Source organism: Thermogemmatispora sp., assembly GCF_042408735.1.
GTDB lineage: Bacteria > Chloroflexota > Ktedonobacteria > Ktedonobacterales > Ktedonobacteraceae > Thermogemmatispora.
In genome coordinates this window covers 1-109,897 of the sequence record NZ_JBHOQV010000153.1, presented here as the reverse complement: position 1 = coordinate 109,897, position 109,897 = coordinate 1, and the positions used below count along the sequence as shown (strand labels likewise).

Annotated in this window: 81 protein-coding genes and 1 pseudogene; 37 read left to right on the top strand and 45 right to left on the bottom strand. The window is 62.2% G+C overall.

Annotated elements, in window-relative coordinates:
- Positions 1 to 485: 485 nt before the first annotated feature.
- Together ACFMO7_RS17410 and ACFMO7_RS17405 are read right to left on the bottom strand one after the other, a co-directional pair.
- Entirely contained in the window at positions 486 to 2,495 is a 2,010-nt protein-coding gene (locus tag ACFMO7_RS17410) for a HAMP domain-containing protein (protein WP_376796756.1), read from the bottom strand.
- 2 nt (positions 2,496 to 2,497) lie between these two features.
- Complete coding sequence (locus tag ACFMO7_RS17405; RefSeq protein ID WP_376796755.1) at positions 2,498 to 3,409, bottom strand: phosphate ABC transporter substrate-binding protein; 912 nt, start codon at positions 3,407 to 3,409, stop codon at positions 2,498 to 2,500.
- A 510-nt stretch (positions 3,410 to 3,919) separates the two neighbouring features.
- Between ACFMO7_RS17405 and ACFMO7_RS17400 the strand changes: the two genes are divergently transcribed.
- A complete protein-coding gene (locus tag ACFMO7_RS17400; RefSeq protein ID WP_376796754.1) occupies positions 3,920 to 4,801 on the top strand; it encodes a response regulator in 882 nt (293 codons plus the stop codon).
- Here ACFMO7_RS17400 and ACFMO7_RS17395 read toward each other — a convergent pair.
- Together ACFMO7_RS17395 and ACFMO7_RS17390 are read right to left on the bottom strand one after the other, a co-directional pair.
- A complete protein-coding gene (locus tag ACFMO7_RS17395; RefSeq protein ID WP_376796753.1) occupies positions 4,713 to 5,423 on the bottom strand; it encodes a hypothetical protein in 711 nt (236 codons plus the stop codon). The two genes, ACFMO7_RS17400 and ACFMO7_RS17395, sit on opposite strands and share 89 nt — an antisense overlap.
- Positions 5,377 to 5,931, bottom strand: coding sequence for a glycosyltransferase (locus ACFMO7_RS17390; RefSeq protein WP_376796752.1), 555 nt, complete (start codon positions 5,929 to 5,931; stop codon positions 5,377 to 5,379). Before ACFMO7_RS17390 ends, ACFMO7_RS17395 begins: the two co-directional genes overlap by 47 nt.
- A 577-nt stretch (positions 5,932 to 6,508) precedes the next feature.
- Between ACFMO7_RS17390 and ACFMO7_RS17385 the strand changes: the two genes are divergently transcribed.
- Positions 6,509 to 8,524, top strand: a complete 2,016-nt coding sequence (locus tag ACFMO7_RS17385) for a copper resistance protein CopC (protein ID WP_376796751.1) — start codon at positions 6,509 to 6,511, stop codon at positions 8,522 to 8,524.
- Between the two features lie 124 nt (positions 8,525 to 8,648).
- Here ACFMO7_RS17385 and ACFMO7_RS17380 read toward each other — a convergent pair whose 3' ends face one another.
- Positions 8,649 to 9,200 (bottom strand): gamma carbonic anhydrase family protein, encoded by a 552-nt coding sequence (locus ACFMO7_RS17380; RefSeq protein WP_376796750.1) that lies wholly within the window; start codon positions 9,198 to 9,200, stop codon positions 8,649 to 8,651.
- 268 nt (positions 9,201 to 9,468) lie between these two features.
- On the opposite strand from ACFMO7_RS17380, the gene ACFMO7_RS17375 reads away from it, so the two are divergent.
- Positions 9,469 to 10,833 (top strand): serine/threonine protein kinase, encoded by a 1,365-nt coding sequence (locus ACFMO7_RS17375; RefSeq protein ID WP_376796749.1) that lies wholly within the window; start codon positions 9,469 to 9,471, stop codon positions 10,831 to 10,833.
- Here ACFMO7_RS17375 and ACFMO7_RS17370 read toward each other — a convergent pair.
- From ACFMO7_RS17370 to ACFMO7_RS17360, 3 genes and pseudogenes are all read right to left on the bottom strand, one after another.
- Positions 10,794 to 12,119, bottom strand: a complete 1,326-nt coding sequence (locus ACFMO7_RS17370; RefSeq protein WP_376796748.1) for a thymidine phosphorylase — start codon at positions 12,117 to 12,119, stop codon at positions 10,794 to 10,796. The genes ACFMO7_RS17375 and ACFMO7_RS17370 overlap by 40 nt on opposite strands.
- Before the next feature lie 39 nt (positions 12,120 to 12,158).
- Positions 12,159 to 12,605: a hypothetical protein gene (locus ACFMO7_RS17365; RefSeq protein WP_376796758.1), complete on the bottom strand. Its 447-nt coding sequence runs from the start codon at positions 12,603 to 12,605 to the stop codon at positions 12,159 to 12,161.
- Positions 12,606 to 12,761: 156 nt separating this feature from the next.
- A pseudogene (locus ACFMO7_RS17360) lies at positions 12,762 to 12,827 on the bottom strand (zinc-ribbon domain-containing protein); the annotation flags it as partial.
- A 358-nt stretch (positions 12,828 to 13,185) separates the two neighbouring features.
- On the opposite strand from ACFMO7_RS17360, the gene ACFMO7_RS17355 reads away from it, so the two are divergent.
- Both ACFMO7_RS17355 and ACFMO7_RS17350 read left to right on the top strand, forming a co-directional pair.
- Positions 13,186 to 14,019 (top strand): ABC transporter ATP-binding protein, encoded by an 834-nt coding sequence (locus ACFMO7_RS17355; RefSeq protein ID WP_376796747.1) that lies wholly within the window; start codon positions 13,186 to 13,188, stop codon positions 14,017 to 14,019.
- A 102-nt stretch (positions 14,020 to 14,121) separates the two neighbouring features.
- Positions 14,122 to 15,393 (top strand): ABC transporter permease, encoded by a 1,272-nt coding sequence (locus ACFMO7_RS17350; protein WP_376796746.1) that lies wholly within the window; start codon positions 14,122 to 14,124, stop codon positions 15,391 to 15,393.
- A 220-nt stretch (positions 15,394 to 15,613) separates the two neighbouring features.
- On the opposite strand, the gene ACFMO7_RS17345 is transcribed toward ACFMO7_RS17350, so the two are convergent.
- A complete protein-coding gene (locus ACFMO7_RS17345; protein ID WP_376796745.1) occupies positions 15,614 to 16,267 on the bottom strand; it encodes a hypothetical protein in 654 nt (217 codons plus the stop codon).
- 398 nt (positions 16,268 to 16,665) lie between these two features.
- The gene (locus ACFMO7_RS17340) at positions 16,666 to 18,918 is read right to left on the bottom strand and encodes a MerR family transcriptional regulator (RefSeq protein WP_376796744.1); all 2,253 of its coding nucleotides are present in this window, start codon (positions 18,916 to 18,918) and stop codon (positions 16,666 to 16,668) included.
- A gap of 637 nt (positions 18,919 to 19,555) precedes the next feature.
- On the opposite strand from ACFMO7_RS17340, the gene ACFMO7_RS17335 reads away from it, so the two are divergent.
- The 4 genes from ACFMO7_RS17335 to ACFMO7_RS17320 all read left to right on the top strand — a co-directional run bounded on the left by ACFMO7_RS17335 (position 19,556) and on the right by ACFMO7_RS17320 (position 23,462).
- Entirely contained in the window at positions 19,556 to 20,239 is a 684-nt protein-coding gene (locus ACFMO7_RS17335; protein ID WP_376796743.1) for a hypothetical protein, read from the top strand.
- Between the two features lie 376 nt (positions 20,240 to 20,615).
- Positions 20,616 to 21,830 (top strand): M20 family metallopeptidase, encoded by a 1,215-nt coding sequence (locus tag ACFMO7_RS17330; protein ID WP_376796742.1) that lies wholly within the window; start codon positions 20,616 to 20,618, stop codon positions 21,828 to 21,830.
- 92 nt (positions 21,831 to 21,922) lie between these two features.
- Positions 21,923 to 22,864, top strand: a complete 942-nt coding sequence (locus ACFMO7_RS17325) for a pseudouridine-5'-phosphate glycosidase (protein WP_376796741.1) — start codon at positions 21,923 to 21,925, stop codon at positions 22,862 to 22,864.
- Positions 22,865 to 23,084: 220 nt separating this feature from the next.
- On the top strand, positions 23,085 to 23,462 hold the full coding sequence (locus ACFMO7_RS17320) for a hypothetical protein (protein WP_376796740.1): 378 nt from the start codon (positions 23,085 to 23,087) through the stop codon (positions 23,460 to 23,462).
- A 228-nt stretch (positions 23,463 to 23,690) separates the two neighbouring features.
- Here ACFMO7_RS17320 and purH read toward each other — a convergent pair whose 3' ends face one another.
- Complete coding sequence (gene purH, locus ACFMO7_RS17315) at positions 23,691 to 25,262, bottom strand: bifunctional phosphoribosylaminoimidazolecarboxamide formyltransferase/IMP cyclohydrolase (protein ID WP_376796739.1); 1,572 nt, start codon at positions 25,260 to 25,262, stop codon at positions 23,691 to 23,693.
- A gap of 773 nt (positions 25,263 to 26,035) precedes the next feature.
- On the opposite strand from purH, the gene ACFMO7_RS17310 reads away from it, so the two are divergent.
- Positions 26,036 to 27,517, top strand: a complete 1,482-nt coding sequence (locus tag ACFMO7_RS17310; protein WP_376796738.1) for a hypothetical protein — start codon at positions 26,036 to 26,038, stop codon at positions 27,515 to 27,517.
- Between the two features lie 295 nt (positions 27,518 to 27,812).
- Here the strand turns inward: ACFMO7_RS17310 and rpmA are convergent, their stop codons facing one another.
- Together rpmA and rplU are read right to left on the bottom strand one after the other, a co-directional pair.
- On the bottom strand, positions 27,813 to 28,130 hold the full coding sequence (rpmA, locus tag ACFMO7_RS17305) for a 50S ribosomal protein L27 (RefSeq protein ID WP_376796737.1): 318 nt from the start codon (positions 28,128 to 28,130) through the stop codon (positions 27,813 to 27,815).
- A gap of 26 nt (positions 28,131 to 28,156) precedes the next feature.
- The gene (rplU, locus tag ACFMO7_RS17300) at positions 28,157 to 28,678 is read right to left on the bottom strand and encodes a 50S ribosomal protein L21 (RefSeq protein ID WP_376796736.1); all 522 of its coding nucleotides are present in this window, start codon (positions 28,676 to 28,678) and stop codon (positions 28,157 to 28,159) included.
- Between the two features lie 839 nt (positions 28,679 to 29,517).
- On the opposite strand from rplU, the gene ACFMO7_RS17295 reads away from it, so the two are divergent.
- From ACFMO7_RS17295 to recF, 4 genes are all read left to right on the top strand, one after another.
- Positions 29,518 to 30,780: a MerR family transcriptional regulator gene (locus tag ACFMO7_RS17295; RefSeq protein WP_376796735.1), complete on the top strand. Its 1,263-nt coding sequence runs from the start codon at positions 29,518 to 29,520 to the stop codon at positions 30,778 to 30,780.
- 231 nt (positions 30,781 to 31,011) lie between these two features.
- On the top strand, positions 31,012 to 32,145 hold the full coding sequence (locus ACFMO7_RS17290; RefSeq protein ID WP_376796734.1) for a CaiB/BaiF CoA transferase family protein: 1,134 nt from the start codon (positions 31,012 to 31,014) through the stop codon (positions 32,143 to 32,145).
- Between the two features lie 375 nt (positions 32,146 to 32,520).
- The gene (dnaN, locus tag ACFMO7_RS17285) at positions 32,521 to 33,669 is read left to right on the top strand and encodes a DNA polymerase III subunit beta (protein ID WP_376796733.1); all 1,149 of its coding nucleotides are present in this window, start codon (positions 32,521 to 32,523) and stop codon (positions 33,667 to 33,669) included.
- 289 nt (positions 33,670 to 33,958) lie between these two features.
- Entirely contained in the window at positions 33,959 to 35,137 is a 1,179-nt protein-coding gene (recF, locus tag ACFMO7_RS17280; protein WP_376796732.1) for a DNA replication/repair protein RecF, read from the top strand.
- A gap of 189 nt (positions 35,138 to 35,326) precedes the next feature.
- Here the strand turns inward: recF and ruvB are convergent, their stop codons facing one another.
- Complete coding sequence (ruvB, locus tag ACFMO7_RS17275; protein ID WP_376796731.1) at positions 35,327 to 36,448, bottom strand: Holliday junction branch migration DNA helicase RuvB; 1,122 nt, start codon at positions 36,446 to 36,448, stop codon at positions 35,327 to 35,329.
- A 465-nt stretch (positions 36,449 to 36,913) separates the two neighbouring features.
- Between ruvB and ACFMO7_RS17270 the strand changes: the two genes are divergently transcribed.
- On the top strand, positions 36,914 to 37,972 hold the full coding sequence (locus ACFMO7_RS17270; RefSeq protein ID WP_376796730.1) for a WD40 repeat domain-containing protein: 1,059 nt from the start codon (positions 36,914 to 36,916) through the stop codon (positions 37,970 to 37,972).
- Here the strand turns inward: ACFMO7_RS17270 and ACFMO7_RS17265 are convergent.
- On the bottom strand, positions 37,962 to 38,573 hold the full coding sequence (locus tag ACFMO7_RS17265; protein ID WP_376796729.1) for a class I SAM-dependent methyltransferase: 612 nt from the start codon (positions 38,571 to 38,573) through the stop codon (positions 37,962 to 37,964). The genes ACFMO7_RS17270 and ACFMO7_RS17265 overlap by 11 nt on opposite strands.
- A gap of 213 nt (positions 38,574 to 38,786) precedes the next feature.
- On the opposite strand from ACFMO7_RS17265, the gene ACFMO7_RS17260 reads away from it, so the two are divergent.
- Positions 38,787 to 40,859: a protein kinase gene (locus ACFMO7_RS17260; protein WP_376796728.1), complete on the top strand. Its 2,073-nt coding sequence runs from the start codon at positions 38,787 to 38,789 to the stop codon at positions 40,857 to 40,859.
- A 155-nt stretch (positions 40,860 to 41,014) separates the two neighbouring features.
- Here ACFMO7_RS17260 and ACFMO7_RS17255 read toward each other — a convergent pair whose 3' ends face one another.
- Both ACFMO7_RS17255 and ACFMO7_RS17250 read right to left on the bottom strand, forming a co-directional pair.
- Entirely contained in the window at positions 41,015 to 41,905 is an 891-nt protein-coding gene (locus tag ACFMO7_RS17255) for a DNA methyltransferase (RefSeq protein WP_376796727.1), read from the bottom strand.
- A 538-nt stretch (positions 41,906 to 42,443) separates the two neighbouring features.
- Positions 42,444 to 43,250 carry a class I SAM-dependent methyltransferase gene (locus tag ACFMO7_RS17250; protein ID WP_376796726.1) on the bottom strand — a complete coding sequence of 269 codons (807 nt, stop codon included), beginning with the start codon at positions 43,248 to 43,250 and terminating at the stop codon, positions 42,444 to 42,446.
- Positions 43,251 to 43,771: 521 nt separating this feature from the next.
- Between ACFMO7_RS17250 and ACFMO7_RS17245 the strand changes: the two genes are divergently transcribed.
- Positions 43,772 to 44,725 (top strand): alpha/beta fold hydrolase, encoded by a 954-nt coding sequence (locus ACFMO7_RS17245; RefSeq protein ID WP_376796725.1) that lies wholly within the window; start codon positions 43,772 to 43,774, stop codon positions 44,723 to 44,725.
- A gap of 216 nt (positions 44,726 to 44,941) precedes the next feature.
- Here the strand turns inward: ACFMO7_RS17245 and ACFMO7_RS17240 are convergent, their stop codons facing one another.
- The 6 genes from ACFMO7_RS17240 to ACFMO7_RS17215 all read right to left on the bottom strand — a co-directional run bounded on the left by ACFMO7_RS17240 (position 44,942) and on the right by ACFMO7_RS17215 (position 55,377).
- Complete coding sequence (locus ACFMO7_RS17240) at positions 44,942 to 46,882, bottom strand: hypothetical protein (RefSeq protein WP_376796724.1); 1,941 nt, start codon at positions 46,880 to 46,882, stop codon at positions 44,942 to 44,944.
- A gap of 355 nt (positions 46,883 to 47,237) precedes the next feature.
- Positions 47,238 to 49,538, bottom strand: coding sequence for a PAS domain S-box protein (locus tag ACFMO7_RS17235; RefSeq protein WP_376796723.1), 2,301 nt, complete (start codon positions 49,536 to 49,538; stop codon positions 47,238 to 47,240).
- Between the two features lie 374 nt (positions 49,539 to 49,912).
- Positions 49,913 to 50,776, bottom strand: coding sequence for an ABC transporter permease (locus tag ACFMO7_RS17230; RefSeq protein WP_376796722.1), 864 nt, complete (start codon positions 50,774 to 50,776; stop codon positions 49,913 to 49,915).
- The gene (locus ACFMO7_RS17225; protein WP_376796721.1) at positions 50,773 to 51,837 is read right to left on the bottom strand and encodes an ABC transporter ATP-binding protein; all 1,065 of its coding nucleotides are present in this window, start codon (positions 51,835 to 51,837) and stop codon (positions 50,773 to 50,775) included. The genes ACFMO7_RS17230 and ACFMO7_RS17225 overlap by 4 nt, the downstream gene beginning before the upstream one ends.
- Positions 51,838 to 52,137: 300 nt before the next feature.
- Positions 52,138 to 52,659 carry an EXLDI protein gene (locus ACFMO7_RS17220; protein WP_376796720.1) on the bottom strand — a complete coding sequence of 174 codons (522 nt, stop codon included), beginning with the start codon at positions 52,657 to 52,659 and terminating at the stop codon, positions 52,138 to 52,140.
- A 363-nt stretch (positions 52,660 to 53,022) separates the two neighbouring features.
- Positions 53,023 to 55,377 (bottom strand): protein kinase, encoded by a 2,355-nt coding sequence (locus ACFMO7_RS17215; protein WP_376796719.1) that lies wholly within the window; start codon positions 55,375 to 55,377, stop codon positions 53,023 to 53,025.
- 868 nt (positions 55,378 to 56,245) lie between these two features.
- On the opposite strand from ACFMO7_RS17215, the gene galU reads away from it, so the two are divergent.
- On the top strand, positions 56,246 to 57,133 hold the full coding sequence (gene galU, locus ACFMO7_RS17210; RefSeq protein WP_376796718.1) for a UTP--glucose-1-phosphate uridylyltransferase GalU: 888 nt from the start codon (positions 56,246 to 56,248) through the stop codon (positions 57,131 to 57,133).
- Between the two features lie 186 nt (positions 57,134 to 57,319).
- Here galU and ACFMO7_RS17205 read toward each other — a convergent pair whose 3' ends face one another.
- Complete coding sequence (locus ACFMO7_RS17205) at positions 57,320 to 57,631, bottom strand: general stress protein (RefSeq protein WP_162179597.1); 312 nt, start codon at positions 57,629 to 57,631, stop codon at positions 57,320 to 57,322.
- A 453-nt stretch (positions 57,632 to 58,084) separates the two neighbouring features.
- Here ACFMO7_RS17205 and ACFMO7_RS17200 point away from each other — a divergent pair, with 453 nt between their 5' ends.
- A complete protein-coding gene (locus ACFMO7_RS17200; protein ID WP_376796717.1) occupies positions 58,085 to 58,339 on the top strand; it encodes a hypothetical protein in 255 nt (84 codons plus the stop codon).
- Positions 58,340 to 58,353: 14 nt separating this feature from the next.
- On the opposite strand, the gene ACFMO7_RS17195 is transcribed toward ACFMO7_RS17200, so the two are convergent.
- From ACFMO7_RS17195 to mazG, 5 genes are all read right to left on the bottom strand, one after another.
- On the bottom strand, positions 58,354 to 59,583 hold the full coding sequence (locus ACFMO7_RS17195; RefSeq protein ID WP_376796716.1) for a glycosyltransferase: 1,230 nt from the start codon (positions 59,581 to 59,583) through the stop codon (positions 58,354 to 58,356).
- A gap of 171 nt (positions 59,584 to 59,754) precedes the next feature.
- On the bottom strand, positions 59,755 to 60,414 hold the full coding sequence (locus ACFMO7_RS17190) for a 50S ribosomal protein L25 (RefSeq protein WP_376796715.1): 660 nt from the start codon (positions 60,412 to 60,414) through the stop codon (positions 59,755 to 59,757).
- Between the two features lie 15 nt (positions 60,415 to 60,429).
- Positions 60,430 to 62,190: a DNA polymerase/3'-5' exonuclease PolX gene (gene polX, locus ACFMO7_RS17185; RefSeq protein ID WP_376796714.1), complete on the bottom strand. Its 1,761-nt coding sequence runs from the start codon at positions 62,188 to 62,190 to the stop codon at positions 60,430 to 60,432.
- A gap of 23 nt (positions 62,191 to 62,213) precedes the next feature.
- Positions 62,214 to 62,696 (bottom strand): hypothetical protein, encoded by a 483-nt coding sequence (locus ACFMO7_RS17180; protein ID WP_376796713.1) that lies wholly within the window; start codon positions 62,694 to 62,696, stop codon positions 62,214 to 62,216.
- Positions 62,697 to 62,718: 22 nt separating this feature from the next.
- A complete protein-coding gene (mazG, locus tag ACFMO7_RS17175; RefSeq protein ID WP_376796712.1) occupies positions 62,719 to 64,260 on the bottom strand; it encodes a nucleoside triphosphate pyrophosphohydrolase in 1,542 nt (513 codons plus the stop codon).
- A 270-nt stretch (positions 64,261 to 64,530) separates the two neighbouring features.
- On the opposite strand from mazG, the gene ACFMO7_RS17170 reads away from it, so the two are divergent.
- The 7 genes from ACFMO7_RS17170 (at position 64,531) to dtd (ending at position 71,996) form a co-directional block, all read left to right on the top strand.
- A complete protein-coding gene (locus ACFMO7_RS17170) occupies positions 64,531 to 65,088 on the top strand; it encodes a hypothetical protein (RefSeq protein ID WP_376796711.1) in 558 nt (185 codons plus the stop codon).
- Between the two features lie 736 nt (positions 65,089 to 65,824).
- On the top strand, positions 65,825 to 66,940 hold the full coding sequence (gene lgt, locus ACFMO7_RS17165) for a prolipoprotein diacylglyceryl transferase (protein ID WP_376796710.1): 1,116 nt from the start codon (positions 65,825 to 65,827) through the stop codon (positions 66,938 to 66,940).
- Positions 66,941 to 67,330: 390 nt separating this feature from the next.
- Positions 67,331 to 67,984 (top strand): MBL fold metallo-hydrolase, encoded by a 654-nt coding sequence (locus tag ACFMO7_RS17160; protein ID WP_376796709.1) that lies wholly within the window; start codon positions 67,331 to 67,333, stop codon positions 67,982 to 67,984.
- A 66-nt stretch (positions 67,985 to 68,050) separates the two neighbouring features.
- A complete protein-coding gene (locus ACFMO7_RS17155; protein ID WP_376796708.1) occupies positions 68,051 to 69,463 on the top strand; it encodes a UDP-glucose dehydrogenase family protein in 1,413 nt (470 codons plus the stop codon).
- Positions 69,463 to 70,116, top strand: coding sequence for a holo-ACP synthase (gene acpS, locus ACFMO7_RS17150; RefSeq protein WP_376796707.1), 654 nt, complete (start codon positions 69,463 to 69,465; stop codon positions 70,114 to 70,116). Before ACFMO7_RS17155 ends, acpS begins: the two co-directional genes overlap by 1 nt.
- Before the next feature lie 207 nt (positions 70,117 to 70,323).
- A complete protein-coding gene (locus ACFMO7_RS17145) occupies positions 70,324 to 71,415 on the top strand; it encodes a family 16 glycoside hydrolase (protein ID WP_376796706.1) in 1,092 nt (363 codons plus the stop codon).
- Positions 71,416 to 71,540: 125 nt separating this feature from the next.
- Positions 71,541 to 71,996, top strand: coding sequence for a D-aminoacyl-tRNA deacylase (gene dtd / locus ACFMO7_RS17140; protein ID WP_376796705.1), 456 nt, complete (start codon positions 71,541 to 71,543; stop codon positions 71,994 to 71,996).
- A 146-nt stretch (positions 71,997 to 72,142) separates the two neighbouring features.
- Here the strand turns inward: dtd and ACFMO7_RS17135 are convergent, their stop codons facing one another.
- From ACFMO7_RS17135 to ACFMO7_RS17110, 6 genes are all read right to left on the bottom strand, one after another.
- Entirely contained in the window at positions 72,143 to 75,580 is a 3,438-nt protein-coding gene (locus ACFMO7_RS17135; protein ID WP_376796704.1) for a carboxypeptidase regulatory-like domain-containing protein, read from the bottom strand.
- A gap of 861 nt (positions 75,581 to 76,441) precedes the next feature.
- Positions 76,442 to 79,039 (bottom strand): phenylalanine--tRNA ligase subunit beta, encoded by a 2,598-nt coding sequence (gene pheT / locus ACFMO7_RS17130; protein WP_376796703.1) that lies wholly within the window; start codon positions 79,037 to 79,039, stop codon positions 76,442 to 76,444.
- 171 nt (positions 79,040 to 79,210) lie between these two features.
- Positions 79,211 to 80,257 carry a phenylalanine--tRNA ligase subunit alpha gene (gene pheS, locus ACFMO7_RS17125; protein WP_376796702.1) on the bottom strand — a complete coding sequence of 349 codons (1,047 nt, stop codon included), beginning with the start codon at positions 80,255 to 80,257 and terminating at the stop codon, positions 79,211 to 79,213.
- A gap of 1,104 nt (positions 80,258 to 81,361) precedes the next feature.
- Positions 81,362 to 82,189 carry an SDR family NAD(P)-dependent oxidoreductase gene (locus ACFMO7_RS17120; protein ID WP_376796701.1) on the bottom strand — a complete coding sequence of 276 codons (828 nt, stop codon included), beginning with the start codon at positions 82,187 to 82,189 and terminating at the stop codon, positions 81,362 to 81,364.
- Between the two features lie 263 nt (positions 82,190 to 82,452).
- Complete coding sequence (locus ACFMO7_RS17115) at positions 82,453 to 82,908, bottom strand: MaoC/PaaZ C-terminal domain-containing protein (protein WP_376796700.1); 456 nt, start codon at positions 82,906 to 82,908, stop codon at positions 82,453 to 82,455.
- Positions 82,909 to 82,942: 34 nt separating this feature from the next.
- Complete coding sequence (locus ACFMO7_RS17110) at positions 82,943 to 83,392, bottom strand: MaoC family dehydratase N-terminal domain-containing protein (protein ID WP_376796699.1); 450 nt, start codon at positions 83,390 to 83,392, stop codon at positions 82,943 to 82,945.
- Positions 83,393 to 83,723: 331 nt separating this feature from the next.
- On the opposite strand from ACFMO7_RS17110, the gene ACFMO7_RS17105 reads away from it, so the two are divergent.
- The 3 genes from ACFMO7_RS17105 to ACFMO7_RS17095 all read left to right on the top strand — a co-directional run bounded on the left by ACFMO7_RS17105 (position 83,724) and on the right by ACFMO7_RS17095 (position 87,769).
- Entirely contained in the window at positions 83,724 to 84,191 is a 468-nt protein-coding gene (locus ACFMO7_RS17105; RefSeq protein WP_376796698.1) for a hotdog fold thioesterase, read from the top strand.
- A gap of 263 nt (positions 84,192 to 84,454) precedes the next feature.
- Positions 84,455 to 86,179, top strand: coding sequence for an AMP-binding protein (locus tag ACFMO7_RS17100; RefSeq protein ID WP_376796697.1), 1,725 nt, complete (start codon positions 84,455 to 84,457; stop codon positions 86,177 to 86,179).
- Positions 86,180 to 86,428: 249 nt separating this feature from the next.
- The gene (locus ACFMO7_RS17095) at positions 86,429 to 87,769 is read left to right on the top strand and encodes a glycoside hydrolase family 3 N-terminal domain-containing protein (RefSeq protein WP_376796696.1); all 1,341 of its coding nucleotides are present in this window, start codon (positions 86,429 to 86,431) and stop codon (positions 87,767 to 87,769) included.
- Between the two features lie 82 nt (positions 87,770 to 87,851).
- Here ACFMO7_RS17095 and ACFMO7_RS17090 read toward each other — a convergent pair whose 3' ends face one another.
- Positions 87,852 to 88,610: a cysteine hydrolase family protein gene (locus tag ACFMO7_RS17090; protein ID WP_376796695.1), complete on the bottom strand. Its 759-nt coding sequence runs from the start codon at positions 88,608 to 88,610 to the stop codon at positions 87,852 to 87,854.
- A gap of 366 nt (positions 88,611 to 88,976) precedes the next feature.
- Between ACFMO7_RS17090 and ACFMO7_RS17085 the strand changes: the two genes are divergently transcribed.
- Positions 88,977 to 90,698: an ABC transporter substrate-binding protein gene (locus ACFMO7_RS17085; protein WP_376796694.1), complete on the top strand. Its 1,722-nt coding sequence runs from the start codon at positions 88,977 to 88,979 to the stop codon at positions 90,696 to 90,698.
- 180 nt (positions 90,699 to 90,878) lie between these two features.
- Here the strand turns inward: ACFMO7_RS17085 and ACFMO7_RS17080 are convergent, their stop codons facing one another.
- The 5 genes from ACFMO7_RS17080 to ACFMO7_RS17060 form a co-directional block, all read right to left on the bottom strand.
- A complete protein-coding gene (locus ACFMO7_RS17080; protein WP_376796693.1) occupies positions 90,879 to 91,571 on the bottom strand; it encodes a tryptophan-rich sensory protein in 693 nt (230 codons plus the stop codon).
- A 544-nt stretch (positions 91,572 to 92,115) separates the two neighbouring features.
- Positions 92,116 to 92,796, bottom strand: coding sequence for an alpha/beta hydrolase (locus ACFMO7_RS17075; RefSeq protein WP_376796692.1), 681 nt, complete (start codon positions 92,794 to 92,796; stop codon positions 92,116 to 92,118).
- Positions 92,797 to 92,852: 56 nt separating this feature from the next.
- A complete protein-coding gene (locus ACFMO7_RS17070) occupies positions 92,853 to 94,112 on the bottom strand; it encodes a hypothetical protein (RefSeq protein ID WP_376796691.1) in 1,260 nt (419 codons plus the stop codon).
- The gene (locus tag ACFMO7_RS17065) at positions 94,109 to 95,935 is read right to left on the bottom strand and encodes an MFS transporter (protein ID WP_376796690.1); all 1,827 of its coding nucleotides are present in this window, start codon (positions 95,933 to 95,935) and stop codon (positions 94,109 to 94,111) included. The genes ACFMO7_RS17070 and ACFMO7_RS17065 overlap by 4 nt, the downstream gene beginning before the upstream one ends.
- A 46-nt stretch (positions 95,936 to 95,981) precedes the next feature.
- Complete coding sequence (locus ACFMO7_RS17060) at positions 95,982 to 96,758, bottom strand: LppX_LprAFG lipoprotein (RefSeq protein WP_376796689.1); 777 nt, start codon at positions 96,756 to 96,758, stop codon at positions 95,982 to 95,984.
- A 243-nt stretch (positions 96,759 to 97,001) separates the two neighbouring features.
- Between ACFMO7_RS17060 and ACFMO7_RS17055 the strand changes: the two genes are divergently transcribed.
- From ACFMO7_RS17055 to ACFMO7_RS17025, 7 genes are all read left to right on the top strand, one after another.
- Entirely contained in the window at positions 97,002 to 97,922 is a 921-nt protein-coding gene (locus ACFMO7_RS17055) for an MBL fold metallo-hydrolase (RefSeq protein WP_376796688.1), read from the top strand.
- Between the two features lie 237 nt (positions 97,923 to 98,159).
- A complete protein-coding gene (locus tag ACFMO7_RS17050; protein WP_376796687.1) occupies positions 98,160 to 98,891 on the top strand; it encodes a site-2 protease family protein in 732 nt (243 codons plus the stop codon).
- A 16-nt stretch (positions 98,892 to 98,907) separates the two neighbouring features.
- A complete protein-coding gene (locus ACFMO7_RS17045; protein WP_376796686.1) occupies positions 98,908 to 99,489 on the top strand; it encodes a hypothetical protein in 582 nt (193 codons plus the stop codon).
- 246 nt (positions 99,490 to 99,735) lie between these two features.
- A complete protein-coding gene (locus tag ACFMO7_RS17040) occupies positions 99,736 to 100,749 on the top strand; it encodes a segregation and condensation protein A (protein ID WP_376796685.1) in 1,014 nt (337 codons plus the stop codon).
- 292 nt (positions 100,750 to 101,041) lie between these two features.
- A complete protein-coding gene (locus tag ACFMO7_RS17035; protein ID WP_376796684.1) occupies positions 101,042 to 101,749 on the top strand; it encodes a nucleotide exchange factor GrpE in 708 nt (235 codons plus the stop codon).
- A gap of 407 nt (positions 101,750 to 102,156) precedes the next feature.
- The gene (locus ACFMO7_RS17030) at positions 102,157 to 103,155 is read left to right on the top strand and encodes a DnaJ C-terminal domain-containing protein (protein ID WP_376796683.1); all 999 of its coding nucleotides are present in this window, start codon (positions 102,157 to 102,159) and stop codon (positions 103,153 to 103,155) included.
- 471 nt (positions 103,156 to 103,626) lie between these two features.
- Complete coding sequence (locus ACFMO7_RS17025) at positions 103,627 to 104,040, top strand: MerR family transcriptional regulator (RefSeq protein WP_376796682.1); 414 nt, start codon at positions 103,627 to 103,629, stop codon at positions 104,038 to 104,040.
- A 233-nt stretch (positions 104,041 to 104,273) separates the two neighbouring features.
- Here the strand turns inward: ACFMO7_RS17025 and ACFMO7_RS17020 are convergent, their stop codons facing one another.
- The 4 genes from ACFMO7_RS17020 to lon form a co-directional block, all read right to left on the bottom strand.
- A complete protein-coding gene (locus tag ACFMO7_RS17020) occupies positions 104,274 to 104,906 on the bottom strand; it encodes a DUF4870 domain-containing protein (protein ID WP_376796681.1) in 633 nt (210 codons plus the stop codon).
- 386 nt (positions 104,907 to 105,292) lie between these two features.
- Entirely contained in the window at positions 105,293 to 105,868 is a 576-nt protein-coding gene (locus ACFMO7_RS17015) for a DUF4870 domain-containing protein (RefSeq protein WP_376796680.1), read from the bottom strand.
- Positions 105,869 to 106,164: 296 nt separating this feature from the next.
- On the bottom strand, positions 106,165 to 106,731 hold the full coding sequence (locus ACFMO7_RS17010) for a DUF4870 domain-containing protein (RefSeq protein ID WP_376796679.1): 567 nt from the start codon (positions 106,729 to 106,731) through the stop codon (positions 106,165 to 106,167).
- 534 nt (positions 106,732 to 107,265) lie between these two features.
- On the bottom strand, positions 107,266 to 109,872 hold the full coding sequence (gene lon, locus ACFMO7_RS17005) for an endopeptidase La (protein ID WP_376796757.1): 2,607 nt from the start codon (positions 109,870 to 109,872) through the stop codon (positions 107,266 to 107,268).
- Positions 109,873 to 109,897: the final 25 nt, after the last annotated feature.

Sequence of the window (109,897 nt, the reverse complement as noted above, 5' to 3'; positions counted from 1 at the left end):
AGCCATATAATTACTGATGACGGTATGAACGTATGTATGTATCTCATTGATATGTGCCTATCATATGCGATCACGTTTTCTTTTTCAAGGGTTTGCGACAGAAATAGCCATGAAGGGGAGTCTTCGCTCTGACAGCGAAGGGCAAAGTGTCGCACAGAGTGAACATGAGCTGCCTCTCAAACGCATCGCATGTTCGCAACAATGCAGCGCGCTATGTTAGTCTGAAAGGGCGGGAGAGCGTCGGGGAAAGCAGCAGACAAACAGGCAAGCAGACAAGAAGATCGATGGCTGCGGATAAATCCAGCGTATAGAGCGCCAGCGAGAAGGTGAGCCAGGAGCCGCACACTGGCTGTAGAGAAGAGCAGGTCGACGAGGCTGCTGACTCCCACTCCCGACGGCTAGCGTCTCCGCTGGCCAGATCCGGATCCGAGGCCACTTTCTCCAGAGGCCGGAGCGGCACATCGTCGGATCAGGCCAGCGCGAGCTTAGAGACGCAGGGAACGAGAAAGCAGGTCGGTGGGCGAACTGTGAGCGCTGGCTATGCCTGCCGGGGCCTGTAGTCGGGCCGGTGCCTCGCTGCTCAGGCTCCCCGCCTCCACTGTTTCGAACTGGAAGCCAACCAGGCTGCTGCGCAGCTCCTGGGCCACCGCCGCTAGCTGTTGGGTCAACGAGTTCACCTCGCTGGCAAAGGCCAGCGCCAGACGGGCCGCCTCCGCACTTTCTCCCCCTCCACTTCCTCCTCCGCCTGGACCCCCAACGGCTGCCGCACCGACGGCATTGAGCCTCACTCGCAAGCGGTTAAGCTCTTGCCCCAAGGCAAATAGCTCTCGATCGAGATCTTTCAATGCAGAGGCGAGCTGTTGCTGTAGGCTGCTCAGGCCCTGCTCGAGCTGCTGAAGCAAGGGGCTGGGAATGTGCAGCTCGCGGCGGATACCCTGGGCATTGGCCGTCCAGCGGGCCGGACGGGCAGCCTCTTCCTCGATCTGGCGCAGCAGCGCGCTCAGGCGCTGTAATTGCTCAACGGTCGTCGTATCGAGCAAGCCCTGCAGACGCTCGCGGCCGCGTCGCAGGCGGCCTTTTAGCTCTCCCAGCTCGCGCTCCAACTGTTCCCCCAGGCTCTTGCCAGAAGCGATCGGGGAAGCCAGCGAGCCAGAGGGACTACGGCCCCGTTCCCCCAGCGAGGCGAAGCCAGTGGCCAGGCTGGAAGTCTGACTCTCGGGACGCCCTGGCGCTGGTTGGAGATGGAGACTCTGGATGAGTGCATCGGCATGCTCCTGCTGCCGGCGCGTGATGATCTCCAGTTGTTGGATCGCCACCTGCACCCGCAGGACAAAGCGCCGAAAGCGCCCTACGGTGAAATTGAAGGCATTGGCGAGCAGACCAATGGGGTCATCGCTGACCGGCGCATTGATGCGCAGGTCGCCCGCACTGACGACGCGCATGTCGCTGAAGAGGTGCTCGGCGGCGTTGGTCAGGGCATCGCGCTGGCGTCGTGTCTCTTCCAGCAAGTTGAGCAGGGTCTCTAGCATGGCATTGAAGGCCGCCGAGACCTCGGCGATCTCGTCGCGCCCAATGACGGTCACGCGCGCCTCCAGTTGGCCGTTTTCAATAGCCCGCGTGACCTGCTGCAGATGGCGCAGGCGGCGTACCAGTGTTCCCGAGATGAACCAGCCTACGAGGACAATGGCCAGCGAGGCAAAGATGGCCCCGATGACGCTGGTAATGAGCTGGTTACGCTCTTCGACTCCTGCCGCCTGCTGAACGGCGGCGGCGAGGCGCTGATTGAGCTGAATAAGAGCACGCAGGGCGCTGAGAGCGTCAGCATTGGTCGGCTCAACCTGGAAGCGTAACAGGTTCTGAGCGTCGCTGAGATTGCCCTGGGCGATCTCCCCAAGCACCTGGTCCTGGGAGGCTCGATAGAGGCGCCAGGTGCGCAAGGCACTGGCCAGCAGGGTCTGTTGCTGCCCTTGCTGGCCACTCTGACCAGCCTCGGCCAGCAGCTCCATTTCATCGGGATGATTGACCAGCAGGTCCTGAGCGACGTAGGTGGACAGGATGGCGTCGTAGCGCGCCGCCAGGCCGCTGATGGCCTGACGCTCCTGGGCGATCGTTTCCTGGGAAGGGGCCGGGGCGCTGGCAGAGGCGAGCAGATTATGGACTTCGGTGTTCATGAGCTGCAGATAGTCGGCCCCCGTGGTGAGCGAGGTATTGATGCTCAGCAGTTTCTGGTAAAAGCTCGACTGCCGGCTCAAGGATTGGGAGCGCAGGACGCCGATCAGACCGGCGGCCAGGGCGGCGATCAGAGCGGCGAGAAGGAAGCCAACGGTGAGACGCTTGCCGATGGAGAGGTTGAGGAGCAGGTTGCCACTGCGCCGCGAGCGGGGACGAATGCGTAGATTGGGTCTGTGGTCGGCGGCGGTACCTGCCGGCAGCAAGGGAGAGGTTGCCAGCGAGGGTAGCTGCGCCTGGCCTTTTCTGTGGGCTGGCTGCTGCATCCTTACTCCTCCTTTCTGGGACCGAGGAAGCGGGCGCGCTCCGGCCCGGTTGTAGCCGCCAGAGCAAGAGCGCTGGTCTTCTTCCCCTGGCCGGTGGCTCCGTTGAGGTTCATAGCCGCAATGGGAATATAGCCCATCGCCTGTGCCTTCTGCTGCACCGGCGGGCTGAGCATGAAGTCGAGAAAGGCGCTCAGCAAGGGACTATCATCGCCCAGCGTATACATGTGTTCATAGCTCCAGAAGCTGTAGCGACCGGCCACAATATCGGCGAGCGTGGGCTTGGCGCCTTCGATGGCCAGAACCCGCACTGCCGGGGTCAGGACGGAGAGGGCCAGGTAACCGATGGCTCCCGGGGTGTGGGCCACGGTCTCTCGTACGGTCACAGAAGAGTCCGTCTGCAGCAGCTTGCCCTTCTCGTCGCGTCCTCCCAAGATGTATTTGCGAAAGGTGTCGCGAGTTCCAGAGGTCTGGGGACGCACAACCGGTACAATGGGCAGATCTGGGCCGCCAACCTGGCTCCAGTTGCTGATGCGACCCGTTGAGAAAATATCGATGATCTGCTGGCGCGTCAGCGAGGTGACGGTGACGTCAGGATTGACCACCATCGCAAAGGGGATGACGCAGACAATGTGGTCGGTCAGATTGGGATCGGGATAGATGGCTGGGTCGGCGTAGATGTCGGAGTCCCCAATGTCTGCCTGGCGACTGGTGACCGCCGCCAGGCCAGCCCGACTTCCTCCCCCGTCCACCTGAATGCGAACCTGGGGATGCTGGCTCTCAAAGAGAGTGGCGGCCGCATTGACCAGGGGCTGCAAGGCGGTCGAGCCGGCAATACGTAGTCGCCCGCTTAAAGCCTCCTGCGAGCCTGCTACTTCCCCACATCCCGTCAGAAGAATGAGTACGATCAGACCCAAACCAATTAGCGCTGCTCTTATCGCTCTCCTTCTTCCTCTTCTTTTTGTGCCGATCATTTTCTATCAATCAGTGCTCATACATAATAGAAAAAATAGATCACAAGGATGACCAGGCACCTCGCTCTGCCGGCTCTGCAGCCTGCGCGCTCTGCCAGCTCCCGCCCGGATCCGTAGGCTCGCACGCAGGCCGAGAGCCTCGGGTGCCTCCTTCACATCTTATGCACAACCCAGTTTAAGCCGTCATTAATCGCCGGTGAATTGAAGTTAATCACAATGTTAAATCTTGCCCAGGCAGTCGAGGGGAAGGTCCCCCTCTGGCCAGGCTGGTGGAGGCGCCTCTCTTCGGCGACGAAGGGCTGGGAAAAGTCGTCGAGATGGGTCCCTCTTGCTCGCTCTGGCTTCCCTGCTTGGCTGCCTGGTATAATCTAACCAGGAAGAAACACCTTGATGGAATAGGAAGCTTTTCTACACAGAAGCATCGCAGAGTGTCTGGCGAAAGGTAAGCAAGCTATGCCCCAGCAACATAAAAAGCAGCGTGCCCACGACTATAGCCCCAATCGCCGAGCGAGCAGCGCGACCTCCACCTTGAGGATTGCTTCAGGGGCGGGAGCGACCGGCCTGCTGCCGTCGACAGCTCCAGCTCCTGTCACCACGGCAGAGCCAACGAAGGCAGCTTCTTCGAGCAGAGCCGCAGAACAATCGGTCTCGAGCAGGCCGGCAGAGCGCGGCGTGATCCGGGTCGTAGTGGCCGACGATCATACCCTGATGCGCGAGGGGCTGCGCCATCTGCTTGAACTGGAGCCGGATCTCAAGGTTGTGGGGGAGGCCGCCGACGGGCCAGAAGCCCTGCGCGTCGTTCGTCAACTCTCTCCCGATGTGGTTCTGCTCGACATCAGCATGCCGCAACTCGATGGCCTCGCCCTGACGCGCCAGCTTGCCGAGGAACTCCCCCAGGTGGCCATCATCATCCTGACCATGCATCGCCAGCACCCTCAGGTACTGCGCGCTATCAAGAATGGTGCCCGCGGCTACCTTCTCAAGAGCGCCTCTTCTCAGGAGCTAATCCGCGCTATTCGCACGGTTCACGCCGGAGGAGCCTTGATCGAGCCAGAATTGACCGGCAGCGTGCTTGCCGAGCTGCGCCGCCTCTCTCAGCAGCCTGGCGCCTCTGGCTCGCCCACCCTCAACGACCTGACAGAGAAGGAGATCGAGATCATTCGTTACGTTGCCCGGGGCATGAGCAACCGCGAAATTGCTGCTCAGCTTTCCTACTCCGAGAAGACGGTCAAAAACTACCTCTCGGTCATCTTCCAGAAGCTCGGCATCCGTGACCGCACGCAGGCAGCCATCTTTGGCCTGCGTCAGGGCTTGCTGGCCGACGAGGGTCTGTAAGCGCTAAGGTCGGCAGCGCTCTCTCTGCACCTGTTGGCCCCAAGGCAGGCTGAGGTTGGCCAGGCCCAGCCGAGGCCGGGCGCGAGCTTCCGTAGACTCTGCCGCGCCAGTCGACCCCCTGCCCTGTCAGTTGGCGCCAACAAGCCTCGGCCAGGATGCCCATGAACAACAGGCCGGCCAGGGGATGGGTCAGGGTCTGACGGCACGGCAAGCCAGGGGCTTGGTTGAGGGAGCAGCGACAGACGAGGAGGGGAAGCAGCGTCAGGAGGCTCGTGAGGAGCGCCTCGCCCGCGCTGATCCCGTGTTGGCGCCACCAGCCGCGTGCCAGCCAGAGGAGCAGCGGCAACAGAAAAGGCAACACCGCGACAAGCGGCAGCCCCATGAGAGCAGCCAGCATGAAGGGCAGTCCTCCGCTGCCAACAAAGATGGTCTTGCGCCAGCCGCGCCAGAGGGCCGGCAGACCACAATAGAGCTGGACACGCACCAGGCCCCGCCCGTCATAGAGACGGAGGCGATAGCCGTGGCGCTTGACCACCACGGCCAGATCACGATCATCGATGGCTGAGCCGCGCAGCTCAGGATGGGCATAGCCGCCGATGGCTTCGTAGACGGAGCGGCGCAACAGGATATACTGACCGTTCGTCGTGGCCAGGGGAGAGCACGGCCGATTGACAAGGGGTGGCGGAAACTGGAGGCTCATGCCCATCAGGGCGAGTGGCAACGTGAGCCGATTCCAGCCATCGGCCAGCTCCTGCTCGGGCAACCACAGAGAGCAGATCTATCTCGCTCGCCAGGGCCTCACCCAGGGTCAGCCGCAGCGTTGACGGCGACCAGTAGCTGTCGGCGTCGGTGAAGACCAGCCAGCTACCGCGGGCCTGCGAGGCCCCAGCATGCAGGGCATGCGGCTTGCCCGCCCACCTCAAGGGAAGCTCGGCGCTGAGGGAGAGGAGTCGCAGGCGATCAGCCGACTCCGGCTGCGCCGCTAGCTGCTCCAGAATGGCCCGCGTCCGATCGCTGGAACCATCGTCGACGACAATCACCTCGTAGTCCGCCGGATAGTCTTGCAGGAGCAACGAGCGCACACAGCGCCCGATGTTGGCCTCCTCGTTGCGGGCCGGAACGAACAACAATCGAGACTACGGGTAACCCTGCGACGCCTGCTGGCGGCTGGCGCTCCCGCAGGGGTGCGCTCCGGCGATAGGGGTGAGCGATCCAATCGAGAAAGAGATAGAAGGCAGCCGTCGCCAGGGCGTAGCCGCGGAGCACAAGGCCCCAGGCTCGATGAGGTGGCCGCCTCGGCGTGAATGCCTTCAGCCTGAGCAGCTTCTGGCTCATAGTCTGATTATATCAGCTGCGGCCAGGCGCTTGAAATATTGCGACCGTGCCCCCGCTGAGGTACAATCACCAAGAGTGAAACATTCTCGCCTGCCACAGGCCGATCTGACACAAGAGCGGTGCGCCTCCCCGCGCCAGCGGATAGCGCGACTCCCCCCGGCAGAGGGCGGCAGACCCGCGCGCCCGGCATCGCGCTCTTAGCTTGGACAGAAGAAGCAGAAAGAGAAAAAACATACTTCTTGTCCGGCAGTGGAAAGGCGAGTTTGGCCTGAGCAGAGAGCAGAGAAAAGGGCATGGGCGTGAGCAGGGTTTGCCCCCCAGCGCAAACACAGCAGCCCGCTCGCCTGTGAGTCGGTAGTATAGAGGAATAGCATGCGGTATGGACGATATGGACGATACCCTGGGCTGGCGCTAAGCGCGCTCTTGATCGCGGGTATCATCTTGTTTCAGACCTGGTCTCCCCTGATGCCGGCTCCGGCAGCACAGGCGCACGCTTTTGTGATTGGCTCCGAGCCGATCGACGGCTCGACGGTCACCACCCCGCCGAGGGTGGTGCGTATCTTCTTTAATGGCCCCATCAGCCCCGCCAGCCGGGCCCTGGTTTTCGACCCCAACGAGCGCCTGGTGAACGCCGCCGCCAGTTACATCCCATCTGGCCATCCTCGGGAACTGGATACGCCTTTGCAGCCAAATTTAAGCGAAGGAAGCTATCTGGTTCGCTGGATAGCCCTGGCAGCCAACGATGGACGCACGACACAGGGAGCTATCGGCTTCAACATCGGCCACTCCAGCACCGGCCTGCCCGGCCAGACCATTCTTGGACCGAGCACGAGCAACTATCTGCCAACCCTGGACCTGCTCGGGATCCTCTCGGTGGCCTGGGAGTGGTTAGTCCTGCTGGCCCTGACTTTCTGGATCGGCCTGCTGGTCATGGAGCAGGTGGTGATGGAGCGCCGGGCGCGCTCGCTGGATCTGCTCATGCGGGCCCAGGCTCGGGCCCGTCCGCTGCAATGGCTCTGCCTGACCACGCTGCTGGTCGGTGAGGTGATCACTTTGATTCTGCGCTCGGTCAGCCTCAGTCAGGCGGCGGAGAGCGGTGGTATCGACTGGCAGGCTCTGCGGGCCGTGCTCCTGACGACCTCCTACGGCCCGCTCTGGCTGGCCCGTCTGGTCCTGATCGCTCTGGCTCTCCTCTGGTTGGCCGTGACGGCCCGCCGCCGCACACCCAAAGAAGCCACCGCCGGCGTGGCCCGCGTACTCCGGCGCGGCGGCTCACGCTTCGGACGGCTGCGACGCCAGGTGACCCAGGAGTATCGCGTGACAAAGGAACTGGTGACCACCGAGGAGGTGGCCCCTGGCGGCAGTACGCTCCCCCTTTCGCCCTGGGATACATCGCTCTGGCTGACTCTGGCCGCCCTCTACCTGCTTTCCTGGACGCTGACCAGCGATGAGGTGCAACAGGCCTCTCTCCACCTCAGCGCTATTGTGCTCTCCTGGCTCTCCCTCCTGTCTCAGGCCGTCTGGCTCGGCGGCCTGGCCTATCTGGGCTACGTCTTGCTGCCCTTGCTTGCTGGAATGGAGGCGGATCATCAGGCTGAGGTTCTGGTCACCCTGACTCGTCGCCTGACGCCCCTGCTGCTGATGGCAATGGCCGTGCTGCTGGTCAGTCAGCTTTTCCTGGCGGAAAGCGTCTTCTCCGATCTCCAGGCGCTGCTGACGACGGCCTATGGCCGCACGCTGCTGGTGCGCCTGGGCTTGACCGTCCTGCTCCTGGCCTTAAGCCTCTTCACGCTCTTCCGCATCACCCCGCGACTGGCGCGTCAGACGCTGCTTTTGCCAGTGGTTGATGCGGAGATGCCTGCTCGCCGTACGCGCCGTGAGGCGCTCCTACAGACCGAGCGCCAGCTTGGGCGGCTGTTGAAAGGACAGTCCTGGGTCGGGATGGCTATCCTGCTCTGTGCCGCCTTGATGAGCTTTTTCGCTCCACCGATCGCTTTTCCTCAGATCAACTACGCCCAGGCGGTCCAGAACCAGACAGGCCAGGCAGCTTCGACGACCCCACCGAGCGCCATCCAGCAGGTCGGAGACCTGACGGTCTCCCTCTTCATAACGCCAGGCCGCGTCAATAGTCCCCACACGGTGCTGATCCTGCTGACCGATAGTCGCGGTCAGCCAGTGACCAACGCCCGCATCAGCCTGGCTATCAATATGGTGCTCATGGACATGGGCACGGTCCAGCAGACGCTTAGCCGAGGGGAGCCAGCCTATGTGGCAACGTTCCCCGCGCGCTCCACTTTCGATATGGCAGGCTTATGGAAGCTTGAGCTGACCATCGAGCGCCCCGCTCAGCCCCCCCTGCGGACAACCTTCGAGTTTACCCTGAGCTGAAAGCGCGCCAGGGTTCTGCGTCCCCTGGCAGACTGGTTCTGGGCAGGGGGACCCGGCAGGCAGATCAGATCATCCGCCAGGTTCCCCCACCCAGGGCCGAGCGACCGGCCAACTAGCCAGCCCTCTAACGATCGGGAAAGCTCTCGGGCTGAAGGCCGGCCTCGCGCAGCGCCTCCCGATGATGGGCCGCCCGTTCGACGTAGCGCTGAGCGCTGCCGCGGATGTCTTCGATCTCTTCTGGAGTCAGATTGCGAACGACGCGCGCCGGTAAGCCAAAGGCCAGCACCCCGCCCGGGAGCGTTTTCCCCTCGCTCACCAGGGCACAGGCCCCAATGATGGTCTCCGCTCCAATACGCGCCCGGTTGAGAACAACCGCCTTCATGCCCAGCAGGACACGGTCGCCCAGGGTGGCACCGTGGATGATACAGCCATGACCAATGGTGCATTCCTCACCAATGGTCAGAGGGGCATCAGCATCGAGATGGAGCACACAGTTGTCTTGAATGTTGGTCCGCCTCCCAATCACAATGGGGCCAGTGTCCCCACGCACGACGCTGTTGTACCAGATACTCGCCCCCTCGCCAATGGTAACGTCACCTATGATATAGGCACCAGGAGCAATAAAGACGTTGTCGGCAATGCGCGGCCAAATTCCTCTGAACGGCAGGACAGGCATAGCTTTCCTCTCTCACAGACAAGTCTCCGACGACGGGCTGCCAGGGCGCCGACCAGCACCCACCCGCCTCTCTCACCATAGTACTCCCGACCAGACCGGTGGGCAAGGTTCTCACCTTCAGCCGGTCTTCTATGATCTATGCATTTAACTATATTAGATTAAAAAGAAGTTTTTCCTTCTTGACGTGGTAGCTATCATCGTTTAGTATAGAAGCGTTATATTGACACACTGTCTGTCAGGCGGTAGCAGTGCAGGAAGGGAAGAAACGATGTCAGGACCATCGACCGGTTGGAAGAGTGAGAGACCATCGCTACACGGCACGGGGCGCACTCTGCGTCATGGTGAATACCGTATTGAGGGGGCGCTGAGCTACGGAGGGGCGGGGAGACTCTTTCTGGCCTCGCATGTGGCCCTGGACACGCCGCTGGCCCTCAAGCAGGTGCGTGGTGACCGGCCTCTGCCCGAGAGCGTGGTAGAGGAGCTGGATCTTGCCCTAAGTCACCGGCAGGAGAGACGGGCAACGCCCCGGAAGGAGGAAGATTTTCCCCTCAGCGGTGGCTCATACACCGACCGTTTTGTACGGGAAGCGCTTCTGTTGGTCCGTCTGCGTCACTCGGCCATACCGGCGCTCTACGATTACTTCTTTGAAGACGGCTACTGGTATCTGGTTTTGGAATACTGTGCAGGGCCGACACTGGCCAGTTACCTGCGCCAGCAAGGGCCGCTGCCGCCGCTGGAGGCTCTCAGCTATGCCATGCAGATCTGCGATCTCTTCGATTATCTGCACTCTCAGACGCCGCCGGTGATTTACCGCGGCCTGCGTCCTGCCAGCGTGATCCTGACCTCGGGCGGGCGGCTGGTTTTCTTCGACTTCGGCTGCGCCTGCTATCTCCGCAACGGTCAGCTCTACGCCGACTTCGAGCCGGGCGTGCCCGGCTACGCCGCTCCCGAGCAGTATCAGCGCGGCGGCCAGTGCGATGAGCGCTCAGACCTCTTCAGCCTGGGCGTTCTACTCCATGAAATGGTCACCGGCCACAATCCGCTGGGCAAAAATGGGCGGCTGGAGCCGGTGGCGCGGCTCAACCCCGGTCTTTCCCCGGCCCTCAGCGCCCTGATCACTATCGCCACGCGCGCGGACCCGCTCTATCGCTTCCAGTCGGCGCGGGCCTTCTTTCATGCGCTCGAACGCCTTGTTTCTCTGGAAGAGCGCCGGGCCTATCAACGGCTCATGCGCCTGCACCTGAGTCGAGGCTCCGCCTCTACGGGGGTAGCTCCGGCCTCGACGGCGCCCGTCGCTATCACGCTCAAGGCCCTGGTGCCCGGCGGCAGTCAGCCAGCTCCCTCGGCCTGCTCGCCCGAAGAATTTGCAGCTGAGCCAACGATGGCCATTCCCGTGGAGCAGCTTCAGGCGGCAACCTCGCCCTCCGAACAGACGGCTCAGATGCCAGCCCTGACACCCCAAAGCCAGGAGCGCCCTCTGCGCCCTTCGCAGCAGTTCAAGCGCCGTCATTGGCGGCTTGTTTTTTTCCTTGCCCTGCTCACGCTCCTACTCCTGGGCATCTTCGGCCTGAGCCTCTATCTCCTCAGCCAGCTTCAGGATTCGCCTTTCTGGCTGGGCCTGACCAGCTCGTAGATCAGTGGGCCGCTGCTGACCGGGGCCTCGCTCCAGCGATAGCAGGCCAGTAGCTCCTGACGAATGGCGACCGACTCCTCCTCACTGCGCGCGTGAATCTCGACCAGAGGGTCACCCGCCTGGAGATAGTCGCCAACCTTGGCCCGTAGCAGCAGGCCAGTACGGTGATCGATAGGGTCGCCTTTCTTGAAGCGGCCCGCCCCCAGACGCATGGCCGTCAGGCCAATGCGCTCAGCCTGGATGGCAGCAATATAGCCGCTCTGCGGAGCTGTCACCAGGCTGATGACCGGCGCCCGCGGCAGACGCTCCGGCTCCTCAACCTGGCGCGGGTCGCCTCCCTGGGCCTGGCAGACCTCCACGAGCTTCGCCAGAGCACGCCCGCTCTCGATAGCCGCCTGCACCTGCCGCTCCGCCTCTTCGCGCGTGGCTGCCGCGCCGGTCATTACGAGCAGCTCTGCTGCCTCATGGCGGCAGAGCTGGCGGACATCTGCCGGCCCTTCGCCGCGCAGAACATCGATGGCCTCGGCCATCTCCAGGGCGTTGCCGACGGCTCGCCCTAATGGCTGCTCCATCGCTGTGACAGCGGCCTCGGTGTAGAGGCCGGCACGCTGACCAATCTCTACCATGATGCGCGCCAGCTCGTGGGCCTGCTCCCGCGTCTTCATGAAAGCCCCCGCTCCTACCTTGACGTCTAAGAGCAGATGCGAGGCTCCGACCGCCAGCTTCTTGCTCATAATGCTGGCCGCGATTAAGGGAATGCTATCGACCGTCGCCGTGACATCGCGCAGGGCATACATCTTGCCGTCGGCAGGGGCCAGCTCCGCCGACTGTCCGGCGAGCACCAGGCCATGCCTCTCCAGGATGCTCAAAAACTCCTCACGTGTCAGAGCCGTGCGCAGCCCGTTCACGGACTCCAGCTTGTCGACAGTGCCCCCGGTATGGCCCAGGCCCCGCCCGGTCATCTTGGCCACTGCCACGCCACAGGCGGCCACAAGCGGCGCCACAGCCAGGGTGACCTTGTCTCCTACGCCGCCAGTGCTATGCTTGTCCACCACCGGTCTCAGTCGCTCGCGCACACCCAGTTGCTCCCCCGAGCGCGCCATTGCCAGGGTCAGGTCGCTCGTCTCGCGCTCATCCATACCCCGCCAACAGACCGCCATCAACCAGGCAGCCATCTGGTAGTCGGGCAGGCGCTCAGCGGTATACTGCTCGACCAGCCAGTTGATCTCTTCGGTGGTAAGGGCTTCCCCGTTCCGCTTCTTTCGAATGAGTTCAACAGCTTGCATACTGTCTCGCGATCCCTTCGCAGAGTTATCGTCGCCTTGCTAAGGGCGCAGCTGCTCAGCGGGCAGTTCCTCTGTGAGCACGATGCGCACCGAGTTGATCTCGAAGCCACGATGGGTTTCGATCAGATAGCGTCGGATAAGCTGATCTCCCAGACGTACCTGCCGATCAAAGGTGAGCCGTCCATTATTGAAGGCAAAGCGCAGATCGCTCTCTTCATGAAAGCCGCGGATCACCACCGTCCCATAACGCTCGTCGTCGTGCTCGATGAGGGCTTGATAGAGGGTGGCAACCTGCTGCCAGGCGGGACAAGGGGGATAGATAATCTCAACGACTTTTTTGTTGCCGGCCTCGCGTTCCTCGCTTCCCACCTTGTAGGCCAGGGCCGCCGCCGCCAGCTCCCGTAGCTGCGCCAGCGTCTTGGGTGGGAAGCCCTCTGGAGGTTTGGGAAGCGCCTCTGGCTCGACTAACCCTGCCGCTGGGGTCACTGAGAGAGGTGCCGCTTCGATGGGACCTGCTCCCGGTGGGGACGCCTGCTGGCCCCCCCTTGCCGGCCTGGCCACAGCAGGCAATGGCGCGCTGATAGGCTCCATACGGGCTGGCGCTTGTGGCGGCAGCGGTGGCCGTTGCGCCGTGCCAATGGCCCTTCCACAGCGCAGGCAGTATCTTGCGCTGTCCGCATTTACCTGACCACAATAGGGGCAACGCATAGCTCTCTCCCTTTCTCTGCTCCTTCAGAGTGGTCGGCTCTCAGTAGCTCAGCTCAGTAGGCAATCGGCCAGTTTAGTATACCACGGCCGGGGTCGCCCTCTCCTCTCCGCGCGCTGTCCCTCTGCGCGACCTTTCCCCTACCATGACTTTCGTCATAGGCATAAACGCATCCAGAGACCACCTCTAAAATAGGCAGTTCGATCCTTCCTTCGCAGCCCTGTCGTTCTCTATACTACCCTCACAGACTAACTCGGGCTACGGCCAGGCGCTACCCACCCTCAAGAACAAGAAGAGAAATATTGATCGACCTGCGGAAAAAGGGATACCAAGACATCTGTCGAGAGGAGGTGTCAGGGAGTGACAGACAAGAGAGAAACGCACAGCGAAGGCGAGGCTTACGCCACATCGGTAGCGGCTGAGGAGAGGACGGCCAACAACCTTGTCGAGGCACGCAATCTCGTCAAGCGTTTTGGGAAGCTGGAGGCCGTTAAGGGTGTCTCCTTTAGCATCCAGGCGGGTGAGATCTTTGGCTTGCTCGGGCCTAATGGGGCCGGTAAGAGCACCATCATTAATATCCTCTGCGGATACTTGAGGCCAGACGAGGGCGAGGCTCTCATCGGCGGCTACTCCGTCAGCCGCGAGGCGCAGGCCGTTAAGCGTCTGCTAGGAGTAGTTCCCCAGGAGATCGCTCTCTATCGCGACCTGAACGCTCTGGAGAACCTCGATTTCTTTGCCTCGCTCTACGGCGTGCCGGCCCCCGAGCGCCGCGCACGGGCCGAGGAAGTGCTGCACTTTGTCGGCCTTCACGAGCGCCGCAAGGAGCCGTTGAAGAACTTTTCCGGCGGCATGCTGCGCCGGCTCAACTTCGCGGTGGCACTGATGCACCGCCCGCGCGTCCTGCTCCTGGATGAGCCAACGGTCGGCGTCGATCCGCAGTCGCGCGAGCACATCTTTGAGAACATCGAGAAGTTGGCCGCCGACGGTACTACGGTGCTCTATACGACCCACTACATGGAAGAGGCCGAGCGGCTCTGTCGGCGCATAGCCATCATGGATGAGGGACGCATCATCGCCCTGGGAACCCTGGAGCAGCTCCTGGCCATGCGCGATCAGTCGCGCATCGTCTATCGCCCCCACGGTCTACAGGAGCTGTTCATCCAGTTGACCGGCAAGACCCTGCGAGATCTCTAGCTCTGGTCCTGGCCGGGTCTGCCAGTTCTGCTCAGGGGGCTGCCGATCGATGTAAGGCCCTCCCCGAGAGGCGCGGCCAGATAGTAGGAGGATGGAACGGCTATGCACGCTATGCTCTCAATCATGAAAAAAGATCTGCTACAGACCTTTAGAGACCGATCGGCGCTGATCATGATGCTGCTGGTGCCTTTGGTATTGGTCGCCACAGTTGGCTTCGCCCTCAGCGGCGTCTACGGCAATAGCCAGTCTACCATTACGATCCAGGTAGCGGTCAGCGATCAGGATCACGGTCTGGTCGGTCAGACGGTTGTGAAGGCCCTGGATCTACACAGCTCGCAACTAACGATTCAATTGACACACTATAGCGACACCGCCGGCGTACAGCAGGCCGTGGCCGCCGGTCAGGGGTCTGTGACCGGCGTTGTCATTCCGGCAGGCACAACCGCCAGACTGCAAGAGGCAGCCGCGCGGGGTGAGCCGACCCAGAATCTGGTTCAGATCTACACAGTTCCAAGCAATAACAATGCGAACAGCGCTATCGTGCAGAACCTGGTCACGAGCACAGTTGGGCAGCTCGCCACAGCAACTTTTGCCGGTAGCGCCGCCGTTCAGGCGGTCGAGCGCGTCTGTCAGCAGCCGGGCAATCGCTGCGCGCCGGGCAGCGTTGACCCACAGATGATCGCTAGCCAGGTAGGAGCGGCCAGCCTGAAGGTGGTGCCCCCGGCCCAGGTGGCCAGTCTGCATGCGGGCAATGTTCCCGCCCAGGTCAACGTTTTCGATGTGGCCCTGCCTGGCTACGCCATCCTCTTCGCCCTCTTTGGCCTGCAGTCGGTGGCGGGCAGCATTCTAGAAGAGCGCGAGAGCGGTACTTTACGCCGCCTGCTCATCGCTCCTGTGCGACGCTATGCCCTGCTCGGGGGGAAGCTGCTGACGCAGTTCGTGGTGACCATGCTGCAACTGCTGGTTCTCTTCGCGGTCGGCAGCCTCATCTTTAAGCTGCATGTCAGCAACTGGCCGGGCGTGATCGTTCTGCTGGTGGCAGCCAGCTTCGCCATGACGGGCTTCGGCATCCTGCTCGTCTCGCTGGTTCGCACACGCCGACAGCTCCCCCTGGTGCTGATCATCGTTACCTTAACGACCTCGGCCATCGGTGGGGCCTGGTGGCCGCTGTGGCTGGAGCCACAATGGCTCCAGGTTGTGGCCCACGTTGGCATCGTGGCCTGGGCGATGGAGGCCCTCAACGGTCTGATGATCAGCGGGCGCACGCTGGCTGAGGTGCTGCCCAACGTCGCGGCTCTGATCATCTACGGCCTCCTCTGCTTTGTTCTCGGCCTGGCCCTCTTCCGCTTCCAGCCAAAGACGGTCGGCGCCTGAACACCCGGGTCACCGAAGAGAGCAGGCAGAACCAGTCAGAGCCTCCCTCTCAGGCGGGCGGCGGGCGCGGCAAGGTTGCCTCCCTGTCTCACGGGCACCACAGCCGCGCCCGTCCTCTTTTGGGGTCAGCCTCTCCGCCCCAGCGGTCCCTCCACCCACCAGCCGGCCAGGGCGGAAGTGCCAGGCTGGCGGGTGGAGAGGCGGTCAGCCGGAACAGCCCTCAGGAAGGTAGGCCGGCCCGCGCCTCCTGCTTCAGGAGTAGCTGGAAGAAGCGCTCAAGGCGCTGTAAAAACAGCTGTAAAGTTTCATTATTGTCACAGATTTCTATAGCTTGATTCAAGGGGAAATCTTTTTGAATGAGAGAGAGCTGCTCGACAAAGCCGTCATCGCGGTAATAGCTGCGCAGAATCTGCTCAGAGACGAGCTGGCAGCCAGTGCGACAGTAGCGCTGGCGAACGCGCTGAATAGCTGTCTCGACATCGATGCGAAAGTAGAGGAGCCGGGCATTGCGCAGAAAGCTGGGGTTGAACAGGCGAAGGGCACGCCGGTAATCGTCGCGGGCAAACTCAAGCATAGCCAGCCCATTATCGGGATAACGCGCAAGATATCGCTCAACGCGAGCTTCTGCCTCAACGAGTACCTCGTCCATCACGCTGAAATCCAGCACATCGAAGCCACAGTGGCGACCATTGACGATGAGCGGACGAAAACGACGCTGCTCACGATCGGCCTGGCACTTCTCGGCCAGCAGGTCATAGTCGTCGACATGCGTGGCAGACAGACCAGCCCGAGCGGCTCGCTGGAGAAAATATTGGGCCGCCGTCGTCTTGCCGCTCCCCGGCCTCCCAAGGAGCAATACTTTGAGCGCCATCATACCAACTCCTTTCCAACCTCACGGGTTCCCGCGCCCCTTCAGCTGCCGTCTTGTATAACGAAGTGGAGGATCTAGCACGGGTTTTCTTGTGTTACAGCCTTTGCCTTTAAATAACATTTTCACATGAATATAACGTTTCGGGAAGACAACTTTTCGCCGCCATTCTGCCCAGGAAACGCTTGCGGTACCGTTGGCAGAAAGGAGAACCCAAAAATTCGTGGCGGAGGCGAGGAGGAAAGCGGACACTGTGCCCCAACCCAATCAATAGGGGGAACCTGGGCCTGGGCGACTGAGCGAGGCGAATAGGAGAAGAAGAGGAAAGGGAAGAAAAAGGGCGGGCGAGTCGGGATCAAAGAGGCCGACTCACCCGATCGTACCCACCAGCGCAGATCAGGCCGTCAGGATCCGCTGGCGGTCTCAAGCCGGATAAAGCGTCGCACATGGGGACCACGATCCTCGGCCTGGGGGTCCCAACTGATCACGCAATCGCCGCCTTCCTCCTGACCCAGACTGAGGGCCTGGTCGAGATCGCCGACAATGAGACTGCGCACCTCGGCCAGGGTTGAGGTTGGGGCTGCCGCATAGCGCTGGAGCAACTCGACCAGCTTGGCCCGCGGGTAGAGCGTCACCCCGAGGCGCACGCTTACATCCGGCAGCTCCACACTGGTTTCGGGCGGCTCCAACTGCCAGACCGACTGCTGCAAGAGTTCGACCCGATAAGGGCGCCGCAGGGCCTGGTGCAGAGTTTGAGCGATCTGGCGCGCCCGTTCTAAGGAAATATTCTTGAGGAGCAGATAGAAGCGTCCGCCATAGATATAGTAAAGGCGGCAGTCGACAAGCTGGCGCTGAATACGCTGACCGATCGCCTGAGTCAGATTGCGCAGAGCCAACTCCCCATAACGGCGGATAATCTGGCCCTGGTTATCGATATCGAGGGCAATAATCGACAGGGTCTCCAGCTCTCTCACCTCGCGCAGCGGGAAGAGGTAGAGCAGCCCTGCGGGTCCGCTGGCCGCCGAGGAGAGAGCCGGCAACGGCCTGCCTTCACCTTCCCCGGTCAAGCCTGCCTCCCACCGGTCCTGACCGGTTCCCGCTCCCACCTCCAGCCCGCCAGCCTCATGGTCGGCCCGGGCACTCTGCCGCTGCAGGTGTGCCAGCAGAGTCTCCAGGTCGCGGATAAACTCGTTCTCGGAGAGGAAATTGATGAAGGAGTCGTTCACCACCTCGGGAGCTTTGACCAACTGCTCCAGGCCCTGCATGGCCTCAAGTCGGGCGCGATAGAGCAGCAGCAGATCCTCCACAATGAGGCCCATGAGACGCAACAAGCGCAGATCGTCCTCGGAAAAAGCCTCCTGGGCAAGGGCGAAGACGTAGAGGACCCCCAGAGCTGGACCGGACAGGCAGCCGATGGGGATGGCCACCGCCGAGCCGCCGTCGCCAAATTGCTCAGGCCATTGCGAGAGGCCCGCGCTGTCGCGGATCGCCAGGCGAGGGCGATAAAGGAGATAGGGGGAGCGCAGCGCGCGGAAATAGATATAGCTCTCATTGGGAAAGATGCGCGACTGGCCAGCGCGATGGGGCGAATTGCGGCTGCAGGCCATAACCATCAGGACCTGCTGCCCCGGCGGGGCCAAGGGGTCTTCAGGCACCAGCAGACAGGAGCAATGCCAGCGATCGCCACCCGTAGGCGTCTGTCCCCCCAGACTGATAATCAGGTCCATCAGGCCATTGAGCAGCGGATCTGAGGGATCTATGCCCCTGGGAAAGGCGCGCGCAGGATAGAGCCAGTTACGCGGCTCAGGTGCGAAATAGGCCATCCACTGGCCAGCACAGCTATAGAGCGGGGCGAGCAGGCGGCGAACAGTATGGACAACTGGGCGCTGCAGGTTCAGCGGGTGCATCTGGCGCGGAACAACCAGCAAGGTAGGGTCGGCGGGCCGAGTTTCTCCCTCGGCAAGCAGGGGCTGCACGCGGAAATCGCTGGGGTACTCGAAGGCCGGACAAGGCTCAAGAAAGAGATGAAGCGTGCGACCGTGGCTGAGCCAGCCGACCAGGGACTCGCCAATCCGCGTCAGCTCCTCGGGCAGGCGCGGCGGCTTGAGAAGGCCATCCTCGGGGGCGTGACGCGGCAGCAGAATGGCAGCGTGGCCGTGAGAGAGGTCCTCACAGAGGAGCAAGAGGGCGTGATGAAGCGCCTGACTGGCAAAATAGCGCCAGAGGACGGCGGCGTCAGTCTGGGCCACGCGCCGATCCAGAGGCAAAGGGGCGCCCGCCGGATGGCCACCAGTCCCTACGCTGCCCTCGCCATTCAAACTGGCAGGCCCCAGCGAATGCCAAAGCTCGGCAATGTTGAGCGGAATAGCCCCAGGCGGATAGCCCGCGTTGAGCAGGTCACGAATAACAGCTAACTTCTCTAGCTCCGTAGGAGGATAGCGCCGCTGACCCGTATTCGGACGAGAGCGCAAAGGGCGCAGCAGGCCACGCTCTTCCCAGTCGCGAAGCTGGTTCTCCGTAAAATCGAAGAGCTGGGCCGCCTCACCAATGGTCACCGTCAACTTTTCGCTGACGAGCTGGAGATACCCGCGAATCCTCTCCCAGGTCTCCGGCTGCTGCAGATGCCTGCGAATGCTCTGGAGCACACGATCATCCATCCTGTCCTCCTCTCCTGCTTCACCAGGGGAAGCGTCGTTCTCCAATAGTGACAGGCAGACTGGCCGGCCATCGAAGCGCCCATACCAGGCTGCCCACACGCGCACGAACTGCTAACAACAGGCTCGGCAAGCAAGCTACCTACCACCCACTCCTCCGGCCACCGACAATGCATGGCGCAAGTGCAGGAAACGTTGTAACAATGACAAACATTTTACCGTCCCTATGCTCCCATGTTTCTATTATAACGAAACCTTAGCTCTATGTCAACTTTTATGACTTCTCTGGAAGACTCCTCTTGACAGAGCGAAGTTTCCTGCTGTATACTACTGATGCATACTAAGATTATCTGGATGCTTTCCCAGATTTCTTTATATTTAGCTCCTTCTCCTGGTTCAGGGGCCGATTGCTCGCTCGCGTGGCAGGGATCAGGACAAGAGGGGAAGGCGCTGGGCACTGGGCACTGCTGTCTGGGCCGCTGCGCCCCGTTCGCCCGGCTCGCTCTCGCGGCGTGTCATCGCCCGACTCGGCCCGGTTCGGTTCGGCTCAGCTCGGCCTGGCTCGCTCCGCCCAGAGGCCCGTTTCGCGATTCTGATGCGTAGGCTGACCTCTGCTGGTCAGAGGCGAAAGGAAGCGCTTATGACTCTGCTTTCTACTTCTTCCTGCCTCAGCTCGCGCGATGCTCCTGGCGGCGATATGCCTTGGGAGCAGCTCTACTGCCTCCTACGCCCTAGAGTAGCGCACTGGGTCCACTCCTCCTCTCTCTCTTCCTGGTCCAGACAACGCGAGGAGATCGTGACCGATATCGTCCAGGAGACCATGATGCGCCTGATCCACTACGCGCGACGAGCCGAGCGAGGAGAGGTGGCACCTATCGATTCGTTAGAGCACCTGAGCCTGATGGTAGCCTACAATTGCTTTCGCGACCTCTGGCGTCGCGATCATTGCCTCATCTATATTATACAGCACGATTGCGCCTCTCAGCGCGCCAGTCTGCTCTCCCCAGATCCTGATCAGTTCGAGGCCGCTCTCGATCGCGTCTTCGAGGAATGGCTCTTCTCCTTCCTGGCGCGCGAGATTGTCAACTTTCCTGAGAAGCAGCGCACTGCCCTCCTGATAGATCTGGCCAATCGCATGCACTTTGGTCCACAGCCGACAGTTCTCCAGCGTGCCTTTCTCGAGGTCGGCATCGATTTGCAGCAGTATCAGCGCGAGCTTCCGGCAGACCCGGCAGAGCGGGGACGCCACGCCTCCCTGCTGAGCCTGGCTTACAAGCGCCTGGCTCGCATCGTTCGCGGCCAGCTCGCCGCCCAGGCCGCTTGACTCTGGTTCTGCGCGCGAGTAGCTCGCTGTCGGCCGGCCTCTCGCTGTCCAGACCACAGACGACCTGCCAGGCTCTCTTTTTCTGCCCCTGGCTCCTCCCTCCTCCGCGGCTCTTGAGACCCGCCCTCATGTTTTCTGAGCCTGAACCTCTGTCCCGCGGCTCTGTGAACCGACCCAACCCGACCCGACCCAACCTGACCATCAGCTCTCTCCTCGCTCTGCTCTCCGGCTGGTCCAGCCAGGTTGGCTTGCAGCGGCTCCCCGGCGAACGATACAATAAGAGCAACTGACGGCGCGGCGCGGTGCGGCGCCGCTCGCGCTGCTCTTTCTGCCAGTTCGGTTTGCCTTCCTGGCTTGGTTCGCTGGAACAGGTGCTATGTCAGCCACATTCTCTCAAGCCTACCTCGCGGCCCTGCAGCACTATGAGCAGGAGATGTTGCAGCGCCTGGCACTGTTGGTCAATATCGATTCGGGCACTGGCCAGGTCGAAGGGATCACGCGCATTATGGGCTATCTCCGCTCCTGGTTGGAGACGCTCGGCTGCTCGGTGACTCTCCACGATGGCGGGCAGTATGGTCCCCATCTCGTGGCCCGCCTGCGCGGCGCTCGCTCCGCTGGCGGCAAACGCTTTCTGCTGGTGGGACATGTGGATACTGTCTATGCGCCAGGCTCTGCGCTTGCCTGCCCCTTCCGCCTCGACGGGGAGCTGGCCTTCGGTCCCGGTGTGATCGACATGAAGTCGGGGGTGATTATGGCCCTCTATAGCCTGCGCGCGCTGCTGGAGTCGCGCTTCGAGGACTTCGGGGAGATCTGCCTGGCTTTGAACGGCGATGAGGAGATGGGGTCTCCTTCGAGCGCTCCTCTCCTCTGGGAGCTGGCTCAGCAGGCCGATGTTGGCCTGGTGCTGGAACCAACACGCTCCCCAGAGATCATCACTGAGGCCCGCAAGGGGGCCGACCGCTACCTGCTGGAGATCACTGGCCGCGCGGCCCATTCAGGGGCCGAGCCGCATCGGGGCCGCTCGGCGGTCATCGAGCTGGCCCATAAGATTGTGGCCATCGATCATTTGCACGCGCTTTTGCCAGGGGTCACCTTCAATGTGACGCGGCTCGGTAGCAGTGAGACGCTGAATGTGGTACCCGAGACGGCCCGCTGCTGGATTTCGGTGCGCGCCTATACTCAAGAGGGGCTGGATGCCGCCGCCGAGGCTCTGGAGCAGATCGCCTCCTGCCCCAGTGTGCCCGGCACTCAGGCTCGCCTGACGCGCACTCGGGGCCGCCTTCCTTACCAGGCTACCCCACAGGTGCGAGCTTTGGTAGCGCTGGCCCGCCTGGAAGCCCAGGCCCTCGGCCTGGAATTGCTGGCTGAGGCCAAGGGGGGCGTCTCGGATGCCAATCTCTTGATGCAGGCCGGCCTCCCTACGCTGGATAGTCTCGGACCGGTCGGAGGCAAGATGCATGTGCTACATGAGGAGTTTCTGCGCATTCCTTCGCTGGCGCTGCGCGGGGCTTTGTTGGCGGGCCTGATCCGTCAGCTTGCGCTCCAGGCCCACTCCACGGAAGCCAGCGCAGAGGCCCCCGCCAGCTCTTGAGCAAGCAAGCAAGTGCCCCTGCCTGCTGCTTCAACAAAGGACGGAGACGCTGCTTGCCCGCCCAGGCTAGCTTGTTGAGGTGAGAGAAGAGTATGCCTGTCTCTGCTGCTGATCGTTATCTACAGCTTGCGCCCACGGTGCGCGCCGCTTTGGCTGAGGGCCGCCCCCTGGTGGCTCTGGAGTCAACGGTGATCGCCCATGGCCTGCCTTATCCTATCAATGTGGAAACAGCCCTGGCTATGGAGGAGGCTATCCGTCAAGAGGGAGCTGTGCCGGCTACGATCGCCATTCGCGCCGGTCGCATTGTGGTCGGTCTGGAGAGGGCGGCCATCGAGGAGCTGGCGACTGCCCGGGATGTGCTGAAGGTCAGCCGGCGCGATCTGGCCTTCGCCCTGGTAAGCCAGCGGCTGGGAGCAACCACGGTCTCCGGGACGATGCTCTGCGCCCACCTGGCCGGCATCCGCTTCTTTGCCACCGGCGGTATTGGGGGCGTGCATCGTGGAGGTGAAAGTACGCTGGATATCTCGGCAGACTTGATGGAGCTGAGTCGCACGCCGGTCCTGGTGGTCTGCGCGGGCGCCAAGGCGATTTTGGACCTGCCCCGCACTTTAGAATATTTGGAGACGCAAGGGGTGCCAGTCCTCGGCTGGCAAACCGAGGAGTTGCCGGCGTTCTATACAGCGCGCAGCGGCCTGCGCCTGCAGCAGCGCGTCGAGGCAGAGGAACAGGTTGCTGCTATTGCCCGCACGCACTGGGAGTGCGGTCTGTCTGGCTTGCTTGTCTGCGCTCCAGTCCCTGCGGAGGCGGCCCTGCCCGCTGAGCAGGTGGAGAAAGCCATCGCTTCGGCTCTGATCAGGGCCGAGGCGGAGGGTATCCGCGGGGCGGCCCTGACGCCATTCCTGCTGCGTCAGGTCGCAGAGACTACCGGAGGGGCCAGCATCGAGGCCAATCGCGCGCTCTTGCTGAACAATGCTCGCCTGGCCGCCCGCATCGCCCGCGCTTATGCTTCCTCGCCTGCCTCCGGGCCGGCTTGAGCCGTTGCCGCCGATCAGGGCTGACAGGTCGTCTGCCTTCCGGCTGGCTCCTGTTGATTTCTCGTCCACTAAGGACTACAATAGGAAGCTGGAAAGCACGTGCCAGAAAGGAGACGTGCCTTGAGACCCGGGCAATGATGCCGTTCGCTTGGCAGGTCAGGACCTGGCCCTTGACCTCGCCGCGGACCCCCTGGGTACTCCGCGAAAGGAGCTTTGTCACGTGATTTCTATTGCACCAAAGGGCAAAGTCATCGGCAGCATTATTCTGACCATCCTTTGGATCTGCTGCTTTCTTTTTATAAAGCCGACGCTGGTCTTCGACTTCGGCGGCGGGGTGATGATTAACCTGCTCCTGCTGGCGGCGATCATCGGCCTGCTGGTGCTGGTGCTCTATCATATTTTCTACCCGTCCCCGCCGATTATTACGAAGCTGAGTCTGACGGTCGCCCTGACGCTGATCTGGCTTGCCCTGATCGTTTTCTATCCCTTCAAGGACCCTAATAATACAGCGGCGGGCGCCGTCGGCTTCTTTACTCTGATTGGGGGCCTCGGCGTCGCGATCCTGTGGGTCTACTTCTTCTGCGATGAGGTCCTCTAAGAGGCCTCTGGGAGAAGTCGCTGGCGGCGTCTCGCCCCTCGCTCGCTTGAGTCGGGGCTGCGTCGCGCTCGAGGCCACCGTTCGACTCATGAGCTACTTACCGTACAAAGCAGACGGAGCAGCCACTCCTCAGTTGTGAAGAGTGGCTGCTCGCGTTTTGTCGCCAGACTCGGGAAGGGGAAACCACCAAACCACCCCGCCAGGGCGCCGGCCGCGCTCCTCGCCCGCCTAGTGGCGGAAGTGCCGCCGGCCAGTGAAGATCATGGCGATGGCGTGCTGGTTGGCAACGCGGATGGAGTCTTCGTCTCGAATGGAGCCGCCTGGCTGGATGATCGCCGTTACGCCAGCTTTGGCGGCGGCCTCGACGCCATCGGCAAAGGGGAAGAAGGCGTCAGAGGCCAAGACGGCCCCCCGGGCCCGCTCTCCGGCTTTCTCGACGGCCAGTTGCACGCTGGTGACGCGATTCATCTGGCCGGCTCCCACGCCGACAACGGCCAGCTTATGGGCCAGGACAATGGCGTTCGATTTGACGTGGCGCACCACCTTCCAGGCAAACATCAGGTCGGTCATCTCTTCGAGCGTCGGCTTGCGCTCGGTGACGACCCGGTATTCTAGCTCGTGCTCGCCGATGAGGTCAGCTGTCTGGAGGAGAAGTCCCCCACTGACGCTGCGGATGTCAAAGCGCCCGGACTTGAAGATCTGGGCATTGAGCGTTGTGGGGTCAATGGGGGCATGGGTGGCCAGCAGGCGGATGTTCTTTTTCTGCCGCAGAATGGCCAGGGCTTCGGGGGTAAATTCAGGCGCGATGACGGCTTCATAGAAGAGCTGGTGGATTTCTTGAGCTACGTCGGCCTCCACAGGCCGATTGCAGCCGATGATCCCTCCGTAAGCCGAGACCGGGTCGCCGGCATGAGCTTTGCGGTAGGCTTCGAGCAGGGTATCGCCGCAGGCCAGGCCGCAGGGATTGGTGTGCTTGATGATGGCCACGGTGGGCGCGACAAAGCTGCCGGCGGCGGCGAGAGCCGCGTCCAGGTCCAGCAAGTTATTGAAAGAAAGCTCTTTGCCGTGCAGCACTTCGGCGCTGGCCACCGCCGGTCGGCAGTCTTTGGCGGCGGAGAGTCCCCCCCAGCGATAGAAGGCTGCTCGCTGGTGGGGATTCTCGCCGTAGCGCAGTGTCTGAATGCGCTGCAATGGCAGAGTCAGCTCTTCGGGGAAGTAATCGGTGTCCTGGCTGCGCAAATATTCAGCGATGGCAGTATCGTAGCTGGCCGTATACTGGAAGGCCAGAGCGGCCAGCCGTCGCCGTGTCTCGAGACTGACTTCGCCGCGCTCTTGCCACTCCTGCAGAACCGGTGCGTAGTCCTGGGGGCGCACCAGGACGATGACATCCTGGAAGTTTTTGGCGGCGGCCCGAATGAGGGCCACGCCCCCAATGTCGATCTGTTCCTGGGCTTCTTCCAGGCTCACCCCCTCACGGGCGACGGTCTCGATGAAGGGATAGAGGTTGACGGCCACCAGATCGATAGGGAGGATACCATGCTCCTCTAGCTCGCGCATGTGAGCCGGGTCAGAGCGCCGCGCCAGAATGCCGCCGTAAATATGCGGGTGCAGCGTCTTGACGCGCCCTCCAAGGATCTCGGGAAACTGGATGAGGCTGCTGACCGGCTGAACCGCTACGCCAGCGGCCTGCAGGGCCGCCGCGGTCCCTCCAGTGGCAAAGATGGCCGCCTGACGCTCCGCCAGGGCACGCCCTAGCTCGTCTAAATTCTCGCGATTGGCTACGCTGATGATTGCTCGCATGCTGGTTTGTTCCTTTCGCTTCGCTTGGCTGGGCTGCCAGTAGAGCCACTTTCCACGTTTTTGCTGAGCTTATATGCCCGCTTGTAGATCTGCCCCGCCCGCACACATGGCCTCACGAGCCGGGTGGCCGCCACGACACCCGCTCTCGGCGGGGCCAGCGCTCCGACCTGCTCCTGGCGCCGCGCGGCAGATGGCCCTCCTTGGCTTCGCTGCTCGTTCGCATTCCTTCCTGCCCACTCGTCCCGTCCTCCCGCCAGCTCGCCTTCAGGCAGGCTGACCAGCGGTAGAGAGGAGAGGCCGCCCCACTGCTCCCCAGCGACCGGCTCATGATCATGCTCTTGCCGCTTCGCTCGACAGGCTTCTTTGCTTCGCTGCTGATACGGACAGACGAGATAGATAAGACAGGATAGGCCCGCTGGCTGGCTGGTCTGCTGGCCGGATGAAGAAGGAATTTCAATGCATAGTATAGCAGAAAGGTGAGGCCCCTCGACCAGCGCTCTATCCTCGACGTCGACCAGCGACCTGGGTCGGGCTGGCTCCCACAGCGGGAATTTTCTCTGTGCACGCTATCTTAACCGCTTGATGGTACTTTCCTGCCAGTTGCCAGCACAAGTCTCACCACCGGCAGCGGCTCAGGGTATTATCTCATCCAGATCGGATCGATCAGCGCGCATCATTCGATGTAGGGGTTATTCACTGGATTTCAGCAGGATTCAAGAGGCGCCAGACGGCCTGCTGGCCCTGCTGGCGCTCCTCAAGGGGGTCTATCATCAATGCAGTCACTGCTCAAGGAGGTCTCCAGGCCGGCTACGACTGGCCTGGGGAGTGAACGCCGACGACGGCGTCGACGTTTTTCACCGCTGATGCTGCTAGGGGTATTGGTGCCACTGGTGCTGGCCCTGGCTGGGGGTGCTCTCTATTTGATCCCGCAGCTCACCGGCTCGCATGCCGCGGCGCCTGTTAATACTGACTGTACGCTCATTGTGCCACCCCATCCGCTCACGGCACGCGGCCTGGCCACCCCCTATCAGCTCGTGGCCACCGATCCAGCGCGCGGCCCCTGCCATGAGGCCAACCCTGATCAGGCGGCCTTCGTCCAGGCGGCGGTGATCGACCCAGCCACGGGACAGATCGCTATTTACAATCCCCTGGTGGTCGATCAGGGCCAGAAGCCGGCCCTTGCCCCCGTAGTACCGCGTCTGCCCGCCAAGGGGATCGTGGCCATCTGGTTTGGCTTCAATGGCGAAAATTTAACGCTGCGCGGCGTCGGCCACAGCCTGGCAGAAGGGCACTGCGTGAACGGCATCCGCGGATCGCTCTTTGGCCAGTTCGCCTACTGTAACGCACCCGCTTTCTTCGCCGCAGCCAATCAGGCTATCCGTGCCGGCAAGCTGAAGCCTCCCCCGCTAGGGCAGGCCCGCGACGGCCTCCCTTGCCCAAGCGTGCGCGACTTCTCGCTGGTCGACCAGGACCAGAGCGATAATGTCACTACGGCCTACCTGGTCACGAAAAACGGGCGCATAGCCCAGATGACACGCCATGCTATCGCCGTCCTCCAGCAGGCTCAGCCCCAGGTCAATGGCAGCGATAACCGCCTGCTCGCTATCGGTCTGGATGGGGCCTTGGGCTGCAAGCCCTGGATGGCTCCCGATCTGGCCGACCCGGGCCAGATGACGACTGCCCTCCCGCTCAACGAGCTACAGGCTGCCGTCTGGCAGCGGGCCCCGGTAGCGCTGGTTCCTAACGGAGATCCGATGGTCACCGTTGATGGTCGCCCCAACCTGGCCAAGCTCAACGCTTACCGGGCCGGCGTTGGCCAGCCCCAGGTGCGCGACCAGCTCTTTGCCAGCACGACCCTCTATTGCGCCAATCTGCTGGCTATTGCCCCGCTGCGCCTGCTTGTCGACGCCCCCCTCACGAAGACGCGCCCCTCGCCCGATCCGGCGGCGGCCAATTCGCTCTTTACCTTCCTGGCCCAGCGCTTCATCACGACCTTCGAAGCCGACGGCCTCAACTGCACCAGGCGGCTGCACGTCCCCGATCCGGTGCAGGTGCAGCGCACCCCACAGGGGGTGGCCATCGCCGCCACCATCAATGGCGAGGTCGTTAAGACACCGCTCGACTGTAACGTCAACGGCACCCTGGTAGTGGGCTGCAACGGTACGGCGACGCTCAACGGACAGACCTGCAGCCTTATGACCGATCGGCGGACGCAGCAGATCGTCGTAACCTGCCCGGCGAATAACCGCCAGTGAGTGGAGGCAGAGGGAGGAAGAAGAGGGAAACCTGGACACATGCCCCCTGCGCGCGGGGAGCCGGGCAAGGAGACCACATCGGCATGGCATGCATCTCGGAGGGAGGTAACGCCCGAGAGAGGCTGGTCTGATGCAACCTGCCAGCTTCCAACAAAGCAAAGCAAGGAGAGCAGGCCGGTATCTGTCCGACCTGCTCTCTTTTCGCTCGCTGTTCCTTTGCAGCTGCTGATGATGGGCCTGCCCGCCGCTGGCTCCGAAGGGCCACAGAGCGGTGGACCATCCGGCCCCGGCCAGCTCAGCTGGCTCCGCTTTCAGCCTGGGCCTGGGCGATCAGCTCCTCGACGGAGGGCCGCCCGGGGAAAGTCGGGTAGACGCTTACCTTGCGCTGCGTCCGCGAGGCATGGCCAAACTTCACATACCCATCGATGAGCGCAAAGAGCGTATAGTCGCGCCCGATGCCGACGTTATCGCCCGGCTTGATCTTCGTGCCGCGCTGGCGTACGATAATGGTCCCGGCAGAGACAAGCTGGCCATCGTAGCGCTTCACGCCCAGGCGCTTTGCTTTGCTATCGCGACCGTTGCGCGAGCTACCAACACCTTTTTTATGCGCCATAGCAGGTAAACCTCACGATCTCTACTCTACTCTTCGCTTGGAGTTTGAGAAGCTTCACTCTCCTGGGACCGTACGCGGCGACGGCGGCGGGTTCTGGCCTGCTCCTGCTCAGCGGCGCTGGCCGCGCTCTCGGCAGCCGTGCCCCGCTCCTCAGCCGCGGGCTGGAGAGCCGCCCCCGATAGCGGCCTGCCCTGCTCAGCGGCGGCGGGCGTCTGGCCAGTCAGAAGGCTGACCCCGTCCAACAGGATATCATCAATGGTCAGGATACTGATCTCCTGACGATGGCCTCGGCGACGGCGATAGCGCTTCTTCGATTTGTACTTAAAAACGACGATTTTATCAGCCCGTGCATGCTTCTTCACGGTAGCCAGGACGGCGGCGTTCTCCACCAGCGGGCGCCCGATCAGGGTACGATCGGCGTCCGAGAGCAGCAGGACATCTCCGATGCGAATCTGGCTGCCCTCTTGCACGGGGAGGCGATTGACCTCCAGGGTCTCACCGACCTCGACTTTGAATTGTCTCCCACCACTTTTAATGACTGCGAACATCGCTTCTGTTCGGCTCCTTTATCTCTATCTCCGCTCACCGATGCTCTCCAGCGCCTGTCCTCTCCAGACCTCAATGCCAGCGAGCGCTCTCCCACCGCTTAGCCTGAGCTGATTCAGCGGCGAAGGCAGAGCGTTGCCTGCTTGCGGGATACGTCGAAGGCGTGGGTGGAGACCTTCGGCACAGTTCCCGGGTCGTGCGCCTGGCGGACGGAACCGGCAGAGCACGACCTTACCTTGCCTACCTGCCTGCATGCATGAATGGCAATGTCAGTGCACCAACTAGTAGCAGCCAGGAGAGGAGCGCGTGCTTTTCCCCCTGGCAAATAGTACGGAGTGCAAGCGCGGGCTGGCCGTGCCTTGCCCGGGGGAGACCTGGGCCAGACCGACCGGCTGCCTGCCTGGTCAGACATGGCCCGACACGCCCTTCCGTCATGGGCGGTCGTTTCGCCGCTTATGCCTGGACGGGAGCGGATGCCTGTTTGGCGTACGCGGCCAGCGCTGCGCTGGGCCGCTACACCTGAGAGCGATACCTTAGATGCTCTGTCATGATAGCAAGCCCACAAGCGCTTTGTCAAGCACGGGTCCGTTTGTTTTCTTCCAACCAGCCAGGCAGCCAGTCAGTCAGCCAGCAGAGCAAGAGCAACAGAGGGCCGGGGGGCTGTGCCGCAACTGCCGGCCTTCGCCCGGCCGGGGCCTGGCCTATAGGCAATAGGTCGTCAGCCTCAAACTTGCCAAACATCTGGCCGGTCCGTGCTATGATATGCTATAGTTGTGATAGCCGGCGGCCCTGACCGCCCGGCCAAGCCGCTCGCCAGGCCAGATCGGAGCGCGTTGCAGTGATGGACAGACAAAGCGGGCATATCAAACGGCCCGAGCTGGAACGCTATTCAGACAGCCCCCTCTTCAACACCAAAGCCGTTGTCCAGCAGACCGGTGTACCGGCGCCCACGCTGCGGGCCTGGGAGAGTCGCTACGCCATTCTCTCGCCGGAGCGAGCCACCAACGCCTATCGGCTCTATTCGGAGCGCGATATCGCCCTCATCCGCTGGCTCAAGGAGCGCGTCGACAGCGGTATGGCTATCAGCCAGGCCGTGGCCCTCTGGCGTCACCTGGAGGAGGAATATCAGAAGACGCGCCAGCTCCAACAGCTAGCTACCGAACTTTCAGACGAGCGACGGCCCGCCTTCCGGGTGGCCCTGCCTTTGAGCAGCTCGCCAGGTCCAACGGGTGAGCGCGACCTTCAGCGGGATCCCCAGTCGCGGCCCGCCGCCGCTCCCGCCGGGAGCGGCGCCAGCACCACGCGGCCCGAAAGCAGTTCTCCCGCTCTCTACAATATTCATAGGGTGCAAGAAGAGCTGATCGATGCCTTTAAGTGCCTGGATGACATCCGCGCTCAGCGTCTGCTCGCCTCCCTGCTGGCCCTCTACCCGGTCGAGCAGGTCTGCGCCGAGGTAGTGACACCGGTTCTCTGGCAGGTTGGGTATCTATGGGAGACGGGGCGCCTCAGCGTGGCCATCGAGCATTTCGCCAGCAATTTTGTGCGCGGCTTCCTTACCAACCTGCTCTATATTTCGGTCAACGAGAATCGTGGGCCGCTGATTATCTGTGGCTGCGCGCCTGGCGAGCCTCATGAGCTGGCCCCGCTGATGCTCGCCTTGCTCCTGCGCCGGGCGGGCATGCGCACGATTTACCTCGGCCAGAGCATCGAGATCAATAGCCTCCTGGAAGTCGCGCGCGAGCTGCAGCCAGTCATGCTCTGTATCTCGGTCACGATGCCAGCCTATGTGGCAACCCTTATCGATCTGGCGCGCCGCCTGCAGGAGCTGCCGGAGCCACGCCCACTGCTGGTCTTCGGTGGTCAGGCCTTCCTCTACCATAGCGAATTGGCCAACCACGTGCCCGGGGGCCTCTACCTGAGCGGTTCCATCCAGCAAGTTGTTCACGAGCTTCGTCAGGTCATGCAGGACTACCTGGCCCGAGGCTCAGGCCCCACCAACTCACGCGGCCCAGCCCGAGATTCTGAGGCCGAGGTCAGCGGCTCCCCAGCATCGGGAGCTGCGCTTCCGCCTGCCCCCCCGACCTCTTCTGGCCTCCAACCATGACTTGACAGGCTCTCACTCCTTCCGCTTAACTGTCTGTATGGCGACGGCGCGGACAAGCCTGGCCCTCGCTCCAGGATCGCCGTGGGGCACCCTCGCCGCCCTTCAACCGGCGGGATAGCTGTCACGCGAGCCGAAGCTTGCTCCCGCAGCGCCCTCCCTCCTACCCTGCCGTATGCTGCTCAAGCAACAGGCACAGGGACAGGTTATAGAGGCTTGAAGCGAAAGGGTTTCATGACCATGGAAGCAGCTCTCTCCGATGTCCTCGTCATCGATCTCTCGCGCGTCCTGGCCGGCCCCTACTGCACAATGATTCTGGGCGACCTGGGGGCCACGGTCATCAAAGTTGAACAACCAGGCAAAGGCGACGATACACGCCAGTTCGGCCCGCCTTACATCGCCGGCGAGAGCGCCTACTATCTGGGACTCAACCGCAATAAACTGAGTATTACTCTGGACTTTACCCGTGAGGACGATCGTCAGCGCCTCCTGGAGCTGATTAAGAAGGCGACCGTTCTTGTAGAGAATTTCCGGCCTGGAACGCTGGCCCGCTACGGTCTGGGATATGAGGATCTGCGCACCATCAATCCTGGTCTGATCTACTGCTCGATCAGCGGCTATGGACAGACCGGCCCTTATGCTCAGCGCGCCGGCTACGATTTCGTGGCCCAGGCCGAAGCGGGCATCATGGCGGTGACCGGCGAGGTCGATGGAGAACCGATGCGCGTAGGCACGCCCGTCGGCGATCTGACCGCCGGAACCTTCGCCTGCATCGCCATTCTGACGGCTCTGCGTGTGCGCGACCGCACGGGCCGCGGCCAGTATATCGATATCTCCTTGCTGGAAGCCACGATTACCTTGCTGGGCAACGTGGCCTCTAACCACCTTATCTCGGGCGAGGAGGCCCAGCGCTACGGCAATGGCCACCCCAATATCGTACCCTATCAGGCTTTCCGCACACGCGATGGCTACATTGTGATCACCTGCGGCAACGATCGCCTCTTCCGCTCCCTTTGCCGCCTGCTCGGTCGCGAGGAGCTGGCCGACGACCCGCGCTTCGCCACCAATCCTCAGCGCGTCCGCAATCGCGAGGCGCTGATCCCCATCCTGCAGGAGCTGCTGCTGACCAAGGATAGCGAGAGCTGGCTGCAGGAGCTGCGCGAGGCCGGTATTCCCTGCGGAGCGATCAACAAGGTGAGCGAGGTCTTCCGCGATCCCCATATTCAGGCCCGCGGCCTCGTCTGGGAGTGCGAGCACCCGACAGCGGGGACCATCAGGCTGGTCGGCTCGCCCCTGCGCCTGTCAGAGACGCCCGCGCGCCTCTATAAGGCCCCTCCGCTGCTCGGCGAGGATAACGGGAAGGTCTGATCTGCCAGCAGGCCGGCCTGCTCGGGCCAGGCCGGCAGAACTTCACTCAGGGTCAACCGCTCGGCGACACCGGTCAGGGAAATAATCGGTAATAATAAAGAACAGGCCAGCGGTTGTCCGGAGCTTAGCCGTTCCTTGCCCTGTCCGATAGAATGTCAAACAGAACCCCTGGAGGGTGGATGGCGAGGGGTGCGGATTCTCTGTGCCCGTCCTTCGTCGGAGCGCCCCAGTCGGGGAGGGAAGGCTTAGCCTCTCCGCGAGCCAGGCCAGGGACGCCTGGCCACCAGTCCAAAGACAAATGGGCCTGAGTGTTGTCCCCCTCGACCCTATAGGATATACTAATCGAGAACATAATGGTGTATCTGGAGGAAGAACGTGAAATTCACTTGTAAGCAGCAGGACTTGAGCCGTGGTCTCTCTGTGGTGAGCCATGCCGTCTCGAGCCGCAGCACCCTGCCGATTCTGGCCAACGTGCTTCTGAGCGCGGAGCAGGGGCGGCTGAAGCTGGCGGCGACCAACTTAGAGATTGGTATCAATTGCTGGGTCGAGGCCCAGATCGAGGAGGAAGGCACAACGACGGTTCCGGCCCGGCTCTTCACGGAGCTGGTCAACAGCCTGCCCCAGGGGTCGGTCCAGGTGACGGCCCAGGCGGATACCCATGTGGTCAATCTGCAGTGCCTGGGCCTGGGCATCAATACCAACGTCAAGGGCATGGACGCCTCGGAATTTCCGCTGATCCCGACCGCTGAGGGAGGCGAGCCGCCGATCCTGTTAGAGGCGCCCTTGCTCAAGGAGATGATCAGTCAGGTAGCCTTCGCCGCCGCCAAGGACGAGTCGCGACCTGTCTTTACAGGCGTGCTGGTACAGGTGCGCGACGAGCAGGTGACCTTTGTGGCCGCCGATGCCTTCCGCCTGGCAACGCGTACGGCTCCCTTGCCGGGCGCCAGCGAGCCGCGCGAGGATATTCTGATTCCAGCCCGCACGCTGACCGAGCTGGCCCGCATCCTGCCCAACGAGGGGCCGGTCGAGATGATCGTCACCCCCAACCATCGCCAGGTGCTCTTCCATACCGAGCAGATCGATCTCGTCTCTCGCCTGCTCGACGGAACCTTCCCCAACTATCGCTCTATCATTCCGGTGGAGTATAAGACGCGGGCGGTCCTGGAAACGAAGGCCCTGAGCGAGCGTGTGAAGGCCGCCGCGCTCTTCGCTCGCAATAGCTCGAATATCACACGCTTGAAGATCTCGCCACGTGGCGCTGGCGGCTCGGAGAACGGCACAGTGACGATCGAGGCGACCGCTGAGGACCTGGGCGATACGACCAGTACCCTGAACGCCGTCGTTGATGGCGAGGAGATTCAGATTATTTTCAATGTGGACTACCTGGTCGATGTGCTCAACGTGCTGGATGCTCCGGAAATCGCTCTGGAGGTGACTTCTCCCATGCGCCCCGGAGTGCTGCGCCCAGTCGATGCGACCAACTATACGTATGTCATTATGCCAATGCACACTAACCGTGGCTGACCCGAGGGACCGGCCGGGCCTGCTGGCTCCGCCCTTCGGGTCCGCCATAAATGGCATGGACAGCGAGCGGATTCTAAAGGGCACTGGCTGGTTGGCTGGTTGGCTGGCGCTGGCCTGCCTCCCTCACCACACACAGGCCAGGCTTCTTCGGCAGCGGGGCGGGCCAGGGCCAGCAGGTGAGCGTCGCTGGACCGCGCTGTCCTCGCGCCTGCCACCCCGGCGCGCCCTTCGAGGGCCTGAGAGGTGGCGGCTGTCTTTGCTCGGAGACAGGTAGGTAGATGGAGTCTCGATGCACCTCGTACATCTCGCACTGACCGACTTTCGTAACTACCGACAGCTTGATCTGCCGCTAGGGCCGGGTCTCTTTCTCTTCTGCGGCGAAAACGCTCAGGGCAAGACTAACCTGCTCGAAGCCGTCTCGATGATCGCCACCAGTACCTCTTTCCACGCCTCGGCCGATCGCGAGGTGGTCAACTGGTATGCGCCCGATCACCTGGCCCGCATCGATGCGCGTGTCCGACGGCGCGATGGCGAGTTGCATGTGGAGATGGTCATCTTCGATCCAACCCCGCCGCAATTGGGTGGCGAGCAGGCCCTCCGTCCCTCGCATTGGCCCGGCGGCACACAGCGCAAGCGCATTAAGATCAACGAGGTGCCGCGCCGCTCCCTCGACCTGATCGGGAGCATGACCAACGTGCTCTTTGCCCCCGCCGATCTCCACCTGGTCGACGGCTCGCCCGATGAGCGCCGACGCTTCATCGATCGCAGTCTATGCCAGGTGCGACCCCGCTATTGCCAGGCACTGCAGCAGTATCGCAAGGTTATTCTGCAACGTGCCGCCCTGCTCAAGCGGATCCGCGACTACCATGAGGATCCGCGCCTGCTGGACTACCTCGATGAGCGGCTGACGCTGCTGGCCTCGATGATTATGTTCGAGCGCGAGCGCATGCTGGCGGCCCTCAATGAGCTGGCGGCGCCGTTTCAGCAGCAATTGAGTGGGGGACGCGAGCAGCTCCAGATTGTCTATCGCCCCTCGTTCCAGCTCCATCCCCAGCGCTCGCTCACGGAGGCCCAGGGCTATTATCTGAAACAGCTCCATGCCGTGCGGCACAAGGAGATTCAACAGGGGGTCTGCCTGCTGGGGCCACATCGCGATGACCTGGAGTTTCTGGTCAATGGCATGAGCGTGATTACCTATGGCTCGCGCGGACAGCAGCGCACAGTGGCCCTGGCCACGAAGTTTGCCGAGCTAGCCTATATGCGGAGCGCAACCGGCGATGAGCCAGTGCTCTTGCTCGATGATGTCTTCAGCGAGCTGGACCAGCGGCGGCGAGAGCAGCTCTTGCAGGCCATTCTCGACCACGAGCAGGTGCTGCTGACCACGACCGAGGCCGGGCATTTTCCTCCGGAGGTGCTGGAGCGGGCCTACAAGTTTCAGGTGGTCAACGGTCAGCTTCTCCCCTGGTAGGATCGAGCCAGACGGCGGCCTGGCGGGCGGCAGTCCACTCCAGCGACGATCCTTCCTTCTTTCTCCTTCCCCTGGCCTTCTCCAGATCGCACCCCGCCATTCCGAGAGAGGGCAGCCTCAGACCAGGCGGCAGCGGCCTGCGCTCTTCCAGGGTCCGCCCACTCTCCCTCCTCTCACAGTAGAGGGGTCCTAGCCTTCGGCCTCCGCCTCGGGCGAGGCTGGGGGGCGCTCGCATGCCTCGCCAGCGGTCCACAGCTCGGAACTGCCGCCGGCGGCGGGATTCTGAAGAGGGGCGGGGCGCCCTCCCTGGCCAGGGGCCGGCGGATTGATGCCCAGGTGTTCGTAGGCCAGGCGCGTAGCGACTCGCCCGCGCGGCGTACGGGCGATAAAGCCGAGCTGGAGCAGGTACGGCTCATAGACATCCTCAATGGTCTCTGGGTCTTCGCTCGTACTGGCCGCCAGGGTATCGAGGCCGACCGGTCCCCCGTCGAACTTATGGATGATGGTCAGCAAGAGATGGCGATCGGTCTGGTCCAGACCGATATGGTCGATCTCCAGGGCGTCAAGGGCGGCGCGGGCGATCTGGCGCGTAATTACCCCATCGGCCTTGACCTGAGCATAATCGCGCACGCGGCGCAGCAGCCGGTTCACGATTCGCGGGGTCCCGCGGGCACGGGTGGCAATTTCCTCGATGCCCTCTTCGTCAGCAGGGACACGCAGGATGCGGGCCGAGCGGCGCAGAATCTGCTTGAGGGCCTCAACATCGTAGTATTCCAGGCGATAGATGGCTCCGAAGCGATCGCGCAACGGGGCCGAGAGGGCACCAACGCGCGTCGTCGCCCCGACCACCGTGAAGGGCGGCAAAGAGATCCGCAGCGAGCGTGCGCCCGGCCCTTTACCAATCACTACATCGATGGCGAAGTCCTCCATAGCCGAATAGAGACGCTCCTCCACGGCGCGCGAGAGCCGATGAATCTCATCGATGAAGAGCACCTCACCCTCCTGGAGCGAGGTCAGGATAGAGGCGAGATCGCCGGCGTGCTCGATAGCTGGTCCCGAGGTCGTTTTCAGGCTGACCCCCATTTCGGCGGCAATAATGTTGCAGAGCGTGGTCTTGCCCAGGCCAGGCGGCCCATACAGGAGGACGTGATCCACAGGTTCATTCCTGCGACGGGCCGCCTCCAGCAAAATAGCGAGGTTCTCCTTAATGCGCTCCTGCCCGATGTACTCGGCCAGACGACGAGGGCGCAGACTGCTCTCAATAATCTCTTCTTCCTGGCTCACGCGCGGCGAGACGAGCCGGTCGCTCATAGTTCTCTCCTGCCGATCTCTTCTGGTCTGATCATCTCGTCACAAGCGGGGACCTGCCCCTGTCAGGCAGACCTCCGCCCTCTCTCTTCCACCATCAGCCCGAGCCTCCCCCTTCCTTTGGCTTTTTCTTTCCCTACATTATAGCAGCGGAAAAGTGTGAGGAGAAAGCTATCTGGCCCCGCCCCGCCTGGCGGCCTCTCGCTCTCCAGACAGAGGAGGTCAGCCCGCGCGGCCATTCTGGCAGGGAGGGGAAAACTGCAGGGGAGGGACAGGCGCCTCGTCCCGCCAGGAGGCTCATCGGTAGAGGGGCTGAGCGGAGAGAGCAAGGAAGCAAGAGAGCGAAGAGCATCTGATCATGCAAAAGTACCATTCCTGCGAGGCACCTTGACACCGGTACGTTGCTCTCCTACAATCGATCCACGAAATACCCAGCGAGAGGATAAGGAAGGAAGAAGAGGATCGAGGATGATCAACCGCTCCAGCCGCTACACCGTCGCTCAGCCTTCCCACCCACAACCACGAGCCTGGCTTTTCGCCCGAGCAGCCGCTGGTGCCGCCTTCGGCGGCCAGAGCGGCCATGGTGGTGTAGCGACAGCGACAGCAGCAAAAGCAGCGACGGGGGTCCTGGCCGTGCCCACACCTGGAACGACGCTCTACGTTTACCGCGACCATCGCAACTGGGTGCGTACTCTGGACTGGTCGCCCGACGGGACATGCATCGCTTCTGCCAGCATGGACGGCACCGTACAAGTCTGGGAGGCCGCCACAGGCAGCGAGCGTTTCACCTATACCGGTCACCGGGGCCAGGTGCTAACCCTGGCCTGGTCGCCGAACGGGGCCTATGTAGCCACGGGTGGCAACGATCGGACCATGCAGATATGGAACGCCGCCGATGGTGAGCGGCTGCTCTCGCGCCGTGATCACGCGCGCTACATTCTGGCCCTGGCCTGGTCGCCAGTGGGGGCGAAGCTGGCCTCTGGCAGCGAAGATGGTCTGGTCGAGATCTGGAGTTTGAAGGACGGTGATATTATCTTCACCTATGATGGCCACAGCCACAAGGTGCTGGCCCTGGGCTGGTCGCCGGAGGGGCGGCGTATTGCCTCCGCCTCCTGGGATGGCACGCTGCAGGTCTGGGAAGCCAGCAACGGCCATCAGCTTTTCGCTCCTCTGCAGCACGGTACGCCTCTGGGAGCCTTAACCTGGTCGCCCGACGGCCAGTATGTGGCCTGCGGTGGCTTTGGCGGCCAGGTCTATCTCTGGAATGCCTCTACGGGCGAGGCCGTCTGTAGCTACCAGGCCCACCCCAGTTGGGTCAACGCCCTGGCCTGGTCCCCTGATGGGCGCTACCTGGCCTCTGGCGGAGACGATGGCCAGGTCCATCTCTGGGAGCTGGCCAGGCGCGAGGTTGCCTTCACCTACGCCGGCCATAGCGATCAGGTCAATGCCCTGGCCTGGTCTCCTGATGGTAGCTGCATCGCTTCCGCCGGCGACGATCAGACCGTGCAAATCTGGTTTACTCCCTGATCGCCCGCACCGCGACCAGCGGCAGTAGGCCGCCTCCTACCTCGCGTCTGGAGACGATGCGCAGCCCGGCCCCGGCCAGCGTTGTCAGCGTCGGGCGATTCCAGTGGCAGTTGCCGGCACAACGCCTGGCCAGGGGCGTCAGCAGGTCCTGCAGTTGCGCCATGCAGGGGCTGGCGGCGCGCACGTGCTCCAGCAGGAGGAGCGAGCCAGTCGGCTTGAGCAGGCGCCGTAGCTCGGCAAAGCCCCGGGCCGGCTCCTCGACCGAACAAAAGACCAGGGTGGCCACCGCGCTGTCGAAGCTCTCATCGGCAAAGGGCAGCTCCTCAACGCGTGCCTGGTGCAACCGAACAGGAACCGCGGCCTCCTCCCGACGCCGCCTGGCATAGCGCAGCATGGCCGGATCCGGCTCGACGGCCTCAACAAACTCCACTCGAGAAGGGTCGTAACAGGCGAAGTTTAGCCCCGTGCCAGCCCCCACCTCCAAAACCCGGCCCCACGCCGCCCCCACTACTTCCGCTCTGAGGGCCTTCTCCCACTCGCCTCCCCACCGGCTGAGCAGCTCGTAAACGGCGGCAAAAAGCGGATGATGAATACTCTGCATGGTGTTTGACAGCTTTTTACAGACAATGTTACTATAGCTGGAGAGCGCGAGCCGACTCTCCTACACCGGCAACCAACGCGCCTTAGCCAACGTGTAGAGCATGAAGCATGCAACGCAATGCAAGCCAACGACGACCGGAGACCGTGGCCCCAGTCTCTGTCAGCGTCCTGGTCGGCCCGGCTCCTCTTTCACCTTAACGGAGTAACGTGACGGATGTATAGCGACGATACCACTCCCATCTACTGCGACCGCTGCGGCCAGGCAAATCGCCCACAGGCGCGCTTCTGCTTCCAGTGTGGGCAGCCTTTGCCAGAGCGCCCTCTCTCTGCGACTCCCGGAATCGAGAGAGAAACTGCATCCGATCTGAGTGCCAGCACCGGCAAGCTTCCGCTCAACCATCTGCTGCGGCAGCGCTACCGCATCGTGGCCCTGCTCGGCAAGGGAGGCATGGGAGCCGTCTATCGCGCTCAGGACATCCAGTTCGGCGATCGCACCGTGGCCATCAAGGAGATGAGCCAGAGCGGCCTGCGACCCGAAGAGGTCGCTGAGGCAACGGCGGCCTTTAAGCAGGAAGCCCTGATGCTGGCCAGCCTGATGCATCCCAACCTGCCACGCATCTACGATCACTTCTCGGAAGAGGGACAGTGGTATCTGGTTATGGACTTCATCGAGGGCGAGTCGCTGGAACAGTATTTGCTCCGCTGGCAGCGCGAGCATCCCAATGGCCCGCCAGGACTGCCGATCGCCGAGGTGCTGGAGATCGGTATCCAGCTCAGCTCGGTGCTCGGCTACCTCCATAGCCGCCAGCCCCCGATCATTTTCCGCGATCTGAAGCCGAGTAATGTGATGCGGACCGCCGAGGGCCATCTCTACTTGATCGATTTCGGTATTGCCCGCCACTTTAAGCCAGGCCAGGTGCGCGATACTCGCGCCTTCGCTTCCTGGGGCTACGCCGCCCCCGAGCAGTACGGGAAGGCGCAGACGACGCCGCGCTCCGACGTCTATAGCCTGGGCGCCACCCTGCACCACCTGCTGACCGGTCAGAATCCTACGCAGTCGCCTTTCCGCTTCACGGCTATGCATTCCTATACCCAACCCCTGGAATACGAGTTGGAGAAGCTGATTATGCTCATGGTCAGCCTGGATGAGCAGCAGCGCCCGGCCTCGATGGCGGCCATCAAGCAGGAGTTGCAGCGCATCGCCGCTCTTCAGACCAGCAGCCAGCTCATTAATCAGTCGCAGACCCTGCCTTCGTTGACCGAGGCGACACCGGAGGGGGCCGCTGCTACGCCAGCAATTACGCCCGCCAGCGCCACGCCAACACCGACCCCGATACCGGCCCCGGCCCCAGGAGCCTCCTCGATCACGCCACGCCTCGAGGTCTCTCCGTCGACGCCAACGCCCGGCATGCGCCTCTATACCTACAGCGGCCACAGCGAGCGCGTCTTTGCCCTGGCCTGGTCCCCCGATGGGCGCCGCGTGGTCTCTGGCGGCTACGACCACACCCTCCAGGTCTGGGACGCCACCACGGGGCGAGAGATTTTCGCTTACCGCGGCCACCAAGAGCCGGTACGCACCGCCGCCTGGTCTCCGACTGGCGATCATATCGCCTCGGGGAGCAACGACCACACGGCTCACGTCTGGGAGTCTGCCAGTGGACGCCGCGTGACAACCTTCCGCGGCCATCAGGACTCCGTGATCTCCCTGAGTTGGTCCCCCAAAGGCGATTTGATCGTCTCTGCCAGCCTGAGCAAGCAGGCAATCGTATGGGAAGCCATGACGGGCAAGCGCGTGGCAACCCTGCGCGGCCATACCAGCCTGGTGAGCGCCGTGGCCTGGTCCCCCGATGGAACGCGCATCGCCTCCGCCAGCCTGGACAAGACGGTCCGCATCTACGATGTTAGCTCCTGGGAGGTTATTTTCGTCTACCAGGGCCATGCCGACAGCGTCACTACGCTGGTCTGGTCACCGGATAGCACGCGCATCGCCTCCGCCGGCGAAGATAAGACCGTCCAGGTCTGGGATGCCGCCAACGGACACCACATTCTGACCTATACGAACCATAGCGACGAGGTGACGGCCCTGGCCTGGTCCCCCGATGGAACGCGCATCGCCTCCGCCGGCGAAGATAAGACCGTCCAGGTCTGGGATGCCACCAACGGCGACCACTTGCTGACCTACAACGAGCACCCCGAAGATGTCAACGCCGTGGCCTGGTCCCCCGATAACACTCGCCTGGCCTCCGCCGGCGACGATGGAGATATCCACGTCTGGCAGGTAGCTTGAGGGGCCAGAGGACAGGGCCGGCCCTGCCCAGTCCAGCCGCCCTGTGGGCTGTAAGCCCCATCCATCCGCTCTCGCCTGACCGACTGGGCCCTGATTTCGCCCGTGCTCTTGCTGCATGAGAGAAGCACGGGCACTTTTCTTTTTGCTTTTATTCCTCACTCTGGTTTCCAGAAGTCGAGCAGATATTCGAAGGTAGTGCCCATCGTGATATAGTTGCTGGGCCAGCCGAAGATTCCGACGCGATTGACAATGTTGGTGCGATCCCAAATGATAATGTTGCGCAGCTCGTAGCCGGCCAGGCGCAGGGCTTCGATCACGGCCATGTGGATGGTAATGCGCTGGTTCTCCCACCACATGTCGGTGACGTTGACCACGCAATGGGCGCGCTTCTTGAGTAAGGGCAGCAGCCCGGCAAAGATCTCGCGCATGGCCTGAGCATAGGCCGTTAGCTCCAGGGTGCCCAAATCTTCAGGGAGCTGGCTGTACTGCTCAACGCGGTGGTATTGCGCGTTCTTGCGCGCTCGACCGCGCCGACTCTTGTTGAGGCGAGCACGGTTAAGTAGGTTGGCATAGGGGGGAGAGGTGACAATGCAGGCTACGCTGGCCGGGTCGAGGTAGAGGGGGATATTGCGCGCATCGTCTTGCAGGGCAAGCTGACGGGTCTGGGCCGCCAGGGTTTCGCTGGGCAGCGGCTCACGACTGAGGCGCTCGCTCGCCAGAGCGACGTAGCCGGGATGGATGTCGAAGCCAACGGCGTTGCGCCCAACATCACGGGCGGCGATGAGGGTGGTGCCGCTCCCCATGAAAGGATCAAGTACCAGCTCACCGCGATGGGTGAATAGCTCGATGCAGCGGCGCGCCAGGGCGATGGGGAAGGCCGCCGGATGCCTCTGCTTGTCGCGAATGTCACGCTTCTCGTAGGAGAACTGCCAGACGCCCAGTTGACACTTGATCCACTCTTTAGGCGTCAGGCAATTGAGATGGGTGGGATCACAGCGGCAGGTGCGCTGGCCAGAAATCATCAGTTTCTTCGATTGGGCTTCCATAGAGACCTGCCGCCGTAGACCCCCAGGGCACACCCAGGGGAGAAAGGCGGCTCCTCCTTTCCAGGCAGAATAGGCTGAATCCCCCGCTCGCTCCCCCTCCGCCCTGCGATCCTGCCAGTTCAGGGCCGGTACGGGCACCGCAAAGACTTTCCGGCTGGCCGGCCGGCCAGCTAGCAGCAATGGCCTGGCTTCTCCTCACAGGATAGGGGAAGGGAAAGCGCCCGATCAAGCTGCGCCTCCCGGAAACGGCCCACCGGCTGATCTCGGTCGAACCAACCGGTCCCTGGCTAAGGCCAAGGCGCGGGCCAATGGGGTTGCCGACAGGGCGGGTACGCCCTGACTTCAACCAGGGGCCGGCAATGAGGATGGCTCTCCCCCTTTCGCATTGCCTGGCTTACTTGCTCGCAGGCAGGCAGGGTAGAGTCTGATACGTGCAACAGGGACATGGACCAGGGATCTGGATCCAGCCAGCCGCCAACAGGGATCGGCGCACTGGCTGGATCGATCTATCTAGCTAGCTATATTCTACATCCTCATACTACGTTCTCTTACGCCCAACAATAATCTGCCTGGTACCTTTACCAAGGGGACGCCGCTCGTAATCGCCATAGATGGTCTCTACTGCGAAGCCGCTGGCGAGAAAGAGCAGCTGCAGCTCGCGAGGAAAGTACATGTGTAGATCGAGTTGGGTGAGATAGCGCTCGTTCTCTCCCTGTTCAGAGAAGCGTTCGTGGATCCACACCATGTGCTCAAGCTGCTCGCAGGGGTCGTAGCGACGACTGCTGTAGATGAGGAGGGTGCTGTCGCTGGCCGGGTCGCCGATCTCGTCCTCAAGATAGAGCTGAGAGGGGCGATTGAGAGCGGCGCTCAGATAGTCAAGGTCGGGCAGCAGGACATCGACCACAAAGCGCCCACCCGGCGCCAGATGATTATAGGTGCGGCGGAAGGTGGCCAATTGCTCTTCAAGAGTGTAGAGGTGGCCCGCCGAGTTGAAGGGCAGAAAGATCAGGTCAAAGTCGCCACAGGCGGGCAGGTGATAGGTACGCATATCGTCCTCATGGAGGATGACCCGGCGCTGTAGCTCCGGCGGCTCCTCGCCCAGCTTACGTCGGTAGGCAGCCAGCATCTGGGGGGAGCTATCCAGGCCCTCGATGACAAGCGCGGGAAAGCTGCGCGCCAGCGGAAGGCCAATCCGTCCACTGCCGCAAGCCAGCTCCAGCACATGCGTGGGCCGATATTCTTCGATGAGACTTTTCCAGAAAGGAAGGTCCTGCTCGCTCTGGCTCTGATATTCTAGATCGTAATCCTCAGCTCGCTCGTAATACTCACCAACACAATAGGCCATAATTCTGGTCCTCACCAGCCAGACATCGGCACAAGGTGGCGCGTAGCAGGCAGATCAGGCACAGATCATCGAGCACAGACAGGCTTGCTACGCACAAATGCCCCCTTGCAGGGGCAGTAGCAGAGACAGGGGAAACAGTAAGAGAAGGAAAACGATGGCGGAGAACGGTAGAGGGACCGCTCTCACCATCTATAGTAGAGTTTAACATATGGCCGGGCAGAGGCGCAAGGGGAGTCGGGCCTCTTTCCAGCTCCGACCCTATGCTCTTCGGCTCATTTCACTCTCCCGCCCCCCAGGCTCGCGTGATATATTACGGTTGACCCATGCCTGTACCTGGCGCTGGAAGCGGCAGCGGCGGCCAGCGACCAGCCGAGGAGGCGTCTCCGGAAGGCTGGCCGCCGCTGCCAGAAGATTGCCGCCATCTCATCGTGTCGTGGACAAGAGGACAAGGCTGATACTTCTCTCATGCAGTGAGCTTAGTAAGTTGAGTAAGTAAGAAGGAAGAACGCAAGGAGCTTTCTATGAAAATCAGAGGGAAAATTGTGGCGACCGGCCTGATTGCCAGTGGAGTGCTGGGGACGGTGGCCGTAGTGAATAAGATCACCGAAGCGCTGGCCGGCGAGCTGAGTCCCGGCCTGGCCGGCGAGGGACGCCGCTACCCCTGGAAATATGGCGATGTCTTCTACACTATGCAGGGGCCGCGCGAGGCGCAGCCGCTGGTCCTCGTGCACGGCCTCGGACCCGGAGCCTCCTCCTACGAATGGCGACGCAACCTCGAGGCCCTGGCCCAAGAGTACCGCGTCTACGCCCTCGACCTGCTCGGCTTTGGCCTCTCCGATCGCCCAACCATCACCTATGAGCCGCAGATCTTCAGCGACCTGCTCAGCGATTTCCTGCGCGAGGCGGTGCGCGGGCCAGCCCTGGTGGTGGCGCGCGGACTGAGCGGGGCCTATGCCATCGCCGATGCCTATCGGCATCCAGGCAGCTACGCCCGTCTGGTCCTGGTCTCACCCCCAGAAACCATGCTCGAAGAACCTTCCCCGAGTCCCCTGCTGGCCAGCTTGCGCTTCGGCCTGCGCCTGCCGCTGCTTGGCCAGTTCGCCTACAATCTGTTGACAACGCGGCGAGCGATCCGCAATTACTATGAAGAGCGCGCCTACTACGATCCTTCCCTCATCAGCGATGAGCTGATCGAATACACCTACATCAGCGCTCACCAGCCTGATGCGCGCTTCCCCGTCGCTGACCTCCTGGCTGGCAGGCTGCAAGCCGATGCCAGCGAGCCGCTCGCGCGCCTGACCGTCCCCGTGATGGCCATCTGGGGTCGCAACGGCGCCGGCATCAGCGCGGCCTTCAAGCGCATCAATCCTCAGCTGGAAACCCACGTGCTTGAGCGCTGTGGAGAGCACCCTCACGAGGAACAGCCGGAGACCTTCCATTCGTTGCTGCGCTCCTTTGTCGGCAGCGCCGTTTGAGTCGCGGCGGCAGCGCGGCCAGGGAATCAGGGCAAGCTGGGGGCGAGGGTAGGGGTCGCCTTCTCAAGGTCATCGGCAATTGAAGCCGCAGCACCGTCCGCGGCTGTCCAAGCCAGCTCAAGGCAGAACAGCCGGCGTAGGTGCCTGCGGCTTCCCAGTCCTGTTGTGTTGCAGCGGCCTGCTCTGATCGGCCAGGCTCGCCTGTCACTCAGAAAGTTACGAGCGACGGGGCGGTTGCTGGGGCCGAAACTGCAGTGCCTGGGCCTGCCACAGACGATGGAGGGCCTGGTCAACCGCCGCGGCCTGCCGATCCATCTGCAGACGATAGAAGACGCGCAGGGCCGCCCGATAGCAGTTGCGCGCCTGCTCCAGATAGCCCCTGCCGGCGCGAGCATCGCGCCCTAGCTGGCTGTAGGCTTTGCCGCGCTCAAACTGGAGCTGGGCCCACTCAAAAGGCAAGGTCTCGCGCGTCACAACCTGCAGGGCCTGATCGTAGCAGGCCAGAGCCTGGCGCAGCGCGGCCTGACGCTGTCGGCCCCTCGCCGGCAGGCGGCGGTAGGCCCGTCCCAAGGCCTGCAAGGTGGCCGCCCAGAGGGTGGGGCTGCTATCAGGCCGATAGACCTCCAGGGCCGCCGTGTAGCAGTCCATAGCCCGCCTCAGATTGCGGTAGCGATTGCCTTCGCGCAGGGCACTCCAGGCATCGCCCAGTGCTCGCTGGAGCCTGGCCCACTCTTCGGGACTGTCCTCACGGGTCCAGACCCGCAAGGCCGCCTGATAACAGCGCATGGCTTGATGCAGCAGACCCGTCTGCCGCTCAGCCAATTGGTGCAGGGCCAGGCCCAGGTTGTATTGCACTCTGGCCCACTCGTGCGGAAAAGTTTCTGGCCTGTAGACCTGCAGGGCCGCCCGATAGGCAGTAATGGCCCTCTGCAGGAAGGTAGAGCGCGCCGGCCCCAGGCTGTCAGCATAGGCATTGCCCAGGTTGCTCTGGGCTAAGGCCCATTCAGCAGGATGGGCGGCCCGGCTGTAGACGCGCAGGGCCGCTCGATAGCAATCGATGGCGCGCGCCAGATACTCCTGACGTTTGCGTCCGGGCAGACTGCGGTAGACGTTGCCCAGGTTAAGCTGCGTCGCCGCCCAGTCGAGCGGCGCTGTCTCAGGCGTGCGTATCTCGAGGGCGGCCTGGAGGCACATCAAGGCTCGCTCCAGATGCGCACGCCGCTCGTGCTCGTCTGCAAGACTGGCCAGCTCGGCGTAGGCAATGCCCAGGTTGTTCTGAAGTCGCGCCCACTCCTCTGGAAAGGCATCGCGCCTAAAGACGCGCAGGGCCGCCTGGTAACACATAATGGCGCGCTCGATGGCGGTACGCCGTGGCTGACCAGGGAGCTGGAGGTAGGCGTTGCCGCGATTCTGCTGGACGGTCGCCCATTCGTAAGGATGGGTCGCATGGGTATATATCTGCAGGGCGGCCTCGTAGCAGGCAAGGGCGCGCTCCAGCCGCCAGCGACGATCAATTCCGGGCAGGCCCACGTAGGCCGTGCCCAGGTTGTTCTGGAGCCGCGCCCACTCTAGAGGATGCTCCTGGCGCTGACAGAGACGGAGAGCCGCTTTGTAGCAGGCGATGGCTCGCTCCAGATTGCGACGACGCTCTCCCCTCGGAAGATCGCACCAGGCGTTACCCAGATTCTGGAGGGTAACCATCCGCTGCCTGACAAAGCGCTCCCCGCGGAAAACGCTGAGAGCCGCCTTGTAGTGGGCAATGGCCCGCCGCAGCTGCTCGCCGCGCTCCTTTCCTCCGGGAAGCTGGCTATACGCGACCCCCAGATTGTGCTGGAGCTGCGCCCACTCGCATGGATAGGCCTCCCGTGTGTAGACCTGCAGCGCCGCCTCGTAGCAGCCTATGGCCCGCCGCAGATTCGCTGCCCGCTCGCCAGCAGCCAACTGGACCAGGGCATCCCCCAGCCCCTTCTGAGCGCAAGCCCACTCGCGCGGATGGGCCTCCCGCGTGTAGACCTGCAGCGCCGCTTCGTAGCAGCCTATGGCCTCGGCAAGCTGCTGTTGCCGACCGCCAGCGGACAGCTTTGCGAGGGTCTGGCCGCGCTCAAGCTGAGCCGCTGCCCATTCGGCATCGTGTCGTCTATCGTGATGGTCTATCATACCAGAACTCAGCCCCCTGCTGGATGATTTCGTCCTTACAGGAACAATCGGCTCGTTCCAGATCTCGTATGAGATGCTCGTCCATCAGAGCCGCCGACAGAGTCCTCGGCTCGGGCTACCCCGCTCCCTGAGGAGCAGGGCAGCAGCTACAGACAAGTCAGCGGCGGACGACAGGGGCAAATCGGTTGATGAGCTACTGCGAGAGACGATGAGCGATGGGTTGATCTGGCTGACACTTTTAGCTTAGAAAACGGAGCCGTTTCTGTCAAGCATTCAGGCAGACAGGTGAAAGGGTTGGACCAGGCCTCCCAGGCCGCACCGGAAGGCCAATCGACAGGCAAGGGGACCTGGCCCCTTAGCCGTCCCCTGAGCCTTGGTCAGAATCCATGAGGAGGGGTAAGGTAAACCAGAAGGTTGAGCCAGCTCCGGGCTGACTGATGACCCCAACAGTCCCCTCGTGACGCTCAATGATAGTCTTGCAGATGTGAAGGCCCAGGCCAAGACCGGGGCTGGCGCTGCCCTGGGCCTGAATGCCAGGAACGCGATAGAAGCGCTCCCAGATGCGTTGTTGCTCGGCAGGCGGCAGACCCGGCCCTTGATCGCTTACAGAAACGCGAGCCTGCCGCTCCTCGCGTTCGATCAAGACCTCGATCGGGCTTTCGCGCGGCGAATATTTGATGGCGTTGGTGAGATAATTGGTGACCACCAGGCCAATGCTTTCTGCATCGGCGAGAACCACAATGGGGGCCGGCTCACACTCCTGCGTTAGCTCCTGGCCGGCCATCAGCAAGCGGATGCGCCTGTGAGCCGCCGTCGACTGCAAATCGCTCACCGTCTGCCGCACAATGGCCACCAGGTTCTCCGGTCGACGCTGCAAGACGAGGCGATCGGCCTGAGCGCGTGAGGATTCGAGCAAATCGCGCACCAGGCGTGTGAGAAGACCAGTCTGGCGATCCGTTCGCTCCAGCAGCTCCTGGACAATGGCCAGCTTCTGGCGCTGCTCATCGCTGAGAGGCAGACGCTGCAGATGGCGCCGGGCGAGCTGAACATTGCCCTTGATGGTGGTGAGCGGGGTCCTGAGTTCGTGGCTGGCAATGCTGAGGAATTCGTCCATGCGCCGATTGCTTTCGCGTAGAGCCAGCTCATTGGCGCGGGCCTCCGCGCGCTCGTGCAAGAGGCGCTCGTGCTCGGTCACCAGAGCTGCCAGACGGGCCACAGCTTTAATGAGAGCCATCTCCTCGACGCTATAGTCGTGCTCACGTTCGGCATGCTCAATGCGAATCAGGCCAATGAGCTGCTGATCGATGAGCATCGGGGCGATGACCGCCGTATAGCGCTTGCCCGCCAGGAGCGGCATCACGCTGCCGTCGTGACCACGTTGACCCAACAGACGGTCAGCCCGGAGGGCCGCGACCGCCTCGGCCGGAAAACAGCGGCTCAGCTGAGGCTCGAGCGGACGATCCACAGGCAGCCACCTCTGCCAGTGCTCGCCAGCGGCCTCATCGCCGGCGTGAGCCAGCAATTGCAACACCTCGTTCTCTGCCCGCAGATGCACAATCGAAACCTGGCGGCAGTTCAGGACCTGACAGATCAGGCGCGCCAGACGATGAGTAATTTCATGCCGCTGTTCTCCACAGGAGACCTCTGTTGCGGGAGACGGGGAACTGGCCGGCTGACGCTGAGGGCCAGTCAAATCGCGCGGGATCTCTACCAGGGCCTCGGCCAGTGCCAGCAGGGCTTCGAGAGCCTCATGGGTGCGGCGCTCCAGCAGATAGCGCTCGGTCACATCACGTCCGATGGCCACCGCCCCGATTACACAGCCACGATCGTCGCGCACCGGCGAGCCGCTCACGCTGATGCGCCTCTCGCAACCGTTGGGCAGACAGACAAGCAGGTCGCTCAGGGGGGCATCGGCCAGCACCTCACCTCGGAGGAGGCGCCGCGATGGCCACTGCTCGTGCGCCAGAGGTTGCCCATTGGCATCGCGCAGATTCAGCTGAGCGAGGTAGTCATCAACGGTCATCTCTCTCTCCGGGAGCGGCGCCAGCCAGTGGAGGAGGCGACGGGCAGCAGCATTGACGCTCAGAATCCGCCCATCGCAGTCAAAGATAAAGACCGCATCGGTCATGGCCTCAAAGGTCGCCTCGAGCTGATTGGCGCGCAGCGTCGCCTCATAGGCCGTCTGGACTAGCTCGTCTTCAAGCCGCTTGCGATCGGTGATATCCGTGCAGGTGCCAACCCACTCGCGAATACGACCATCGGCTTCGCGAACCGGAACGCCGCGGACCCAGAAGGTGCGATAGACGCCGTCATAGCGGCGAATGCGATACTCGATCTCGTAGAAACCGCCGCTGGCCAGGGCCTGCGACCAGACGTGCAGCGTTCCCGGCCGATCATCGGGGTGAACAGCCTCCAGCCAGCCTAACCCCCGCACCTCTTCAAAGCTCTGCCCCGTGTAGGCTCGCCAGGATGGCGAGTCCTCTTCAACTAGCCCCTGGGCGTTGGCGACCCAGACAATTTGCGCTGTGGCCGCTACCAGCGAACGGTAGCGCTCCTCACTGCGCCGAAGGCGCTCTTCAATACCGGCAGCTTCGTCCGGCAGCGGAGAAAGTTCTTCCCCAGAGGGAGCCGGTGGCAGTTCTGGGAATGTACTCATGGCGCTCCTGCTCTTCTCTTGATCGCCGTTCCCGCTTCTGGCTCAGAGATGCTTACGGGGAAGTTCAATCAATATAGGAAATTTTCTCATAATTGATATATCAATATGTTTTGTGGCAGCAGTCTAAGTGTAGCAGAGATAGCGGGAGTGCGTCAAGTTTTTGCAGGTTGGCTTACATGCTCCTCGACTGAGAGCGGTCTCCTCACTCGCTCGTCCGTTCGCCCGCCTCCTGGCCTGCTGGTAGCAGCCGGGCAGGAGAAAAGCCAGCCTGCCGCCCGTTGAACCGTGCTGGCCTATCAACGGGGGCAGGCTGTCAGCTTCCTGGAGGCAGTCATTCCTGCCAGGTTTGTCCAGGCAAGACGACTGGGGCTGGCTTAGCTGACCACGGCGCGGCGGAAGGTATAGATCCCCAGGCCGAGGAAGCCGACGAAGGTCACGCCCAGGCCCAGCAGTACCCAGCCTATTCCCAGGGTAGGCAGGCTATAGCCGTGGATGGGAGGAACCATTGCGTAGCGCAAACCCTCGCAGGCATAGGTCAAAGGATTGAAGAGCGTGATCACCTGGAACCAGCGGATGCCATCCAGTTGACTCCAGGGATAATATGTGCAGCCCGTGAAGATGAGCGGGGTAAAGATCAGGGCAAACATCAGACCGATCTGCTCAGGCTTCACCAGCGTACCGATGGTCAAGCCAAGCGTGGCTCCAGCCAGAGCCGTAAGGACCATGATACCGATGATGACGCCGATCGCATCGGTGCGCACGTTGTAATTGCTCCCCAGTACCCAATAGGCCAGAGGGAAGATGATGGCCCCAGCAATCAGGCCGCGGAAGGCAGCAAAAAGGATTTTTTCGAGCGCCACCATGCTCACTGGCAGGGGGGCCAATAGGCGATCATCGATCTCGCGCCCAAAGCCCAGATCAAGCACCAGGGGCAGGGTCACCCCCTGCAGGGCCGTCGTGACCACGGTGAGGCCGACGATGCCCGGCAAGAGCAGCGAGGCGTAGCTCTGCTGAGCGGCCCCGATCGAAGGGAGGACCTTGCCAAAGATGAAGAGAAAGAACAGGGGCTGAAGCAGCACCTGGATCAGAAAAGGGATGAACTCGCGCCCGATAACCACCAGGTCGCGGCGGAAGATGGCCAGGAAGGCCACGAGAATCGTTGCCAGCCGGCTGCGCGTGCCTCTCCTGCCCTCGTCTTTCTCAAGAAAAATTGTATCTATAGATGTATTGATGCTCATGCACGTAAATTCCTTCCTGTCAGATGGATGAAGACATCTTCCAGGCTTGGGCGGGCCACATGGAGGTCGCGCAGCTCGGCGCCACGGGTGCTAACGATGCGCATGGCTTCGGCAGCCAACTCGCCCGCTTCCTCGCCATAGAGGCGGAAGGTCCGCGTTCCCTGCTCGCTCTGGCTGTCGTCGGCGGCCAGCTCCTCGACGTGCGGAGTTCCGGGCAGACGTGCTAAAAGAGCGCGCAGACCATCAGCGGAGGCGGCTCCATCTCCGGAGGAGACCGTTGCCTCCTGGGGGATGCGCACGCGCAGTTCCAGGCGCGTGCCACTCGGCACCAGCTTCTTCAGGTTCTCCGGGGTATCGAGCACCAGGATACGGCCGTGATCCATAATGGCAATGCGCTCGCAGAGCTGCTCTGCCTCCTCCATATCGTGGGTCGTCAGAAGAATCGTCACTCCACGCTCATGCATCGCCCGAATGCGGTCCCACAGGAAGAGCCGCGATTGTGGATCGAGGCTATTGGTCGGCTCATCAAGGAAGAGCACATCCGGCGAGTGCATCAGGGCGCGCGCTAACATCAGCCGCTGAGCCATGCCCCCAGAGTAGCGCCTGATCTTTTCGCGACCACGACCCTCTAAGCCCAGCTCCTTGAGCAGAGCCTCAGCCCGCGCTTCGCGTTCCGCGCGCGGAATGCCATGATAAGCGGCGTGAAAGGTAAGAATCTCGCGGGCGCGCAGGCTCTGATCGAGATTGCTGCGCTGGGGAACCACCGAGATGCGTTGCTTGACGCCGATGGGGTCTCGCACCAGATCGATGCCCATGATGCGCACCGTGCCGCTGGTGGGCAGGACGCTGGTTGTGAGGATGCCGATGGTCGTGGTCTTGCCGGCACCATTGGGACCCAGCAGGCCGAAGATTTCCCCACGCCGGACGCTGAAGGAAATGCCATCGACGGCGTTGACCTTGCTCCGCGGATAGCGCTTGACCAGATCGCGGACCTCGATCGCCAGCTCCTCTTTGACCTCCGCTGGCTGCTCGCTTTTTTGCTCCAGATCGAGATTATTCATATCCTCCTCTTGCTATATCGCTCTTGCTACATGAGCAACAGTTGGGCAGACTGATACCCTTGCTCCTGCATTACGACAACCGGTTATCCACTCGATAGTAAAAGCGGTCGACCACCTTGTAAGGAAAGAGGGCAGGCTCTCCCTCTTCCTGGCCCTGTCTCGTCGCTGCCCAGAGCAGGTACAGCGGTCGCCCACCCTCAGCAGGTCTTCGTCAGCCAGCGCCACAGGCAGGCCAGCAGGCAGCCACCCCTCGACCCACCCCTCGGTCCAACCCTCAAAGAGCCGGCAGATCGTCCGCCGCTAGATGTCCAGAAACTCTATCCCGTCCTCCTCGTGATCGGCTTTGACCACCTGACAGACGGCCTCATAGAGTTCCGGCGGCACGTGGCCGCACAGATCCTCTAACGAGTCGTAGATCTCCAGCCGATAGTCGTAATCCTGAGGCCAGCAGGCCCACTGGCGAGAGAGCCAGGACTGCCGTGACCAGGCACGCCAGTCACTCCAGTCAGGCCCTTCGCGGATGTAGACAGCGAACTTCCCTTTGCGGGTCTGATAGACACGATAGCTAATCTCGCGCCCCCTCTCTGGCTGGCGGGTCAGGCCGCGGGCCAGCAGACGCCCCCAGAAACGTTTATAGACACGGGCGACCTTCCCCACCCTGACGGTGATTTCCTCAAAGCCGGCACGCCTCGCCTCCTCTCGTTCCACAAAACGGCGCAGAGCTGCCGCGATAGTAGCCGAAAGGTTGCCACCCGCCAGTTGCTGAGCTTTCTCAAAGATCGGCAGATCGGCATCTGCTACATAGATGGTGCGATTGGGCAATCTCGGTACCTCCCGTCCGCGCTTCCCAGTGCCCTCTCTTCCGACGAGGCACCAGGAGCGCTCATCTCCAGCCTTGTCACACAGTCCCGCCCCGCTCCCCCTCGGCAGGTTCCCAGGGCAGATTATCCATATATGGCTACGTATATGTATACCGTCAGCGCCGGGGAAAGGATAACATATGTATACGTATACTGTCAAGGGTCGCAGGGCGGCGACCAGGCTGGCGGCAACCGCGGCCAGGAGGAGACCGCTTCCTGAATCCAGGTCCCAGGCTGCGGTCGCCGCCAAGCGGAGCTGCGGGCGAAGAGGTCAATCTATCGGCAGTCTGCCGATCTTTTCTGAGCCTGGGTCCAGGCCGGCTGGTCAGGAGCAGCTCCAGAGCACATCGACGTAGTTGCTCGGTCCGCTGAAGCGCAAGAGGTAGCTGCTGGGACAACCTGTGCCTTGGGAGAAGTCACGCACGATGACGCGCACCTGCTGCATTCCCTGGGGACGAATCTGCCCACTGGCCGGGAGCAGATAGATATCGCTGCGACCGCCTTCGCCCGCCGGAACCGGCCAGAGACTGCCGTTGCCGCCGGGGCCAGCAATGCTTGTGGACCAGGCCAGGTTTTGCTGGGCTGACCCCCGACTGCTGAGCGTCAGGCTACAGGACCAGCCGGGGTAGCCGCTGCTATCTACTGCCGGCAAGGCGTAAAGACAGTCGCTGCTGCTGGTCCCAGGGTGGGCCTGCAAACTTACCCTGTCGGCCACCAGCAAGGGCGGCGCGGCCTGGGCACTGGCGGTGGCGGCCAGTTGCGCTCGCGCCTGGGCCTGAGCAGCGGCCGTTGCCTGGGCCTGGGCGCGCTCTTGGGCCTGAACCGTGGCCGTGGCCCCTTGTAGAGCGCGCACCGTGGCCGTGGCCGCCGGCTGGGCGCTCTGTGGGGTAGTGCCAGCCCGAGCCTCCATCTGGTTTTCTGTCACCGGCCCCTGTGCCGCCCTGGCTGTAGTTACCTTCTCCCAGGATCTCCCGCTCTGGCTACCGCTGCGGAGAAAGGCAGGCTGGCTTGTCACCAGAAAGTAGGCCAGAAGGCCGCTGCTGGCAAAGAGCAGGACGAGGACTACCAGCACAGTCACAACCTGGACCGCGCTGCGTCGCCGCGGGCGAACCAGGCGCCGCAGTTCCGTTGTCCCCTGACCGCTTGGGGGAGAGACCGGCAGGGGACCCGTTTTCGTAGGAGCAGGCGCGGCTGGCGCTTCGGAGGCAGCCTGATAGTGGCCTGTCGAACCTGGCAGATGCTGAGGCCGCGCCGTACGAACAACAGGCTCCTGCCCCAGGGAAGAGACGAGGGGAAAGGTCCCGGTGCCACTGACAGGCACTGCCTGTCCCGACTCACTCCTTCCTGGCCAGGAAGGCCAGGGCGCCTGCGGCACAAACGGCGAAGATGACGGGAAAGGCAGTTGAGGAACATCAAAGGCGCCGGATACTGCTGGGACGCCGGCCGTCACGCTGACTGGCATGGCCGGGCCTGGGCCGCTACCTCCTGGGAGACTGGTCAGCAGCTCGTCTGGCACCACATCAAGTTTCAATAAGAGGTCCGGCAAAGCCTCCTCCGCCTCGGCTGGGGCCGAGGCCGACGCGCCCGTTCCCTGGCGCTGCCAGCCCGCCACCCGCAGGGTCTGCCCATCGACCACTCCTGGCCCGATCTCAACCTCAACTTCCTCGCCCGCTATATTCAGCCGTCGGCGCGTTCCCTGTCGGGCTTCGCTCCGGCTAATGGCGAGGCGCACCTCGATCAGGCCGCTCTCGTCCAGCCACCCGGCCTCGCTCTCTCCTCCCTTCTCCAACTCCGCCAGCGGCGCACCGCCGGCAACAGCCTCCTCCAGAGCGCTGGCAAAGGCCGCCACCGAGCCAAAGCGCTCCTCGGGACGCTTGGCCAGGGCTTGCAGCAGAACGCGATCGATGGCCGGCGAGAGGGCCGGATTCTGGCTGCTCGGTGGCGGTGGCGCCTTCTGCAGGTGCTGGTACATCAGGGGTCCTGGCCCCCCCTGAAAAGGGGGCTGGCCAGTGAGCATCTCGTAGGCCATGATGGCCAGCGCATATTGATCGGTGGCACAGGTCGGCTGGCCTTCCCACTGCTCGGGGGCCATATAGGTCGGTGTCCCGCGAATAATCTGGCCCGTGGTCAAGCTGGCCTCTGCAATGCGAGCAATGCTGAAGTCGCTCAGCAGAAGATGAAGACGCCGCGGCTGCCTGGGATGAAGCTGTATCAGCAGATTGGAGGGCTTGACGTTGCGATGAACGATCTGATGATCGTGCGCGTGCTGCAGAGCATCGGCAGCCTGGCTGATCAGATCGCTGACTTCCCGGGGACTTAAAGGCCCAAGCTGTGAACGCAGGCGCAGCCAGCCCGCCAGCGAGCCTTCGGGCCGATAGGGCATGACCATGTAGAGCAGCAACAGGCGCTGCCATAGCTCCTCACCGTAATCGTAGAGATCTAGAATGTGAGGATGATCCAGCCGGGCAATGGCCTTCAACTCGCGTTCGATATATCGTCTCGCCTGCGAGGCCGCTGTGGCCTCGACACCGGTTGTGGCTTCGGCTGTCATAATTTTGATGGCTACCCGGCGCCGCATGTGGAGATCGTCAGCCAGGTAGACTTCGCCCAGGCTCCCGCTGCCCAGTGAGCGCACCAGGCGGTAGCGACCCTGGGCTAGCTGCGTACCCTCTCGTAGCATTACCTTCCCCGCTTTCTCCAGCCCAGTATTTTTCATCTATTGCAAATATATATGGACATACACTACAAAAATGTGCTATGTCGTCTAGGGTTAACTATAGCATATTCTTGCAGCAGGAGAAAACGGCTGGGATATTGCTCCCGGGGGAGCAAGGATCAGCATACCCGGTTAGGGGAAGGCTCTGCCCTGACTCTCTCCATTCCCTCAGCAAGACGATGGCCCAGATGGACAGATCAACGGACAGCTAGAGCAGCCAGATCGAACCCTGGCCCGCCTGTCTGAGCAGACCGGCCCGCCCACCCATCAATCTAGCAGGCAAGAAAGAGGCACCCGTTAGACCGCCGCTGCTTCAAGGCAACTGGAGACAACCACGCCGGAGGCGCGGTGGAGAGTGAGCGCGAAGCAGACGCAGCACGGGCGCTCTGCTTTTTAGGAACGCCCTATCCCCCGGCTTCTGGCATATCCTTTTGTTCCCCCACCCGACTCCAGGGCCAGGACCGGACGAGGGCAGCCCAGAGCCAGCTCGACCCTCTCCTTATCCTGCACGAAGTTGTGCGCCAGGAGCGCCTTCGATACTCAGCATCGCCTCAGAGACCATAGAATATGCTATGATAGCAATAGCCGAACAGGCAAGGCCAGGCTGGCTAGACTGGCCGGGCCCCCTGAAATCGATGACCAGTGGGCCAGAACGAGCCAGCTGGCCTTTTCCTCCAACGGGAGACTTCCCTCTCCGTCTCTCCCACGGCTCACCCGCCGTGGAGGCCGCCAGGCTGAGATTGACCATCACTGCGCCCGGTCGCTACAATAGGGCTGGACGCCAGGAGCAGGCAGACCGGAGCGCTTTCTTGCCAAGAATCAAGGAGGGTTAATGCGTATTCGCAAAGCCGTATTGCCAGTGGCGGGACTGGGCACGCGCATCCTGCCAGCCACGAAGGTTATCCCCAAAGAGATGCTGCCGCTGGTCGATAAGCCAACTCTGCAATATATTGTCGAAGAGGCCGTGGCCTGCGGCATCGAGGAGATCATTTTCGTCACCAGCAGGAGCAAGCGCGCTATTGAGGATCATTTCGACGCCTTTCCCGAGCTGGAACAGCTTTTAGAGCAACGTGGAAAGTTGCAGGAATTGGAGGAGCTGCGGCGTGTGCATCAGCTGGCGCACTACAGCGCTGTGCGCCAGCCCGAGCCACTGGGACTCGGGCACGCCATTCTCTGCGCCCGTGCTCTGGTGGGCGATGAGCCGTTTGTCGTTATGCTGGGCGACGTACTGGTCGCAGAAGAGACGCCCTGCTTGCCCCAATTGATGGCGATCCACGAGCGCTACGGCGGCTCGGTGGTCGCGCTCGCCCCCGTGCCGGATGACCTGATCTCCAGCTACGGCATCGCTGCCGTGGAGGAGCTAGGGGAGCAGGCGCTGCGCATCACGCACCTGGTGGAGAAACCGCCACGGGAGGAAGCGCCCTCCAATCTGGCGGTGATGGGCCGCTATCTTCTGACTCCCGATATCTTCCCGCTTTTGGAAGAAACCCCACCTGGCGCTGGCGGCGAGATTCAGGTGACCGATGCCATCGAGCGACAGGCCAGCGAGGGACGCTGCTACGGCTTACGCTTCACTGGCACCTATTACGACACTGGTACACGTCTGGGACTGCTGACCACAACGATCACCTATGCGCTCAAGCGTCCCGAGCTGGCGCCCGACCTGCGCGCCTTCCTTCGCCAGGCTCTGGAGGGGCTGAACCAGGGATCGGAGAGTTGATCTGGACTACTGGCGGCGAGGCAGCGCCTGGCGCCGCGCCTGGCAGCGGAGGCCAGCAAATAGGAGGCCGGGCGAAGAGGATTTGCAGGCCATCTCAGATTGGGCCTGGACCTCTCCCCCGGCCTCCCAGCGATCATAGCGCTGCCTTGTGCCAGAAGAGCAGCTTTACGCCATAATGAGATAGAATTATTCCTGTGCCTCCGCTTTCTTCCGACGCCTGGCTGCCCCTCCCAACTTACCGATCCGGCTGTAAAAGTCGGGGTCTTGCCGCGCCTTGGTCGCATTGCCACCCTTCTTCCCCATCTCCGAAAAGTGGGCCGGACCATACTTTGTCACGTTGGCCTGGCCACCTTTCTGGGCAATCTGGCGATAGTACTCGCTCCCGCGCTTCTCCTTGAGAGCGGTACCTCCCTTCTTGCCTATCTGGCGATAGTATTCCCCTCCATATTTGTCGCGGACAACACTCCCCCCCTTACGACCGGCCTCGACGGTTGACATCGGCGCCGGTTTCTCCTCTTCTCTGGTAGCCATCACCATTCCCTTTGCTCGGGCAAGCTCCCAAGCCAAAACAAAATATACAGGCTCCTCGCCTGTGGCGAAGAGTATACTGAAATCCCCCATTCTTGTCAATGAAACGGGCATCCTTAGTCATTCCGGTACCGGTCTGGCATGGCTACCTCTTTCTTCTCCCTTTGGCCTACATAGAATTGCTACCTTGAAGCCGGCTGATGGCCCGCGCCTGTCGCCGAAGGGCCCCTGGCCCAAGGGAGGCATGCCGATGGCCGTTCCCTGGACAAATCCCTCTCCAGGCACTATACTCTTCCTCAGAGCCTCTTATGATGGCCGCTCGAATACCTGACTGACACTTACCCGCAGACGTCAGACGTCGCTGTGCTTCGTTTGTCTTGCCGTGTGCTTGCTGGAGGGAAACACCGAGGAGCTACAGGCCGCATGGAAGAGCGAAGGTTCGAGAAGCGCCCGCGCTCGTTGATTCTGGCCCCGGTCTTTGTCCGCACCGATGAGCGTCGCCGGATGCCGCCCCCTCTTTGGCGTCCGACCTGGCAGGAGCTGGTTCTTGGCTGGCTGCGCTACCAGGCGACTCAACTTCGCTGGGATATCGAGCGCGGTTTTGCTCGTCTGCTGCATCGCTCCTGGATCGATCCGCGGCGGGCCGGTCGCCATGGTCGCCAGAGGGGTTGCTATTAGCTGCCCTCGTCAGGTCAGGAGGGCAGCGGCGGACGCCTGAGACGTGAGGCCCGTCGGGCCTGCTCTCGCAGTTGTCGCGCCAGCGCAAATTCTGAGGCCAGACGCCGATAGAGCGCCTCCCATTGATCAAGGACGCGCTCACGGTCGTGCTGTGCAATGATCTCCAGGCTCTTCCCCCCCATCTGCTTGCGCAGCTCGGGGCGCTCCAAGAGATAGTCGATGGCCTGTGCCAGCTCCACGCTATTCCCCGGCTCAAAGAGCAGTCCGTTCTCGCCGTGATGAACCAGCTCTGGCAGCGCATAGGCATTGGCCGCCACGACCGGCAGGCCACAGGCCATCGCCTCCATCGTCGCCAGACTCTGCAGATCGGCCTCTGAGGGGATCACAAAGAGATCGGCCATCCGCCGGATGGCCAGCAGATCGCGATCGGCCACAAATCCCAGAAAGGCCACACGGTCCTCGATCTGCAGACGTGCGGCCTGAGCGCGCAGCTCGGCCTCCGCCGGTCCCGTACCCGCCAGCACAACGTAGGCTCGGCTGCCCAGCCGGGCCACGGCCTCTAACAAAACGTTGACCCTCTTCTCCTCGCTGAGGCGATTGACATGCAAAATCAGGGGACGGTCAGTCGGCAGGCGATAGCGCTGGCGCACCTCTTCATCGGGCGGTCCCGGCCTGAATTTCTTGAGATCAATCCCATTGGAGATGACCCCCGCCGGCGCGCGCAGTCCATGTTCGTAGAGGAGGCGCAGGGCGGTGTGAGTCGGGGTGGTCACGTACTCGCAACGATTGTAGAAGTGGATCAGGTAGCTATAGCTCAGCGTATCGAAAGGCTTGCTGAAGCGCTGATCGCTGGCCAGGGTGCGGCTGATGTTAATCGGCAAGTAGTGGTTGGTGGCAATCACCGGCTTGCGCAGTCCCCCCGCCAATAGCTGGGCGATGTTGCCCAGAACGATCGGTGAGTGAATATGGATGACATCAGGGTTGCCCTGTTTCAGCAGGCGCCGAATGGGCAGGATCGGCAGGAAGGGGATGCGCATATCGCGGTAGGTCGGCCACTCGAACGAGGTAAAGCGATAGACATGTACCCCTTCTTCGATACGGTGGACGTCGCGCGCTCCCTGGCAAGGAGCAACCACCCAGACCTGGTGGCCGCGCGCGGTCAGGCCGACGGCCAGGTCGTGGGTGACGACAGGTACCCCTCCTACCATCGGCGGATATTGGTCGGTGACGATCATGATACGCATGTCTATCGCTCGCTTCCTGGCAGAGTGTTGACGGCGACCGGCCTGCAGGCTGCTGCTTGCGCTGGCTGGTGCCTGGTCTGGGCAGAGAGAGAGGCAGGAGTATAGGCCCTCTGGGGAGGGCCTTCCCCCCTGCCTGTTCGTCTTTGCCCGCCCTCGAGAGAGAGGGGCGCCTCAGTCCTCTTTTGCGGCGCTCTCGCCACTCTGCGGCTGAGCGGGCGCAGCAGCCGGTGCCGTGGCGGTTGCGGCCTCTTCGCCCTCTTCGGGGGCAGCGGCAGGCGGCTCCGCCTTCACCACGGGCTCGTTGGGATCGGTTATGAGGCGCACATTGGGCGGCAGTTTGATCTCGCCGGCATGGAGAATCTGCTCCACCTCAACAAGCGGCGAGACATCGACCTCGATTGCCTCGGGAATTTCGGTGGCGCGACAAGCCACTTCCAGCGCGTCGAGCAGGCGCAGCAGCGTACCACCGCTCTCCTTGACCGCGGGAGAATCGCCGACCAGGTGCAGCGGCACCTTGACCTCAACCTCTTCCTCCTGACTCACACGGTAGAAATCCACGTGGAGAATCTTGCCAGTACAGGGATCGCGTTGGATGCTGTGCACCAGGGCCGTCTCGGAAAACGAGTCTCCTGGGATACGCAGGGTGACCAGGCTGGCAGCCTTATGCTGACGGCGGAAGCGCTCGAAAGCAGTGGCCTCCAGCTGGATGGCCAGAGAGGGCTCCTTGTGGCCGAAGATATTGGCGGGGATGATCCCCTGGCGGCGCAGTCTCCGGGTCGCTTTTCCCAGGACCTGGCGACGCTGAACCTCCAGTTCTGCCATTGGTGCCATAGCAGGATACCTCCTTTAGCGTGATGCTTTCCTGCGTTGCAAGAGGGCCAGCAGCTCAGCCACCGGCCGCGTGTTGAGGACATCGGCGGCGGAGAGCCAGCCTTTGCGGGCAATGCCGACGCCATAGTGCATGTCATCGAGGCCCGCAATGGAGTGAGCATCGGGATCGATCGGAATCAGGATCCCTCGATCCCGCGCCTTGCGCACATAGCGCCAGTCGAGATCGAGACGCTGCGGGCTGGCGTTGATCTCAATAAAGACGCCGTGCCGCGCGGCGGCCTCGATCACCGCCTCTATATCCAGAGTATAGCCCGGGCGTTCAAGCAAGAGGCGCCCCGTCGGATGCCCGATGATGGTCACATACGGGTTGGCAATAGCGCGCAGCATGCGCTCAGTCTGCTCTTGGGGCGAAAGCGTAAAATGGCTGTGAATGGAGGCTATGACAAAGTCAAAGCGCGCCAGCACCTCATCGGGATAGTCGAGCGAGCCATCTTTGAGAATGTCGCACTCCGTCCCCTTCAGAATGACGAGGCGACCGGCAAACTCAGCGTTGAGGCGGTCGATCTCTTGCCACTGGCGCTCTAGATTCTCGATGCTCAGGCCGTTGGCGTAGCCAACGCTCTGACTGTGATCGGTAATGCCCAGATAGCTGAGGCCGCGCTGAAGGCAGGCCTCGGCCAGCTCGCGAATGGTATTCTTGCCATCGCTCCAGGTAGAATGGACGTGCAGCACTCCGCGCAGGTCACGCTCCTCAACCAGGGTAGGCAGCTCGCCGCGCTCGGCGGCTTCGATCTCGCCCATGTCTTCGCGCAGCTCAGGCTCAATGTAGGCCAGGCCAAGGGCGGCATAAAACTCAACCTCGTCCTTACAGGGCACCAGCTCTAGCTCAGGCTCCTTGCCCTTGAAGAGACCATACTCGTTGATGGTCATGTTCATGCTGAGGGCCCGCCGCCTCAAAGGAATATGGTGCTCTTTGGCTCCAGTGAAGTGGTGAAGAGCATAGGGAAACTGGCGCTCCGCGACCAGGCGCAGGTCCATCTGGATGCCGCTCGCCAGGACGATGCTAGAGCGCGTCTCGCCTTTACTGACGATCTGCTTTATGCCCGGCTGGCTGGTGAAGAAGCTCATGACACGCTGACGAGTGAGGCTGTCGGCATTGTCGGCGACGCTGGCCACAAGGTCGATATCTTTGACGGTCTCACGCTTCCGGCGCAGGCTGCCCGCTACCTGGACGCGCACAATCTCGGGGAGGGAGGCCAGGGCATCGCGCATGCGCACCCCTTCGGCTTCAGCGACAGGATAGAGGTAGCGGTGACCGTGCTCGGCCAGGAAGGCCAGGCCCTGGAGAATCTTTTCCTGGGTCTTCTGGCCAAAGCCGGGCAGGGCGGCAACCCGGTCCTCTTTACAGGCCCGCTCGAGTTCCTCAAGGCTGGCAATGTGGAGCTGATCAACAATGGTGTTGATGCGCCGCGGGCCAAGACCTTGAATGCGCAGCAGCTCCAGCTTGATGGGCGGCGTGGCTGCGCGCAGTTCCTCCAGAAAGGTTAGATGGCCGGTGGTGACCAGCTCCTCGATGCGCCGCTTGATGGTCGGCCCAAGACCAGGAATGCCTTTGAGCCGTCCCTCCTTGACCAGACGCTCAATGTCCTCATCGAGCGCGCTGACGGTACGGGCGGCGTTCTCGTAAGCCCGCGCTTCAAACGGGCTGGCATCTTTCTTGAGGTGGAGTAAGGTGGCAACCTCCTCCAGAGCCTGGGCCACTTGATTCTTATCCATCGGCACAGCCTCCCCTCTCTCTTCTACTGACCTCCACGCTCCGTCAGGTGAAGGTCGAATATTTCCGGCTCGCCTAACTCGATCTCGAAAGGGTTGCGCCCTTTGAGATCGCGCCCCAAATAGCGTTTGCAGTCGAAGTGGACAACAAGCCAACAGTGCCAGTCGGCGCTGACAAAAACGGCATCCCAGGGCTGGCTCGCTCCGTTCTCCAACACTTTGTTGCAGACAAAGCAGCGCGCTTTCCCGGCAGCCACCGCAGCTTCAAACCAGCGCAGGATAAACCAGTGAAAGTCGTCCAGAGTCATCAGCTCCAGGCACGACTCCGGATACCCAAAGCGGACCGGGTCAGGACATTCGCGGAAGTCTTGACGACCACGCCCCAGGGCAACGACGGGCGCGCGCATGGTCACTTTGATCTCATCATGTTCAGGATCCTCTGCACTACTTGTAATACTTTGCAGAAGAAGACCTTCCTGGGCAAACCAGGCCAGCAATTCCTGTCTCATGGTGCAATAGCTTTGTGTCGTATCACGCCTCGGGCGCGGCATCAAGCTGCTCTTTGGCGCGACGCCAGAGGGAGCGCAGCTCCTGGCGACTGCGCTCCTGCAAGGGGCGCCCCTCGCTGCGCGCGAGTTCTTCCATCAGGCGGAAGCGGCGACGGAATTTGCGGTTGGCCTGCCGCAGGGCGGCCTCGGCGTCGATGTCGAGTTCGGAGGCGGCGCGCGCGACCATGAAGAGCAGGTCCCCCATTTCTTCTTGACGCTCTTCCTTGCTGCGGGCCTGAGCCAGCTCGCGCAGCTCTTCGGTCACCTTGTCAAGGACGCCCTGCATATCGGCATAGGTGAAGCCCACTTTGGCGGCCCGCCGCTGATATTCCTGAGCTACGGTGAGAGCCGGTGAGGCCAGCGGCACGCGATCGAGCAGGCTTTCTTCCTGAACCGGCAGACCCGCCGCCTGGCGTTCAGCCCGTTTGATGGCTTCCCAGTTCTGGACTACCTGGCCCGCCCCACTCACTTTGACATCGCCAAAGACGTGAGGATGGCGCCGGATAAGCTTGGCGTTGATCTGCTCGAAGACGTCGCCAATGCTAAAGTGCCCCTCCTGACGCGCGATTTCGGCATGCAGATAGACCTGGAGGAGAAGGTCCCCTAGCTCCTCGGCCAGCTTGCCCATGTCGTTCTCCTCCAGGGCCTCTACTACTTCGTACGTTTCTTCGAGGACAAAGGGGACGAGCGTCTGGTGAGTCTGCTCGCGATCCCAGGGACAGCCATCGGGTTCACGACGCAGGCGCATGGTGATGTAGCGCAGCGTCTCGGGGAGGCGCAGGGCTGTCAGGGCCTCTACCGGCGGTACGTAGAGCGTTGTCAGGTGGTCCACCAGAGGCTGACGATCCAGCTCGTAGAGGGCCAGGCGTTGCAGCCGGGCTGCTTCCTGGGCCTGGTCGCTCAGTCGGACCAGGGTCACCTGCCATTCGTCAGGATAACATTCGCCCAGGGCCAGTTTGACGGCACTGGCCAGGCGCCGGTTATAGAGATGGGGGACCAGCAGAGGGGTGGTCGGTATGACTTTGCCGGCCACTTCCTCGCTGCTCAGGGCCGCCAGGGAGACGGCATCGATGATCTGGAGGCCGGCCTCCAGCGGATCTAGCTCTAGAGCCGTACAGACCGGCTCGATAAAGGAGAGGCCGGCAACCAGACGCACCTCCAGTCCACGCTCCCTGGCCAGACGGAGTAGCAGCTCGACACTGGTGTCTCCGACCAGAGGGTGACCCGGCACGGCGTAGATCACAGGCCCACCCTGGTCAGCGCTGGCAGCCGCGCAGATGGTCTCGGCCATGCGCCGATAGAGCGTCTCCCACTCTTGGGCAGCATCGTAGAGGGCGTCAAACGATTGCAGCGTCAGGTCAGGTAAGGCTCGGCGCAAGGGTTCTACAATAGGATGAATCAGGGTACGCAAGTAGATCGGCTGCCCGCGCTTCGCCGCCTCCACCAGCACCTCATACGCCTCACGCGTCAGCAGCTCCCACGGTCCCGGTCCTAGCCCCAGGATCGTAATCTGCGGCTCCGACATACTCTTTCTGTCCTCTCTGCGGCGCTTTCGCTGTTCTTGGAACAGTGTAGCGCTTGTCAGAAACGCTGTCAAAGGGGGGCGAGAGCAAGAAGGCAGGAGAGAGAGGCCGCTCCTTAGCCGGTGGACCGGCTGGCCAGCCTGTTTGCCTGCTACTCTACAGCAGGGATTGTCGCCAGGGACCGGAAAATGTTATGCTTTCTGTAGTATTATTCAGGCTAGCTCTTCAGAGAATCGAGCGCTATCCAACAATGAGGAGGGTATAGACTTACAATGGCGTCCGATCAAACCCGGCAGCAGCAGGGACAGGCAGCAAAACCGCTCTGCCCGCGCTGCCATAAAGCAGATCTGGTCAAGACCTCGCTGGAGGCTTATCGCAGTGGCATCAGCCGGTTGGCACCTCCCCCAATGCCTGGTCGGCAGACTCGCATGATTAATCTCGTGGGGCCTGCCGTGGTCCTGGTTGGACTGGCAATCTTCTTTATCTTCGTGGTGCTCGGCGAGAGCGTCACCGGGATGGGTGGTCCTGGCCTGATTGCTCAGGTGATCATCACCTTGCTGATCATTGTCGCCGCCCTGGTCGTTTCTTTCATCGCCTTCCAGCGCGTGGTGAAAAGCGATGCCGAGGCAACGCTGCGCTATCCCGCCTGGGATCGGGCCCTGGAGAACTGGCGCCACCTGTATTATTGCTCGCGCGACGACCTGATCTTCGATGGTCAACAGGGCAAGGTGGTCACAGAGGAGGCCCTCAAGGCGCTGCTGCGTGTCGATGCCGAACCCCAGCAGATCGCTCAGCAGCCACGCTCGGCAGCCGCTCCCTCCCACTCCTGAGCAAGCCAGGGCCTGAGCAGTGGCGAGGTTCTACCTGCAGCACGGCTTTGGCCGGTCCGTACCGGCTTCTCGGCTGGTAACTACCGCTCTGGAGCCAGCACAGGCTGCTCAGCGACGCGCCTCCTCGGCACCGAGAACAGGCGCTCGGGGGAGGAGTTTTCTCTTTCGGCTCTCGCCGCCCGGCAGCTAGCACGCCGCAGAGCGCTCCACGCCTGGCTCCATAGGGCTTTTCTCGCTATTTTCCGCTCCGCCGGCTCTCTTTGTTCACCAGACGAAGTGCCGGGATGCGCTTCGCGCTGGACGAAGCGCTCAGGTGAGTGCTCGAGCCGCTCCGGTGAACCTCGCCATTGGTGCTGGCCCCTCCCCCTCCCTCTTCCTCTGCGAAGAGCGTCTCCTCCTTTTAGCAAGCACCCCTATTTCAGGCACTGCACTATGACGATAAATATATTCTCCTATTCCTTTTTTTAAAGATATTTTTACATCATATATATGAGATCCCATTGAGCAGGTGTCTGTGGACCTCTTGCGACAGGGCAGGATTGCCGCTATCATAGGGCAAGAAGGTAGTGGACCAACCAATTAACCTGGCTAGCAGGGAGCAGCCTGGTTCCTTTCCTTCTTTCTTTGCTTTGGTGCCTGGCCGACCAGGCCCACCGGTGGGCCGTTGGCGGGCGGGCGAGGGAGTTGCGAGAGAAGGGCACCTGGGCGCTTCCATGCGAGCGCAAGGAGAAGGGCAATGGGAAGTATCTGGCCCGTGGTCGTGGCCGATCTGATCAATTGGGGCTGGCTGCGCATCGGTCCGCCCTATATCTATATCAATATCGATCCGGTCATGGTGCACCTCGGCCCGCTGGCGCTCCACTGGTATGGCCTGATGTATGTCGTGGCCATTGTAGTGGCTCTCTTGGGCATTCAGGGCTATATCCGGCGCAAGGGCCTGACCGAAGAGATTGTCTATCGCCTCCTCTGGTGGTGTATTATCGCCGGCCTGATCGGGGGCCGTCTGTATTTTGTGATTCAGCAACCGGACCTGGTGGAGGGCTATCTGCTCCAGCCCGGGCGCATCCTGGCGACCTGGGAGGGCGGTATGGCTTTCTATGGCGCCATCTTCCTGGTGGTGCCGGTGCTCTTTTGGCGCGCGCGCGCCGAGGGCATCAATCCTTTCGTGGCCCTGGATGCCGGCGTGCTCTTCGCCTCGATCGGCCAGATCTTCGGTCGGATCGGCAACCTGATTAACGGGGATATTATTGGCTACCCCAGTACTTTGCCCTGGTCGACCGTCTATGTGAATCCCGCCAGCTTTGCCTGCCTTCAGGGTTACTGCAATGTGCCGGTGCAACCTGCTGCGGCCTACGAGATGCTCTGCAACTTTGTGCTGCTGGCAGTGCTCTACATCCTTTCACGTCGCCTTCGCCGTCCCGGTGTACTGACACTCGTCTATCTATATGGATATGCTATTACGCAGCTTATAGTCTTCTTCTGGCGCGCCAACATCGTGGTGAGCTTCCTGGGCCTGAACTGGGGCTTGAAGCAGGCGCAGTGGACCTCGCTGGTGGTGCTGATCTTGCTGCTGCCTGTAACCTACCTGGTTCTACGCTCGCGCTATGCCCGCCCGGTGCCGCCCGGAGAAGCGGCGGCCTTCTACGGCATGCCGGCCCGCCCGGGACAGCGGGCAGTCCCAGCGCCGACCAGCACAGCCGGCGCGGAGCAGGGGCAGAAGCAGGAAGGCAGCGTCTCGGTCCCTGCCTCCTCAGCGAGAGGGGACGCCGCCCAGGCCAACTCAGCTCAGGATGAGAATACCGTCCCAGGCCGCCGTCCATCACCGCCGGAGAGCCTGCAAGAGCCGTCCTGAGCGCTCTCTCGCTGAGCAAAAGGGAGGTGCTCCCTCCCCTTGCCCGATAGTACTAATGAGCGGACTCGCCAGAGTGGCAGAATGGAGCTGCAGAGCAGAGCAGCCTTCTGGCGGGAGAGGCAAGCTTCCGGAGGGCGCGAGACCAGCCTAACTCGTGCCCTCCTGGCGTTATGGCCCCAGCTCGGTTCCGAGTGGGGCCTTTCCTGCCGCGTCACTCCGCCTCATCTCGGGTCATTTCTCCTTATCCCAGATCGTTCCACACCTTCTCGGACCCGGCCAGACGGCTGAACTGCCCCATGCCGAGTGATGTGCTATAATAAAGCAAATCTTTCCCCGCACTGTGGTGGAAACCAAGCGAAGTTCTTTGCTGGACGTGGGAGCCTCCTTGTTATGAGTGAACGAGCTGACGCCAGGCCATTGGTTGCGACGATCGTTGTCGGATACCTCCGAGAGAATTGCTATCTCTACGCCTGCCCGCACACGCGCGAGGCGGTGATTATCGACCCCGGCGACGAGCCGGAGCTTATCCTGAAGCGTATCGAAGAGCTGAAGCTGACCCCTCGCTATATCATCAACACCCATGGCCATTTTGATCATATCTGCGCCATCGATGCGGTCAGCGCTGTCTATCCTGTCCCCCTGGCCATTCATCCTGCCGATCTTCCTTACTACAGGGATGAGGGGGCTGCCAGAACTATCGGACGCCAGCCACCGCTGGTGCAACGCAAGCCCGATATCCTGCTGGAGGATGGACAGGTGATTACCTTTGGAACCCTGTCGCTCGAGGTCCGACACACGCCCGGGCACACTCCCGGGGGCGTTTGCCTGGTCAGCCGCCCGTACTGCGTTTTTAGTGGGGACACGCTCTTCCAGCGCGGGATCGGACGCACCGACCTGCCGGGTGGCGACTACGAGCAACTGGTGCGCTCGATTCGTGAGAAGCTCTATACTTTGGAGGATGACCTGGTCGTCTTTCCCGGGCATGGCGCGCCCACAACCATCGGCGAAGAAAAATATGAAAATCCCTTCGTCAGCCTGGCCTGAGCAGAGCCAGCCAAAAGCAGCCCAAAGAAGAAGAAGAAGAGACGTGTAGAGGAGCAGGAAAGAGCAATGTCGAAGATCTGCGTGATCGGCACGGGCTATGTCGGGCTGGTAACCGGCACCTGTTTCGCCGATATGGGGAACGATGTCACCTGCGTGGATATCGCCGAAGAGAAGATCGCCCGGCTGAAGCGCGGCGAGGTCCCGATCTACGAGCCGGGCCTGGAGGAGATGATCGCTCGCAACGTCCGTGCCGGACGCCTCCATTTTACAACCAGCTACAGTGAGGGCCTCGCCGGCAGCGAGTTTATTTTTATCGCGGTCAATACTCCCACCGGTAGCACCCAGGGCAGCGCCGATATGCGCTACGTCGAGATGGCGGCCCGCATGATCGCCGAAGAGCTGGACCACTACGCCATCATTATCAATAAGAGCACTGTCCCCGTCGGCAGCGGCGACGTGGTGACACGCATCATCCGCACCCATCTGGCACGCCCCGAGGTCTCTTTCGCTGTGGTCTCTAATCCAGAGTTCCTGCGCGAGGGGGCCGCTATCCAGGACTTCTTGAACCCCGATCGCATTGTGCTCGGCTCTTCCGATATGGAGGCCGCCCACCGCGTGGCCGCACTCTATCTGCCGCTGCGCGCACCCATCATTATGACCGATATCTATACAGCCGAGATGATCAAATATGCCTCCAATGCCTTCCTGGCGACAAAGATCTCGTTCATCAATGAGATCGCCCAGATCTGCGAGCGCCTGGGGGCTGATGTTAAGGAGGTGGCTGTGGGGATGGGCTACGATAAGCGCATCGGACGCGCCTTTCTTGATGCCGGCCTGGGGTACGGCGGTTCCTGCTTCCCCAAGGATGTGCGGGCTTTGGCCCATATGGCCGACGAGGCCGGACTGCATCCGCAGCTATTGCATGCGGTGATGGAGATCAATCAGGATCAGCGACGCCTGGTGGTCGATAAGCTGGTCTCGATTCTGGGTTCGCTGCGCAATGCGACGATTGGTATTCTGGGTCTGGCCTTCAAGGCCAATACCGATGATATGCGCGAGGCTCCCTCGCTGGACATCATCCGCTGGATCACTGGCCAGGGAGCCCTGGTTCGCGCCTACGATCCGGTGGCTCGCGAGACAGCGCGCCAGGCGATGGAGCGCGAGGGCATCCGTCTCGATTTGGTGACCTTCTGCTCCAGCGCCTACGAAGTGGCGGAACAGGCCGATGCCATCATCATTGTCACCGACTGGAACGAGTTTAAGTCGCTTGATATGGTCCAGATTCGCAATCTGATGCGCCGCCCGGTGTTGATCGACGGGCGCAATATTTATGAGCCGCGCGAGATGGTGAGCCTGGGTTTCACCTACCGCGGCATCGGACGGGGAACAGGGCCTGCTGCGACGGTGCTACCCGCCAGCGATAGCACTACGCCGCCACCGCCCGCCCGCGAGCGGACCCTGATCGGCGAGGGCGACTGATGAGCCGGGCAGAAAATGAGGATGAGGCCATGCGCGCCTGGTCTTCGGCTTCCCCCGGCTCCGACCAGGACGAGCCAGAGGGGATGAAGACGGCTCCTCTTCTCTTCACGCCTCTGGTGAGTCGACCAGAGACGCCGCCTCCCGCCTGGCTCTTTGGCCCCGGCGGTCTCGCCGCCCTGCCGGCTCCGCTTCTGCCGACACAAGGGGTTAATGTCGCTGTGGGCATCGACATCATTGAGGTGGCGCGCGTGGCTCGGGCCTATACCAGGCATGGCACCCGCTTCTTGCAGCGCGTCTTTACGGAGACAGAGGTACTGCAGTGCCGCGGTCGACGCGCCCTGAGCGGGGTGTTGCCTCTGCCAGAGCCGAAACCCGCCCGCCTGGCCGGTCGCTTCGCCGCTAAGGAGGCGATCAGTAAAGCTCTGGGCACGGGCCTGCGCGGAGTGGCCTGGCGAGAGATGGAGATCGTCCAGTTGCGGAGCGGACGCCCTTCGGTGCGCCTCTATGGGCGGGCACGCCAGCGGGCCGAGGAGCTGGGGCTGAGCGCCCTCGATGTGAGTATCGCTGACCTGCAGGGCTTCGCTATCGCTGTCGCCGTGGCTGTGCAGACCGCCAGTCAGGGAGCCAGCCCCCAACTCCACGAGGGGCGCTGAGGGTGAGCCAGTTGGCTCAGCCGAGGGAGAGAGGCGCCCTTGATCCTGCTCGCCCGTCCAAAGCTGGGTGACGCCCCAGCCTGGTTTCCTGCCGCTCGCCAGCCGGCAAGGCGAGTCCGGCGCAACAGAGGAAGGTGCTGCTTGTCTGTCGTGTTGTTGTCCTGCTTCTTGCTTGCAGCCCCGGCGGGCTAGAAAGGCTTTTCCCTCATGGAGACGGCTAACCCTGATCGCTTCTGCCCCATCTGCAGCAGGCAGCTCGGGCCTTACGAGCTTTTCTGCGGTAACTGCGGCACGTACGTCGCCTCCTCACCTGCTGCGCTTCCAACCACTCCGCGACGAGAGAGCGGGCAGTCCGCCACAGCTTCGCCCGCCCCCAATCGGGCGGCCGACTGGTCCGCCAGCACCTGGTCGGCAGCGTCACCGCCTGCAGCTCCGTCCTGGCCAACGCCCGCCAGCGGCTTCAGCGAGCGGGCCGCACCATTCCCTCCTCCTTCGCCCCTGGCCGTTCCTGCCTTGCCGGCCAGACAGCCGGTCTCGCGCTGGCAGCGGCTTCCTCTCCTTGTGCTTATCATCGGCAGTGTGCTGGCTCTAGTCCTGCTAGGCAGCGTGCTGGTGCTCCTGGTCAGCCCTCATAACCCATCAGCCAGCAGCAGCAATCGGGTGGTAGCCAGCCCTAGTCCGTCGCCCGACGTCCTTTTACAGGCGCGGCCCGACGTGACGCCCCTGTTCAGCGACAATTTTGCCGACAATAGCAAGGGCTGGGATACCACCGGCGGCCCCGGCTTCAGTAAGACGATCGCCAACCACGCCTTGACGATGACCGACCGCAACCACCGTATTCTGGTAGCTCCCCTGCCCGTGCAGCACACCTTCAGCGATTTTCAGATCACAGTCGATATGACCCTGCAGAGCGGCGATAGTAACGACAGCATGGGCATTTATATGCGCGGGGATGATCAACTGGCCAACGATTACCGCGTGGATATCTTCGGGGACGCCACCTACGCGATTTCAAAGGAGGTGACCGGCCTCGACGGCAATACTCAGGTACGTATCCTCTCGGGGATCGGCTCAAACCAGGCTATTAAGCCGCTCGGTCAGCAAAACGAGGTGACGGTGATTATTAAGGGCAATCGCATCGTCCTGGGAGTCAACGGCCACCTGATCGCGAGTGTGACCGATAACTCCTATACGAGCGGCATGATCGCCCTTTTTGTGAGCAATGGCAGCTCCTCGCCGGCGGCAACAGGGGCCATCACCAGCGTGACGGTTTACCCGGCTCCCGCCCAGCTTCCTTGAGAGCCTTAACCAGGCCCAGACCCAGACCTGAAGAAACGAGAAGAGCAGCAGCGGTCCGCTGTTCAGCCAGACAGCCGCCGACCTATTCAGTCCACAGTTGAGAGAAAGGGAATTTCAGGAGGCTTATGAGAGCTTTGCTGCAACGTGTGAGCTACGCCCGAGTCCGTGTGAACAACGAGGTGGTGGCGGAAATCGGGCCCGGCCTGTTGGTCCTGTTGGGAGTGGCCCAGGGTGACGGCGAGTCAGAGGTCAGGTCTCTGGCCGACAAGATCGTCCATCTGCGAATCTTCGAGGATGAGGCGGGCAAGATGAACCGCTCGCTCCTGGAATGTGAGGGGGAGATGCTGGTCGTTTCGCAGTTTACCCTCTATGCCGATGCGCGCAAGGGGCGACGGCCCAGCTTCATCGAGGCGGCTCCACCGGGGGAGGCTGAGCCTTTGATCCGCTCTTTTGAGGATCTCGTGCGCAGCTATGGTGTGCGCGTTAGCAGCGGAATCTTTGGCGCCCACATGCTGGTCGAGCTAGCCAACGACGGCCCGGTGACGATCTGGCTGGATAGTGCCGAACTGCCCCGCCGCTAGGTGACGAGCCAGCGATGGGCGCGGGCCAGATAGAGACAGAGACCTTGTTAGAGCCGTCGACCTGGCCTGCCCTTCTGGCCCTGCCGCCGTCTCTCTCTATGCCCCTCGTTCCCGCCTTCCGCCGCCAGGCTCGCCCTGCGGCCAGCCTAACCGTTCGGCAGGGCATTGATGATGACTGTCTGATTGCCAGAGACGCTTACTGCCGCTGAGCCGCTGTACTGTCTGCCCTGGCTATCGCTGCCGGTGGCCGTCAGCGTATAGCTGCCAAGAGGGACGTTGTCAAAGCTGTAGCTCCCCGCACTGTTGCAGGTCGTGCTGGCGATCTGGGTTGTGCCAGCGTAGAGGGTGACTGTGGCCCCAGCCAGCGGGACGGCGCTGCTACAGCTGCTATCAGCACAAGCCTGGACGCTACCGCTGATGGTGTAGCCGGTGATGGTGAGGCGCACCGGCACGACCTGCACGTTATTCTGAATGCCAGCGCTACTGCTGGCCGTAATGGTGATCTGAGCGTTGTAGACGCCGGGAGTCAGACCTGCCGGATTGACCGAGACCTGCAGACTGCCGCCGCTGCCGTTATCGCTGCCACCGCTGACCGTCAGCCAGGGACTGTCTGGACTCGCCGAGGCAGAGACGCTGATCGGATAGCGGCAGGTGCCGCTGCTGCTGAAGGTAATGGCCTGCACGGGCGGGGTCCCCCCTCCCTGAACGGCGCTGAAGAAGAGGCTCGAGGTGCCCACCTGGAAGACGCAGGGAGGGAGCACGGTCAGCGTGACGCTGAAGCGTTGCGGGCTGCCCGCAATGGGAGCGCCAGTGCTATCGAGCACCTTCACGATGACCTGCGTGCTATAACTGCCCACCGCCAGACCCGCGCTGCTGACAGCCAGGCTGATGCTGGCGGTCTGGCCATTGACCAGGCTGGTGCTGGAATCGCTCAGCCTGAGCCAGGAAGCAGAGGAGGTCAGGCTAGTGCTCCAGCTCAGGGGCCAGCTACAGGTTCCCGAGACTTCCAGCGTCACCGTCTGAGGCCCTGGGTCGCTGCCTCCGGCAATGCTGCTGAAGGCCACGGAGTGCATCGATGGCTGACCCAGGCTACAGGGCGGCAAAACCTGAAGGGTCACTTGCAGGACCTGCGGCGTGCCAGCCGCCCGTTTGCCGTCGCTCCCCCGGCCCACCAGGAGGATCTGACCGCTATAGGTGCCGGCGGTCAGGGCGCTGGCATTGACGCCAACAAGGATCTGGCTGCTGCTCCCAGGGGCCACACTACCGCTGGCCGGGCTAACGGTGAGCCAGCCGCTGGTAAGAGACGTTGTCTGGGCCTGCCAATAGAGGGTCCCACCGCCGGTGTTGGTGACCATGACTGTCTGCGGCGGTGTGCTCTGCCCCTGGATGGCGCTGAAGTTGAGGCTGAGCGGGGTGAGGCTCATGACCGGTTCCTGGGGAGCAGGGGCCGGCTGCACGACCAGAAGCACCGGTAGCGTCTGCGAGCCGTGACCCGCCGTAAAGGTAATCAGGCTGGTATAGCGGCCCGGCTGCAGACCCAGGGCATTAACGCCAATGGCGATCACACTGCTGCCCGCCCCGTGTAGCTCGCCGCTGCTTGGGGTCACGCTCACCCAGGAGGCATCGCTGCTGGCCTGCCAGTCGAGATCGTCCAGGCAGCCGGCGCGCTCGCTCAGGGTGACAGCCTGGTTCGGGGGGTTGCTGCGCCCGGCCACCGCCATAAAGCTCAGGCTGGAAGCGTTGACCATGACTCCGCAGCGCGGCAGCACGGTCAGCGAGACCACGATGCTTTGCGGAGTATCAAGGATGCCCTGCGACGAGGCAAAGGTCAGGAGAGCGGTATAGACGCCTGGTAAGAGGCTGCGACTCTCAACAGCAACGGTCACGCTTTGGGCGGCGCCCGCGTCCACCCTACCGCTGCGCTCACTGACCGAGAGCCAGTCGGCCAGCGGTCCGAGGGCGTGAGCATAGGGCGTCTGGTCGGGAGCCGTCAGCGAGGTGCTGCTATTGAGCAGCCAGGCCAATGGCTTGTTGCCAGGGTTGCTGATGGTCAGCGTTTGGGGTGGCGGGGTACTCCCTCCGTCGGTGGCAATGAAGGAGAGGGCCGCCGGCGTCACCTGCAGGATAGGCCCCGGATTGGCCGGCAGCGGGCGCACCACCATCTTGACTTGAACGGTCTGCTGGCCTCCCACATCAGAGGTAAAGGTGAGGAGACCACTATATTCGCCGGGCTTCAGATGGGCGCGCTGTACGGCCACCCAGACCGTCTGGCTCCCGCTAAAGAGGCCCTGCGAGGGCGAGAGCAGCAACCAGGGCTGATTGCTACTGCCCTGCCAGTTGATGATCCCTCCGCCGGCGTTATGCAGGGTCAAAGGCATGATCGTGTTGGCCCCCTGGTAGTCCTCGCCCATGAGCAGGGGGCCAGCGCTGTCAATGATCAGTCGAGGGGGGCGCGTCAGGCCCTGGCCCGTTACCTGTAGGGTGGCGCTGGCCGTATAGCGCGTCGCCACATCTTCGGCTTCGACCAGATGGAAGCCCGTCCCCCAACTCTCATCAATCTGGATGGTGAGCGCCAGGCTGCCAGCCGCATTGACCTGGACGAGCGAGGAACGGTTATGCCCCACTGGCACCGGCTCCTGGAGATCGTGGCTGAGCAGTACCTCGCTCGAAGGCGAGAAGCGCTCCAGGACCAGCTTCACGCGCTGACCAAGGGCGACCACATTCGGCGTCAGCGTCAGGCGCGGAGGGCCGCCTGCCACGGCAGGTGGCGTCTGATGACGGGTGAGGACCAGCAGCACCAGCAGGCTATCGCCGATTAACGCCAACAGGGCTACGCTCAGCAGGGCCAGGAAGAGTAGACGCAGGCGCCTGGGGTAGAGGGCCAGCCAGGGGAGCCAGCCACCTCGCGACTGGTTCTGAGTCTGGGTCGGCAGAGGACCGGTGGCCAAGGCCGCCGCCTGCGCACGCCTGATATCTTCGGCTTCAATGGCGGCAGCTTCGGCACTGGAAGGCAGACGGCGCGATAAGAGAGGGTCGGTGCGTTGCAGCCAGATGGCCTCGCCACCCTCGTCCTCATCGGCATCCTGAATCCAGGGCCAGAGATCGGGCAGGCGCTGCTGTAGATCATCAACGGGACTCTGCTCGCTGCGACTCGCCGCGCCGCCCCCGCCGGGGTTGGGAGCAGCCTGGCCCGGAGAGAACTGCGAAGGCCAGCTGGCTTCTGGGGAATGCGCCGGCTGCGCTGCCCCGCGTGGGGTGCTCTGGCGCTGGATATCGAGGGAAGAGAGATCAGGCTCAAGGAGAGGGGTCAGGCGCGAAGGACGAGGCAGCCTCAGCGCCCCCGGATCGCTCTCGCTGATAAATTCTGCCGCCTCGCTCATCTCCCGCACCGGATCGCCTGGAACTTCTCCGCCTCCCGCAGGCGGAGCCAACGGCGAGAGGACCAGATCGGGCGGCACCTCTGGCGGTGGGGTGACTGGCCCCTGCAGAGCAGGAACTTGGGCCTCAGGATCGGTACGGCGTTCTCGATGCGGCGGCTCGGCCTCCGCCTCTTCAAGACCGGCCGTGGCCTCCCTCTCGCTCACAGAGGCCCCTGACGCCCCACTCCCCCCGTGTCCCTGGCCCTTGTCGGGGAGTTGCCCCTTCTGCAGTAGGCGCGCCCGGCATTCTTCACACAGGCTCGAACCTGCCGCGCATGGCTTGCCGCAACGCAAACACTGACTCATAGACTTGCTTACTCTATTTTCCCCTGCCTTGCCGGTACTCAACGCCCGGAAGCACCGCCAGCCAGCCCATGCCCCTACCTTGCCCGCCACCGTCCCCTTCCAGCAGGGAAGGTCCCTTGAGAGTCTCGTCCTCCCACCATCCAGGTCGGTATCCATCATCCACCACTCGCCGGCCAAGCCTCATCTTCCTCACGGCGCCACCTCCCCGGCACTCGACCCTCCCTCGGCGCCTCAAGTGCAAGGCAGGCACAAGAAACGGCCAGGCGACCAGGCGCAGCTCAAAGAAAGCAAGCTAGCGGAAGCAATTCTTCATCAGATGCCGGCAAGCCCCTTTCAGTGAGTCAGGTGCAGCCGGAAAAATAATCAGCCACGCCTACCTACTATATCACCTTTAGGGAAGGATTGCCAGAGGAAAGCGATCAGTACCAGCCCGGGTCTGCCATCTGGCTCTCCAGTGGTCGACAGCGGCGGTTAGGGCCTCAATGAGCCGACCCGGATCCGAGCTGGAATCAGCAACCGGCCAGCATCACTGTCAGATGAGTCAGCAGGAGAGTGGCCCAAAGCCGACAAATCGGGCGGGAGCCAGCAGCCTGCGACCCACAGCACAGGGCAGGCCGCTGGCGCTCCGCCCATCTCGCTGGCGGAGAAACGAGAAGGATCTCTCCCTCGCTCAGTCGGGCGTCGCGGACCAGCAGCCGCAGCGACCGCCCGCCTTTCAGGCTAGCTGCGTAAGGTAGCCCCAAACTCCTCGCGCAGGGCCTCTACAATGCGCTCCTGGAGTGCGTTCGCCTCAGCGTCGGTCAGAGTACGATCCTGAGCCTGGTAAAGCAAGGTATAGGTCAGACTCTTCTTGCCCGCCGGAATCGAAGAACCGGTATAGACATCGAAGAGGGCCACTGTGCGCAGCAGCTCACCACCCTGGCGCTGGATCACCTCCTGCACCTTGCGCGCCGGCACCTGTTGATCCACGACCACCGCCAGGTCGCGCGTCAGCTCCTGGTGACGCGAGATGGGGGCATAGCTCAGGCGCTCGGGAACTGCGGCATAGAGGGCAGCCAGATCCAACTCGCACAGATAGGCCCGCTGGGGCAGATCGTAGCGCTGCTGCACCACTGGATGAACTTCTCCCAGGAAGCCGAGCGGCATAAAATGCTGCTCGCCGTTCGTCTCTGGCCGTCCAACCTCCACCAGAGCGCAGCGCCCCGGATGAAAGGTTGGGTGCTGAGCCGCCGTGAAGCGATAGTGTTGGATGTGCAGGCGTTCCAGCAGCGTTTCGACAATGCCTTTCAGGTCATAGAAATCCGCCGGGCGCGCCAGCTCGGGAACCCAGGAAATGGCTGCCGGTCCACAGAGGGCGATAGCCAGAGAGCGTCGTTCCTCGGGCAACTCGCCCGCGCCACGCGGCAGATAGCGCCGGCCAATCTCGAAGAGGCGCAGGCCCGCCCGAGTGCGCTTGCTATTCTCCTGCAAGGTCTCCATCAGGCCGCTCAGCAGGGTCAAGCGCATGCACTCCAGCTCGTTGCTGAGCGGGTTGGTAATCGTGACCGCGGGCAGCGAGCGAGCCTCAAAAGGTTCCTGGCCTGCAGAAGTGGCGCCATCGTCCGAGCCAGGCCCCACCGCTGCCACCTCCGTCGTCCCCGCGCCGGCGACAATCCAGCCCGAGCGACCATCGTCTGCCGGCTTCAGGAGCAAGGCCCGTGCCGTGCTGGCGTTGACCTCTGCCAGCAGATTGAGCATGCGCTGGCGGCTGGTCATCGCATAGGTCAGGATCTCATGCAGTCCCAGGCCGATGAGGATCTCGCGGATCTCGTACTCACGCTCAAACCAATGATCGCTCTGCGGCTCCGGCAGCGGCCCTTCCGGCACGGTGGCGGGCAACTGATCGTAGCCGATCATGCGCAGGACCTCCTCGACCAGATCGGCCCCTTCCTCGATATCACCGCGGAAGGTCGGCACAGTGACCCGCAGTAGCTGCTCACCACCGGCAGCGTCAGCGGCGGCAGAGACCTCCTCGACCTTAAACTCAAGGGCACTGAGAGCGTCGTGTACTTGACGCGAAGTCACCTTCAGGCCCGTCAGCCACTCCACCTCGGCGGGAGAGAAGAGAATCGAACGCGCCTCCACAGGTCGAGGATAGACATCGACGATCCCGGGATGCACCTGACCACCGGCCAGCTCCGCCATCAGCTGAGCCGCACGGTTGGCCCCGAAGGTAGTCAGCTCGGGATCGAGACCCTTCTCGAAGCGGGCAGAAGACTCGGTACGCAGGCCGAGGGTGACCGCCGTACGCCGAACATTGGCCGGCTTGAAGTTCGCCGACTCCAGCAGGATGCGTGTGGTCGTCTCGTTGACCTCGCTGATGGCCGAACCCATTACGCCGGCGATGGCCGTCGGCCCCTCGGGATCGCTGATGAGCAGCATATCGCCGCGCAGGCGCCGCTGGACGCCGTCGAGAGTGGTGATCTCTTCCCCATCGCGCGCCCGGCGAACGATGATATGCTGCTGGCGCACCAGGTCGTAGTCGAAGGCATGTAGCGGCTGACCTACCTCCAGCATGACATAGTTCGTAATGTCGACAACCAGGTTGATCGGGCGCATGCCGGCCATCAACAGGCGCCGCGCCATCCAGTCAGGTGAAGGCCCAATCTTGACGCCGCTGATGACACGGGCGCTATAGCGTGGGCACAGCTCGGTATCCTCGACCGTCACCCTGACCAGCTCCGCCGCTGGTTTCCCCTGCTCGCTGAAACGCGGCTCTGGCAGCCGCAGCGGCTTGCGGGTCAGAGCGGCCACTTCACGAGCGATGCCGATGACGGAGGAGAGATCGCCACGGTGGGCCTTGATGGCGAACTCCAGGACTACATCGGAGAAGAGATCGGCCAGCTTGACGCCCAGCGGGGTTGCCGGGTCGAGAATGTAGATGCCGGAGTGATCGCTGCCCAGGCCCAGCTCGCGCGGCGAGCAGAGCATGCCTTCCGAGACATAGCCCATCTTGCGGGCCACCCCAATGGTGAGATCGCCAATGCGCGCTCCCGGCAAAGCCAGCGGCACCTTGTCCCCCTCCTTGATATTGGGAGCCCCACAGATGACACCGATCTCTTCGCTGCCCGTATTGATGCGCGTGTAGCTCAGGTGATCAGAGCCGGCAACCTTCTCCAGATGGGTAATCTGGGCTGTGATAATGCGATCGCCCCAGTCGGCCCCAATATATTCCAGCGCCTCAACTTCGAGTCCGGCCATTGTCAGCGTATGGGCCAGCTCCTCCGGCGACTGCGTAATCTCCACATAGTCTTTTAACCAGCTCAGTGGCACTCTCATCGCTGGTAACTCCTCACTAAGTTCCTTCCTTCCTCACTTGCTTGTTGACCTGCTTCGCTTCTTCCGGCCTGCTTGCGGGAATAAGGCAGTATCCGGGCTTTCAACTCCTCCGTTCTGCCACGCTCCCCTACCCGTCTGAGATCCTCGCTCGTTCGAGATCGCCTGCGATCGCTAGAACTGGCGCAGGAAGCGGAGATCGTTGCCGGAGAAGAGACGGATCTCGCCGATGGCGTACTTGAGCATAGCGATCCGCTCGACGCCCATACCGAAGGCATACCCGCGATATTTGCGAGGATCGTAGCCGACCTCGCGCAGCACGCGTGGATGGACCATACCGGAGCCGAGGATCTCCAGCCAGCCGCTGTACTTGCAGAGGCGGCAGCCGCTGCCCTTGCAGAGGATGCAGTCGATATCGACCTCCGCGCTGGGTTCCGTGAACGGGAAGTAGCTGCCGCGGAAGCGAACGCGGCGTTCCTCGCCGAACATCTCGCGAGCAAAGCGGGCCAGAGTGCCTTTGAGGTCGGCCATCGTGCACTCCTCATCGACGAGCAAGCCCTCAATCTGATGAAACATGGCCTCATGAGAAGCATCGATGGCCTCGTGGCGGAAGACCTTGCCGGGCACGATGACCCGCACCGGCGGGCGAGTTGCCTCCATGACGCGAATCTGCATCGGCGAGGTCTGGGTGCGGAGCAGGATTTCGCCCGGCACAATCCAAAACGTATCCTGCATATCGCGCGCCGGGTGGTCCGCCGGAATATTGAGCGCCTGGAAGTTATAGTAGTCGGTTTCGATCTCAGGTCCCTGGACGGCCTGGAAGCCCATGCGCGTGAAGATACGGGCCACCTCCAGAATCGTGCGCGAAATGGGATGCATGTGTCCTGCGGGTAAGGCTCGTCCAGGTAAGGTCACATCGAGGCGCTCGCGCTCCAGGGTCTCGCGCAGTTCGCGCTCATGCAGCTCCTGGCGACGAGCTTCCAGCGCGCTTTCCAGCCGCTCTTTGACGGCGTTGATCTTTTGGCCAATGACGGGGCGCTCGGCTTTGCCCAGCTTCGGAATGAGGGTTGAGAAATTTTTCAGCTCGCCGCGATGGCGTCCCAGATAGCGAACATCCCAGTCTTCCAGCTCCGCCGAGTTGTTGATGCCCTCTAACTCGCGGAGCGCCCGCTCCTGCAAAGCATCGAGCTGAGCCAGCAACGCATCAAGCTGTTCAATCATAGCCTTCCATCCTTCTCTCTCTCAGCAGCACAGTAGAGCAAAGTCAGCGACGAGCAGCACAGGTTGGTCGGTCAGGCTGACAGGCAGCCGGCAGCGGCAGATGTGGAAGCCCAGAATCAAAAAAACCGGCACATTCGTCAACTGGGACGAAGCTTGCCGGTCTTGCCAGTCGTGCTGGTCTACCACGCCAGGGCCATGCCCTCGCTGGCCTTCAGGCTGCAGGCTTCTCTTGAGTGCTGCCTCTGCATGAGAAAGGGCAGAGCCTGCTGGCCAGCCGAGACATGCCGGTCGTGTCGCATGACTCCGCGGTACCACCCGTTTTGGATTGCCTTACGGACAGCCGAGACCAGGCCGGGCGCCTCTCTGACTGCGGGCTACGCGGTCTGCGCCGGGCCGGGGCCGAGCGTCCAGCAATCCCTCTCGGTTCGTCCGTTAACGGGGACGAGCCGGGACTGCCTACCAGGGCCGTCACGGTCCGCTCCGCTCTTGGCGGGAGCAGGGTCAGGCTCCTTCAGCAGCCAGCTCCGGGGTGAACTTCCGCGCTGCGGATCGGTGAAAAGGCTCGCAGCCAGTGGCCTTTCCTCTCTGCTTCGGCCCTCGCCGTCTGTCGCGGCAGGGGGCCAACCCTACCTTCCGAATTCGCGCGTACTCTCCCCTTCGACGCCTTTCTCTCGCGCCTGTGTGCCTTTGTTCCTTGGGGTCTGGATCCGTATCGCTGACTGCAGGCGAGGGCGGCTCTTCTCTTTTTAGCAGAGGGATCCTCACCATGCTTGCTGGCCACGGCGAGGGCGCCCTCGCGGTTCCCTGCCTGTAAACACTCAAGCTATAGTATGCCAGATCCGGCGTTGAAAGTCTAGCAGGTAGTTTCCTCCCGCTTTCGGGCCTGCCCTGCCTGGGCAGGGTCCTGCCGTCAGGTCACGGGCCGCATCGGGGGCAGGGTCTCTCGCCCAGCAACGGGAGAAGTCAGCCGCAAGAGGGCCACTTCCGCGGCCGCTTTCAGCGCGGGGGAGTGACAGAAGCGGCATCGGACCAACCTGTCTGAAGGGCAGGCTGATCCGATGGCCATCAGTCGGGATTGGAACCGGGGTCGGGGTGAGAGATCACCTAGAGCGAGCCGCCGCCAGTAACCTCCAGGACGTGACCGGAGACATAGTTTGACAGCGGGGAGGCCAGGAAGAGCAAGGCACCGGCGGCCTCCTCGGGTGTACCAGCCCGGCCCAGGGGGATCAGCATAGTGGCCATCTGGCGTAACTGGCCGGGAATGCCCAGCTCAACCTCTTCCCCTTCGCGCTGAATCTTCTCTCCGCCCTCCTTGGGGGCCGTCAGGCGCGTCTCGATGAAGCCGAAGCAGGCACAGTTCACCTGCACATTGTAGCGCCCCCACTCCTTGGCCAGCGTCTTCGTCAGGCCGACAATACCCGCCTTGGCCGTTGCGTAATTCACCTGGCCAGCGTTGCCGTGCAGTCCTGAGACCGAGCAGACATTGATGACCTTGCGCGGATTGGCACGCCCATTGGCTTCCTGCTCGCGCTTGGCGGCCTCCCGGATAAAATGGGAAGCCTCACGCAGAATGCGGAAAGGAGCTGTGTTGTGCACCTCGAGCATGGCGTACCACTGCTTATCGGTCATCTTGTGGATGACGCCGTCCCAGGTGTAGCCAGCATTATTGACGATAATATCGAGGCCCCCGAAGGAGTCGAGGGTCGTTTTGATCAGCTGAGCAGGAAAGGCCGGATCAGTCACGTCGCCGGCTACCGCGATGGCCTTGCCACCGGCGGCGCGAATGGCCCCTACCGTCTCGTCAGCGGGACCCTGGTCGAGATCGCTTACGACAACGGCTGCGCCTTCCGCCGCGAAGAGCTTCGCGGCAGCCGCGCCGATGCCGCGTCCAGAGCCGGTAATAATGGCGATTTTACCGTCAAGCAAACCCATTGCGCTGACTCTTCCTTTCTCTCTTCAGATCGGTACGGATCTATAGAAGATAGGCGAGAGCGCAGCGAGCGCATGCCGACCGATCGAGCGCCGCTGCTCGCCCTTGCCTCTTGCATTCGTTGCTTGTCTCCGCCTGCCTGACTTCCTTCTTGCTCTCTTTCTCTCCTTACATGCTCGCATCGCCGCAGAGCTGGCAGGCGGGAGCCGGGCTATAGACACTGCAGCAGAAAGCGCGGGACAGGCCCGCCCTGGGGCGTCGTTGGCTAGTCGCTGCCCCGCTTAGGGAGAGCTGCTACAAAAGTGCCGCTCGCCTTGACATCGCCGTTTTGATCGACCGCCTGGATCTTGCCGGCAATGCGGGCCTCGCCGTCTGCCTCGTACTTCTCGGTGATCGTCCCGCTGCAGGTAATCACGTCGTCAAGACGGGTCATGCTCTTGAAGCGCACGCCGAACTTGCGCAGGGCCGTCGGTCCCACGTAGTCGCTCAGCAACTGGCCAAGAAAGCCCATGATCAGCATGCCATGAGCAATGATGCCGCCAATGCCCAGCATTTCGCCGATCTTAGGATCAGTATGAAGCGGATTGAAGTCACCCGACGCGCCGGCGTAGCGCACGAGCTGCAGATGGGTTACGGGGGCTTTGACAAGTCGGGGAATCTCGTCGCCAACCTGGACGTCTTCGAAATAGCGCTTCGCGGGAAGTTTCGCTTCCGTCGTCATCAATGAACTCCTTTGGTCGCTCTCTCGACTCTCGCTAGCGAACGATCAGAACCTGACGCGCCTTCAGGACTTCCTGCCCGCTCTGATTGGTATAGCGGGTCTCCAGCGTCAGAATATCCATCGAAGAGCCATCCTTGCCCTGACGCGATTTGCCATCGACAAGGGTCGTCACGCCAGTCAGGACATCCCCGGCATAGATCGGCGCCAGATACTCGTACTCCTCTTCACCGTGGATGATGCGCATCACATTGACGCCGATGGCGACCAGATGCTTGACAAAGTCAGAATTGCCCCAGAACTGGAAGGTCGTCGGCGTCGTCGGTGAGGCCGGTACGTCGGGATACCCCGCTGCCTGAGCAGCCTCTTTGCTATGATAGATCGGGTTTTCATCGCCAATCGCAAGATTCAACTCATGAATCTTACAACGCTCCACCTGATAGGTGAACGGGGGAAAGCTCTGCCCGATCTTGCTCTGGTCGAACATAACACACCTCTTTTTCGGCAGTACGGCAGGTAGCCAGAAATAGTATATAATGGTGTGCGAAAGAACGGCAACTGAGCCGCGGCAGCGCGGTGCAGCGCGGGACAGGGAGGCGCAGCAGGCTGTCAGGCGAAGGCCCACTGCAGTTGGCGCCCTTCCTCGATGATCCCAAGCCCAGCAGCGCCATCCCCAGTGGGCTTCTGCCTCGTGGCCCAGGCCAGGACAGCTATGGGCCTGTCCTCCCTCTCTGCCTGCCTTACCTTGCCTTGCCTTGTAGGGTATTGTACCCGCACCGGAGCTGCAAAAACAACGCATCTACAGAGGAAAGCCATAGATGGAACTCTCGAGTCAGGAAATCATTGAGCGCCTCAATGGCAGTCGGGCTGGTACCTTGTGGGAGGCCCTGGATATCTCGCTGGTCAGTGCCGACAAGGAGCGCGTCGTTCTGAGGATGCCGATCGGGCCGCGCCACAAACAGCAAGCCGGCTACTTGCACGGTGGCATCTCGGTTCTATTGGCCGAGACGGCGGCCTCCATCGGCACAGCTCTCAACATCAACATGGAGGAGCAGATGGCCCTGGGTCTGGAAATCAACGCCAACCATCTGCGTCCCAAGCGCGAGGGCCAGCTCACGGCCATCGCGACCCCCATCCACCGCGGGCGCACCACCCAGGTCTGGGAGATTCGCATCCAGGACGAACAGGAGAAGCTGGTCTGTATCTCGCGCTGTACCCTCGCCGTAGTTCCGCGTCCTCCGGAGGCCGTTAATCCGCTCATGGCTTCGCCACAGGCCTCCGAGTGATTCATCTGCAGGTCTTGACAGCCTCTGCTCCAGCAGGTACCCTACCTACCAGTAAGAGCACTGGCGTTCTTCGTTCAGCATAGCGGGCCACCTGGCCGCACTTCCTTTGTCCTGATAGCAGGTAGGTAGGTAGGTAGGAAGGTTTGCATCGGCTGCGGGAACAGGACAGCCAGCGGGCGGGGGAGGCTGCTCCCCACAGGGAGTGGGCGCTCTCTGGCGGCTCCCTGTCCTGTTCCTGCTAGTGTCCCCTAGGAGCAGACGCTATGGGCCTGACCACCGCTGGTCTCTCCCACTGGCAGGGCGAGCCTGCCGAAATCCCTCTCCTGAATATGACCATTGGCGACCTCCTGGACCACCGCGCTGAGGAGCTGCCCCACTGCGAGGCAATTGTCTATAGTGGCTATCCCGAGTATGGGGGAGCGCTAGATCTGCGCTGGACCTACTCCGACTTCCGGGAACAAGCCGAAGTGGTAGCTCGCGGATTGCTGGCTCTGGGCTTGCAAAAGGGCGAGCACATCGCCGTCTGGGCCGCCAACCTTCCCGAATGGCTGCTGCTGGAGATGGCGGCGGCCAAAGCTGGCCTGGTCCTTGTCACCGTCAACCCTGTGCTGCGCGCGCGTGAGCTGGAGTATGTGCTCCGCCAGGGAGATGTGGCCGCACTCTTCTTCATGGCACGCGTGCGCGACCACGACTGTCTGGAGACGGTGAGCCGACTGACCATTCCCGCTGGCTCGCCAGGAGCCGTGCGTAGCGAGGTTCTTCCCTTCCTGCGCTACGTCTGCCTGATCGGTCCGGTCCCTCCGGCCCTGACTCAGCAGGGCGGCTGGCGACCAGCCCTGTTCCGCGAACTGGTAGCGGCGGGAACAACGGTTCCTCCCGAGGCCCTGCGCGAGCGCCAGCGCAGTACGTCTCCCGACGATGTCGTTCAGATCCAGTATACGTCGGGGACCACGGGCTTCCCTAAAGGGGCCATGCTCACTCACCGCAACGTTCTCAATAACGCCATGCTCTTCGTGCGCCGCTCCAACGGTACACCCGACGATCGCGTGTGCAATCCTATGCCTTTCTTTCACACCGCCGGCTGCGTGTTGGCCGTGCTGGGCTGCCTCTATATGGGCACTACGCTGGTGCCCATGCTGGCCTTCGATCCGCTCAAGACTCTTCAGATCGTTAGCCACGAGCGTTGCACCTTGCTGGGGGCTGTGCCCACCATGCTGTTGTCTCTTCTGCAGCATCCGGACTTTGCCCGCTATGACCTCTCGACACTGCGGGCCGTGACCTGCGGAGGGGCCCCGGTGCCGCTCACCCTGATGCAACAGGTCAAAGAGCAGATCGGAGCCGATATCACGATCGTCTACGGGCTGACAGAGTCGTCGCCGGTGATCACCCAAACGCTGCCGCAGGATAGCTTTGAGCAGAAGGCCAGCACTGTCGGTAAGCCCCTGCCTTATACGGACGTGAAGATCGTTGATCCAGCCAGTGGCGCGGTCGTCCCCTGCGGCACTCCCGGCGAACTCTGCTGCCGCGGTTACCTGGTCATGAAGGGCTACTATAAGATGCCGGAAAAAACGGCGGAGACGATCGACAGCGAGGGCTGGCTCCATACTGGTGACCTGGCGACCATGGATGAACAGGGCTACGTGCGCATCGTGGGCCGCCTCAAGGAGATGATCATCCGCGGCGGTGAGAATATCTATCCAGCGGAAATCGAGGATTTCCTGCTGCAGCATCCTGGAGTAGCTGAGGCCCAGGTGATCGGCGTGCCAGACCCCTTTTTCGGGGAGGAGATCGCCGCCGTGATTCGCCCGCGCGAGGGCACCCAGGTTGACGCCGGGGAGCTGCGCGCTTTCTGCCAGGGCCAGATCAGTCACCAGAAGGTGCCTCGCTATTTCCTGTTCACGGAGAACTTCCCGATGACGGCCAGCGGCAAGGTCCAGAAGTTCTTGCTGCGCGAGCAGGCCATCAAAGAGCTGGGACTGCAGGGATAAGGTCCTGGGACGAGGAGCCTACCGGAGGAGAGGAACGCGCCCTGGGGGCGCTCCTCTCCTCCCTCAGGGCCGAGGTTGCTCTCCGCCAGCTACCAGGACACGGAAGGCCAGCCCATCCCCAGGAATGGGCCTCCGCTCATCAGGAAAAAAGTACCAGCCAGCAGGCCCGTCCTCCCCTCACTCGTTTTCCCAGCCAGAGAAAGACTCGCAGCCAGTCAGGGCCGACCGCTCCCAAGAAGGCGATCTCAGATGAAGACGCACCAACGTTATTGCTCTCTTTTGCTGCTGACCGTCCTGCTTTTTTTGTTATTCATTAGCAGTGCCTGTGCCGCTGCCACGAGCACACCTGGTTCTGGAGAGGCTAGCCCCACACCTGGCTCCAGACCGGCCCGGCCCACTTCCACCACACCCGGCACTGCCTCTACCGTCGCCACCCCAACGGTTGACGAACTCATCCGTGGCATCGTGCGCAACCTGACCCTAGACCAGAAGCTCGGCCAGATGGTGATTGTCGAATTCTACGGCCCCGCCTACAACGCCGATCTGCAACAGATGATCGAAGAGAGCCAGGTCTCAGGGATCCTCATCGAGAACGGCAACGGCAACGTCCAGAGCAGCGCCCAACTCACAGCCCTCAACGCCACTCTGCAAGCTCATGCCCATATCCCCCTGTTCATCAGCACCGACTTTGAGGGCGGCTACGTCAACGAGCTGCGCCGGATCACCGGCGAGCGCCCATCAGAGGCCGCCATTGGAGCCAGCGGCAACCTTCAATACGCCTACGACCAGGGTCTGGCCGCCGCGCACACCCTTACCGATCTCGGCCTCAATCTCAATTTTATGCCGATCGTCGACGTTCTCAGCAACCCCAACAATCCTGGACTTCCACAACGCACCTTCGGCTCCGACCCCACCCTCGTCACCAACATGGGACGCGCCTATCTTAAGGGGCTAACCGCCGGCGGCGTCATTGGCTGCCTCAAGCACTTTCCGGGCCTGGGCGCAGCGAACGTCGATCCCCACCGCTCGCTGCCGGGCGACGACCGCAGCCTGGCCCAGCTAGCCAGCGTCGACCTTGTCCCCTATCGCACCCTCATCAGCGAGGGGATTGTTCCAATGGTCATGACGACTCATCTCCTTAATCCGCAGCTCGACCCGCATCTGCCCACCTCGCTTTCACCAGCCGTGGTCACCGATCTGCTGCGCAACCGTCTCCACTTCGAGGGCGTGACCATCAGCGACACCCTCTGGATGGGCGGCATCAGCAATCGCTACAGCCTTGCACAGGCGGGGGTGCTGGCCGTCAAGGCCGGCGAGGACCTTCTGCTTGGTCCCCGAGGGCTGAGCGAGACGCGCACTTTGCTGGCAGCCCTCAAGCAAGCGGTCCTTAAAGGAGAGCTAGAGGAAAGCCAGATTGACGCCGCCGTAGAGCGCATTCTCGCCCTCAAGTTGCGCTACGGCATCCTCGGCCAGGAGCGCGCCCTGCAACTGCTGGCCACGCCCAGGGACCGGCCGGCTCCCAGGGCGCAGGCGCCTCTCCTGCCGGCCGGGCTTGAGAGCGACCAGCGGCGTCTTCCCCGGCCGGCCTGACAGAAAGGGTCAGAAGCTGGCGCCTCCGCCGCCAGCCCAGCCAGGCAGCCCCTTGATTCTCTTCTCCCTCCCTTTCTTTTCCTTACTGCGACCCAGAGCGCTCGTCGCTCGCCTCTCCACCCTCGACCCTCTCGGCGGGAATTGGCTCGGGGCCAGCGCCAGAAGACTGCAGTCGGGCGATTATCTCGGCGCTGCTCAAGATCGAGACTCCAATAGCGCGCAGCTCCTGCTTCGCCTGCTCGTACAGGCCGGAGACCGCATCTTCAACCAGGACCAGGCGGAAGTCGCGCTCGCTTGCCTCATAGAGGGTCGCGCGCGGGCAATTGGGGAAGTTACAGCCGCAGATTGCCAGCGTTGACACACGGGCGCGGCGCAGATATTCCTCCAGGGGAGTGCGGTAGAAGGCCCCCCAGCGCGGCTTGTAGATGACCACCTCGCGCGGCCAGAGATACTGGACCTGACCGGACAAGAGGCGCTCGGTCTCGAGGCGAGAGAAGCGATCGGGGAGCAGCTCGGGCACGATCTCACAGCCAGGCGAGCCAGCCAGCACCCAGCAGGCTCCCCCCTCAACCGCCGCCCGACGGCAGAGGTCCACGTTCGAGCCGTCGGCCAGATAGATGCGCACGACATGAACAATCGGGCGCTCCGCCGCGCGAAAAGCCTGCAGCAGGCGCACAATGGGAGGCACAACTGCCGCCGTTCCTGGTACACCTGCCGGTTGACCATCAAGAAAATCTCTTTGCATGTCGATTACAATGAGAGCAACAGCAGCAAAATCAGGCGTGATGTAGCGATCCATCAAGCTCACCAGAGGCAGGTAGTCACCGCAACCGATTAGCATCTTGTGATCATTGTATCATCCAGGAGCCGCTGGAATCGCAGAAGGCGAAGGAGAGAGCTGGTGAGCAATCCCCTGTCACAGCACTTTCTTACCTGGGAAAACAAAGCCAGAGCAATAAAACGCTGTGAGGTTTTCCGCACTGGTGACGTATTACTGAAGGGGTCAATGAGGAGAGAATCGCTGCCTGGAAGGAGTGCAGCAGGTGCCAGGATTCTCGCATTCCCTCGTTGCTGCCCCGCGTGCCTGTCACTAGCAAGTGTCGTCACTGACCTAACAACATCCGCCGGGGACGCTTCTCCTTCAGCCATCTGAGAGCAAACTGTGGGAATGACATATTCGAATGGTGCGGGAAGGAGTATGAAGCACATGAAGAAGCAGAAGGTAACCACAGGCGTTTTCCACTTGCTGCTTCTTGGGGTGCTCGCCCTCTTTGTCGTTGCCTGCGGCGGCGGCGGACAGAGCGGGACCACCACCAAGACCAAGGCGCCTGCCAGCCAGCAGAAGTTTATCTTTACCAATGCTGGCGTTCAGGATATCGAGACCTTTGATCCGGCACTGGTAACCGACCTGCCTTCGTCGACCGCCATTAACCTGGTCTTCACTGGGTTGGTGACGCTGGACGGGAACCTCAACGTGCAGCCGGAGATTGCCACCTCGTGGGATATCTCTTCGGACGGTCTCAAGTATACGTTCCATCTGAAAACGAACGTCAAGTTCAGCGATGGCACACCTGTCACCTCGTCAGATGTAGCCTACAGCATCGATCGCGCCCTGCAGCCGGCTACAAAGTCGCCGGTCGCTGGTAGCTATTTGAGCTTGATCAAGGATTCCGACAAGCTGGGCGCCGGCAAAATCAAGACCATCATCGGCGACAGCCTGATCACGCCCGATCCTCAGACGATCACGATCGTTCTGAACAAGAAGGCTGCCTACTTCCTGGATGCACTGGCTTACCCCACCTCCTACGTGGTGGAGAAGAGCATCGTCGAGAAGTACGGCAAGAGCTGGACCGACCATCTGGAGGAGGGCGGCGGCACTGGCCCCTTCAAGGTGCAGTCCTACCAGCACAACAAGCAGATCGTCTTCGTGCCCAATCCCTACTACTATGGGCCGAAGCCGCAGCTGCAGCAGATCATCATGCCCTTCTATCAGGACGTGAAGACGGCCTATCAGGTCTATAAGACCGGCAAGATCGACATCACGCCCATCCCCATCACCAACATCCAGGAGGCGCGGGCTAAGACCGCCGAGTACAGCGAGACGCCACAGCTCTCGATCGACTATCTGGGCATGAACTACCTGGTCAAGCCCTTCGATAACATCCACTTCCGCCAGGCGCTCTCGCTGGCTATCAACCGCGACCAGATCATGTCGGCCATCTGGAAGAACACCCGCCTGCCGACATACCACATCGTGCCGAAGGGTATGCCAGGCTATAACGCCAGCCTGACCGGCCCGGCGGGCGTCACCTCGACGGCGGGCGACAAGACCAAGGCCAAGCAGCTTCTGCAGCAGGCTCTCCAGGAGATGAACCTCTCCAGCCCATCCCAGCTCCCCCCGCTGCAGCTCTACTATCCCACCGGTTCGCAGGACGTGACCAACGAGATCACGACCCTGACCAGCCAGTGGCAGAGCGTGCTCGGGATCACGGTGAAGCCTGTGGCCACCGACTTTAACAAGCTGCTCGAGGATCTGAACGCGGCGGTGGGGAACCCCAAGGGCATCGGCTTCTGGTCGATCGCCTGGATCGCTGACTACCCCGATCCGCAGGACTGGCTGACCCTCCAGTTCGACAAGGGTTCTCCCAACAACCAGGTCAACTACGGCCAGAACAACTCGACCGATGCTGCTCAGCAGCAGCAGGTCCAGCAGAATCTGGAGGCGGCTGACGCCATGGACAACGGCCCGGCCCGCTACCAGGCCTACAACCAGGCCGAGCAGCAACTGGTCAACGATGTGGCCTGGCTCTCGCTTGATCAGCGCATCGGTTTGCGCCTGCTCAAGCCTTACGTGATCGGCATGAAGTTCAACGCTCAGGGCCTCTTCCCGCCTGAGCTGTGGGCCAACGTCTACATCGCTCAGCACTAGGACAAGCCTGACCGGTCCCTGAGCGCCAGGCAGAAGCTCCCGGAGGAGTTCCAGCTCAACACACCCTGGTGCAGGCAGGCAAGCAAAAGCCGGCCGCCAGCCGTGGCCGCAGCGATTTTCCGATCGCATGCTGGCTCAGCGGCTGGGCAGGCCGGCTTTTTTATGGCTACTTTGCCTGTCTCAGTCCTTCCCTCCTCGCCCGGCCAGGCCCCCCTTCAAGAGGCGCGGCGACGGTTCGGCGAAAGGCCCCAGGCCATAGAAGGCATCGCGATTCCACAGGGCCTGAAAGACCGCTGCCGTCGAGGCCAGCAGCAACCAGAGAAAGAGCGTAGCCAGCGAGAGCGCCACCAGGCTATCGCGCAGACGCAGCAGGGCTACCAGCCCGCTCGCCACCGTCAGGCCCAGCATGAGCAAAGTCAACACGAGGGCATTCAATGGCGAGCGCAGGCCGAAATAGGCAGCGCTGAAGATGACGTAATCGAGCCAGGAAGCGGCCTGCAGAGCCAGGTAGGTCCCGCGCCCCGGACTGCTGGCCGGCTTGTTAAGAACACGGAGCAGTCCCCAGATGACCGACAGGTTGTTGATGGTCCAGGCGGGGCCAAAGACCCAGGCGGGTGGGGCAAAGATCGATTGCTTCAGCTCCTCGAAATAAGCCACGTCTCCAAGAAGCTGCCCCGGACTGCTGATTCTCCTCCCCTGCCAGCGGTTGACCAGGCCGCTCAGGGCAAAGGTCAACCCCTGGACGAGCACGTAGAAGAGTAGCCCGTGATACCAGCGCCAGGGTCGGCCCTCTTCCCGAGAGAAGAACCTTCCCGCAAGAGCGCGCCAGTCGGCCTCTGCCTTCCTGCTCTCTCTGTTGAGCGCGAGCGCCATCTTTGCCTCCTTCTTTCTGTTCGCGCAGGAATGGGACTTGCTCCCTTCCCTCACCTTGCAGGATGCGCCCGGCACCTGTCCGCCCGCCAGGGAGAGCTAGCAGGGAACCAGGCGGCTCCTCTGCCTGCTATTGTACCTCTCCCAGCAAGCAAGCTGCCAGAGACGACGGCGCCGACTCGCTTGCGGCACAGGCCCCCAGCGGCGCCGAGCAGACAGGAGCGGCGCGGGCCAGGCAACGCGGTGAGCCAGGGGTCAGATGAGCAGCGATGCTTGCCTTTGCCCCTTCGTCCCGCCAGGATCAGGCCCAGGACGCGCCAGAATGGATGGACCAGCGAGGACGAAGAGGGAACGTGCGAGAGAGGAGGCAGAGAGAGCGAAGGCTCATCCGCCGAGATAACCAGGCAGGCAGCGCGAGCGAGACGGCAGCCATTCCAGGCTGGCACCGTTGCCTATCGGCCCACAGGCCAGCAGAGGACGGGGAGCTGAGGCGCGATCGATCTGGCGAGGTTCGATAGAGAGACAGGCCCCTGCACCCAGCCAGCTATCACAGGGTCTGGACGAAGCTGGCGATAATCGTCTGCACTTCGTCCAGTCTTCCCTGGAAGAAGTGATCCGCCCCCTCCACTGCGATCATCGTCTTAGGAGCCGGTAACTGTTCGAACCAGCGAGCCGTCAGAGCATAGGGCGCAATTTCATCCCGACTCCCGTGGATGATCAGCTTGGGCTTGGTGCAGCCCTGAAGCGTGTCCCCGTCGAAGCTGCGCGCAGGCACGCCCAGACCGATCAGTGCCCGCACTCTACCGTCAACCGCTCCTACCCGCAGGCCCACATAGGCGCCAAACGAGAAACCAGCCAGAATGACCGGGAGGCCCGGATAGCGATGGCTGAGGAAATCCAGCGCATAGCGCACGTCATCCATTTCCCCTCTCCCTTCATCGTAACTGCCCGAGCTTCTCCCCACTCCTCGAAAGTTAAAGCGCAGCGCCGGTATCTGCAATGCCTGAAGAATCTGGGCCACCTTGAAGACTACCTTGTTGTCCATCGTCCCCCCATAGAGCGGATGCGGATGACAGACCAGGGAAACGTAGTGTGGTTTGACGCCCGCTTCCTCGGGCTTCAGGATACCCTCAAGACGGCCCAGCGGTGATGGTATGTCAACGTGTAAGATCTGTGCGATAACATCCCCCGCCTTTCTAGTCTGAAAATAAAGGGCTACCCATAGCAAGAGTCGTCACTCTGATAGTATAGCACGAATCTTGTGTCCGCTACAGATATGCTACTTTATGCACTGTGCAGGTTGATAGTGCCAGTACCGACATCCAGCCGCAAGACCGCTGTTGGCGCCGGCCCACTTCCTGGGACGAGAGGTCCATAGTAGGTGGCAGAGCCAGCATTGGTACTGACCTGGATCGGGAAGGCGCTGACAATTTTGCCGCTGTTGACATAGGCACTCAGAACAACGGCGGTCGAGGCAGGAAGCGTAATGTCGAGCTGACCAAGTTCGCTATGAATCTGAAAGAGCGGTCCTTTGCCTGAACCCACCACGGTGCGGGTGTCGAGTGAGCCATTGAAGGTCACCTGGCCGTTGACGGTGCGCAGGCTGCTGCCATCGCTCAAGGTTGCTCCTTCGACGGTAATGTTGCCCACCTCATCATTGAGGACCAGCACCCCCTTGAGGCCCTGGATGTGGATGTCTCCCACCGCCAGCTCTACGCTCAGCTGGAAAGGGGTCGCGCTCTGATTGACCTGAGCCGGCAGCCTGAAGCGGAGGTCGACGCTGTCGCTGGAGCCTTTCAGGCTCTCGCTCTGCGATAATGTCGCTGTGACTTGCAAGCTTGTCGGCCCCGGTTGGACCTGAACGGCGATACGTTTGAACTCTTCATTGGCCTCGTCCTGTCCCCCGGCTTTAGTATGCTTGATGATCGTTAGCTCTGGTACGGACAGGTCGGGATCGACGGCGATGTCTATGCTGCCAATCTGGCTACTGACCTTGAGCTGCGCCAGGTCGTTGATAGGAATTGTCTGCTGGCTTGTTTGGGTATAGGGACCACTCGTCAGTCCCGGAATCGGCAAGGGAGCGCTGCCAGTGACGCTCTGCAGAGCGGCAAAGACGGCCACCATAATGCCGATGAGCAGCAAGAGGATGGCTGTGGTGCATCCTCCGAGCCACCAGAGCCAGGCTGGCCCGCGGCGCTGGCGTCGTCGGCGTCGGTAGGCCGCCACTCGTCGGTCATCATAAGGAGGCTTCCTGTCCTCCTCGACCATCAGGAGGTCTTCTTGCCCTTCGATTGTCTCCTCTTCTTCTTCTTCTTCTTCTATCTCTACCTCGTCCTGAGCTGCTCGCCTCCCCTGCCAGTGGCGTGCCCCTCTGGGCTTTAGCTGCGCGCTCTCCGTCCGCCAGTCCTCGGCTCCACTATAGCCAGCGCGGGAACGGCGAGGCCGTCGTCGGCCTGGTAGCAATTCCTCGAATGCTGGCCAGGTCGCCTCTTCTGGCTCCTCCGGCTCTTGTGACCAGCGAGGTCCTTGGCTATTTCTGCTCATAAGTGCTTCCCTTCTCCTGTCTCCGATGGCGGGACGGCCCCGCTCTCAATCTGGTCAGGCTGGGCTATACCAGTCTTTAGTCGGGCAGAATCCTGCCCCTCTTCTGGAGTACGCTTGAAGAAGGTCACAGGTTGGCTCTCCCGAAAAGCCAAAGCCGGAAGGACGGCCAACAGACAGAGAATACCAGCTACCAGGAAAATGGTGGTATAGACAGTGTGGGCCGCGCGGACCAGATAGGCCGTGTAGGCTTGCAGATAGGCAGAGCTGAAGGGGGTGGTCCCAGGCGGAGGAACAAAGGCGGCAGCCAGGGCACGAAAATAGCCCAGGCCCCAGGAGGTAAGCGCCGCCAGCCCAAGGATCATGCCAACCATGCGGAGCATGGTGACGAGGGAGGCCGCCAGACCGGCCCGCGCCTCCTGAGCTGCATCCAGGGCTATCACTCCGATGGGGGCAATGACCAGACCAAAGCCCAACCCTCCCAGGACCGTGCTGAGCGTGATCTGGTTCCAGTCCACCTGCAGCGGCCAGAGATGCATCAGCCAGAAAGCCGCCGCGGCGCACAGCAGTCCAGCTACCGCCACAGGACGGCTTCCCAGGCGTTCGCACAGCCACCCTCCCAGCAAAGCCCCTACGGGGATCATGGCCGTCAGACGTAGCAAGGCCAAGCCGCTGGAGATCGCCGTCTCTCCCAAGACCGTCGCGACAAAGATGGGAATGTCCACCATCGCAATGATGAGGGCGGCACCGACCAGCAGACTGACCAGGGCTGTCGCCACAAAGGAGAGGCGACGAAAGAGGCGCAGGTCTATTACGGGCGCACCGCGGCCCGGCAACCGCAGCCGAAGCCAGCCCCATCGCCCGGCCGCCCCACCTGTCCCCCGGCTTACCTCCGCCAGCCCCTTTCGCTGTAAGCGCAGTTCTATCACCAATAAGAGGATCAGCAGGAAGAGCGAGAGAGCGATCAGGGCCGAATTACCGTGCGCTTCCGAGGTTCCCGCCGCGCTTTGAGCTGGCAGGCTGGCCTGGCCTGTCCCTGTCGTCAGGAGAGTTGCCTCCTGGGCCAAACCGAGGCTGAGGCAGAGCAGGACAGCCCCTAGCAGGGCCGCCCCAATGAGGTCAACACCCGGTCGCTCTGTCGCCTTCGAGGCTCGCCCCGGCTCTCGTAGCCAGAAGGCCAGCGGCACCATCAGTCCGGCTACCAGCGGCAGATTGAGGAAGAAGATGGCGTTCCAGCCGAGCGTCTGGGTGATCCAGGCACCGTAGAGGGGACCCAGGACTCCCCCCGCCTCTGTGACCATACCGATCAGCCCAAGGGCTGGGCCCAGGCCGCGCTCCCCATAGTGATCGCTGGCGATGGCCATAGCGATTGGCACGACGGCGCCGCCTCCTGCGGCCTGAAGCACGCGCGCCCCCACCAACCAGACCAGACCTGGCGATTGCGTATCTATGCCGAGCGCCTGCAAGAAGGCCAGATCATTTTGCGTTCCCAGCCAGGGGGCCAGGCCACAGACCAGCGAGGCCAGGGCAAACAGCGCCAGACACAAGAGCAGCAGGCGCCGCCTCCCATAGCGATCGGCCAACTGTCCTAACAACGGCATGGCAATCACATAACCTAGCAAGTAGCCGCTGATAATCCAGGAGGCACGATCGATCTGCAAGAGGGGGATCTGCAGATCGGTGATTATCTGAGGCAGGGCCGTCACCACGACTGTTTGATCGAGAGCCGTCAGGAAGACAGCCGCGCAAACGAAGACCAGCGCCAGCCGCGGCCAGCGCCTGCGCGCCTCGCCCTGACGGTGGCTCACGCCAGCGAGAGAGAGCACCGACACACCTCCAGCGGTCAGGAGGCACCAGCAGCCCTCGGGGCCATCAGACGGCTGGTGCACTAATCACAATCGACTCGTTGAATTTCGACAGCTTCAACGTGCGCACAGTCTGGCTGGTGTCGCCATCGGCGGCCACCCCGGTCAGGCGTAGCTGATAGGGCAACTGATCGCTCTTGCCGATCCAGACGGAGGCGTCCAGCAGGGAGCCGGTCCGCACCTGGTCGCCCAGCAAGCCGCGCAGATAGCTGGCGTCGAGCTTGCCCGTGGTGTTCCAGCAGGCCACCCCATCGATAGTGCTCTCGCTGGGTGTCGACGGGTTGCGAATCTGGGCCAGGAGGGCAGCAATACCGGTCCGCGAATCGGAGAGCACCCGGGGATCGGGCAACCCAGCGGTGGCCTGCCAGCGACCTGTAATGGGATCGGTCATATACTGCTTCTCGCCCACCACAATGATTTTGACCTGAACCAGCGAGCCGAGTACGAGGGCCCCAGCATTGGCCTGGAGACGATCAGGAACGACCAGATCACCATCGGCGCTTTGAATGACCAGGGTAGCGCTGCTACCGGCGTGCTCGACCTTGAGATTGAAATGGTAGGAATGGACCTTCTGCATGGCGGCCTGGGCCCCAGCGAGCAACTGGCGCGCATCGGGGGCAGAGCTGCCACCGCAGGCTACCAGCATAAGCAGCAGGGCCAGGGCCATAACCAGCGCCAACACATCCCCAGGCCGGGTCCACATCGCCCCGGCAGCCTTCCCATGATCGGCGACGCCATTGGTCGCCTCCATACGGTTCAACACCTGGTTCTTCTGATGATGCATGCTCCGCCTCGTCCTATCGTTCTGCTAAGGATTGTATCAGCTATGACGGCTGAAGGTAAGGTGACGGTCACCCCTCCTCTCCCCCTCTCGGCCTGCGGCCTCGCCCTCGTCCAGAGCTGTTGCTTGCTCTGCTGACTGGATTCCTGCCGCTCAAGAGGGGCAGCCCTTTTCAAGGAGAGCAGCGCAAGCTATAATTACCATGCAACGACAGGCAATACGTCAGCAGGCACGAAGGAGCAACTGATGGCTGAGAAGCCGCGTTTCCGTGTTCGCTTCTGGGGCGTACGCGGCAGCTACCCGGTACCAGGCACGCAGACGCTGCGCTACGGAGGCAATACGGCCTGCGTCGAGGTGGACGCCAGCGGGCGCACACTGGTGCTGGATGCTGGCAGCGGTATTATCGCCCTGGGCGATTCCTTGCTGCGACGCAGCAACGGCAATGCGCTCCACATCGCTTTGCTGATCACCCATGCTCACGGTGACCACCTGCTCGGTTTGCCTTTCTTTGCCCCTCTCTATGAACCAACGGTCAGCATCGACTTCTTTGGTCCCCGTCTGGCCGGGCGCGACCTCGAAGGGCTTGTCGTACCGATCATGTCGCCACCCTACTTTCCTGTCGATATTCGCCAGTTGCCATCGCGGCGAGCCTTCCACACTCTGGAAGACAACACCTGGATTGTATGGAAACCAGGTCACCAGCAGCCGCTTTTGCTGCAGGAAGGCCAGGCTTCGCGGGCCTTTCCTCCGCCGCCGATGGAGGTTCGCGTTCACGCCCGCTTCACAACCCTCCATCCTCAGAATGGCTCGCTGCTCTACGCCATCGAGCATGCCGGACGGCGCGTGGTCTATGCCACCGATCTGGAGTGGGGAGAGCGGTACGAGAGCGAGATGCTGGCCTTCCTGGAAAAGGCCGATCTTCTGATCCACGATGCTCAGTATACCCCCGAAGATTATCGCCATGCGCGGCGCGGCTTCGGCCATAGTACCTACGAGATGGCGGCCACAGTGGCCCGCCTGGCTAAGGTGCGCGAGCTGATCCTCTTCCATCATGAGCCAACTTACGATGATCAGAAGCTGGAGCGCATCGAGTCGGCTACCCGTCAGCAGTTCGGTCGGGTGCGCCTGGCACGTGAAGCAATGGAGATCGACCTGCTGGTCAACTAATTCCAAACAGGCTTATCCTGTATCAGTCAGTCTAACACCCAAGGGAGGCTGAGCGCTGAGGGAAGAGAAGAGCAGAGCAGAGAATGCCCTGGATAGAGCAATCGCAGACCCACTCACCAGAGAGAGGAGATCTGGACCGGACTTTCACCCTGACCCGAAGGATCTGAAGCCAAACGCCAGCCTCTGCGGAATCTACTCTGCACCGAGAGAGACCCGATATCGACAACGAGGAAAGCAATGGAGACGAAAATCAATGTGGTTTTGGCGTTGATGATCGTCGCTTCATTCCTGATCGCCATTGTGCTGCACGAGTTTGCTCATGCGCAGATGGCGACCTGGCTCGGCGATCCAACGCCTCGGATCGAGGGACGCTATACGCTGCGCTTGCGCCGCCATCTTGATCCGTTGGGAACACTGCTTTGTCTGATCCTGGCCTTTATGCCGGTTGCCTTTGGGCCTGTCGGCCTGGGCTGGGGCCAGCCCGTGAAGATCGATCCCTGGAAGCTGCGCGGCGGACGTACCAGCGGCCCCTTGCTGGTCGCTCTGGCCGGCCCGGTCTTCAATCTGCTGCTGGGCCTGATCTTTGCCCTGCTCGCGCGCCTCGTCTACCCTCTGGTCTCGGAGAACGCCATCCTGCTACGCATCCCGCAGCTCTTGATGGTCTTCGGCTGCACCAATCTGGCTCTGACCATCCTGAATATTCTGCCGGTCTATCCGCTCGATGGCTATCAGATTGTCTACATTCTGCTGCCGACGCGCCAGGCCCTCCAGTTCGCCCGCTCCGGCCCCTGGGGCCCCCTGATCATCCTGGCGCTTTTCTTTCTCATTCCCTTCGCCGCTGAAGTGGCCCGGATGCCCAACTTTTTCCTGGCCCATATCCCTGGCTATATCCGCGATGGCGCCTTCTTCCTGGCCAGCCTGGTAACCAACCTCACGACGCTCAATGTCGAGAAAATCTACACCTTCTGAGCGGATGGGCCTCGCTTTGGTGGAAGGAGAATACAACGGCCAGGAACGGGTCCCAGGCAGGCAGCGGCGAGCAAGGGGACATCTCTCGGTGGGACGGGTGGGCTATCGCCTCAAGCAGGTCTGGACCCAGCTCGGCCCCGTTCGTCCTCTGAGCAGCCTGGAGCGAGCCGAGCTGAGCGCGATGCTTCCCCCCGCTGCTCTCGCGCTTTTTGAGAGCATGTCGCTGGCAGACCAGGCCCATTGCCTGCGCGTCTATCGCGGCCTGCAGGCAGCCGGCTGCCATGATCGCGAGCTGCTGATCGCCGCCCTTCTGCACGATGTGGGCAAGGGAAATGGGCGCGTGCCTTTCTGGACACGGCCGGTGATTGTGCTCGGCAAACGCCTCGCCCCACGCTGGCTGGCACGCCTGGCAGTCTACCCGCGGCCAGAGCTACCCCGCTGGCAACAGGCTTTGGGCTACGCCTGGTGGCACGCCGAGATTGGGGCAACCCTGGCAGCTCAGGCCGGCCTCTCCGAACGAACAGTGCTCTACATCCGCACTCACCATGAGCCAGACGGGCCTGCCGCCGAGCTGCATCGCATTGACGAGCGGTCGTAGGCACCGCATCGGCCTTGCGGCCTTGGGGAGGAGAGCGCGCAGCAGACCAGGGCCGGTCTCCAGGAAGATCAGCTCAACGGCCATTGACCCCGTTCCGATCTCCTTCTATACTGGCCTTGCCCTGAGTCTTCCAATGCCTGCCTGCACCGGGCAGTTTCGCCCGGCCCAATTCCATCCAGCCCGGCACCGCCGTGTGTCGGACGGCAAGCTAACAGCAGCGGCCACCGCCTACGAGGTTTCTCAGCGATGACACAGGATAAGGAGCGTCAGCCAGGCGCACAGACAGCAACTACTTTCCCTCAGACCGCGGTCAACCATGATCTCAAACCTGAGAGCACTCGAGATCACAGGCCAGACCACGAGCACGCTGCCTCTCCGGCTGCGAACGCCAAAGAGCCGTCCGCTTCCTTTCCTCTGCAGGGAGCGAGCGAACTCTGGGGGCTGCCTCAGACCGGCTACATTGTCCGCTTGCCGGTCTTCGAGGGTCCTCTGGAACTGCTGCTTCACCTGATCGAGAAGCGTCAGATGGAGATCACAACCATCTCCCTGGTGGCCGTCACGGATCAATATCTGGCCTACCTGCGCCGCTGGCGCGAAGAGGAGCTACCCCTGGCCAATATGGCCGCTTTCGTCTCCATTGCGGCCCGTCTGCTCTTCATCAAATCGCAGAGCCTCTTGCCGCGCAACCCACGTCAGGAGATCTCAGAGGAGGCCCGCCAGGCCGAGGAGATGGCCGCCGAGCTGGAGCGTCATCTGAAGGAATACAAGATCGCCAAAGAGATCGCCTCGGTGCTGCGCCAGCGAGCGGAGGCGGGTCTGCAGACCTACGGGCGTTCCAGCCTGCTGGCCGGCATAGAGGCGCAACTGGCCTGGACCCCTCCCACCCTGGTCGGCCTGGAGGTCGAGGCCCTCGCCCGCAGCTTTCGGCGCCTGCTCGAGACCCGCAATCGCCCCGAGGCGGAGAGGAACACCGGCCTGGTGCTCCCCCTGGCGCGCGTACGCGTCAGCGAGCGCATCGCCGTCATTACCACTCGCCTGCGAACAGCTCCCCGTCTCTGGCTCAGCGAGCTGCTGGAGCCGGAGGCCTCGCGCCTGATGATCGTTGTCACCTTTCTGGCTATGCTCGACCTCTGGAAACACGAGCGCATCTGCGTCCGCCAGGAAACCCTTTTCGGGCCGATTCTGCTCGAACGCGGACCGCGCTGGCAAGAAAGCGAGGATGGGCAGGAGGCCGTTCCCCGCGAGGACGAGGGCGACTAGCTCCGCCCGCCGAGCCAGGCGGCCTTTTCTCTGACGGCTCTTCCTGACCCATCCTCTTTTTCAGAGCAGTCAGGCGGCAATACGGCCGGCTCCGGGCTTGTTGGCACACTAACTTGACAGAAGCTGGCTCAAAGTTTATACTAAAACAATAGTAAAAACCCTGGATGGAGCGCTTGCCAGCGTGCAAGCGAGCAGAAACAAAAGAGGACCACTGGCGGGGTGCGGCGAGGAGCTGCGCCCTGCGCCATTCCAGATAGATTCAAGACGCATGCACGAGGGGAGTGTTGTTATTATGACGGACGAACCCAGGGAAACCACAGAGCGGCCGCAGCCCGAGCAAACGCCCCAAAGCTCGGAGCCGGCGGCTGAGACGACCCAAAAGGAGCAGCCGGAAGCCAGTCCCGCTGCTGGCCAGGCCGAGTCAGCCGAGGCGCCCGCTGTCGCAGCCGAGGAGCAGCCCGCCCCCACGCTCGAGGAGCGCATTGCTCAACTGGAGGCCCAGCTTGCCGACCTGACGACCCAGCTCGCCCAGGCTCGTCAGGAGGCCCGTGAGAACTGGGACAAGTTTGTCCGCGAGCGCGCCGATCTGGAAAACTTCCGCAAGCGGCGTGAGCGCGATATCGCCGATCGCGTTCTCCAGCAGAAGAAGGCCCTGCTCAACAAGCTGCTCGAGGTCATGGACAACCTCGATCGCGCGCTTGCCTATCAGGATAGCCTGGACCGCCAGGGCCTGCAGCAGACCCTGCGTCTGGTGGCCTGGCAGATGAACGAGCTGATTCGCAGCGAGGGCCTGACCCCGGTGCCTACGGTGGGCGAGCAATTCAATCCCTATATCCATGAGGCCGTCGAGGCCGTTGAGGACAGCGAGAAGCCAGAGGGTATCGTCGTGGAGGAGGTTCGCAAGGGCTATAAGCTGAGCGATGAAACGCTGCGCCCCGCCCGCGTGAAGGTAACGGTGGCTGCCAGCAACAAGGAGCGCGAGCAGCCGGGAGGGGCCTGAGCTGAGCCAAGATCGTCGGGGAAAGGCCAATCCCGCCAACCCAACCTAACCCAACCCAAGATAAGCGAAGCTAAGCTAACCAATGGCGCTCTCGGGCCAGGATGAAATCAACTCTGTCAGGGACATGCTGTGCTGGCGTTCATATCCGCTCTCTTTCTTGAAAGTAAGCAGGTAAGTAAGTGTACGGCCTTTCCCTGCACTTCCGTCCTGATCGACGCACCAGGTTGGGGCAGATCCTGCAAAAGCTGGCTGGCATCAGGCCAGCGGGAGCCTGACAGGGCCTCCTGAGCGCGGCAGATCCGGTCTGTCTGTAGGTCGTGGCTCCGCAAGCAAGCAAGTAAGCGCTGGCAGAGGCTGGCAAGCGAGCCATTAGAGCCAGCAGCTCTCAATGCAAAAGGGGCGGGCAGATGGAATACAAAGACTACTACAAGATCCTCGGCGTCTCTCGCGGGGCCAGCGCCGATGAGATTAAGAAGGCTTTCCGCAAGCTGGCCCGCAAATATCACCCCGATGTCAACCCGGGGGACCGCTTCGCCGAGGAGAAATTTAAGGAGATTAACGAGGCTTACGAAGTGCTCTCTGACCCGGAGAAGCGACGCAAGTACGACACCCTCGGCCCCAACTGGCAGGACCAGTTCGCCGGCTTCTCGGGCTTCCGGCGCTCCTACCCCTATGGCAGTGGGCGCTCCTCAACAATGGACTTCGAGAACAGCGGCTTCTCCGATTTTTTCGAGGCGCTTTTTGGGCGCAGCGCCCGCGCGCCGCGTCAGGAATTTCGCCGGCGCGCTGGGGACAATATCGAGCAGCCGGTCGAGGTGACGCTGCGCGAAGCCTACACCGGTGGCACGCGCACCTTTAATATTCAGTCGACAGAGATCTGTCCTGTCTGTCAAGGCATCGGTGAGGTCCACGGACGGGCCTGCGCCACCTGCGGCGCCCAGGGTACGGTCGTGCGCAGCAAGAAAATTCAGGTGAAGATTCCTCCCGGCGTCGACAACGGCTCACGCATCCGCGTCGCCGGCGAGGGACAGCCCGGCATCGGAGGCGGACCGCGTGGCGACCTCTACCTGATCATCAGCGTCAAACCGGACCCGGTCTTCGAGCGCCGTGGCGATGATCTCTATCTGGATATCGATGTCGATCTCTATAAGGCTCTGCTGGGGGGTGAGGCGCTTGTTCCGCTTCCCGATGGGCGGAAGCTGATGCTGACAATTCCACCGGAAACTCAGAACGGGCGGCTCTTCCGCCTGGCAGGCAAAGGGATGCCCCGCCTGCGCAGTGAGGGCCAGGGCAACCTCTATGCCCGCGTGCGCGTGGTGCTACCCATGCATCTCTCCGCCGAGGAGCGCCAGCTCTTCGAGCAGCTCGCCCGCACGCGCAACGTCGAGGTTCGCTCGGCCACCTGATTCCCATCCAGCCAGGAGGAATCAATCCGCCTTCCGACCGCTCGTCCCGGCTCACCCGGTCCGGGCCCTATCCATCCATCCATCGCTCGGCCCAGAGAGAGACTGGCGGAGAGCTGAGGGCAGCTCGCAAGGCCAGGGGATAGTCAAATCAACGAATGGCTATCTAGCCAGGCTGCTCACTCTCCGGCTCGCCAGGCTACGGCGGGCAGACGAGAGGAAGGGAAAGATCAAGACTCGACCGCTGCCGGTGCAGTCGCCGTTGCCAGCGATCATCCGCCCGAACAAACCGAGTGACTGACGCGCACATTCGTTTACGTAGCAAGAGCAAGGCAGGCTGGCCAGACAGCTTTGCTCGCCCGCTGCTCTCCCGTCCACTCGCTCGCTCCCAACGTCAGCAAGCAGGCCCAGAGAGAGCAGACCGGGCAGCGGCCAGGCACGGCCTGAGCACTAGGAAGGAAGGAGGGAGGTACCGTGCCGGAGCGTGAGAATGGTGCCTGGTATATCATTAGCGTCGCTGCGGAGAAAGCCCAGGTGCACGAGCAGACCCTGCGCCACTACGAGCGCCTTGGGCTGATCACGCCTGCTCGCAAGGGCAATAGCCCCCACAGCCCACGCCTCTATTCCGATAAGGATATCGAGCGCGTGATCCACATCCGGCGATTGATGCGCGACCTGGGGGTGAACCTGGCCGGCGTGGAGGCGATCCTCCATATGAAAGATCGCATGGAGCAAATGCAGCAGGAGATGGAGCGCGAGATCGCCCGCCTGCGCGAACAACACGAGGCCGAGACGCGCCGCCTCAAAGAGATCATCCAGCGCCTGCAGCAGGGATTGTCTGCTCCCTCGTCACCATCATCTCCATCATCATCATCTTCTTCTTCGTGAGGCAGGGCAGGCGCTCCTGCCAGGGCCGTTCTCTTCCCTCAGCTCAGCCCCAGCCAGCTCAGGTCCCGGGGGACTGACGCGGAAGCGACGGGCGCAACCTGTCTGTTCGCCTGCCCTGCCCTAGCTTGTTCTGTCGCCAGATCGCCACACCTGCTTTCCGCCTTTCCGCGCGGGGTCCGCCTCTTCCGATCTGTCCGATCTGCCAGGGGCCTTCTCGCGCTCTCTCGCCCATCTCAGGCCGTGGGCGGCGTCGTTGTAGTAGGCTGGGCTGGCTTTTTCATAAAGAGCGTTGCCAGGCGCTCCGCGTACTCTCCCACGATCGGGAGCTTGAGGTAGGAGCCACGATAGGCCATCACCATCAGGAAGAGCCAGGAGAGTCCGCCAACGACGAGGATCACGCCAGTGGCACAACTGATGGGCAGGGCCAGAATGATGGTCCCTAAGAAGGGGATCAGCCCGATGGTCCTCACTACGGCAAAGAGCAGGGTCAGCCCCCCAAACCACAGGATCGACTGGGCGGCATGAAACCGCACAAAGCGATTCTTCCTCTCCAGCAGAAAAATGAGGATGCCGCTGAAAAACCAGAACAGGTAGCTGAGGAGGGCCTCGTTCTTGGCATCCATCTTCAGCGTAGTGGGGTCGAAGACGCTGGCGGCTCGCGTGACGCTGGATGGCGGTTGATATCTATAGTATTGCTGCTGTTGCTGCTGCTGCGACTGTCCGTAGGGATTATAGCCGTAGGTCGGGCCGCCTGACCCTGGCTGGTAGCTGCCATATCCCGCATAGCCCCCATAGCCAGGGTTCGGCTGCTGTGGCTGTTGAGACTCAGGCCCCGGCGCCGGCTGTTGGTTCGGATTCCAGCTCATAGGCAATCACCACTCCTGCTCTCTTGCCTTCTCTGCAATCAGGGGAGTCGACGCAGCTCTGGGAAGGAAGAAGCGGATTCTGGCCGCCTCCCCAGGAGCGCGCCGCACTCAGGATCGACGTAGGACCGCGGGTAGTGGCTGGATACCACACCAGTTCGAGATCCGCCGTCCTTCATATTACGTGGGAGGCCAGAGACGGGTTGTACTTCCGAGAGGTCGCGGCAGCCCCCAAGGCCCCAGATTACCAGAGACCGGCCCGACCAGAGATCTGCTGGCGCTGGCGTCCCAGACGGCCCCCGCGAGCGGCTCACCGGCAGGCGGTCTCCTTTCGCCTGAACGGGCGAGGTGAAGCAGTCCCACGCTGCTGGCGGGCCGTTCGGATCCGCCTAAAAGCCAGGACCAGCGGGGCCGCTATAGCGCTCGGCATAGTCCCCAATGATGGGCAGCCGGATATGGCGACCCAGGAAGGAGAGGACGATCAGTGCCGCCCAACCCAGGGTTGCCACCAATTGAATCAAGGTTCCGAGAGCACCAGCCACCGCTCCGATCACAGGTATGAATCCTATGATGCGCAGCGCGATCATGACCAGCGTGACCAGAGCAAAGAGCAGCAGCGACTGCATGGCATGGAAGCGCACAAAGCGATTGCGCTTCTCAGTGATGAAAACGATCAGTCCGCTGATCCAGAAGAGCAGATAGCCCAGGGCTGCCGCCACGTTGGCGGGCAAGCCGGAGGAAGTGGGAGCATTGGCCTCAGCGGCAATGGCCGCGTTCTCGCTCGACGAGAAGCTCCCCCCTCTCCACTGGCCATAGCGATACTGCTGCTGCTGTTGCTGCTGCTGTTGATCGTATTGACTGTAGCCGCCTCTATAGTGCTGACCATACTGGTAGCCCCGATACGGCTGATAGGGGTCATCGTAAGGCGACTGGGTCGGTTCGGGTGGATTTGGATTCCAGCTCATCCCTCTGCGCTCACTCTTTGATGATGAAAATGCCTCTGTTCATTCCTCTCACTATGTTATTACGCACAGGGAACGGCCAGAGTTGTAGGGGACTTGATTGGACAGGGCTGGCCGGTGCCAGCCAGGCAGCGATTGAGTGAGGTATGTCCTTATGCCATCTGATGCTGCTGGTGAGGGTTCCCTGGAGGGAGAAAGGCGGAGAAGAAGAGGGTTGGCGATCTCTCCTTCTCCGCTCGCCAGGGTCTAGCGGTTCGGGCGGCCAGTCAATCGGCCAGCCTGTTAGGGAGCGGGCGAACTTAGAGGCCGGTACCGGCTGGCGGCGTAGCGGCGTAGCGCTCGGCATAGTCGCCGACGACCGGCAGCTTGAAGTACTTTCCCTGGAAAGCCATCACCAGGAGAATCACCCAGGAAACGATCCCCAGCACAGCGAGCAGCCCACTCAGGCAGAAGAGGATCAGCCCCACAAAGGGGATCATCTCCAAGACGCTCAGGACCACGAAGAGAACGGTTAAGCCACCAAACCAGATGATGGATTGCATGGCATGGAAGCGCACAAAGCGATTCTGCTTCTCAACCAGGAAGAAAACCAGGCCGGTGATCCAGCCGACGAGATAGCTCAGGCCGGCAGCCATATTGGCATCCATACCCATCGAGGTAGGGCCGAGAGTGCTGGCCGCCGCCCCGGCTGCGCCATAGGGTGGTTGGCCGTACTGAGCCTGGCCATAGCCGGTGCCTTGGGGAGAAGCGCCATAAGGATTATTCGGAGGAGGGCCATAGGCCCCACCCGGCTGCGACGAGTAGCCTTCGTACTGGCCGCTACCCGGCTGACTGGGGTCCTGTCCAGGAGTGGGATTCCAGCTCATCGTTAGTGCCCCTCTTTCTTCTCTCGTTCGGAGAGAACTCTATAATCTCAGGAAACTCCGCGCTATCGCTATCCCCATAGGAGCGAGCGGGCAATCGCGGGAACACAGCTCCCCAGGTAGCCCTTGCTGGAGCGGAGCAGCGTTTAGCGATCCCTCACCAGAGGGCGATCCTCATGTCCGGCACCAGACCAAGGCAACTGTCTTCCGATCGCCTGTCTCTCCTCGACTTCCATCGGCTTAACTGGCGGCCTGGCACTGTGCTGCCTGCCGATTGAAGGCAGCCGCCTCTGCTAAGCAGACGCCCCAAGGGAGACCAGATGGATCTGTACCTCGGTATGATTACCGGTTTGCAGGCAGACACGGCACCAGAATGGGACGGGCCGCCATTCCCTCTAGCTAGCCTGGCCAACTCAGCGCCGCGCAGAGATCCTTTCCACTAAAAGTAAACGTCCCATCGTGAGCTTCCTGGAGGATCAATCTCGGCCCATGTTGCCAGCTCCTGGTCGGGGCCAGAGGCAGCGAGGGAGGACCAGCTCAGGCTTCGCCGTCGGGAAGCTCATCAGCGGCGCGGGCGCCCAGTTGCGCTTGTGGCATATCGGCAGCCTGATCGTCCTGAGCGGGGAGAATTAACGACGGCTGCTCTTGGGACTCCTCTCCCTGGCGGAGCTGTTCCTCAAGGCGCCGATTCTCAAGAGCGGCGTGGCGCGAGCGCGAGCGTCCGCGCGAAGCCGGCACCCGCTCATCAACGTGCAAAGGACGCGGCTCCGTCAGCGTATGACTATCGCTCTCGACCTCAGCCTCCAGAGCGGAAGACTCGGCCAGGGCCGCCGCAATCACCTGATCCATCGTCTCCACCAGAGTAAAGCGGATCTGCTGACGAATGCGGGCCGGGATCTCCATCAGATCCTTTTTATTTTCAGCCGGCACCACAATATGGCGCAGGCCGGCCTGATGGGCGGCCAGAATCTTCTCTTTCAGGCCGCCAACTCCCAACACCCGGCCGCGCAGGGTGATCTCGCCGGTCATGGCCACATCGCCACGTACCGGGCGGCGAGTCAGAGCCGAAATCAGGGCGGTTGCGATCGTGATTCCAGCCGAGGGGCCATCTTTGGGAATAGCGTTCTCCGGCAGATGGATATGCAAATCGGTGACGTCCTGGAAGTTGGGATCGATATTCAGCTCGGTGGCCCGCGAACGGATGTAGGAGAGAGCAGCGATGGCCGACTCGCGCATCACATCGCCGAGCTGGCCCGTGATCAGTAGATCGCCCTTGCCCGCCATCGTCACCACCTCCACTGGCAGGAGAATGCCGCCGTTCTCGGTCACAGCCAGGCCCATTGCCGCCCCAACCTGCATACGCATGCTGAGGGGGGGCGTCGAGTAGCGGGGCATGCCGAGGTAGTGTTCGAGCGAGGAAGTGGTCAGGCGGAGGTGGGTAGAGGGGCGAGCAATAATACGGCGCGCAGCCTTGCGACAGATCGTTGCCAGTTGCCGCTCTAGATTACGCACACCGGCCTCGCGCGTGTAGTCGGTCACTATGCGCTCCATGACGGAGCGCGGGATCTTAAGCTGCTCCGGCGTTAGCCCATGCTCGGCCAGGACCTTTGGCAGCAGATGGCGCAGGCCGATGTTGACCTTCTCTTCCAACATGTAGCCCGGCACATCGATGATGTCCATGCGGTCGGCCAGCGGGCGAGGAATCTGATACTTAACGTTGCCGGTACAGATAAAGAAGACCTCGGAGAGATCGTAAGGGACCTCCAGATAGTGGTCCACAAACTGGGAATTCTGCTCGGGATCGAGAACCTCCAGCAAAGCCGCCGCCGGATCACCGCGATACTCCGCGGAGAGCTTGTCGATCTCATCGAGGAGAAAGACCGGATTGCGGACGCCGGCGGACTTCATCGACTGGATGATACGCCCGGGCAAAGCGCCGACATAGGTGCGACGGTGCCCGCGGATCTCGGCCTCGTCGTGGACTCCGCCCAGGGCGATGCGCACAAACTTGCGCCCCAGAGCGCGGGCAATCGACTGGCCCAGCGAAGTCTTCCCAACCCCTGGCGGGCCAATAAAGCAGAGGATCTGCCCCTGGCTGCCACGCTGGGGCTGACCTTGCTCGCTGGCGCGCTGCAGGCGCAATTGGCGAACCGCCAGAAACTCAATGATGCGCTCCTTAATGCTCTCCAGGCCGTAGTGATCCTCGTCCAAAATGCGGCGCGTGCGCTCCAGATCGAAGCTATCCACCGTGCGCTCGTTCCAGGGCAGAGCAAGCATCCAGTCGATATACGAGCGCACGACGGCGATCTCAGCCGACTGCGGGGGCATATGCTCCAAACGATCGATCTCCTTGCGCACCCTGGCCGCCGCCTCAGGAGGCAGATTCTTCTGCCGCAAGCGCTCACGCAGCTCATCGGCCTCCGAAGGCGTCTCCATGCCCAACTCCTCTTGAATGGCCCGCAACTGCTCCCGCAGGTAGAACTCCTTCTGCGAACGGTCCACCTGCGAGCGCACGCGGTTGCGGATCACCGACTCCAGCTCAAGAATCTCGATCTCATTGCCGATGAAGACACAGACCTTTTCCAAACGCGCCAGAGGATCGAAGGTCTCCAGCAGATCCTGCTGCTGCACAACATCGCTCACCACATGGGCAGCCAGCATATCGGCAAGGCGGGCCGGGGACTTAATGGCCACGATCGAGTTGATATCCTCGACCGAGAAGCGGCGATTGAGCTGGGCGTAGTGCTCGAAGAGATTGGTGGCATGGCGCACCAAAGCATCGGCCTGGGGACCCTGCACCTGCGGCTCAGACGGCACCTCTACGCTCACCCGCATGAACGGCTCCAGGTCCTGAAACTCCAGCAGGCGCACACGGCGCAGGCCATTGAGCAGCACCTGCAGGCTCCCATCGGCCTGACGATGAACGGTGACAATTTCAACCAGAGCACCACAGCCATAGAGGTCCGCAGGCTGGGGATCTTCAATCTCCGACGAACGCTGCGCAACCGTGACCAGCATGCGGTCAGCACGTAACAGCGCCTCCTCGACAGCCCGCACCGACTTCTCGCGAGCTATCGCCAGGGAGATGCGCGTGCGCGGGAAGACGACCCTGTTCTTCAGCGCTACCAGCGGATAAACCTCTATTGGCTCCGGCTCTACCGATGGGCGT

Bases quoted from the DNA above. Each gene is read 5' to 3' on its own strand.
- ACFMO7_RS17410 (WP_376796756.1), bottom strand. From the start codon at position 2,495: ATGCAGCAGCCAGCCCACAGAAAAGGCCAGGCGCAGCTACCCTCGCTG.
- ACFMO7_RS17400 (WP_376796754.1), top strand. From the start codon at position 3,920: ATGCCCCAGCAACATAAAAAGCAGCGTGCCCACGACTATAGCCCCAAT.
- ACFMO7_RS17385 (WP_376796751.1), top strand. From the start codon at position 6,509: ATGCGGTATGGACGATATGGACGATACCCTGGGCTGGCGCTAAGCGCG.
- ACFMO7_RS17380 (WP_376796750.1), bottom strand. From the start codon at position 9,200: ATGCCTGTCCTGCCGTTCAGAGGAATTTGGCCGCGCATTGCCGACAAC.
- ACFMO7_RS17375 (WP_376796749.1), top strand. From the start codon at position 9,469: ATGTCAGGACCATCGACCGGTTGGAAGAGTGAGAGACCATCGCTACAC.
- ACFMO7_RS17370 (WP_376796748.1), bottom strand. From the start codon at position 12,119: ATGCAAGCTGTTGAACTCATTCGAAAGAAGCGGAACGGGGAAGCCCTT.
- ACFMO7_RS17350 (WP_376796746.1), top strand. From the start codon at position 14,122: ATGCACGCTATGCTCTCAATCATGAAAAAAGATCTGCTACAGACCTTT.
- ACFMO7_RS17345 (WP_376796745.1), bottom strand. From the start codon at position 16,267: ATGATGGCGCTCAAAGTATTGCTCCTTGGGAGGCCGGGGAGCGGCAAG.
- ACFMO7_RS17340 (WP_376796744.1), bottom strand. From the start codon at position 18,918: ATGGATGATCGTGTGCTCCAGAGCATTCGCAGGCATCTGCAGCAGCCG.
- ACFMO7_RS17335 (WP_376796743.1), top strand. From the start codon at position 19,556: ATGACTCTGCTTTCTACTTCTTCCTGCCTCAGCTCGCGCGATGCTCCT.
- ACFMO7_RS17330 (WP_376796742.1), top strand. From the start codon at position 20,616: ATGTCAGCCACATTCTCTCAAGCCTACCTCGCGGCCCTGCAGCACTAT.
- ACFMO7_RS17325 (WP_376796741.1), top strand. From the start codon at position 21,923: ATGCCTGTCTCTGCTGCTGATCGTTATCTACAGCTTGCGCCCACGGTG.
- purH (WP_376796739.1), bottom strand. From the start codon at position 25,262: ATGCGAGCAATCATCAGCGTAGCCAATCGCGAGAATTTAGACGAGCTA.
- ACFMO7_RS17310 (WP_376796738.1), top strand. From the start codon at position 26,036: ATGCAGTCACTGCTCAAGGAGGTCTCCAGGCCGGCTACGACTGGCCTG.
- rpmA (WP_376796737.1), bottom strand. From the start codon at position 28,130: ATGGCGCATAAAAAAGGTGTTGGTAGCTCGCGCAACGGTCGCGATAGC.
- rplU (WP_376796736.1), bottom strand. From the start codon at position 28,678: ATGTTCGCAGTCATTAAAAGTGGTGGGAGACAATTCAAAGTCGAGGTC.
- ACFMO7_RS17295 (WP_376796735.1), top strand. From the start codon at position 29,518: ATGGACAGACAAAGCGGGCATATCAAACGGCCCGAGCTGGAACGCTAT.
- ACFMO7_RS17290 (WP_376796734.1), top strand. From the start codon at position 31,012: ATGACCATGGAAGCAGCTCTCTCCGATGTCCTCGTCATCGATCTCTCG.
- recF (WP_376796732.1), top strand. From the start codon at position 33,959: ATGCACCTCGTACATCTCGCACTGACCGACTTTCGTAACTACCGACAG.
- ruvB (WP_376796731.1), bottom strand. From the start codon at position 36,448: ATGAGCGACCGGCTCGTCTCGCCGCGCGTGAGCCAGGAAGAAGAGATT.
- ACFMO7_RS17270 (WP_376796730.1), top strand. From the start codon at position 36,914: ATGATCAACCGCTCCAGCCGCTACACCGTCGCTCAGCCTTCCCACCCA.
- ACFMO7_RS17265 (WP_376796729.1), bottom strand. From the start codon at position 38,573: ATGCAGAGTATTCATCATCCGCTTTTTGCCGCCGTTTACGAGCTGCTC.
- ACFMO7_RS17260 (WP_376796728.1), top strand. From the start codon at position 38,787: ATGTATAGCGACGATACCACTCCCATCTACTGCGACCGCTGCGGCCAG.
- ACFMO7_RS17255 (WP_376796727.1), bottom strand. From the start codon at position 41,905: ATGGAAGCCCAATCGAAGAAACTGATGATTTCTGGCCAGCGCACCTGC.
- ACFMO7_RS17250 (WP_376796726.1), bottom strand. From the start codon at position 43,250: ATGGCCTATTGTGTTGGTGAGTATTACGAGCGAGCTGAGGATTACGAT.
- ACFMO7_RS17245 (WP_376796725.1), top strand. From the start codon at position 43,772: ATGAAAATCAGAGGGAAAATTGTGGCGACCGGCCTGATTGCCAGTGGA.
- ACFMO7_RS17240 (WP_376796724.1), bottom strand. From the start codon at position 46,882: ATGATAGACCATCACGATAGACGACACGATGCCGAATGGGCAGCGGCT.
- ACFMO7_RS17235 (WP_376796723.1), bottom strand. From the start codon at position 49,538: ATGAGTACATTCCCAGAACTGCCACCGGCTCCCTCTGGGGAAGAACTT.
- ACFMO7_RS17230 (WP_376796722.1), bottom strand. From the start codon at position 50,776: ATGAGCATCAATACATCTATAGATACAATTTTTCTTGAGAAAGACGAG.
- ACFMO7_RS17225 (WP_376796721.1), bottom strand. From the start codon at position 51,837: ATGAATAATCTCGATCTGGAGCAAAAAAGCGAGCAGCCAGCGGAGGTC.
- ACFMO7_RS17215 (WP_376796719.1), bottom strand. From the start codon at position 55,377: ATGCTACGAGAGGGTACGCAGCTAGCCCAGGGTCGCTACCGCCTGGTG.
- galU (WP_376796718.1), top strand. From the start codon at position 56,246: ATGCGTATTCGCAAAGCCGTATTGCCAGTGGCGGGACTGGGCACGCGC.
- ACFMO7_RS17205 (WP_162179597.1), bottom strand. From the start codon at position 57,631: ATGTCAACCGTCGAGGCCGGTCGTAAGGGGGGGAGTGTTGTCCGCGAC.
- ACFMO7_RS17200 (WP_376796717.1), top strand. From the start codon at position 58,085: ATGGAAGAGCGAAGGTTCGAGAAGCGCCCGCGCTCGTTGATTCTGGCC.
- ACFMO7_RS17195 (WP_376796716.1), bottom strand. From the start codon at position 59,583: ATGCGTATCATGATCGTCACCGACCAATATCCGCCGATGGTAGGAGGG.
- ACFMO7_RS17190 (WP_376796715.1), bottom strand. From the start codon at position 60,414: ATGGCACCAATGGCAGAACTGGAGGTTCAGCGTCGCCAGGTCCTGGGA.
- polX (WP_376796714.1), bottom strand. From the start codon at position 62,190: ATGGATAAGAATCAAGTGGCCCAGGCTCTGGAGGAGGTTGCCACCTTA.
- ACFMO7_RS17180 (WP_376796713.1), bottom strand. From the start codon at position 62,696: ATGAGACAGGAATTGCTGGCCTGGTTTGCCCAGGAAGGTCTTCTTCTG.
- mazG (WP_376796712.1), bottom strand. From the start codon at position 64,260: ATGTCGGAGCCGCAGATTACGATCCTGGGGCTAGGACCGGGACCGTGG.
- ACFMO7_RS17170 (WP_376796711.1), top strand. From the start codon at position 64,531: ATGGCGTCCGATCAAACCCGGCAGCAGCAGGGACAGGCAGCAAAACCG.
- lgt (WP_376796710.1), top strand. From the start codon at position 65,825: ATGGGAAGTATCTGGCCCGTGGTCGTGGCCGATCTGATCAATTGGGGC.
- ACFMO7_RS17160 (WP_376796709.1), top strand. From the start codon at position 67,331: ATGAGTGAACGAGCTGACGCCAGGCCATTGGTTGCGACGATCGTTGTC.
- ACFMO7_RS17155 (WP_376796708.1), top strand. From the start codon at position 68,051: ATGTCGAAGATCTGCGTGATCGGCACGGGCTATGTCGGGCTGGTAACC.
- acpS (WP_376796707.1), top strand. From the start codon at position 69,463: ATGAGCCGGGCAGAAAATGAGGATGAGGCCATGCGCGCCTGGTCTTCG.
- ACFMO7_RS17145 (WP_376796706.1), top strand. From the start codon at position 70,324: ATGGAGACGGCTAACCCTGATCGCTTCTGCCCCATCTGCAGCAGGCAG.
- dtd (WP_376796705.1), top strand. From the start codon at position 71,541: ATGAGAGCTTTGCTGCAACGTGTGAGCTACGCCCGAGTCCGTGTGAAC.
- pheT (WP_376796703.1), bottom strand. From the start codon at position 79,039: ATGAGAGTGCCACTGAGCTGGTTAAAAGACTATGTGGAGATTACGCAG.
- pheS (WP_376796702.1), bottom strand. From the start codon at position 80,257: ATGATTGAACAGCTTGATGCGTTGCTGGCTCAGCTCGATGCTTTGCAG.
- ACFMO7_RS17120 (WP_376796701.1), bottom strand. From the start codon at position 82,189: ATGGGTTTGCTTGACGGTAAAATCGCCATTATTACCGGCTCTGGACGC.
- ACFMO7_RS17115 (WP_376796700.1), bottom strand. From the start codon at position 82,908: ATGACGACGGAAGCGAAACTTCCCGCGAAGCGCTATTTCGAAGACGTC.
- ACFMO7_RS17110 (WP_376796699.1), bottom strand. From the start codon at position 83,392: ATGTTCGACCAGAGCAAGATCGGGCAGAGCTTTCCCCCGTTCACCTAT.
- ACFMO7_RS17105 (WP_376796698.1), top strand. From the start codon at position 83,724: ATGGAACTCTCGAGTCAGGAAATCATTGAGCGCCTCAATGGCAGTCGG.
- ACFMO7_RS17100 (WP_376796697.1), top strand. From the start codon at position 84,455: ATGGGCCTGACCACCGCTGGTCTCTCCCACTGGCAGGGCGAGCCTGCC.
- ACFMO7_RS17095 (WP_376796696.1), top strand. From the start codon at position 86,429: ATGAAGACGCACCAACGTTATTGCTCTCTTTTGCTGCTGACCGTCCTG.
- ACFMO7_RS17090 (WP_376796695.1), bottom strand. From the start codon at position 88,610: ATGCTAATCGGTTGCGGTGACTACCTGCCTCTGGTGAGCTTGATGGAT.
- ACFMO7_RS17085 (WP_376796694.1), top strand. From the start codon at position 88,977: ATGAAGAAGCAGAAGGTAACCACAGGCGTTTTCCACTTGCTGCTTCTT.
- ACFMO7_RS17080 (WP_376796693.1), bottom strand. From the start codon at position 91,571: ATGGCGCTCGCGCTCAACAGAGAGAGCAGGAAGGCAGAGGCCGACTGG.
- ACFMO7_RS17070 (WP_376796691.1), bottom strand. From the start codon at position 94,112: ATGAGCAGAAATAGCCAAGGACCTCGCTGGTCACAAGAGCCGGAGGAG.
- ACFMO7_RS17060 (WP_376796689.1), bottom strand. From the start codon at position 96,758: ATGCATCATCAGAAGAACCAGGTGTTGAACCGTATGGAGGCGACCAAT.
- ACFMO7_RS17055 (WP_376796688.1), top strand. From the start codon at position 97,002: ATGGCTGAGAAGCCGCGTTTCCGTGTTCGCTTCTGGGGCGTACGCGGC.
- ACFMO7_RS17050 (WP_376796687.1), top strand. From the start codon at position 98,160: ATGGAGACGAAAATCAATGTGGTTTTGGCGTTGATGATCGTCGCTTCA.
- ACFMO7_RS17040 (WP_376796685.1), top strand. From the start codon at position 99,736: ATGACACAGGATAAGGAGCGTCAGCCAGGCGCACAGACAGCAACTACT.
- ACFMO7_RS17035 (WP_376796684.1), top strand. From the start codon at position 101,042: ATGACGGACGAACCCAGGGAAACCACAGAGCGGCCGCAGCCCGAGCAA.
- ACFMO7_RS17030 (WP_376796683.1), top strand. From the start codon at position 102,157: ATGGAATACAAAGACTACTACAAGATCCTCGGCGTCTCTCGCGGGGCC.
- ACFMO7_RS17020 (WP_376796681.1), bottom strand. From the start codon at position 104,906: ATGAGCTGGAATCCGAACCAACAGCCGGCGCCGGGGCCTGAGTCTCAA.
- ACFMO7_RS17015 (WP_376796680.1), bottom strand. From the start codon at position 105,868: ATGAGCTGGAATCCAAATCCACCCGAACCGACCCAGTCGCCTTACGAT.
- ACFMO7_RS17010 (WP_376796679.1), bottom strand. From the start codon at position 106,731: ATGAGCTGGAATCCCACTCCTGGACAGGACCCCAGTCAGCCGGGTAGC.